This is a genomic window from Frankia sp. R43 (assembly GCF_001306465.1).
GTDB classification, from domain to species: domain Bacteria; phylum Actinomycetota; class Actinomycetes; order Frankiales; family Frankiaceae; genus Parafrankia; species Parafrankia irregularis.
The window spans coordinates 115,344-230,686 of sequence record NZ_LFCW01000006.1 but is presented as its reverse complement, the minus strand read 5'-3'; the positions used below and the strand labels follow the sequence as shown (position 1 = coordinate 230,686).

The 115,343-nt window shown below is 71.5% G+C and carries 93 protein-coding genes and 1 pseudogene (2 of these 94 cut by a window edge); 44 read left to right on the top strand and 50 right to left on the bottom strand.

Annotated features, from left to right (window positions below; genetic code table 11):
• Nucleotides 1-1,247: the beginning of a serine/threonine-protein kinase gene (locus tag ACG83_RS25525; RefSeq protein WP_054568796.1), read on the bottom strand. 1,420 nt of this gene lie to the left of the window's left edge; 1,247 of the gene's 2,667 nt are visible here — the first part of the coding sequence; its start codon is at nt 1,245-1,247; its stop codon lies beyond the left edge, outside the window.
• Between the two features lie 384 nt (nt 1,248-1,631).
• Here ACG83_RS25525 and pgi point away from each other — a divergent pair, with 384 nt between their 5' ends.
• The 3 genes from pgi to ACG83_RS25510 all read left to right on the top strand — a co-directional run bounded on the left by pgi (nt 1,632) and on the right by ACG83_RS25510 (nt 4,655).
• Complete coding sequence (pgi, locus tag ACG83_RS25520) at nt 1,632-3,284, top strand: glucose-6-phosphate isomerase (protein WP_054568795.1); 1,653 nt, start codon at nt 1,632-1,634, stop codon at nt 3,282-3,284.
• 163 nt (nt 3,285-3,447) lie between these two features.
• Nucleotides 3,448-3,795: an STAS domain-containing protein gene (locus ACG83_RS42840; protein WP_006542867.1), complete on the top strand. Its 348-nt coding sequence runs from the start codon at nt 3,448-3,450 to the stop codon at nt 3,793-3,795.
• 617 nt (nt 3,796-4,412) lie between these two features.
• On the top strand, nt 4,413-4,655 hold the full coding sequence (locus ACG83_RS25510) for a hypothetical protein (protein WP_054568793.1): 243 nt from the start codon (nt 4,413-4,415) through the stop codon (nt 4,653-4,655).
• A gap of 62 nt (nt 4,656-4,717) precedes the next feature.
• On the opposite strand, the gene ACG83_RS25505 is transcribed toward ACG83_RS25510, so the two are convergent.
• From ACG83_RS25505 to ACG83_RS25495, 3 genes are read right to left on the bottom strand one after another with little or no spacing between them, the layout of a single operon-like run.
• The gene (locus tag ACG83_RS25505) at nt 4,718-5,833 is read right to left on the bottom strand and encodes a hypothetical protein (RefSeq protein WP_076830223.1); all 1,116 of its coding nucleotides are present in this window, start codon (nt 5,831-5,833) and stop codon (nt 4,718-4,720) included.
• Nucleotides 5,834-5,880: 47 nt separating this feature from the next.
• A complete protein-coding gene (locus tag ACG83_RS25500) occupies nt 5,881-7,731 on the bottom strand; it encodes a right-handed parallel beta-helix repeat-containing protein (protein WP_054568791.1) in 1,851 nt (616 codons plus the stop codon).
• Nucleotides 7,728-9,002, bottom strand: a complete 1,275-nt coding sequence (locus tag ACG83_RS25495) for a glycosyltransferase (protein WP_054568790.1) — start codon at nt 9,000-9,002, stop codon at nt 7,728-7,730. The genes ACG83_RS25500 and ACG83_RS25495 overlap by 4 nt, the downstream gene beginning before the upstream one ends.
• 381 nt (nt 9,003-9,383) lie before the next feature.
• On the opposite strand from ACG83_RS25495, the gene ACG83_RS25490 reads away from it, so the two are divergent.
• Both ACG83_RS25490 and ACG83_RS25485 read left to right on the top strand, forming a co-directional pair.
• Entirely contained in the window at nt 9,384-10,796 is a 1,413-nt protein-coding gene (locus ACG83_RS25490) for a UDP-glucose/GDP-mannose dehydrogenase family protein (RefSeq protein ID WP_054568789.1), read from the top strand.
• Nucleotides 10,793-11,737 carry a polysaccharide lyase gene (locus ACG83_RS25485; RefSeq protein WP_054568788.1) on the top strand — a complete coding sequence of 315 codons (945 nt, stop codon included), beginning with the start codon at nt 10,793-10,795 and terminating at the stop codon, nt 11,735-11,737. Before ACG83_RS25490 ends, ACG83_RS25485 begins: the two co-directional genes overlap by 4 nt.
• Nucleotides 11,738-11,797: 60 nt before the next feature.
• On the opposite strand, the gene ACG83_RS25480 is transcribed toward ACG83_RS25485, so the two are convergent.
• The 4 genes from ACG83_RS25480 to ACG83_RS25465 form a co-directional block, all read right to left on the bottom strand.
• Nucleotides 11,798-15,001 carry an adenylate/guanylate cyclase domain-containing protein gene (locus tag ACG83_RS25480; RefSeq protein WP_054568787.1) on the bottom strand — a complete coding sequence of 1,068 codons (3,204 nt, stop codon included), beginning with the start codon at nt 14,999-15,001 and terminating at the stop codon, nt 11,798-11,800.
• A 104-nt stretch (nt 15,002-15,105) separates the two neighbouring features.
• Entirely contained in the window at nt 15,106-15,831 is a 726-nt protein-coding gene (locus tag ACG83_RS25475; protein WP_054568786.1) for an ABC transporter permease, read from the bottom strand.
• Nucleotides 15,828-16,763 (bottom strand): ABC transporter ATP-binding protein, encoded by a 936-nt coding sequence (locus ACG83_RS25470; protein ID WP_054568785.1) that lies wholly within the window; start codon nt 16,761-16,763, stop codon nt 15,828-15,830. The genes ACG83_RS25475 and ACG83_RS25470 overlap by 4 nt, the downstream gene beginning before the upstream one ends.
• 52 nt (nt 16,764-16,815) lie before the next feature.
• The gene (locus ACG83_RS25465) at nt 16,816-17,271 is read right to left on the bottom strand and encodes a MarR family winged helix-turn-helix transcriptional regulator (RefSeq protein WP_054568784.1); all 456 of its coding nucleotides are present in this window, start codon (nt 17,269-17,271) and stop codon (nt 16,816-16,818) included.
• Between the two features lie 167 nt (nt 17,272-17,438).
• On the opposite strand from ACG83_RS25465, the gene ACG83_RS25460 reads away from it, so the two are divergent.
• Together ACG83_RS25460 and ACG83_RS25455 are read left to right on the top strand one after the other, a co-directional pair.
• A complete protein-coding gene (locus ACG83_RS25460) occupies nt 17,439-18,065 on the top strand; it encodes a nitroreductase (RefSeq protein ID WP_054568783.1) in 627 nt (208 codons plus the stop codon).
• 275 nt (nt 18,066-18,340) lie between these two features.
• Complete coding sequence (locus ACG83_RS25455) at nt 18,341-18,973, top strand: hypothetical protein (protein ID WP_054568782.1); 633 nt, start codon at nt 18,341-18,343, stop codon at nt 18,971-18,973.
• A gap of 27 nt (nt 18,974-19,000) precedes the next feature.
• Here the strand turns inward: ACG83_RS25455 and ACG83_RS25450 are convergent, their stop codons facing one another.
• Nucleotides 19,001-22,144 (bottom strand): patatin-like protein, encoded by a 3,144-nt coding sequence (locus ACG83_RS25450; protein ID WP_054568781.1) that lies wholly within the window; start codon nt 22,142-22,144, stop codon nt 19,001-19,003.
• A 204-nt stretch (nt 22,145-22,348) separates the two neighbouring features.
• Here ACG83_RS25450 and ACG83_RS25445 point away from each other — a divergent pair, with 204 nt between their 5' ends.
• The 3 genes from ACG83_RS25445 to ACG83_RS25440 all read left to right on the top strand — a co-directional run bounded on the left by ACG83_RS25445 (nt 22,349) and on the right by ACG83_RS25440 (nt 25,962).
• Nucleotides 22,349-24,178: an acyl-CoA dehydrogenase gene (locus ACG83_RS25445; protein ID WP_054568780.1), complete on the top strand. Its 1,830-nt coding sequence runs from the start codon at nt 22,349-22,351 to the stop codon at nt 24,176-24,178.
• Between the two features lie 280 nt (nt 24,179-24,458).
• Nucleotides 24,459-24,812 carry a hypothetical protein gene (locus ACG83_RS46970; RefSeq protein WP_235498179.1) on the top strand — a complete coding sequence of 118 codons (354 nt, stop codon included), beginning with the start codon at nt 24,459-24,461 and terminating at the stop codon, nt 24,810-24,812.
• Nucleotides 24,790-25,962: an HNH endonuclease signature motif containing protein gene (locus tag ACG83_RS25440; protein ID WP_235498178.1), complete on the top strand. Its 1,173-nt coding sequence runs from the start codon at nt 24,790-24,792 to the stop codon at nt 25,960-25,962. Before ACG83_RS46970 ends, ACG83_RS25440 begins: the two co-directional genes overlap by 23 nt.
• Before the next feature lie 13 nt (nt 25,963-25,975).
• Here the strand turns inward: ACG83_RS25440 and ACG83_RS25435 are convergent, their stop codons facing one another.
• The 4 genes from ACG83_RS25435 to ACG83_RS25420 all read right to left on the bottom strand — a co-directional run bounded on the left by ACG83_RS25435 (nt 25,976) and on the right by ACG83_RS25420 (nt 30,120).
• Complete coding sequence (locus tag ACG83_RS25435) at nt 25,976-26,212, bottom strand: hypothetical protein (protein ID WP_006541825.1); 237 nt, start codon at nt 26,210-26,212, stop codon at nt 25,976-25,978.
• Between the two features lie 147 nt (nt 26,213-26,359).
• A complete protein-coding gene (locus ACG83_RS25430) occupies nt 26,360-27,925 on the bottom strand; it encodes a dihydrolipoamide acetyltransferase family protein (RefSeq protein WP_054568779.1) in 1,566 nt (521 codons plus the stop codon).
• Nucleotides 27,926-27,937: 12 nt separating this feature from the next.
• Nucleotides 27,938-28,885, bottom strand: a complete 948-nt coding sequence (locus ACG83_RS25425) for an alpha-ketoacid dehydrogenase subunit beta (RefSeq protein WP_054569143.1) — start codon at nt 28,883-28,885, stop codon at nt 27,938-27,940.
• A 155-nt stretch (nt 28,886-29,040) separates the two neighbouring features.
• Nucleotides 29,041-30,120, bottom strand: a complete 1,080-nt coding sequence (locus ACG83_RS25420; protein ID WP_054568778.1) for a thiamine pyrophosphate-dependent dehydrogenase E1 component subunit alpha — start codon at nt 30,118-30,120, stop codon at nt 29,041-29,043.
• 108 nt (nt 30,121-30,228) lie between these two features.
• Here ACG83_RS25420 and ACG83_RS25415 point away from each other — a divergent pair, with 108 nt between their 5' ends.
• From ACG83_RS25415 to ACG83_RS25405, 3 genes are all read left to right on the top strand, one after another.
• The gene (locus ACG83_RS25415) at nt 30,229-31,188 is read left to right on the top strand and encodes an LLM class F420-dependent oxidoreductase (protein WP_054568777.1); all 960 of its coding nucleotides are present in this window, start codon (nt 30,229-30,231) and stop codon (nt 31,186-31,188) included.
• A gap of 70 nt (nt 31,189-31,258) precedes the next feature.
• The gene (locus ACG83_RS25410) at nt 31,259-32,494 is read left to right on the top strand and encodes a CapA family protein (protein WP_054568776.1); all 1,236 of its coding nucleotides are present in this window, start codon (nt 31,259-31,261) and stop codon (nt 32,492-32,494) included.
• A 232-nt stretch (nt 32,495-32,726) separates the two neighbouring features.
• On the top strand, nt 32,727-33,701 hold the full coding sequence (locus ACG83_RS25405) for a hypothetical protein (RefSeq protein WP_054568775.1): 975 nt from the start codon (nt 32,727-32,729) through the stop codon (nt 33,699-33,701).
• 45 nt (nt 33,702-33,746) lie between these two features.
• On the opposite strand, the pseudogene ACG83_RS48060 reads toward ACG83_RS25405, so the two are convergent.
• Nucleotides 33,747-34,178, bottom strand: a pseudogene (locus ACG83_RS48060) (Fur family transcriptional regulator); the annotation flags it as partial.
• Nucleotides 34,179-34,555: 377 nt separating this feature from the next.
• On the opposite strand from ACG83_RS48060, the gene ACG83_RS25395 reads away from it, so the two are divergent.
• Nucleotides 34,556-34,990: an SCO5389 family protein gene (locus tag ACG83_RS25395; protein ID WP_054568774.1), complete on the top strand. Its 435-nt coding sequence runs from the start codon at nt 34,556-34,558 to the stop codon at nt 34,988-34,990.
• A 161-nt stretch (nt 34,991-35,151) separates the two neighbouring features.
• Nucleotides 35,152-35,784 (top strand): hypothetical protein, encoded by a 633-nt coding sequence (locus ACG83_RS25390; RefSeq protein WP_054568773.1) that lies wholly within the window; start codon nt 35,152-35,154, stop codon nt 35,782-35,784.
• On the opposite strand, the gene ACG83_RS25385 is transcribed toward ACG83_RS25390, so the two are convergent.
• The 11 genes from ACG83_RS25385 to ACG83_RS25335 all read right to left on the bottom strand — a co-directional run bounded on the left by ACG83_RS25385 (nt 35,781) and on the right by ACG83_RS25335 (nt 46,515).
• Nucleotides 35,781-36,428 (bottom strand): dihydrofolate reductase family protein, encoded by a 648-nt coding sequence (locus ACG83_RS25385; protein ID WP_054568772.1) that lies wholly within the window; start codon nt 36,426-36,428, stop codon nt 35,781-35,783. The genes ACG83_RS25390 and ACG83_RS25385 overlap by 4 nt on opposite strands.
• Before the next feature lie 30 nt (nt 36,429-36,458).
• Complete coding sequence (locus tag ACG83_RS25380) at nt 36,459-38,177, bottom strand: hypothetical protein (RefSeq protein ID WP_083473553.1); 1,719 nt, start codon at nt 38,175-38,177, stop codon at nt 36,459-36,461.
• A gap of 296 nt (nt 38,178-38,473) precedes the next feature.
• Entirely contained in the window at nt 38,474-39,688 is a 1,215-nt protein-coding gene (locus ACG83_RS25375; RefSeq protein ID WP_054568771.1) for a pyridoxal phosphate-dependent aminotransferase, read from the bottom strand.
• A gap of 33 nt (nt 39,689-39,721) precedes the next feature.
• Nucleotides 39,722-40,732 carry a metal ABC transporter permease gene (locus ACG83_RS25370; RefSeq protein WP_054568770.1) on the bottom strand — a complete coding sequence of 337 codons (1,011 nt, stop codon included), beginning with the start codon at nt 40,730-40,732 and terminating at the stop codon, nt 39,722-39,724.
• Complete coding sequence (locus tag ACG83_RS25365) at nt 40,732-41,697, bottom strand: metal ABC transporter permease (RefSeq protein WP_054568769.1); 966 nt, start codon at nt 41,695-41,697, stop codon at nt 40,732-40,734. Before ACG83_RS25365 ends, ACG83_RS25370 begins: the two co-directional genes overlap by 1 nt.
• A 16-nt stretch (nt 41,698-41,713) precedes the next feature.
• Nucleotides 41,714-42,625, bottom strand: a complete 912-nt coding sequence (locus ACG83_RS25360) for a metal ABC transporter ATP-binding protein (RefSeq protein ID WP_054568768.1) — start codon at nt 42,623-42,625, stop codon at nt 41,714-41,716.
• Nucleotides 42,622-43,656, bottom strand: a complete 1,035-nt coding sequence (locus ACG83_RS25355) for a metal ABC transporter substrate-binding protein (RefSeq protein WP_083473552.1) — start codon at nt 43,654-43,656, stop codon at nt 42,622-42,624. The genes ACG83_RS25360 and ACG83_RS25355 overlap by 4 nt, the downstream gene beginning before the upstream one ends.
• 291 nt (nt 43,657-43,947) lie before the next feature.
• Complete coding sequence (locus ACG83_RS25350) at nt 43,948-44,583, bottom strand: OmpA family protein (protein WP_054568767.1); 636 nt, start codon at nt 44,581-44,583, stop codon at nt 43,948-43,950.
• Nucleotides 44,564-45,241 (bottom strand): hypothetical protein, encoded by a 678-nt coding sequence (locus tag ACG83_RS25345; RefSeq protein WP_054568766.1) that lies wholly within the window; start codon nt 45,239-45,241, stop codon nt 44,564-44,566. The genes ACG83_RS25350 and ACG83_RS25345 overlap by 20 nt, the downstream gene beginning before the upstream one ends.
• A gap of 40 nt (nt 45,242-45,281) precedes the next feature.
• Complete coding sequence (locus tag ACG83_RS25340) at nt 45,282-45,470, bottom strand: hypothetical protein (protein ID WP_054568765.1); 189 nt, start codon at nt 45,468-45,470, stop codon at nt 45,282-45,284.
• A 73-nt stretch (nt 45,471-45,543) separates the two neighbouring features.
• Nucleotides 45,544-46,515, bottom strand: coding sequence for a DUF2470 domain-containing protein (locus ACG83_RS25335; protein WP_054568764.1), 972 nt, complete (start codon nt 46,513-46,515; stop codon nt 45,544-45,546).
• 222 nt (nt 46,516-46,737) lie between these two features.
• Here ACG83_RS25335 and ACG83_RS25330 point away from each other — a divergent pair, with 222 nt between their 5' ends.
• Nucleotides 46,738-47,064 (top strand): type II toxin-antitoxin system VapB family antitoxin, encoded by a 327-nt coding sequence (locus ACG83_RS25330; RefSeq protein WP_006541846.1) that lies wholly within the window; start codon nt 46,738-46,740, stop codon nt 47,062-47,064.
• 85 nt (nt 47,065-47,149) lie between these two features.
• On the opposite strand, the gene ACG83_RS25325 is transcribed toward ACG83_RS25330, so the two are convergent.
• From ACG83_RS25325 to ACG83_RS25310, 4 genes are all read right to left on the bottom strand, one after another.
• Entirely contained in the window at nt 47,150-47,506 is a 357-nt protein-coding gene (locus tag ACG83_RS25325) for a hypothetical protein (RefSeq protein WP_006541847.1), read from the bottom strand.
• Between the two features lie 98 nt (nt 47,507-47,604).
• Nucleotides 47,605-49,770, bottom strand: coding sequence for a primary-amine oxidase (locus ACG83_RS25320; protein ID WP_054568763.1), 2,166 nt, complete (start codon nt 49,768-49,770; stop codon nt 47,605-47,607).
• 25 nt (nt 49,771-49,795) lie between these two features.
• Entirely contained in the window at nt 49,796-50,443 is a 648-nt protein-coding gene (locus ACG83_RS25315) for a response regulator transcription factor (protein ID WP_006541849.1), read from the bottom strand.
• Nucleotides 50,431-51,315: an MOSC domain-containing protein gene (locus ACG83_RS25310; protein ID WP_054568762.1), complete on the bottom strand. Its 885-nt coding sequence runs from the start codon at nt 51,313-51,315 to the stop codon at nt 50,431-50,433. Before ACG83_RS25310 ends, ACG83_RS25315 begins: the two co-directional genes overlap by 13 nt.
• A gap of 332 nt (nt 51,316-51,647) precedes the next feature.
• Here ACG83_RS25310 and ACG83_RS44535 point away from each other — a divergent pair, with 332 nt between their 5' ends.
• The 3 genes from ACG83_RS44535 to ACG83_RS25295 all read left to right on the top strand — a co-directional run bounded on the left by ACG83_RS44535 (nt 51,648) and on the right by ACG83_RS25295 (nt 55,492).
• A complete protein-coding gene (locus ACG83_RS44535; RefSeq protein ID WP_235498176.1) occupies nt 51,648-52,361 on the top strand; it encodes a hypothetical protein in 714 nt (237 codons plus the stop codon).
• 181 nt (nt 52,362-52,542) lie between these two features.
• Nucleotides 52,543-53,307: a YcnI family protein gene (locus ACG83_RS25300; protein ID WP_054568760.1), complete on the top strand. Its 765-nt coding sequence runs from the start codon at nt 52,543-52,545 to the stop codon at nt 53,305-53,307.
• Nucleotides 53,308-53,392: 85 nt separating this feature from the next.
• A complete protein-coding gene (locus ACG83_RS25295) occupies nt 53,393-55,492 on the top strand; it encodes a copper resistance protein CopC (protein ID WP_054568759.1) in 2,100 nt (699 codons plus the stop codon).
• A gap of 467 nt (nt 55,493-55,959) precedes the next feature.
• Here the strand turns inward: ACG83_RS25295 and ACG83_RS25290 are convergent, their stop codons facing one another.
• Together ACG83_RS25290 and ACG83_RS25285 are read right to left on the bottom strand one after the other, a co-directional pair.
• A complete protein-coding gene (locus ACG83_RS25290) occupies nt 55,960-57,411 on the bottom strand; it encodes an RNA polymerase sigma factor (protein ID WP_054568758.1) in 1,452 nt (483 codons plus the stop codon).
• A 338-nt stretch (nt 57,412-57,749) separates the two neighbouring features.
• Nucleotides 57,750-59,495, bottom strand: a complete 1,746-nt coding sequence (locus tag ACG83_RS25285) for a S1C family serine protease (protein WP_235498175.1) — start codon at nt 59,493-59,495, stop codon at nt 57,750-57,752.
• 1,406 nt (nt 59,496-60,901) lie between these two features.
• Here ACG83_RS25285 and ACG83_RS25280 point away from each other — a divergent pair.
• Nucleotides 60,902-62,284: a hypothetical protein gene (locus ACG83_RS25280; RefSeq protein WP_054568756.1), complete on the top strand. Its 1,383-nt coding sequence runs from the start codon at nt 60,902-60,904 to the stop codon at nt 62,282-62,284.
• Between the two features lie 254 nt (nt 62,285-62,538).
• Here the strand turns inward: ACG83_RS25280 and ACG83_RS25275 are convergent, their stop codons facing one another.
• From ACG83_RS25275 to ACG83_RS25265, 3 genes are all read right to left on the bottom strand, one after another.
• Nucleotides 62,539-63,741, bottom strand: coding sequence for a PHB depolymerase family esterase (locus ACG83_RS25275; RefSeq protein ID WP_054568755.1), 1,203 nt, complete (start codon nt 63,739-63,741; stop codon nt 62,539-62,541).
• A gap of 37 nt (nt 63,742-63,778) precedes the next feature.
• On the bottom strand, nt 63,779-64,444 hold the full coding sequence (locus ACG83_RS25270; RefSeq protein ID WP_235498174.1) for a hypothetical protein: 666 nt from the start codon (nt 64,442-64,444) through the stop codon (nt 63,779-63,781).
• A gap of 230 nt (nt 64,445-64,674) precedes the next feature.
• A complete protein-coding gene (locus tag ACG83_RS25265; protein WP_235498173.1) occupies nt 64,675-65,754 on the bottom strand; it encodes a hypothetical protein in 1,080 nt (359 codons plus the stop codon).
• 152 nt (nt 65,755-65,906) lie between these two features.
• On the opposite strand from ACG83_RS25265, the gene ACG83_RS25260 reads away from it, so the two are divergent.
• On the top strand, nt 65,907-67,325 hold the full coding sequence (locus ACG83_RS25260) for a deoxyribodipyrimidine photo-lyase (RefSeq protein WP_200931377.1): 1,419 nt from the start codon (nt 65,907-65,909) through the stop codon (nt 67,323-67,325).
• Between the two features lie 535 nt (nt 67,326-67,860).
• On the opposite strand, the gene ACG83_RS25255 is transcribed toward ACG83_RS25260, so the two are convergent.
• The 3 genes from ACG83_RS25255 to pdxH form a co-directional block, all read right to left on the bottom strand.
• On the bottom strand, nt 67,861-68,658 hold the full coding sequence (locus ACG83_RS25255; RefSeq protein WP_054568752.1) for a L,D-transpeptidase: 798 nt from the start codon (nt 68,656-68,658) through the stop codon (nt 67,861-67,863).
• Nucleotides 68,655-69,419: a hypothetical protein gene (locus ACG83_RS25250; RefSeq protein ID WP_054568751.1), complete on the bottom strand. Its 765-nt coding sequence runs from the start codon at nt 69,417-69,419 to the stop codon at nt 68,655-68,657. The genes ACG83_RS25255 and ACG83_RS25250 overlap by 4 nt, the downstream gene beginning before the upstream one ends.
• Nucleotides 69,420-69,777: 358 nt before the next feature.
• Nucleotides 69,778-70,521 (bottom strand): pyridoxamine 5'-phosphate oxidase, encoded by a 744-nt coding sequence (gene pdxH / locus ACG83_RS25245; protein ID WP_054568750.1) that lies wholly within the window; start codon nt 70,519-70,521, stop codon nt 69,778-69,780.
• A 569-nt stretch (nt 70,522-71,090) separates the two neighbouring features.
• On the opposite strand from pdxH, the gene ACG83_RS25240 reads away from it, so the two are divergent.
• The gene (locus ACG83_RS25240; protein WP_006543712.1) at nt 71,091-72,185 is read left to right on the top strand and encodes a citrate synthase 2; all 1,095 of its coding nucleotides are present in this window, start codon (nt 71,091-71,093) and stop codon (nt 72,183-72,185) included.
• Nucleotides 72,178-73,302, top strand: a complete 1,125-nt coding sequence (gene serC, locus ACG83_RS25235) for a phosphoserine transaminase (RefSeq protein ID WP_054569138.1) — start codon at nt 72,178-72,180, stop codon at nt 73,300-73,302. The genes ACG83_RS25240 and serC overlap by 8 nt, the downstream gene beginning before the upstream one ends.
• Before the next feature lie 262 nt (nt 73,303-73,564).
• Here serC and ACG83_RS25230 read toward each other — a convergent pair whose 3' ends face one another.
• The 3 genes from ACG83_RS25230 to ACG83_RS25220 all read right to left on the bottom strand — a co-directional run bounded on the left by ACG83_RS25230 (nt 73,565) and on the right by ACG83_RS25220 (nt 78,224).
• Nucleotides 73,565-74,932: a citrate synthase gene (locus ACG83_RS25230; protein WP_063793206.1), complete on the bottom strand. Its 1,368-nt coding sequence runs from the start codon at nt 74,930-74,932 to the stop codon at nt 73,565-73,567.
• Nucleotides 74,933-75,571: 639 nt separating this feature from the next.
• Complete coding sequence (locus ACG83_RS25225) at nt 75,572-76,279, bottom strand: response regulator transcription factor (RefSeq protein WP_054569137.1); 708 nt, start codon at nt 76,277-76,279, stop codon at nt 75,572-75,574.
• Between the two features lie 109 nt (nt 76,280-76,388).
• Nucleotides 76,389-78,224, bottom strand: coding sequence for a histidine kinase (locus tag ACG83_RS25220; protein WP_116437498.1), 1,836 nt, complete (start codon nt 78,222-78,224; stop codon nt 76,389-76,391).
• A gap of 331 nt (nt 78,225-78,555) precedes the next feature.
• On the opposite strand from ACG83_RS25220, the gene ACG83_RS25215 reads away from it, so the two are divergent.
• Nucleotides 78,556-78,981: a MarR family transcriptional regulator gene (locus tag ACG83_RS25215; RefSeq protein WP_006543719.1), complete on the top strand. Its 426-nt coding sequence runs from the start codon at nt 78,556-78,558 to the stop codon at nt 78,979-78,981.
• 6 nt (nt 78,982-78,987) lie between these two features.
• On the opposite strand, the gene ACG83_RS25210 is transcribed toward ACG83_RS25215, so the two are convergent.
• The gene (locus ACG83_RS25210) at nt 78,988-80,001 is read right to left on the bottom strand and encodes a Gfo/Idh/MocA family oxidoreductase (RefSeq protein ID WP_054568749.1); all 1,014 of its coding nucleotides are present in this window, start codon (nt 79,999-80,001) and stop codon (nt 78,988-78,990) included.
• Nucleotides 80,002-80,215: 214 nt separating this feature from the next.
• On the opposite strand from ACG83_RS25210, the gene thpR reads away from it, so the two are divergent.
• A complete protein-coding gene (thpR, locus tag ACG83_RS25205) occupies nt 80,216-80,773 on the top strand; it encodes an RNA 2',3'-cyclic phosphodiesterase (protein WP_054569135.1) in 558 nt (185 codons plus the stop codon).
• Here thpR and ACG83_RS25200 read toward each other — a convergent pair.
• Nucleotides 80,722-81,093, bottom strand: coding sequence for a winged helix-turn-helix domain-containing protein (locus tag ACG83_RS25200; protein ID WP_054569134.1), 372 nt, complete (start codon nt 81,091-81,093; stop codon nt 80,722-80,724). The two genes, thpR and ACG83_RS25200, sit on opposite strands and share 52 nt — an antisense overlap.
• A gap of 351 nt (nt 81,094-81,444) precedes the next feature.
• Nucleotides 81,445-81,525 (bottom strand): putative leader peptide, encoded by an 81-nt coding sequence (locus tag ACG83_RS48055; RefSeq protein ID WP_369809833.1) that lies wholly within the window; start codon nt 81,523-81,525, stop codon nt 81,445-81,447.
• A gap of 502 nt (nt 81,526-82,027) precedes the next feature.
• Here ACG83_RS48055 and ACG83_RS42825 point away from each other — a divergent pair.
• The 4 genes from ACG83_RS42825 (at nt 82,028) to ACG83_RS46960 (ending at nt 85,290) form a co-directional block, all read left to right on the top strand.
• A complete protein-coding gene (locus ACG83_RS42825) occupies nt 82,028-82,915 on the top strand; it encodes an NADPH-dependent FMN reductase (protein ID WP_083473549.1) in 888 nt (295 codons plus the stop codon).
• Nucleotides 82,912-83,445: a flavin reductase family protein gene (locus ACG83_RS25190; protein WP_054568748.1), complete on the top strand. Its 534-nt coding sequence runs from the start codon at nt 82,912-82,914 to the stop codon at nt 83,443-83,445. The genes ACG83_RS42825 and ACG83_RS25190 overlap by 4 nt, the downstream gene beginning before the upstream one ends.
• 412 nt (nt 83,446-83,857) lie before the next feature.
• The gene (locus tag ACG83_RS25185) at nt 83,858-84,781 is read left to right on the top strand and encodes a sulfotransferase (protein ID WP_054568747.1); all 924 of its coding nucleotides are present in this window, start codon (nt 83,858-83,860) and stop codon (nt 84,779-84,781) included.
• Nucleotides 84,782-84,897: 116 nt separating this feature from the next.
• Entirely contained in the window at nt 84,898-85,290 is a 393-nt protein-coding gene (locus tag ACG83_RS46960; RefSeq protein ID WP_235498172.1) for a DUF2530 domain-containing protein, read from the top strand.
• A 203-nt stretch (nt 85,291-85,493) separates the two neighbouring features.
• On the opposite strand, the gene ACG83_RS25175 is transcribed toward ACG83_RS46960, so the two are convergent.
• Nucleotides 85,494-89,288 carry a sacsin N-terminal ATP-binding-like domain-containing protein gene (locus ACG83_RS25175; RefSeq protein ID WP_054568746.1) on the bottom strand — a complete coding sequence of 1,265 codons (3,795 nt, stop codon included), beginning with the start codon at nt 89,286-89,288 and terminating at the stop codon, nt 85,494-85,496.
• Nucleotides 89,289-89,462: 174 nt separating this feature from the next.
• Between ACG83_RS25175 and ACG83_RS25170 the strand changes: the two genes are divergently transcribed.
• The 3 genes from ACG83_RS25170 (at nt 89,463) to purM (ending at nt 93,526) form a co-directional block, all read left to right on the top strand.
• A complete protein-coding gene (locus ACG83_RS25170) occupies nt 89,463-90,254 on the top strand; it encodes a sterol carrier family protein (RefSeq protein ID WP_054568745.1) in 792 nt (263 codons plus the stop codon).
• Nucleotides 90,255-90,629: 375 nt separating this feature from the next.
• On the top strand, nt 90,630-92,393 hold the full coding sequence (gene purF, locus ACG83_RS25165) for an amidophosphoribosyltransferase (protein WP_054568744.1): 1,764 nt from the start codon (nt 90,630-90,632) through the stop codon (nt 92,391-92,393).
• Nucleotides 92,390-93,526 (top strand): phosphoribosylformylglycinamidine cyclo-ligase, encoded by a 1,137-nt coding sequence (purM, locus tag ACG83_RS25160; RefSeq protein ID WP_054568743.1) that lies wholly within the window; start codon nt 92,390-92,392, stop codon nt 93,524-93,526. Before purF ends, purM begins: the two co-directional genes overlap by 4 nt.
• A gap of 684 nt (nt 93,527-94,210) precedes the next feature.
• Here the strand turns inward: purM and ACG83_RS25155 are convergent.
• The gene (locus tag ACG83_RS25155; RefSeq protein ID WP_006540947.1) at nt 94,211-94,405 is read right to left on the bottom strand and encodes a DUF3073 domain-containing protein; all 195 of its coding nucleotides are present in this window, start codon (nt 94,403-94,405) and stop codon (nt 94,211-94,213) included.
• A gap of 370 nt (nt 94,406-94,775) precedes the next feature.
• The gene (locus ACG83_RS25150; RefSeq protein ID WP_054568742.1) at nt 94,776-95,903 is read right to left on the bottom strand and encodes a Glu/Leu/Phe/Val dehydrogenase; all 1,128 of its coding nucleotides are present in this window, start codon (nt 95,901-95,903) and stop codon (nt 94,776-94,778) included.
• A gap of 528 nt (nt 95,904-96,431) precedes the next feature.
• Between ACG83_RS25150 and ACG83_RS25145 the strand changes: the two genes are divergently transcribed.
• The 3 genes from ACG83_RS25145 (at nt 96,432) to ACG83_RS25135 (ending at nt 99,736) form a co-directional block, all read left to right on the top strand.
• Entirely contained in the window at nt 96,432-97,268 is an 837-nt protein-coding gene (locus ACG83_RS25145; protein ID WP_054568741.1) for a hypothetical protein, read from the top strand.
• A 152-nt stretch (nt 97,269-97,420) separates the two neighbouring features.
• Nucleotides 97,421-97,627, top strand: coding sequence for a developmental transcriptional regulator BldC (gene bldC / locus ACG83_RS25140; RefSeq protein ID WP_006540950.1), 207 nt, complete (start codon nt 97,421-97,423; stop codon nt 97,625-97,627).
• A gap of 291 nt (nt 97,628-97,918) precedes the next feature.
• Nucleotides 97,919-99,736, top strand: a complete 1,818-nt coding sequence (locus tag ACG83_RS25135) for a carboxylesterase/lipase family protein (RefSeq protein WP_054569132.1) — start codon at nt 97,919-97,921, stop codon at nt 99,734-99,736.
• A 49-nt stretch (nt 99,737-99,785) separates the two neighbouring features.
• On the opposite strand, the gene ACG83_RS25130 is transcribed toward ACG83_RS25135, so the two are convergent.
• Both ACG83_RS25130 and ACG83_RS25125 read right to left on the bottom strand, forming a co-directional pair.
• Nucleotides 99,786-100,211, bottom strand: a complete 426-nt coding sequence (locus ACG83_RS25130) for a VOC family protein (protein ID WP_054568740.1) — start codon at nt 100,209-100,211, stop codon at nt 99,786-99,788.
• 34 nt (nt 100,212-100,245) lie between these two features.
• Complete coding sequence (locus ACG83_RS25125; RefSeq protein ID WP_235498171.1) at nt 100,246-101,202, bottom strand: AraC family transcriptional regulator; 957 nt, start codon at nt 101,200-101,202, stop codon at nt 100,246-100,248.
• A gap of 144 nt (nt 101,203-101,346) precedes the next feature.
• Between ACG83_RS25125 and ACG83_RS25120 the strand changes: the two genes are divergently transcribed.
• The 9 genes from ACG83_RS25120 to ACG83_RS25080 all read left to right on the top strand — a co-directional run bounded on the left by ACG83_RS25120 (nt 101,347) and on the right by ACG83_RS25080 (nt 110,562).
• Nucleotides 101,347-102,501, top strand: coding sequence for an acyl-CoA dehydrogenase family protein (locus ACG83_RS25120; protein ID WP_054569131.1), 1,155 nt, complete (start codon nt 101,347-101,349; stop codon nt 102,499-102,501).
• A gap of 323 nt (nt 102,502-102,824) precedes the next feature.
• Nucleotides 102,825-103,973 carry a thiolase family protein gene (locus tag ACG83_RS25115; protein WP_054568738.1) on the top strand — a complete coding sequence of 383 codons (1,149 nt, stop codon included), beginning with the start codon at nt 102,825-102,827 and terminating at the stop codon, nt 103,971-103,973.
• A 50-nt stretch (nt 103,974-104,023) separates the two neighbouring features.
• Nucleotides 104,024-104,755 (top strand): 5,6-dimethylbenzimidazole synthase, encoded by a 732-nt coding sequence (gene bluB, locus ACG83_RS25110; RefSeq protein WP_235498170.1) that lies wholly within the window; start codon nt 104,024-104,026, stop codon nt 104,753-104,755.
• A gap of 523 nt (nt 104,756-105,278) precedes the next feature.
• The gene (locus ACG83_RS25105) at nt 105,279-105,620 is read left to right on the top strand and encodes a 4Fe-4S binding protein (protein WP_054568737.1); all 342 of its coding nucleotides are present in this window, start codon (nt 105,279-105,281) and stop codon (nt 105,618-105,620) included.
• Between the two features lie 502 nt (nt 105,621-106,122).
• On the top strand, nt 106,123-106,836 hold the full coding sequence (locus tag ACG83_RS25100; protein ID WP_235498169.1) for a TetR family transcriptional regulator: 714 nt from the start codon (nt 106,123-106,125) through the stop codon (nt 106,834-106,836).
• Between the two features lie 85 nt (nt 106,837-106,921).
• Nucleotides 106,922-108,127, top strand: a complete 1,206-nt coding sequence (locus tag ACG83_RS25095; protein WP_054568735.1) for an amidohydrolase family protein — start codon at nt 106,922-106,924, stop codon at nt 108,125-108,127.
• A 164-nt stretch (nt 108,128-108,291) separates the two neighbouring features.
• Nucleotides 108,292-109,377, top strand: coding sequence for a Rieske 2Fe-2S domain-containing protein (locus ACG83_RS25090; protein WP_054568734.1), 1,086 nt, complete (start codon nt 108,292-108,294; stop codon nt 109,375-109,377).
• A gap of 63 nt (nt 109,378-109,440) precedes the next feature.
• Nucleotides 109,441-110,217 (top strand): VOC family protein, encoded by a 777-nt coding sequence (locus tag ACG83_RS25085; protein WP_054568733.1) that lies wholly within the window; start codon nt 109,441-109,443, stop codon nt 110,215-110,217.
• Nucleotides 110,218-110,268: 51 nt separating this feature from the next.
• Nucleotides 110,269-110,562, top strand: a complete 294-nt coding sequence (locus ACG83_RS25080) for an EthD family reductase (protein WP_054568732.1) — start codon at nt 110,269-110,271, stop codon at nt 110,560-110,562.
• Here ACG83_RS25080 and ACG83_RS25075 read toward each other — a convergent pair.
• Together ACG83_RS25075 and ACG83_RS25070 are read right to left on the bottom strand one after the other, a co-directional pair.
• The gene (locus ACG83_RS25075) at nt 110,543-114,091 is read right to left on the bottom strand and encodes a BTAD domain-containing putative transcriptional regulator (protein ID WP_054569129.1); all 3,549 of its coding nucleotides are present in this window, start codon (nt 114,089-114,091) and stop codon (nt 110,543-110,545) included. The two genes, ACG83_RS25080 and ACG83_RS25075, sit on opposite strands and share 20 nt — an antisense overlap.
• Before the next feature lie 152 nt (nt 114,092-114,243).
• On the bottom strand, nt 114,244-115,343 hold the 3' portion of the coding sequence (locus ACG83_RS25070) for an FAD-binding oxidoreductase (RefSeq protein ID WP_054568731.1). Its footprint extends 364 nt past the window's final position; only the last 1,100 of its 1,464 coding nucleotides appear in the window; its start codon lies off the right edge, out of view; the stop codon is at nt 114,244-114,246.

Sequence of the window (115,343 nt, the reverse complement as noted above, 5' to 3'; positions counted from 1 at the left end):
CGTGGGTGCGGAGTGCTGCCGCCGGGCTGGCCGTAACCCGGCTGGCCGTAGCCCGGCTGGTTATGGCCCGGCTGGTTGTAGCCGGGCTGGTTGAAGCCGGTCTGGCTGTAGCCGGGCTGGCCGGGGCGGCTCATACCGGGCAGCTGGGAGCCTGTGCCCGGGTAGCCCGGGTGCGGCTGGCCCTGTGGCCCGCCCTGCGGCTGGCCGCGGTAGCCGCCGCCCGCGGGCTGGCCGGGTCCCTGCTGGCCCGGTCCCGGCGGGTAGCTCGGGCCGCCCACGCCGCCGGGGCCACCGGCCGGGAAGCCGCCACTGGCGCGAACCGTCGGGGCGGCGCCCGACTGCATGCCCGTGCCGGAGCCGCCCAGCGCGGCGCGGATGTCGTCATCCACCCGCACCTTCACCTCGGAGCGGGCGAACCAGCCTGGGCCGAACGAGCGGGTGCCCGCGGCGGCGAGCTCCTGGGCGAGCTCCGACGCGTCCGAGAAGCGGGCGCCGGGCTCCTTGGCGAGGGTTCGCATGATGACCGCGGAGATCGGCGCGGGCACCATGGTGAGCGGTTCGGGCATCACGCTCAGGTGGTGATGTGTCAGTGGCTGCACGGCCATCTGCCGGCCGAACAGCGGCCTGTCGGCGAGCATCTCGTAGAGGACGCCGGCCAGCGCGTACAGGTCGGTGGCGGGGAACAGCCGCCCGCCCATGATCTGCTCGGGGGCCATGTAACGCGGCGTGCCGAGAATGGCGCTGGCGGTCGTCTCGGCGCCGTCGAAGATCTTCGCGATGCCGAAGTCGGTGACCTTGAGCAGGCCGGCGCCGTCGAACATCATGTTGTCGGGCTTGACGTCCCGGTGGAGCACGCCGTGGCTGTGCGCGGTCGCGAGTGCGGCTGACGCGGCGATGCCGATGGCGCAGATGGTCTCCGGGGAGAGCTTCCCGGTGGCCATCCGCTGCTTCAGCGTGCCGCCGGAGAGCAGCTCCATCACCAGCAGGCAGGTTCCCTGGTGCTCGACGTAGTCGTGGATGCGCACGATGTGCGGATGGTCGAGCTCGGCGAGGACGCGGGCTTCGGAAAGGAAGCGCGCACGTAGATCGGGGTCGTCGCTCGTGTCAAGGAGGATCTTGATGGCGACCTTGCGGCCGATGAGCCGGTGCTGGCCGGCGAGCACGAGGCCGTAGCCTCCCTTGCCGAGGTCCCCCTCGACCGCGTAGCCAGGGAGCGCCGCCTCTACGAGAGATCTGTCGATAAGCAAGGTCGGTTCCGTCCGTCACCGGCTGCCGGGTCGTCACCATGATCACCACACGGTGGTGACACCCGAGGGCCACATCGTGCGGGATTGTGCCTGCGCAGCCCCGCGGTTGGTTCGCATCTGTTGCCGTGTTGGATGGTGCTGGTTCCGCCTCGGTCGCCCGCGTCACGCGCGACCGCGGGACGCCTGCTGCCAATGCGGGGCCATCAGCGCTTTCCCGGCGATACTACGGCCTCATACCCCCCATTCCGCCCCTGGTAGCGACCCGGCGGGCGCGTCAGATGGGCGACTGCAGCATGCTGGTCATCGTCGACAGGTGTTCGGCCGTGCGGGCGCGCGGGGACGCGGCCGTACGGGAGCACTGCCATCGAGGAAGGGCCCCACGTCATGGCGAACACCGAGACCACCGCCCGCGCGGCGGGAACGGCCGTGGAACGGACCCCCCAGTGGGCGGCGCTCGCCGCGCACCACACGGAGATCTCCGGGGTGACGCTGCGCCAGCTTTTTGCCGATGACCAGAAGCGGGCCGAGTCATTCACCGTGCAGGCGGATGGCCTTTATCTGGACTATTCCAAGAACATCGTCACATCTCGGACGATCGAGCTGCTCGTGGCGCTCGCCGAAGCGGCCGGGCTGCGGTCGGGCATCGAGGCGATGTTCGGCGGCGAGCGGATCAACGTGACCGAGAACCGGCCGGTCCTGCACGTCGCGCTGCGTGCCCCGGCGGGCGTCAGCATCCGGGTGGACGGGGTCGACGTCGTGCCCGAGGTGCACGCGGTGCTCGACCGGATGTCGGCCTTCGCGGACCGGGTCCGATCCGGGGTGTGGACGGGTGCGACCGGCGAGCACATCACGACCATCGTGAACATCGGCATCGGTGGTTCCGACCTCGGCCCGGCCATGGCCTACGAGGCGCTGAGGGACTACACCGACCGCTCGATCGCGGTCCGGTTCGTCTCCAACGTCGATCCGACCGACGTCTGGGAGGCGACCCACGATCTGGACCCGGCGAAGACCCTCTTCATCGTCGCGTCCAAGACCTTCACGACCCTGGAGACCCTCGCGAACGCCCGGGCCGCCCGTTCCTGGCTGACCGCGGCGCTCGGGGAGAAGGCCGTCTCGGCCCATTTCGTCGCGGTCTCGACCAACGCGGAGAAGGTCGCCGAGTTCGGTATCGACACCGCCAACATGTTCGAGTTCTGGGACTGGGTGGGCGGGCGTTACTCCATGGACTCCGCGATCGGCCTGTCGCTGATGGTCGCGATCGGCCCGGCGCACTTCCGGGAGATGCTCGCCGGTTTCCACGCGATGGACGTCCATTTTCGGACCGCTCCGTTCGAACGGAACATTCCGGTTCTGCTCGGCCTGCTCGGCCTGTGGTACCGGGACTTCTTCGGCGCCCAGACGCACGCGGTGCTGCCCTACAGCCAGTACCTGGCCCGTTTCCCGGCGTACCTGCAGCAGCTCGACATGGAGAGTAACGGCAAGTCAGTTGATCTCGAGGGACGGCCCGTACAGGTGCCCACCGGCCCGGTGGTGTGGGGCACTCCCGGAACCAACGGTCAGCATGCCTATTTCCAGCTCCTGCATCAGGGAACGACCGTGGTCCCGGCCGACTTCATCGGCTTTGTGCGGCCGAACCACCCCGGTGTCGGCGAGGTCGACCAGCACATCCTGCTGATGGCCAACTTCCTGGCCCAGACCGAGGCGCTCGCGTTCGGCAAACCGGCCGCGGAGGTGGCCGCCGAGGGGGTCGCGCCGGAGCTCGTGGCGCACCGCACGTTCGCCGGGAACCGGCCGACGAACACGTTGCTGGCGTCCAGGCTGGATCCGTTCACGCTGGGGCAGCTGGTGGCCCTCTATGAACACAAGGTCTTCACCCAGGGCGTGATCTGGGGGGTGAACAGCTTCGACCAGTGGGGTGTGGAGCTGGGCAAGGTGCTCGCCGGGCGGATCATCCCCGAGCTGACCGATCACTCGGTGCCGCTGCGCCACGACAGCTCCACCAACGCGCTGATCAGTCTGCTCCGCTCCGCCTGAGGCTGATCCCGCTCCGGTCCGATCCGCGTCGGGCCGGCACGGCCCCGCGGTGGCGGCAATCAGTAACAGTAGTTCAACGATTACCGCGCTCATGTTACTCTCTGTGACCAGCCCACGGGATGGTTGCCCGTGCTGCGACGGACGGACATCCCGGGGGCCACAGGTGCGGGTCGACGCGACAGCGACGCGAATGACGGTGCGGCGGACCGGCGACGAGGTCGTCATCGAGCTCGGTGGCGAGTTCGACACCGTCGGCAGGCTACGTTTCCGCGAGCAGATCGGCGAGCTGCTGGGCCGGGGCGGCGGTGTGGTGACGGTGGATGTCGGCGATCTTGCGTCGGTGGACATCGCGGGCCTTGCCGCCCTCCTCCGGGCGGAGCTTCTGCTGCGCCGGGTCCACACCGAGCTGCGCATCCGTGCGGCCCTGCCCGCCTTCGCCGAACTTGTCCGCGAGACCGGTCTCGCCGGTCGCCTGCGGGTCGAGGAGGCCGCTCGACGGCCCGCCGGGTGAGCCCTCGACCAGCTCGACCAGCTCGACCAGCTCGACCACCTCGATCCCGGCCTGGCTGAGCCCGGTCTGGCTCACCGGGTCCCGACCTGGTTCGTTGCCGGCTTCGTGGGGCGCGCCGTCCGCCGAACCTGCCGAAGCCGAGCGGGTTGGAGCCGGTTCGTCCGCGATCGACCGTTTGCGTGGTCCTACCGCCGAAAGGCTCCTTTCGATCCTGCTCATCATCAGCATTCCGATCATCGCGATGAGCGGAAAGCTGAGCATGATCAGGATTACTGGTGACGTCAGATCCACCGGTCCCCCCTGGTGATCGGGCTGGAAGGGTGCCGGTTTGGCCCCCGCAGGTCCGCTTACCCGACCTGGAGGTCACCTCACATACTCACCGGCCCGGGCCCCTCGCTCACCCCCGTCGGGTAATCACCCACCCGGTGCCGGCTCGCCGAAGTGTGGGCAATCCCGTGCTGTGCGCGCCGCCCGAATGCTCGTACGATTCCGGAGAGGATGTCCGGCGGCCCATGATGATTTCGGCCCCGCCGAACTCCTGATCCCCTGATCTCCCAGGGTGGTCGACGGTAGGGAGGTTTCCCATCAGCGCCGAGGACCTGCGTGCCCGCCTCGCGATGGTGACCGAGCAGGTCGACTTCGCGCTGGCCGAGGTCGCCCTGCTCGGGGCTGCCTACCGGCGCGCGGCTCATGATGACGCCGACTGGCGATGGCCGCCCGAGTCGTTGCAGAATCTCACCCGGCCCGAGGTCGCCCGGGCGCTGGCGGCGCAGCTGGCGGCGGTGGCCCGGCTGCGCCTGTGGGCGCAGGAGCTGTACTGGCTGCAGGAGCAGGTACGGCTGCGTGCCATGGTCCCCTGAGAGACATGGTCCCCTGAGAGTCGTGGTCCCCTGAGCGCACACCCGCCCTGACCCGAGCCGTGTCAGCTGTCTGTGCAGTCGATGTTCGACGGCCCGGACTGCGCACCGGTGACCTGGTTGTCACATCCCACGACGTTCTGGGTCTTGTCGCCGTCGTGGATGTAAACGCCGAAGCCCTTCGCGTTAACAGTCAGCGTGTTATGGCGGATGGTGTTCTGCCGCCCCCAGTCCTTTTTGATGACGTGGGTCTGGATTCCGTCCTCCAGGGTTCCGCCACCCGTACCGATGTTGTCCTCGACGAGCCAGCCGTTGCCCTTCACGTCGATCCAGGAGTCGGCCTCGACCAGAGCGTCCGAGGAGAGGGTGTTCCCGCGGACCACGCCTCCGGTCGTGCCCTCCTTGATATCGATGTTCTCGGAGGTCGTACCGGCGATGTCGTTGCCGATGACGGAGTTGCGGTCGCTGCGGTCGGGCTCACAGTCCGTATAGGTGCACCAGTTGCTCTCGGCGCTGCCGATGTAGACGCCCTCGCCGAACTTCTCCCGCCGGTTTCCGGTGTCCCGGATGACGTTGCCGACGACCGTGTTGTCGGAGCTTGCGGTCCGCAGGTGGATCGCCTCGTCGCCGATGGTGTTGACCCTGAGCTGGGCGATGATCGAATGCTGGAGACGGTCCCCGATCACTCCCTTCTGCCCGTTGCGCACGGTGAAGCCGACCACCCGGACCCAGGATGCGCCGTCCAGATGCAGGACGTAGTTCACCTGGTCGTCGTCCTCGGTGCCGTCGAGGATCGCGTCCTTCGAGCCGCACAGCCAGATCGGCGCGGCCTCGGTGCCTGTCGCGCTGAGCTTGAACTTCCCCTTGTAGACGCCGTCGGCGATCCGGATGACGGTGCCCGGTTTCGCCGTGGCCAGCGCGCTGCGCAGGTCGCCCGCGTCACTGACGGTGGTGCCACCGGCCGGGCAGGTGATGCCGCCGGCGGTGGACGACGTGGCGGTGGCCGTCGCGAACGGGTCCGGGCCGGGGCTGACCCACGCCGTGGCGGTGTCTGTGGGCTCCGCTCGCGGACGAGCGGTCGATCCCGGTGTCTCTTTGTCCGTGGCGGGGCTCGACCCGTTCTCCGACCCGCAGGAGGTCACCGCGACCGCGACTCCGGCGAGAATGCTGGTCGCGGCCATGCTCATGGTCCGCCGGCGGCGGTGTGAACGGACCGGGCGACGGCTCATCACGCGCTGGACTCTCCCTCGGACCGTTGGCTGCGAAGCTTGTGCGGGTCGTCGCTCGGCGGACCGACGGTCTCCAGTTGTCTGGTCTCCGGCTGTCCGGTTCCCGGCTGCCCGGCGTGGCCGGTGACATCATCCGCCGGCTCGGCGGTGCCGAACAGGTCGAACGGGGCATCGCGCTGCCCGGGGATGCCGGAGAAGGCGGGGGCGGGGCGCATCGTGCCGCCGGTCAGCCGCCGGACCAGCAGTTCCGACTCCGGGTATGGATGGCTTGGCGGCCGGCGGCGGGCCCGATGGCGGGTCCAGGCGCCGGCGATCGGGAACAGCGCCACGGCACCCCACACCACGAGCGCCGGGTGCCGGCGGATCAGCGTGTACCAGTGCTGCGGCTCACGCTCCACCCAGGCCTGCGTGTCGTTGTTGTGGACGTCGTGCCCGTCGACCCCGGTGGACTGCCGGGTGTCGACCGCACGCCAGCCCTCACCGCCCAGGTTGTTCCACTGGATGACCGAGTCGTCCGCCATCCCGCGGACGGTGATCGCGAAATCGGTGGCCCCGCGTACCAGGTTGCGGCTGATGATGGTCGTCGTGGCGTCCTGGGTGATCACACCCAGCCGGCCGTCCGCCATCGAGTTCTCGGTGATCGCGGTGCGGCGCGCGTCCGGGCCGATCTGGATGCCGGCCTCCGCGGCGCCGTTGATCGAGTTGGCCGTGACCTGGGTTCCGTTGGCGCCGCTCTTGACCAGGATGCCGAGCTGCCCTCCGCTGATCTTGTTCTTCCGGACGATGGTGTTCTCACCGCCGACGACCCGGATCCCGTACCGGCCGTTGCCGGAGATGGTGTTCTCCTCGATGAGGGTGTCCTTGATCTGGTTGACCGTCACACCGGTCGCCGTGGCGACCACACCGAGGCCACGGCCGTCCAGGGAGATGCCGTCACCGCTGTTGTCGGTCACCGTGCTGCGCATGACCCGGGAGGAGGACGCCCGGTCGATGGTCATGCCGTCGCCGTGGTTGCGCGACGACGTGACCCCGGACACCAGGGTGGTGATGGCGTCCCGGTGGACGGCCAGGCCGGAGCGCTCGTTGTCGACCAGCCGCACGCCGACCATCTGGATGCCCTCGCTGCCCGAGATGTAGGCACCGTAGATGTTGTCGCTGAACGTCGAGTTGGCCGCGCCGCCGGTGCTCGGCTCGCCCTTGCTTCCCGTCCAGGCGATCCCACCGGTCCGGCCGTTCCAGAAGCCCAGGTGGTTGGCACTGGTGTTGCGCACGATCAGCTCACCGCCCATGGTGCGCAGGTAGGCCCGCCCATCGTTGGTGAGGGAGTCCGGCTCGAGGTTCTGGACGTCCCAGCCGACGATCGTGAGCGGGTCCTGCGGTGAGGCGCCGGCGAACTCCAGCCCCCCGCGCCAGGCTGCGACGGAGGCGAATCCGGACGCCCCGCTGGCCAGCCGCAGGGTGTGCACACTGGCGTCGATCACGAGCCTGGCCTGCGGGCCGACCAGCACGTGGGTGGTGAACATCACCGCCCCGTCCACCTCGTGCCGCCCGCCGCCGGCCGCGATGACGTCCTCCGCGCTGTAGGGCTCCTTGCGCGCCGGCAACAGCAGCGTGGGCAGGCTGCCGGTGGTCTCGACCAGTGTCGGCTCGGTGAGCACGCCGAACCGCGCGAACATGGACCGCAGCCGGATGTCCTCCGCGTCGACCAGCTCGGACTGCTTCTTCGCGTCCGCGGAGCTGACTGGCGGCAGGGGCGCCACGGGGGAAGCCTGGGCGGGCGCCGCCGGCAGCAGGATCGCGCCGGTGACGACGGCGAGGACGGCGAAGACGAAGGAGACGGCGGCCTTCACCGGGCACCGCCCGCTGCCGGAGCGGCCGCCGGGCGTGCCGCGGCTCCGGTGCGGGTCGAGGCGTCGGTCTGCCCCTCCCCGCCGATGAGGTCGGATCTCCGGGTGAGCCAGCCCTGCTTGTTCATCGACACCAAGGCCCAGGTCTTGATCGGCAGAGCGACCACGATGATCATCAGTACGGTCAGCGGGAGGATGAAGATGTCGCGCGGGTGCTCCCGCAGGTGTGAGAGCCCGCGGATGAGACGGCCGAGCAGCAGCCAGCAGATCGCGATGATGGGTGCGTTGGCCTCGGGCCGGAACATCCACAGCACGAAGTAGGTCATCGCGACGCCCATCGTCACGGGCGTGAGGACGATCTGCAGCACACTGACCTGGGTGACCAGCGGCTGCCGCCACAGCCATCCCTTGTAGATGGCCGTGAGGTAGGTGCGGTAGGAGTTCCGGCTCCAGCGCACCCGCTGCTTGATGAAGGCCCGGAGGTTGTCGGGGAACATCGACATCGCATGGGCTGTGTGCTGGTGCATCGTCTTGTAGCCGGACGCGAGCACCAGCCAGGTGAGCCGGCCGTCGTCGCCGGCGATACACCGCCGGCCGAGGAAGAACTCGTGCTCCAGGTTGTGCAGCACCGGCAGGATCGCGGAGCGCCGGTAGGCCGCGGTGCGCCCGGAAAGGCAGGCGACGGCGCCGACCCGTCCCTGGGCGGGCACGTAGTCCAGGTAGCGGATGTCGACCAGCCAGTTCGCGACCCGTCGCCAGACGCTGCTGCGTGGCTCGTAGACGTTCTGCCGGGTGCCCACCCCACCGACCTGCGGATCGATGAAGGGCATCTGGACCGCGGCGAGGAGCCCGGGCTCCCACGCGGTGTCGGAGTCGCAGAGGACGACGATCTCCATCGTCGCCGCGGACAGGCCGACGCCGAGCGCGGACCGCTTGCCCTCGTGGACGAAGGGGATCACCCGAACGGTCGGATCGGCGCGCATCGCGAGCCGGGCGATGAGCTCCGCGTCCTCGATGTCGGGGATGATGATGATCTCGTCCGGCTCCTGGGCGAGCCACGTTTCCAGGCACCGCATCAGGACGTCTGGATCCTCCCGGAAGGAGGGAACCACAACGGACGTCGTCGTCCGGAAATTATTTCGTATAGGTCGGTATCTGGTCGAGAGTATCCGGCGTGTGAGCCAGACCACCCAGGACACGACGCCGGCGATTCCGAGCGGTACCAGAGAGCGATGATCGCGGATGAACTGCACCGCATCGCCGAGCCACTCCATGCGAAATTCCGCTCCCCCCGAGCGTGGGTAACCGAGATCACAGAGTTCGCCGGCGAGGAGCTGGAGAGTGTGCGTGAACCGTCGGGCGCGCCAGCCCTTGGGTTACCCCCTGCAACCCGCCGCTTCCCTTTGTGGGTGGCGTTGTCAATACCTTGACCTGAAGCAACGCGACGGCACGCAGGACGGTAGCAGTCGCCACAACCTTCCTGAATGGGTGTCACTCATTTGTAACCCGGACGTACCCAACTACTACTGTTGGTAGTTGACTAGTCGCGGGCCGGGGTGCGCCCTTCTCTCCGGTACCCCGCTCACCCCAACGAAACGTGGACGAGTCACAATGCGCTCCGCGGCCTGACGGCAGAACTAGGTGGGGGGAACACCATGGGGACCGATACGGCGGGCACCGAGCCGGTGACTGCACCACTTCGGATCAGCGTCATTGGCACCGGGTATCTGGGCGCCACGCACGCGATCTGCATGAGCGAGCTCGGTTTCGACGTGGTGGGTGTCGACGTCGATCCCGACAAGGCGCGCCGGCTGTCCGAAGGCGAGGTGCCCTTCTTCGAGCCCGGCCTGGAAGCGCTGCTGCGCAAGAACCTGGAGACCGGCCGGCTGGCGTTCACCACGTCGTTCGCCGACGCGGCCGACGCCGACGTGCACTTCCTGTGCGTGGGCACCCCGCAGCGTCCGGACTCGGGCGCCGCGGACATGACCTACGTGGACGGTGCGGTCGAGGCGCTGCTCGCCGCCGGGCCGAAGGCCGGCTCCCTGCTGGTGGGCAAGTCGACGGTCCCGGCCGGCACGGCGGTGCGCCTCGCCGGCTGGCTGGCCCGTGAGGCCCCCGAGGTCGATCTCGCGTGGAACCCGGAGTTCCTGCGGGAGGGTTTCGCGGTCGAGGACACGCTGCGCCCGGACCGCCTGGTCTTCGGCCTGCCCGCCGACGACGAGTGGTACGGCGTGGCGGACCGCACCGACCTCGGGGTCCAGACCGGGCGCCGGGAGCGGGTGGAGGCCACGCTGCGGGCGGTCTACGCCACCGCGCTGGCCGCGGGCACGCCTGCCGTCGTCGCCGACTTCGCCACGGCCGAGCTGGTGAAGGTCGCCGCGAACGCCTTCCTCGCCACGAAGATCTCCTTCATCAACGCGATGTCCGAGGTCTGCGAGGTCGCCGGTGCCGATGTGAAGACCCTCGCCTCGGCCCTGTCGTACGACACCCGGATCGGCGGGCGTTTCCTCGGGGCCGGCCTCGGCTTCGGTGGCGGCTGCCTGCCCAAGGACATCCGCGCGTTCCAGGCCCGGGCGGCGGAGATCGGCGCCGGTGACGCGCTGCGCTTCCTGGACGAGGTCGACACCGTCAACCTGCGTCGCCGCACGCGGACGGTGGAGCTCGCCATCCATCTGCTCGGTGGTGGCGCGGCCGGGCGGCGGGTCGCCGTGCTCGGCGCCGCGTTCAAGCCGAACAGCGACGACATCCGCGACTCGCCCGCGCTCGACGTGGCCGACACGCTGCGTCGCTCCGGTGCCCGGGTGACGGTCTACGACCCGGCCGCCATGGTGAACGCCGCCCGCAAGTTCCCCGACCTGCGTTACGCCGCTGGGGTCTCGGAGGCCGTCGCCGACGCCGACATCGTCCTGCACCTGACCGAGTGGGCGGACTTCCGGGAGATCGAGCCGTCCCTGCTGACCTCGCTCGTGCGCCGGCCGGTGATCATCGATGGCCGTAACACCCTCGACCCGCAGCGGTGGCGTGACGCGGGCTGGATCTACCACGCGCTCGGTCGTCCGAACGTATGAGCAGCGGCGGGTCGAGGCGGGCGCTGCTCGCCTCGACCGTCGGCTCGCTGGCCCTGGCGGCGGCCACCGGATGCGGGATCCTCCCGGCTGATCGCCGCTTCGACCCGGCGAGTGAGGTGCTTCCGCCCGACACCACCGCGAGCCCGGCTGCGGCCGCGGCACCCGTGGCGGCGCGCGGGCGGACCCTCGCCGACCCGGCGGCGTCGCGTGAGTTCTTCGGCAAGGCGCTGGTCCCCACCAACCGGATGACCTTCGGGCTGGACCGAGCCGAGATCATGCGCTCGGACGACCCCCGCTTTCCGTCGTTCCTGCGTGTCTCGCTTCCGGTGGACGCCGCGAACCCGGACGACCGGCGGATCTACCGCGACGGGACGACCTACGGCGGGACGCAGCTGTTCGTCGACCACACGCTGCGGTCGCCGTACGAGCTGTACCTGCGCTACTACCTCCGGTTTCCGGAGGCGTTCGACTTCGGCAAGGGCGGCCGGCTGCCCGGCTTCTTCGGCACCATCGTGAAGAACCGTGAGCGCACCGAGACCCTGCGCAGCGGGCTGGCGACGAGATTCGCCTGGCGGGAGGGCGGCGCGGGCCTGGTCTACGCGAACACCGCCCGCCCGGACCATCCGTTGAACGTGATCGGGAAGGCCTCCTGGTACTGGCCCACCGGCCGGTGGGTGTGCGTCGAACAGGGGGTGAAGCTCAACTTCGAGGGCTTCGCCGACGGGGTGATCCTGATCTGGCTGGACGGTGCGCTGGCCCACAAGGAGAAGTTCAACCCGCGGATCTCGAACGATCTGCGGATCGGTGGGTTCCTCCTGCAGGCGGCCTTCGGCGACGGTGGGTCGGCGTTCGCGCCGACCGCACCTCAGACGCTCGATCTGGCCGGCTTCACCTACGGCACCGCCCGGCTCAACCCACTGCCCCGGCCGGAGAAGACCTAGCCAGGTGCTGTCCAGCTGAGGTGCTGGGCCAGCCGAGGTGCTGTTCAGCTGAGGTGCTCTTCAGCCGAGATGCTCCGCGTTGAGGCGTTCGAACAGCCGCCGCCCCATCGTCGCGGCGGCGCGGTTCCCCCGACGGAGGAAGCGCGCCGCGGCGGCCTCCAGGCACTCCGCGGCGTCCTCCTTGCGCCCGGCCCGGTAGAGCACCTCGGCGCGGGCCAGCAGGGCGGTGCCCTGCCCGTCGATGTCATCGGTGCGGCTGGCGAGATCGCAGGCCGTGTCGGCGAACCGCAGGGCCTCGGCGTCCCGGCCGGAGATCGCCAGCAGCCGGGCGTGCACCGAGCACCAGCCGGCCTGGGCCGGCAGCTGGTCACCCGCGGCGGCGTCCCGGCAGCGGTTCACGTACTTGGTCGCCTCCTCCAGCTTGCCCAGCCGGACCAGGACGTCGGCGAGCAGGGCGGCCCGGGTCGCCAGATGCGCGCGCTCGCCCATCCGCGACAGCTGGCGGCAGCTGCGGCGGAGCTCGCGCTCGGCGATCTCCGGCTCGTCGGCGAGCAGCGCGACCCGGGCGACGACGAAACCGCTGTGGAACGGGTCCGTCCGGGCGCCGCGGATGTCCCCGATCAGCTCGTCGGCGTCCTTGAGGTGGGTGCGGGCGGCCTCCATGTCGCCGGACATGGCGTTGAGCAGCGCGAGCTGGGCGAGAACCGCCCGGCGCAGGCCGCGGTCGTCACCGGCCGCCTCCAGCATCGCGGTGCCCTTCACGATCGAGAAGGGCACCGGGCTCGGCACGAGGCTCAGCAACAGGACGAGCTCGCGGCGAAGCGAGTGCGCGGCCCTCGGCACCCCGGACTCCTCGGCGTGCCGCACCGCGTTCTCCAGGGCCTTCTCGGCGGCGGCGAACTGCCCGGCGGCGCCGTACGCGGCACTCTGGCTGCGGCAGGCGAGCGCCGCCCCGACGTCGTCGCCGTCGCGGACGAAGGAGGCGAGTGCCGCCGTGGCCTCGGTGAGGGTGCTCGCCACCAGGCCCTCCGGATCGGTGGCGAACAGCACGCGCAGGTGCGCGAGCCGGGCGTGGGCGCGCAGCCCGTCCTCGCCGGCGCGCCGGGCCCGCTCACTGACCTGGCGCAGGATGCGCTCGGCATCGGAGAGCCGGCCGAACGAGTACAGCGCCCAGCCGAGGTCGATCTCCGCGCGCAGCCGCAGCGGGTCGGTCTCCGGCAGGAGCGTGATCGCGCGCTTCAGCAGCTGCGCGGCGCCCGTCTCGTCACCCTGGCGTACCCGGTCGGCAGCCTCGATCAGGCAGGTGGCGGCGGACCGGCCGAGCTCCACCATCTCGCTGTCGCGCTGGCCGAGCTCCACCCGGTAGCGGTACGCCTGCTCCAGGTGGTAGCCGACCAGCTCGTCGTGCTCACCCGGGCCGCCGACCATCCGGGCCTGCAGCCAGCCGGCGAACCGCTGGTGCAGGTCGGCGCGCTGACGCTTGGACGTCGTCTGGTAGGCGCAGTCACGCAGCAGGACGTGCAGGAACCGGTACGCCTCCACTCCCGGCAGGTCCGAGCGGTCGGGATGCACCAGCTCCTTGCGGACGAGTGACAGGCAGTGATCCAGAACGTAGGGCCGCTCCGCCGGCTCGGAGAGCTCCACCACGGCGTCCAGGTAGAAGCGCTCGCCGACGACCGCGGCCCGTTCGAGGACCTGGCGCTCCGCCGGCTCGAGCCGGTCGAGACGGGCCGCGAGCAGGGCCGAGATGGTCGGCGGCACGGTGACGCCGCGCAGGTTGCCGGCGGCGATCCACCGGTTGCCCTCCCGGCGCAGCAGGCCGTCGTCGACGAGGGCGGCGACCATCTGCTCGACGAACAGCGGGTTGCCCGCCGCCGAGGTGGTGATCCGGGAGACCAGGGCTGGATCCAGGTCGTCCGAACCCATCAGGGTACGGATCAGCCGGTGGCAGCGGTCCTCCGTGAGCGGCGCCAGCAGCATCGAGGTGGCGTTGAGCTTGCCGCCGCCCCACTGGCGCCGGTCCTCCAACAGCTCGGGCCGGGACAGGCACAGCAGCAGGATGGGAGCGTCGCGGGACCAGTCGGCGACGTGCTCGATCAGATCCAGCAGGGTCGGCTCGGCCCAGTGGACGTCGTCGAACCACAGCACCAGCGGCCGCTGCTCGGCCAGCGCCTGGAAGAAGGTGCGCACCGCCCAGAAGCTCTCCTGGGTTCCCAGCTCCGCGCCACCCAGCCCGACCAGCGGGGCGAGTGCGTCCACCACCTCGGCGGCCTGCGGGACGCCGGCGAGCAGCCTCTTGAGGCGCAGGCGGCCGTCCGGCGCGCTCTCGTCGGCGGACATGCCGGTGGCCTGGCGCACCATCTCCATCAGCGGCCAGTAGGCGATGCCCTCGCCATAGGACAGGCAACGGCCGGAGAGCACGGTCGCGCGGCCGGTGATGGACTGGCAGAACTCGCCGACCATCCGGGACTTGCCGATGCCGGCGGGCCCCAGCACGGTGAACAGGTGGCAGGTCCGCTCCTCCACGACCGCCTCGAAGGCGTCCTGGATGCGGCGGCGCTCGCGGTTGCGGCCGATCACCGGCGCCGCGAACCCCTGCACGGGCTCCCGCAGGCCGGGGCCGGCCGTCGGGTTGCGCAGCCCGATCAGCCGGTGCGCCCGCACCGGTTCCCGCTTGCCCTGCACCACCAGCGGCCCGACCGGGTTGACCGTGACACTGTGGCGGACGAACCGGTAGGTGCTGTCGCCGATGAAGATCTCGTCCGGCGGGGCGGCCTCCTCCAGCCGGGAGGCCACGTTGACCGGGTCACCCGTCGCGCCGCCGCCGGCGACGGTCACCTCGCCGGTGTTGATACCGATCCGCACCCGCAGCCGAAGGCCCAGATCACGATGGAACTCGGCGTTGAGCTCCTCCATCGCGGTGCGGATGTCCAGCGCGGCCCGGACGGCGCGCAGCGCGTCGTCCTCGTGCAGCACCGGGATGCCGAAGACGGCGAACACCGCGTCCCCGATGAACTTCTCGACGGATCCGCCGTGGGCGTAGATGACCTCGCGGACGGTGGTGAAGAACCGCCACATTACCTGCTGCAGCTGTTCGGAGTCGATCTTCTCGCCCATGTCTGTCGACCCGGTGATGTCGACGAACATGATTGTGACGATCTTGCGTGCGCCGCTGCCGGCGACGGGCAGCGGGTTCCCGCACTCGGAGCAGAAGCGCGCTCGATCGGGGTTCCCCTGCTCCCCGCATGTCGGGCACAGCGCCATGTGCGGGATCGTAGGCCGATCGTGGTGCCGAGCGGAAAGGGATGCGGAGACGCGCCGTGCCGGCAGTGACCTATGCCACATCACGGAATCGGGCGGAGGGCTGTTCAGGATGGCAGATCCCGTCGCAGTGAGGCGCTCGCGACGGCGGTCAGAATGACGGCCCACGCGATCGCGGCGGACAGGGAGGTGGCGTTCGTCTCGGTGGTGGGCCAGAGCAGAACACCCGATGGTGCCGTGACCGGACCGTGGAACCGGCCCCCGTCGGACACGGCCTCGACCAGGCCGCACATGGCGATGGTCGCGGCGGCGAGGCCGAGGCTTCGGGTGATGGCACCCAGCGCCGCGCCGGTGACGCCTGTCGCGCACACGACGACGATCACGATGAGATACGCCGACAGCACCTCGGCCGGACGGCCCGCGCGCATCGCGGCCGCACCGTGCCGGCTGGCGCCGCGTAGCCACCAGGCCGTGAAGACGGCGGTGGTGAGGAGCGCTCCGATCAGGGCCACGACCGTGACCTGGGCGACCAGCACCCGCACCCGGCCAGGGGTGATGAGCCAGGAGTGGGTGACCGTGCGGAACCGGAACTCGCTGGAGGTCAGGACCACACCGAAGAACATCATCGCGTAGGCGAGCAGCCAGCCCGAGCGGGAGCGCAGGCCGTTCCACTCGAGCGCCGGCTCCGCCTGGGCACCCCACAGCAGCAGTGGCAGGGCGTGGACGGCGAGGACCGCCATGAGCCCGACGAGCTGCCACCGGCCAGTGAGGATCTTGAGGAGCTCGGTGGCCACCAGGTGCTGCCGCGTTTTCGTGGTGCCGCCGGCTCTCATGCGGCGCCACCGGCTGCCCGACCGGTCAGCTCGAAGAAGGCCCGCTCAAGGTCCGGACCGGTGGTGTGCAGCTCGACCAGGGGGATCCCGTGCAGCGCGCACAGCTGCCCCACCCGCTCGGCCCAGCCGTACGGCAGCCGCAGCGAGTCATGACCGGTGCGCACGGCACCTGCGCCGCCGAGCAGCTCGGCGAGCTGGTCCGCCTGCGGCGTGCGGACCTCGACCCGGCCCGCGCCCACCGCGGCGGCATCCGCGGCCAGCACCACCCGGCCCCGGTCGATGATCACGACGTGGTCGACCGTCTGTGCGACCTCCGCCAGCACATGGCTGGACACCAGCGCGCTGCGCCCCTGCGCGGCCCAGCCCCGCAGAAAGCGCCGCAGCCAGCGGATTCCCTCCGGGTCGAGGCCGTTCGCGGGCTCGTCGAGGACGAGCAGCTCGGGATCGCCGAGCAGGGCGCACGCGATGGCGAGGCGCCCGCGCATGCCCAGTGAGTAGGCCCCCACCGGCCGATCCGCCGCCGCGGTGAGCTCGACCGTGCCGAGCACCTCGTCGACCGCGTGCCGGCGGCTCCGGCGCGGCAGGCCGAGCGCGAGCGCGAGGCAGCGCAGATGATCCAGCCCGCTGCGGGCAGGGTGAGCGGTCGGTTCCAGCACGGCGCCCACTGTCCTCGCCGGGTCCGACATTTCCCGGTAGGGGCGGCCATGGATCAGGGCGCTTCCGCTGGTGGGCGCGACCAGACCGAGCAGGATGCGCAGGGTCGTGGTCTTGCCCGACCCGTTCGCGCCGAGGAAACCCGTCACCGCCCCCGCGGGGACGGCGAACGAGACGTCCTGCAGGGCCGCCACCCGCCCGTACCGCTTGGTGAGGCCGCGCACATCGACGATCGCGGCAGCGGTGTCGCGGCCGGATCGGGTGCGCTCACCCACCATGGCGGAGCTGGATACGGTGGCCTCCTCGGTCGGAACGGCCCCTGTGATCGTCTCACGGTAACGGTCGTGTGTTACCAGCGGACGCGTTGTCGAGCAGGAGCCGCAACAGCCGGCCCAGAGTGGCCCGTTCGTCCGCGGACAGCCCGCCGGTGAAGTGCTCGACGGCACCCTCCGCATGTGTCAGCGCGCGGTCGAGCCTGGCTCGGCCCGTCGGCGTCAGCTCCAGCAGGATCGCCCGCCGGTCGGTGGGATCCGCCCGGCGGCGCACCAGGCCGTCGGCCTCCAGCTCGTCGACGGTCTCGGTCATCGTCCGCGGCGCGACGGCGACGGCCTGGGCCAGATCACGTGGTCGGACGGGCCCCCGGTCCGCGACGAGGCGCAGCACCTTCAGGCGGGCGAGCGTGAGGCCGGTGCCCGTGCGCAGGGCCTCGTTGACCGCGCGCCTGACCTGATGGCCCACGGCGAGGACGAGGTCGATGACCGGGTCGCCGGTGTCGGGTGGGGGCATCGCCCGAGGTCCGCCTTTCGCTGCGATCTGTGAAGTAGCTGCGATCTGTGAAGCAAGGGACTCTTGCGAGGCACGAAGCATGGAGCCTGCCCTATTATGAGGGAACCTCATTGAAATGGGAAGCGCGAGCCTCGCCAGTGCTCGGATCCCGAGTCGAACGGAGCAACGTGGACGCCCTGACCTGCCTGATGACCCGCCGCACCGCCACCCGCCTGGTGGAGCCGGGCCCGACCACCGACCAGCTCGCGGTCATGCTTGCCGCCGCGACCACCGCACCCGATCACAAGACGCTGCGCCCGTGGCGGTTTGTCGTGGTGCGCGGCGAGGCGCGCGCCGCGCTCGCCGACGCGATCCGCCAGGCGGCCGAGGCCGTCGGCGATCTGGCCGAGCCGGTGGTCCGCAAGGCCGCCGGCAAGGCGACCCGCTCGCCGGCCCTCATCGCCGTGATCGCCTCACGGGTGCCGGGCGCCCGGGTTCCCCGCGCCGAACAGGACGCCTCCGCAGCCGCGGCGGCGCAGAACATCTGCCTCGCCGCCCACGCCCAGGGTGTCGCGTCCGCGTGGAAGTCCGTGCCGCTACCCGAAAGCGACCAGGTCCGCGCCGTTTTCGGCCTGACCGGCGCCGAGGAGCTGATGGGCTGGATCGAACTCGGCACGCTGTCCGACGCGGTGCCGATCCCGCCCCGTGAGCCGGCCGATCTGGCCGCGTTCACCTCCGAGCTCACCGCGACCGGTGAGCTCGCGGTGCTGGAACTGGCGGGCACCACCGTCGCGGTGCCCGCGCAGACCCACTGACCGCGCCGGTGCCCCCGTCGGACGTTCACGGACCGCATCGGGCCTGATGGTGGCGATGGGCGTGTCGCGGGGTAGAGAGACACCTGCGGACGGCGTTCTCGCGCTGTCACGGAGCCATCGACCAGCGCCGGAGGAGGCAGCGACGACGACAGCCCGGCACCGGCCGGGGCCGGTCCGTTTGGGTACTGGTCCCGGAAAGTAGCGACATCCGGCGCCTGGAGCTACCTAAGCTGGATCTGAGGCCGAGAGCCAGGGCCTGCGAGGGGAGTGGCGCGGTGACCAGCACTCGCCCGTCCGGTAGGGCCTGTCATGTCGCGATCGTCGGCGTGCTGTTCGCGGGGGCGCTGGCGGGGTGCGCGCAGTCGGGCGCCGACACCTCGAGCACGGGCGCCCGGCCGGCCGCCGCGGCCGCCGCCGCTGGCCCGTCGCCGACGGCGCCGGCACCGGCGTCAACGCCTGCTCCGACCGGCGGGACCGGCACGACCGGCGGGACCGGCACGACCGGCGGGACCGGGGCGGGCTCGGCGGCCACGCCCGGAACCGCCGCCACCGGGCCGGCCGCAGCGTCGACGGGGCTGCCCGTCTCCGGTCTGCCTTCGGTGGCGCCGTCCCCGGTCTTCCTGGGCGAGGCGTGCATCCCGGATCTCGATGTCAAGCCCGCAGTGGCCGTCAACGGCCTGCTCCTCTACTGCGTTCCGGCACCGGAGCCGAAGGTCGCGGGAGCACAGGTGGGCAGTGCCGGTCGTTGGTCCCCCGAGACGCCTTCGCAGTCGGCGCAGGCCGGGCCCCAGCCCGGCAGCGAGTGCGACCCCGACGACGTCGGGAAGATCGTCCAGGGTGCGGGCGGGCGGCCGGTGTCCTGCCTGCGCGAGTCCGACGGCGGAATGCGCTGGGCGGACGTCTCCTGAGGGACGTCTCCTGACGGGCGTGGGTGCTCAGGTCCGGCGCCGGCGACCCACGACCGTGCGCCAGTTCGTCAGGCCGACCAGCGCCAGCCCCGCCGCGGTGGCCAGCACTCCGAGCCCGCCGACCACGCTGCCCTGGGTGACGGCGACCGCCGGACCACCGACGAGCATGATCACCCCCAGGCCGGTGGTCACCCGGTGGCGGTGGCGGGCGGCGTCGTCGACAGCGGCATAGAGCAGCCGGGTGACGGTGCGCACCACGAAGGCGGCCGGGCGGAAGGGCCACGGCAGCGCGTGCAACGACGCCAGCCACGCGGTCAGTACGGCCAGGGTCTGGGCGACCAGGGAGACGAGAATCCGGCTGTTCGGCCGGTCGGTCAGCCGCTCGTCCGCGACGTGGCAGAGCCGCAGCACCCGGTCGGTGTCGGCGGGATCCACCCGGTCGACGGCCGGTTCCGCGGAACCGGCAGCACCGGCAGAGCCGGCAGCACCGGCGGCTTTCGTGGGCACCGCGTCGAGGAACTCCCGGTTCCGGCCCACCGCCGCGCCCGTCTCCCTGATGTCCGCGCGGACCGCGGTTGCGACGCTCACCAGCTCACCGGCGGCGATCTCGCGCTGGATGCCGGCGGCCACCCACGCCGCGGTCTCCGGCAGGACGGGCGGTACCGGGGCAGCCGGGTCGTCGAGCCAGGCCAGCTCGGCCAGCACCGGCTCGGTCACCGGCGTCGACGCGATCGTCGACAGCGCCGCGACGAATCCGGCCAGCCAGCTCTCGCCGGCGGCGGGGTCGCCATCCGCGCGCTCCACCGCCAGGTCGCGTAACCAGACAAGCCGCCGCGGGTCGAGCAGGATGCGGACCAGCCAGGCAGCGCCGTCCAGGCGACCCCACATCCAGTCGTTCGCGCGCCAGGACGACTTCGCGAACGCTCCGAAGGAGCCGAGCGCGAGACCGGTGAGCTTGCGATGCGCGTCGGAGCGGGCCGGATCGAGATCGCATCGGATGTCCGAGCTGACCTGGACCAGCTCGACCGGCTGGTCGATGACGTCGGCACCGGTCAGCGTGCGGGTGACGAGGTGGAGGTCGAGCAGCGCGATCGCGGCCCGCTCCCGGTCGGCCGGGAGGTACCTGATGAAGTCCCGCAGCCCCTGGGCAGCTCGCTGACGCCGGGCTGCCAGGCTCAGGCCGGTCCGACGGCCGCGTGGCGGTGGTGGCGCGAGCAGCGCGGCCGACACCAGCCGGCCGTCGGCCACCGCGGTCCGCGGCCGGTCGCCCGGAGCGTCGCCGTCGCTGTTGCCGTCGCCGTCGCTGTTGCCGGAGCGGGCCACGATCCGGTCCAGCAGGCCGCGCAGGCTTTCGGCGAGCGAGCTCAGCGTGCTCCAGGCGAGGGTCAGATCGGTTCTGCTGGTCTGCGCGTCGCCGGCGCCGCGCAGCCAGCGCCTGGCCGCCTCGGCGACAACCGCGTCCGATGACGCCCCGGCGAGGTCGCGCAGGGTGTGCCGGACCACCGTGAACGCGCCCCTGTTCGCGGGCGTCGACGGAAGCGGGAGCAGCTGGGCTCCGGCCTGTTCCCGCGGCGCGACGACGGCGCCGTGCACTCCCCGGGCGATGGCGCTCAGCGCCCGGCGTTCGTCCGGATCCGTCGTCAGGACGTAGCCCTCGTTGATCATGGAGATCAGCGTGCCCTTGACGGCGTCCACCGCGGGGCGGCCCAGCCGCCACAGCTCGCCGAGGTCGCGCGCCCCCGGCAGTCGGTCGGGGAACTCCGCGGTCGCCGCGTTGACGGCCGCCAGCCGGAGCTCGGCGCGTCCGCGAGCGTCGGCGAGCCGCCGGGCCGCGTCGGCGGGTACGGCGTCCGGCGGGGTCGGGGCCGTGAGCGAGTCGATGACGATCCGGTCGAACGTGTCGATGACGAGGTCGGCCGCGCGGTCGGCGATCTGCGCCCGGTAGGTGGTGTAGACGTCCTGGTCGGCGAGCCGTGGCCCGCCGGCCGGGGCGAGCCGGGCGAGCCGGCGCCGGCTTGTCCGCAGCCCCCGCACCGCCTCGTTGTGCGCCCTGATGCGGCGCAGGTCCGTCGAGATGGACTGGTTCAGCGCCGCGCTCAACGCACCGAGCAGGGTGTCGGCGGCGGACGGGGGGGATCTGTCGGCTGGTTCGTCGGCGGCGTCGGCGGCGGCGGCGTTCGCCCCGTCGGCCCCGTCGGCCCCGTCGGCCGGCGGGTTCGGCGCCGGCACCACATACGTGAGCACGCGGCGGACCTGCCGCCCCCGCGTGGGCCGGTCGAAGATCTCCTGCAGTGCCGGCCCGAGCGGACGGTTCACGAGGATGCCGCCGTCCGAGCCGTGGAAGTCGCCGGCCGCGTTCACATGGTCGGCCATGTCGGGATGAGCGCTGTCCGGCGAGTTCCGGACCGGGATGTAGGCCGGTTCGAAGGCACCGGGGAAGGCCGCGCTGGCCCGGGCCGCAAGCGCGAGGCGGGCCGCGCCCTCGGGATCGGCGAGGTCGTCCTCCCCGAAGACGAACAGGCCACGGTGGTCGCGGTCGCGGACGAGACCGCCGAGATCGTCCGGCCAGCGGCTGGTCTCGCCGCGAAGGATCGTGGTGGTGATGAACACCGAGGTCGGCCGGATCGTTCGCGCCGAGTGGGCCCGTGGTCCGTGGTTCGAGACCGGCGTGCCGGTCCCCGGGCGCGGGTCGAGGCTCTGCAACGCGCTGCGCAGCGCCGGCAGCATGACCTCGTCACCGCGCAGCAGGGACGGGAAGCTGTGTGCGTCGGGCCGCCGCATCAGCTCACGCAGCGAGCCGAGCTGGATCCACAGGTCGCGCAGCGGGCCGAGGTCGGTGTCCTGCACGTTCGCGTAGCCCAGCAGTGCCACGTTGATGCCACCCGCCGAGGCGCCGGCCAGGACGTCCACCGAGACCTCGAGGTCGAGGGCCGCCAGCAGGGCGGCCCAGCGGGTGGCGACCGCCGTGTCGGTGACAGACCAGCCACGGGCGCCGGCGACGGCCGGGTCATCCTGGTGGGCCCGTGCGGCGGTGAGGAGATTGATCTCGCGCGCGACACCGCCCATCCACACGGCCAGGCTCGCCCCGCCGGTCATCACGACCGCGAGCCGGATCTCCTGCGTGGTCCCTTCGTCGAACTCGTCCGTGTGCTCTGCGTTGCCCCCCGTCATGGTCGCAAGAGTAGACGTACCGGAAATGGGTGACACGGTGTGCTTTCGCAGATCTGCGGCCGACTGTGGGCCCCCTGGCTGTTTCGTCCTGGGATCTTCTTCCCGTGATGGTTACTCGCGGGTAGCATGGGCATCACCTACCAGCGAGTAACTACGTCCGCGCCGCTCACGATCAGGCGGTGAGGTCGAGGGGAGGAACCGTCCATGGGTCACTACCGGAGCAACCTTCGGGACATCGAGTTCAACCTGTTCGAGGTGTTCGGCGTGGACCGGGCGCTCGGGACCGGGCCCTTCGCGGAGATGGACCGCGACACCGCCCACGAGGTCCTGGCCGAGATGGAGCGGGTCGCCTCCGGCCCGATCGCGGAGTCGTTCGCGGACGCCGACCGGCACCCCCCGGTGCTGGACGCCGCCACCGGCGAGATCAGCCTGCCCGAGTCGTTCCGCAAGTCCTACCAGGCGATCCTCGATGGCGAGTGGTTCCGGCTCTTCCTCCCGCCGCACCTTGGTGGCATGGGCGCCCCGCCCACCATCGCCTGGGCGTCCGCCGAGCTGATCCTCGGCGCGAACCCGGCCGTGTTCATGTACATGGCAGGCCCGACCTTCGCCGCGATCCTGGAAAGCATCGGCACCGATTGGCAGAAGAAGTTCGCGCGGTGGGCGATCGAGCGGCACTGGGGCGCGACCATGGTGCTTACCGAGCCGGACGCCGGCTCCGACGTCGGTGCCGGGCGGGCGAAGGCCATCGCGCAGCCGGACGGGACCTGGCACATCGAGGGTGTGAAGCGATTCATCACCAGCGGTGACTGGGACGTCCCGGAGAACATCTTCCACCTGGTGCTCGCCCGTCCCGAAGGGCACGGCCCCGGCACCAAGGGCCTGTCGATGTTCCTGGTCCCCAAGTTCATGCCGGATCCGGAGACCGGTGAGCTCGGCGCCCGCAACGGCGCCTACGTCACCAACCTCGAGAAGAAGATGGGCCTGAAGGTCTCCGCAACCTGCGAGCTGCGCTTCGGTGAGCGGGAGCCGGCGGTCGGCTGGCTGGTCGGCGACGTGCACGAGGGCATCGCCCAGATGTTCCGGGTGATCGAGTACGCCCGGATGATGGTCGGGACGAAGGCCATCGCCACCCTGTCCACCGGCTACCTCAACGCGCTGGAGTTCGCCCGCGAGCGGGTGCAGGGTGCGGACCTGCCCCGGTCGACGGACAAGAGCGCGCCGCGCGTCACGATCATCCACCACCCGGACGTCCGCCGGATGCTCATGCTGCAGAAGGCCTACGCCGAGGGCATGCGCTCCCTGGTCCTGTTCACCGCGACGTACCAGGACGCGGTGGCGCTCGCCGCGGCCCGCGGCGAGGCGAACGAGGCCGCCGAGCGGATGAACGACCTGCTGCTCCCGATCGTCAAGGGCGTCGGCTCGGAACGCTCCTACGAGCTGCTGGCAACCTCGCTGCAGGTGTTCGGCGGCTCCGGCTACCTGCAGGACTACCCGATCGAGCAGTACATCCGGGATGCGAAGATCGACACCCTCTACGAGGGGACGACCTCCATCCAGGGCCAGGACCTGTTCTTCCGCAAGATCGTTCGGGATCAGGGGCAGGCGCTGACCTCGCTGTTCGGCCAGATCCAGGAGTTCGTGAAGGGCGACGCGGGCAACGGCGCCCTGCGCTCCGAGCGGGAGGCGCTCGGAGCCGCGCTGGAGGACGTCCAGGCGATGGTGACGAAGCTGGTCGGCTTCCTCACCAAGGGCGCCGAGGACCCGGCCCAGGTCTACCGGGTCGGCCTGAACACCACCCGGCTGCTGATGAGCCTGGGCGACCTCATCATCGGCTGGCTGCTGCTGCGCGGCGCGGAGGCCGCTCTGGTCGGCCTGGCGGGCTCCTCGTCCGAACGGGACCGTGCCTTCTACGAGGGCAAGGTCGCGGCCGCTCGCTGGTTCGCGGCGGACGTCCTGCCCGAGTTGCACACCCGCCGGACGACGCTGGAGAAGACTGGCCTCGGGCTGATGGAACTGGCCGAAGAGGCCTTCTGATCCGCTTCCGCCGGTTCGTCTGATCGCCGATCCGCCCGTGGTGGCCTGATGCCACTGCGGGCGGATCTTTTTGTCCCTGGTGCGGGGGCCGAGCCCGGGGTGGTTCCGCGGAACCGCACCCACCCGTCGGGGCGGTACTGGCTGGCGCCGCCATCCCAGTCCGGCGCCGCGATCCCGGTCGGAGTGGGCTGTGGTCGTGTCGGAGTTGTGAAAACTGTCGGTGGTCGGGGTGACGATGCGTGGGTCCTAGAGCGACGACACCCCTGGCCCGGTGACCCCCATGATCGACGCTTCTGCTGCTGTCACCCCCGACGCTCCCCCCGACCCCGCTCCCACCGACCCCGCCCCGACCGACCCCGCCCCGACCGGCCCCGTCCCGACCGGCCCCGTCCCGACCGGCCCTGGCACGGCAGCGCGTCTGCCGCCCGCCGGTCTCCCGACGGACCTGCAGGCCGCCCCGATCGGCGAGTTGGAGACCGCGATCTGTCAGTGGGCGGGTCGGATCGCGGCCGCGACCTGCACCTGGCTCGGGCTGCTAGCCGTGTTCGACCGGCGTTCCGGCTGGTCCGGGATCGGGATGCGCTCGTGCGCGCACTGGCTGTCCTGGCGATGTGGCCTCAGCCCTCGCCCGTGAGCACCTCGCGACCGCGCACGCTCTCGAGCGGCTTCCCGCGATCCGGGCCGCGTTCGCCGCGGGAACGCTGTCGTACTCGAAGGTCCGCGCGATCACCCGGGTCGCCCGCCCCGAGACGGAACAGACCTGGCTCAACCACGCCGAACACTGCACCGCCGGCGCCCTGGAAAATCTGGTCCGTGCCTACCGGCAACGCAGCGCCGATCCCGACGACCGGGCCCGCACCCGGGCCGCCCGCCGGGTGTCCTGGTGCACCGATGAGGACGGCGTGGTGCACCTGACCGCGGTCCTCCCGGCAGATGAGGGCGCCCAGCTGATCGCCGCTATCGAAGCCGCCCGCGACAGCCTCACCACCACCACGAAACCAGCCACCACGAAACCAGCCACCACACCCGGCACCGCGGAACCGCGCACCGCGGAGGAACACCCCCACCCGAAACCACCACCGGAGTCGGAGTCGGATCGGCAGCGTGACGCCGACGGCCTCGTCGCCCTCGCGGAAAGCTTCCTGCACCACGGCGCACCCGGGCTTGTCCACCCCGCGCACGCCCTCGTCCTGCACCTGCGCCCCGCCGACCTGCAACCCATCACCGGCCATGGCGTCAGCAGCACCGGCGGCGGAGGCGCCCCGGCCACGCTGCCCCCGGCGGTCCTGCAACGCCTCGGCTGCGACAGCCTCGTCCAGGCGATGCTCGTCGATCCGCATGGCAACCCCCTGCGCCTCGGCCGCCGCCACCGTTTCCCCACCAGCCGGCTACGCACCGCCGTCCAGGCCCGTGACCGCGGCACGTGTCAGTACCCGGGCTGCGACCACACCCGATGGCTGAACATCCACCACCTCACCGGCTGGGCCGACGGTGGCCGCACCGATCTCGACAACCTCACCCTCGTCTGTGGCACCCACCACCGTCACCTCCACGAGGAGGGCGTCGTGCTCTGCAGAACCCCCGACGGAACGATCATCGCGCTGCTCTCCGACGGCCGTACCCTCCTGCCGGCGCCATCCGTCACGCCTGGGGAACACCCCGCCGCCACGCTCGCCGGTGAAACCGGGCACGTCGCACCAGACGCCGTCACCACCCGCAACGGCGGCCGGCTCAACCTCGGTGAATCCCTCTTCGTACTCCTCCAGAACCACCCCGCCGCCTAGCGGCGTGGCTGGCTCAGGTGGTGCGCAGCGGCGGGAAGGCCTGGTCGAGCTCGTTGCGCATGTCCCGCTTGAGAATGTCGTCAGCTTCGGAGGATGACTGCCCCTCCAGCAGGAACCGGGCCACTCGAAGCGTCAGGTCCACCCGCTCGGCCAGGTTGAGCGCCCCGTTGAACCGGCCGCTGGTGCTGGCGGAGGTCAGTACCTTCGCGACGAACTCGTCGGCGGCCTGCAGAGCCTCCACGCGCGTCATGCGTTCACCTCTTCGTGGCGGAAGTCGAGCCGGATGCCGGGTGTGAGGCGCAACCGTACCAGGAGGGATACCTGTCTCCGTTGTGCACCCCTATGCGTCCGTTGTTCCCGAGGGGGTGTATGAGGCGATGCGCGAAGTTCAGGGCCCTCAGCTCCAGGCCAGGGCGACCACGGGATCGGCGAGCATCGCGCCGACATCGGCCAGCACGGCCGACCCGAGCTCGCCGTCCACCACCCGGTGGTCGAAGGTGAGGGCGAGCTGCGCCACCGTGCGTACGGCCAGTTCGCCGCGGTGCACCCAGGGCGTGGGCCTGATCGCGCCGAGCGCGAGGATCGCGGCCTCACCCGGGTTGAGGACCGGCGTGCCGGTGTCCACACCGAAGACACCGATGTTGGTGATGGTGATGGTGCCGCCGGAGAGGTCGGCTGGACGTAGTCGGTCCGCCCGGGCGGCCTCGGTGAGCGACTGCAGGGCACGGGCCAGCCCGGGGAGGTCCAACGACCCGGCGTCGGGGATGTTCGGGACCACCAGACCGCGCGGCCCGGCGACCGCGATGCCGAGGTTGATCTCCGGCCGCACCCGGATCTCCGCGTCCTCGCCGGCCGCCCCGTCAACCCAGGTCGCGTTGATGAGCGGGTGGCGCCGGACGGCCGTGATCAGGGCCTTCGCCACGAGCAGCAGCGGGGTGACCCGAACTCCGGCGAAGTCGGGCAGCGCCGTGATGCGCTCCCTCGCCGCCACGGCCTCCGTGACGTCGACGCTGAGGAACTCGGTGGCGTGCGGCGCCGTGAACACGCTGGCGGCCATTGCCCGTGCCATGGTGCGTCGGATGCCGGTGACCGGGATCCGCCAGGCACCGGTGGCCGGGTCGAAGCTGGCGTCGTCCGGGATCGCGCCGGGCACGCGTCGTGTGGTCTCTTTGTGTCCGTTCGGCGCCGGGGGCGCGGCGGGTACCAGGGGTGCCGAGGGGGCCGGGGGTGCCGCGGAGACGAGGCCGACCGCGGCAGCCGCTGTGCCCCGCGCCGCTGCCGATTCGACGTCCGCCCGGCTGATCGAACCCGCGGGGCCGGTGCCGATGATGAGGGAGAGGTCCACACCCAGATCACGAGCGAGCTTGCGCACGGGTGGTTTCGCGGCCGCCCGGCCCGAGCGCGCCGGCGATGCGGCTGCCGCAGGCGCGGCTGCCGTTGACGCCGCGGGCGCGCCGCCGTTCGCGGACTCGTCGCGCTGGCGACGCCGACGGCGGCGCTCCGGCTCGGAGCTGCGCGGACCATAGCCGACCAGCATCGGGGTGCGGCCCGTGGCCATCGACGCTCGGCCTGCGGCGCTGCCCGGCCCGGCGCTGCCCGGCCCGCCGCTGCCTGACCCGGCGCTGGCCGGCGCGGTGGTGGCGTCCCCGGCCTCCCCGGAGCGGGACTCCGGCAGGGACGCCGCCGGTGGCCCGGCCAGCGCCCCGGCCGACGGCTCGTCGCCCGGGGCGTCGATGGTCAGCAGCGGTGCGCCGACGGCGAGCTCGCGGCCGGCCTCGCAGTGCCGCTCGACCAGCACACCGGCGAACGGGGAGGGGATCTCGACGACGGCCTTCGCCGTCTCGACCTCGACCAGGGGCTGGTTGACGGTCACGGTCTCGCCGACGTCGACCAGCCAGCGGACGATCTCCGCCTCGGTGAGGCCCTCACCGAGGTCGGGAAGACGAAACTGTCGATGGGGCACCGGCGATCTCCCTCAGTAGCCGAACGTCCGGTCCACGGCATCGAGGATGCGGTCGACGTCGGGCAGGTAGTGGTCCTCCAGCCGGGCGGGAGGATAGGGGGTGTCGAACCCGGTCACCCGTAGCACCGGTGATTCCAGGTGGTAGAAGGCCTGTTCGGTGACCCGGGCCGCGATCTCGGACGAGAGTGACACGTTGGACGGCGCCTCGTGCACCGCCACCAGCCGCCCGGTGCGGCGGGTCGATTCGATCACCGGGCCGAGGTCGAGCGGTGACAGCGAGCGGAGATCGATGACCTCCAGCGAGCGCCCGTCCTCCTCGGCGGCGACGTCGGCGGCGTCCAGGCAGGTGCGGACCATCGGCCCGTAGGCGACCAGGGTGGCGTCCTGGCCGGAACGGACCACACGTGAGGTACCCAGATCGGTGCGCAGATCTGCCGGGAGGTCGGCCAGCGGTGTGGTGTCGACCTCGCCCTTCTCCCAGTACCGGCGCTTGGGCTCCAGGAAGATCACCGGATCGTCCGAGGCCACCGCCTGTTGGATCATCAGATGGGCGTCCGCCGGGTTGGAGCAGGTGACGACCCGCAGCCCGGCGGTGTGGCAGAAGTACGCCTCAGGTGACTCGCTGTGATGCTCGACCGCGCCGATGCCGCCGCCGTAGGGGATGCGGATCGTGACCGGCAGCCTGATCCGGCCGCCCGAGCGGTAGTGCAGCTTCGCGAGCTGGCTGACGATCTGGTCGAAGGCCGGGTAGACGAACCCGTCGAACTGGATCTCGCAGACCGGGCGGAAACCGCGCATCGCCAGCCCGATCGCCGTGCCGACGATGGCCGACTCGGCCAGCGGCGTGTCGATCACCCGCTCCTCACCGAAGAGCTCCTGCAGCCCGTCGGTGATCCGGAAGACGCCGCCCAGCTTGCCGACATCCTCCCCCATGATCACGGTCTTCGGGTCGGCCTTCATAGCCTCCAGCAGACCGGTGTTCAGGGCCTTCGCCAGGGTCAGCGTGCGGCGGACGCTGGCGCTGGCCGTGGGCGCCACAGGGGGAGGCTCCTGGGGACTGTCGTCAGGGCGGTCGGCGTGACCGTCGTCCGAGGTCCGCATGGTCAGGTCGGTCGTCAAAGCAGCGCTCCCCGAAGACTCACGAACGCGGCGCGCTCGGCGGCAACCAGATTGTTCTCCTCAACCTGCACATGATCGAAAACGGCGTCGCCGGGCGGGTCGGGCAGCGCGAGGCACCGGGCCCGCAGGTCGGCGGCGGTGGAGTCCGCCTCCGCGGCGATGCTCGCCTCCAGGTCGTCGGTCAGGACGCCCCTGGCACGCAGATGCGTCCGCAGCCGGTCGATGGGGTCGCGTCGACGCCAGGTGGAGAGCTCGTCCGCCGGCCGGTAGCGGGACGGGTCGTCAGCGGTGGTGTGCGGATTGATCCGGTAGGTCAGTGCCTCGACCAGCACCGGACCGGCTCCCGACCGGGCCTGGCGCAGGGCCCACCGGGTGACGGCCAGGGTGGCGAGCACATCGTTGCCGTCCACCCGCACGCTCGGAAAGCCGAAGCCGCGGGCGCGCTGGTAGATCGGCACCCGGCTCTGCCGCCGGTACGGCTCGGAGATCGCCCACTGGTTGTTCTGGCAGAAGAAGACCAACGGCGCGCCGAACACGCTCGCCCAGCCGAAGGCCTCGTTCACGTCGCCCTCGCTGGACGCACCGTCGCCGAAGTAGGAGATGACCGCGCCCTCGCCGCCGTCGCGGGCGACGCCCATCGCGTACCCGGTGGCATGCAGCGTCTGCGAGCCGACGACGATCGCGTAGAGCGCGAAGCCGTGCTCGGCCGGATCCCAGGCGCCGAGCGAGGTGCCCCGGAACAGCCCGAACAGCTTGAGCGGGTCGACGCCCCGGCACCAGGCGACGCCGTGTTCCCGATAGGACGGAAAGGCCATGTCGGCGGGTTCCAGGGCTCGCCCGGAGCCGACCTGGGCGGCCTCCTGGCCACGCAGGCTCGCCCACAGTGAGAGCTCGCCCTGACGCTGCAGGGCCGTTCCCTCGTCGTCGAGGCGACGCACCACGGTCATGTCCCGCAGGAGGCCGACCAGGTCATCGTCGGTCACCTCGGCGACGAATGCCTGGTACTCGGCCTCGGGACCGGATCCCGAGGTGGTACGCCGGCCGTCCGGGGTGAGCAGCTGCACCAGCTCCGTCACAACGGCAAACGATAGCCCTCGTTCGGGCGCTGGCAACCCGGCGCGGCGCCGCGGGCGTACCGGCCGGTCGCTACGAGTGACCGCGGATGGCCTCGATACGGTGACCGCGTGAGTGACCACGCGAGCGCCGCCTCCGCCCCCACCCCCGTCTCCGCCGCTGCCCGGCCGCCGGTCGAGGCGAGGCTTGGCAAGGTCGGCGTCTGGAGCGGCCAGTTCGACTTCTCGCCGGCCGGCACCGTCCGCGAGGCCGTCGCGGAGCTGGACGACCTGGGCTACTCCACACTGTGGACGGGCGAGGTCAAGGGCCGCGAGGTGCTGGTGACCGCCGGCCTCATGCTCGCCGCGACGCGCCGGATGACGATCGCGACCGGCATCGCGCAGATCCTCGCCCGCAACCCGCTGACGATGACCGCCGGCCAGCTCGCGCTCGCCGAGGCCCACCCGGGGCGGTTCCTGCTCGGGCTCGGTGTCTCGCACGCGGAGCTGATGAGCATCCGCGGCGCGACCTACTCCAGGCCGCTCGGCCAGATGGGGGCCTACCTCGACGAGATGGACCGGATGGCCGCCGAGCAGTACCGGGCCGTGCCGCCGGAGGGCACCCAGCCGCGGGTGCTGGCCGCGCTCGGCCCGAAGATGCTGGAGCTCGCCCGGGACCGCGCGGACGGCGCGCACACCTACTTCGTGCCGCCGGAGCACACGGCGGCGGCCAGGGCCGTCCTCGGACCCGGCAAGCTGCTGGTGCCGGAGCAGGCGTTCGTCCTGTACCCGGACGCGACCGAGGCGCGGGAGCTGGCCCGCCGCCACACCGGGTCCTACCTGCGCCTGCCGAACTACACCAACAACCTGCGCCGCTACGGCTTCACCGACGGAGATTTCACCGATGGCGGGTCAGACCGCCTGGTGGACACGATCGTTCCCTGGGGGGACGTCGACGTCCTGCTCGGGCGGGTCAAGGAGCATCTGGACGCCGGAGCCGACCAGGTGGCCGTCCAGGTGCTCGACTTCGACCGCCGTGGGTTGCCGCGGCGGCAGTGGCGCGAGCTGGCCCCGGCGCTGCTGTCGCTTTAGCCGGCGGCCGCCGGCTCCCCAGGTAGTGTGGCTTCCGCTCGGGAATTCTCGTGGGGCGGGAGTCACGAAGATGGTCGGTGGTCGGGGGCGCGACCGACCCAGACCGATCTCCGGTCGTGGTCGACGATTCAGGGAAAGCTGGGGTGTGCCCCTCCTGGGCGGCTCCGTTCTCGCCGCCGTCACCTGCGTGGTCATGGCCACCTTTGGCCTGCTGGGCGCGGGTGACGGCAATGGATCCTCGGTTGCCGGTGATGGCTCGGTGCGGGCCGGCGCGGTGATCCCGCCGGCCAGCCTGCCCGCCACCCCCGAATCATCCAAGCCGGCCGAACCGGCCGTGGTCGGAAACGGCCCGCGGCAGCCCACCGGAAATCCGGTGCGTATCGCCTTCGGTGGCGATGTGCATTTCGAGGGGTCCTCGCGGCAGCGACTCACGCAGAATCCGGAAACAGCGGTCGGCCCGATGGCGCAGAATCTCGCCGGCGCCGATCTCGCCATGGTCAATCTGGAGACGGCGGTGACGACGGGCGGCACACCGGCGGCCAAGACCTACGTCTTCCGGGCGCCGCCGACAGCGTTCACCGCATTGCGCGGCGCCGGCATCGACGTCGTGAACATGGCCAACAACCACGGCATGGACTACGGGCAGGACGGCCTCGCGGACACGCTGCGCAGCGCCGGTGAGGCGCGCTTTCCGACCGTCGGGATCGGCACCGACGACACGTCGGCCTACGCCCCGTACCTGACCACGGTGAACGGCCAGCGAATCGCGATCTTCGGCGCCACCCAGGTTCTGGACGACGAGCTCGCCACGGCGTGGACGGCCGGTCCCGGCAAGCCTGGCCTCGCCTCGGCGAAGAACGTCGAACGCCTCGCCGCGGCCATCCGCGCGGTTCGACCCACCGTCGACACCCTGATTGTCTATCTGCACTGGGGAACGGAACGGGAGACCTGCCCCAACCAGGCCCAGCGCAGCCTGGTCGCCCCGCTCGTCGCGGCCGGCGCGGACGCGCTGATCGGCGGGCACGCGCATGTCCTGCAGGGCGCGGGGTGGAGCAGCGACGGTGCCTATGTCGCGTACGGCCTCGGTAACTTCGTCTTCTACGCGTCGGGAACCGGGCCGAACACCGAGACCGGGGTTCTCGAGCTGACGTTCCGGGGCCGTGCGGTGACCGCGGCGAACTGGGTTCCCGGTCGGATTGTCGACGGGGCGCCGAGCCCGCTGACCGGAACCGCCGGTACCCAGGCCCTCGACAAGTGGAACAGCCTGCGTGGCTGCGCCGGGCTCACGGGCACCGCGCCCTGGTGATCCCGTACCGCCCATTGGGGTAATTCTCCGCTCCTGGACGGCCGACTTTCACACGCTCTCCGGTAACTTGGCCGGCGGGAAGCCATGAAACGTGCTGGATTTTGTTTCTCCGCCGTTTCCGCCGTTTCCGCCGAAGGTCCGCTCCACGGATATCTGCGAACTTTCTCGCTGATGTCCGCCGGCTGTCGGCCGCCGGTTTCCCGCGCCCAGTCCAGGTAGCTACGGGAGCGTCGTGTCGCGAACCGCGCAGCAGCAAAGGCACCGTCACCGTCACCATCACCGCCGCCGGGCGACCGGCCCGCGCCGGAGATTCCTGGCCGTACTCGTCCTTCTCGCCGGCAGTGGCCTGCTGACCCTGGGGGGATCCACCCCCGCGTGGGCGGCGGACACCACCCAGTACGCCGGCGACACCACCCGGGGCCTGGGCGTCGCCGTCCCCTTCGAGGGGCTCACGGACCAGAACGGAAACCCCGTGCCGATCTCGGGCGCCGTCGGCGTCGACCTGGTTCTCGGCTCGACCCAGCAGCCCTACCTGCCCTGCCAGAACTACAACCGGGCCACCGGCACCGGCGACACCTACGTCAACGCCTGTCAGGAGCGCGGCAGCTACGCGACCTACACGCGCTTCGCGACCGGCAAGGGCCTCATGTTCCCGCACGGCTACTTCATGGGTGACAGCCAGCCCGACCTCGTCCACGGCGGCACGCTCAACACCAGCTGGGGCAGTCGCACGGCCGGCCTTTCCTTCGAGTTCTACCCGCAGCTCGACCGGGACCCGGAGTTCGTCCACTCGCGGTTCTACATCGACGCATTCGGTCACCATGCAAACGGCTGGACGTATTCGGCCTGGGTTGGCCGCATCAAACTGGCAACCCTGAACGATCCGGGTACGGCCCGTGTCGGTGGGCGGCTTACGGACGGCGGCCGTGCGCCGGCGAAGGACCGGGTCAAGTTCCTTATCTTCGGAGGTAACGCCGAGTCCTCGAGCGGCTATCCGATCTCGTCGTTCGCCGTCTTCACGAGCTCCGGCGCGTCAACCTGGGACAGCGGCGCCATGTACGCCGGCCCGCAGCGCATAACGGTTACCGACACCGCGACCAACCGTGAGTGCGTCATCGATCTCAAGGGAATCAGCGGGCGCAACAACACCCTCGATCTCGACCTGTCCCAGCCGGGATTCGGCGCCCCGGGCGCCGTCTGTCACTGACCTCACGGACCTCACTGGCCAGACCGACCTGACCGCGGGCCGGGCTCACAGCGTCTCGGTGGGCCCGGCCGCGGTGCATTCCGCGCAGGTTCCGTAGATCTCGACGGTGTGCACGACCTCGGTGAAACCCTCCGCGCTCGCCACCGACGACGTCCAGGCCTCGATCTCGGGGCCGGCGATCTCCACGGTGTGACCGCAGTGCCGGCAGACCAGGTGATGGTGGTGCGCTTCGGTGGTGCAGCGCCGGTAGACCGTCTCCCCGTCGTCCCGGCGTAGGACGTCCACCTCGCCGCGCTCGGCGAGCACCTGCAGATGCCGGTAGACCGTTGTCAGGCCGACGGACTGGCCTGACAGGCGCAGGCGGGCATGCAGGTCCTGCGCGCTGGTGAAGGCATTCGTCGCCGCGAGCGCGGAGGACACGGCGTCACCCTGCCGGGTCGCCCGGACGGAGGCGCGCCCCTGGGCGGTGCGCCTGCCCGCGGAGCCCCCGGGCGCACCGGAGCCGGATCCGTTCGCACGCTGCTCTGACGCGCGCGGCTCTACCGCGCCCTGGTCGGACGCTGCTGACGTGCCGCCTGAGCCGCTCGGGCCGCCTACGCCGCTCGTGCCGCTCGGGTCGCCTACGCCGCTCGTGCCGCTCGTGCCGCTCGTGTCGTCTGTGGCGCCCACCCGGTCGCCTTCCACCTTCGCCACGACATCCACTCTCTCATCTACCCGGCTCGGCTGGAGTGCGCGCGAACCACCCAGTCGCGACCGAGCGCGTGACATTGACAACGGTTTTCATTTTGTGCGACCGTGGGTGACGTTGTTGGCGCGATCAGTCGCCGTACCGTGCGTCTCACCGGAGGTCCCAGATGTCGTTGACCGTCACGCCCGAACTTGTCGAGGCCGCGAACGCGGACCAGCTGACGGACGAGGAGTTCCTCGCCTGTGTGCGGGCCTCCCTTCCCTTCGCGTACGAGCTGGTCGAGACGCTGGCCGCCGAGCTGTCGGCACAGGGCACGGCACAGGGGCCGGCGCAGGTCCCGACGCAGGCTCCCGCCCGCGTGTTCGTCGACAACCAGGTACCGCCGCCGGACGATGCCGCCAGTGGGCAGCTGCTGCGGGCGATGGCAAGTACGTCCATCCGCACCGCGCTCGAGCGGCACTTCGGCGTGGCGTTGGCGTTCCAGAACTGCCACCGGGTCGCCGTCTTCCCGCCGAATGCGGTCGGTAGCCCGCAGCACCAGGCGTTTGTCTCGTCGCGCGCCCAGGTGCTCAACCAGCGCCCGGAATTCGTCAACTGCTGAGGCCAGCCCCCGCTGTGCCGAGCTGACCGTGACAGGCGCTGAACGCGCAGGTGAGGACAGACGCGGGGCCCTGCCCACGCTCCCGTAGTCTTTCCGTACTGTTTGCGTTCAGTCTGTGCCGATCATGGTTCCGGCACGCCATCGGGTGGCGGGGGTGGAAGTTGGCGGGACGTCCGGTCTGGCTACGGACGGGGTTCCGGCCGATCGCGGAACCGCCGCTGTCGCCGGCGGCGACCGGCGCGGCACTGGTCGGTGCTCTCACGCTTGTCGTCGGATGTGTGCTGGTCGGCGGCTCGGAGGAGCACGAGGTCATGGCGACCGCGGCTCCGGCGGAGGCCGCGGTCGACACCTCGGAGCTGACCAGCTGGTATCAGTCCACCCAGGGGCTGCGGGCAAGCATCGTCACGACCGTCGCGGCGGCCCGGGGCTACCTGGAGGCCCAGGACGGCGCCGGGCTTCAGCCGCGGTGCACCCAGCTGGCAGCGGAGACCAAGGCCGCGAACAGGCTGCCTGCCGGCCCGGACCCGCAGGCCAACGGAATGTTCACCGGCGGGATCGAGCGCTACGCGGCCGCGGCGCAGACCTGTGCCCACCTCTTCGACGGGACCCAGGTTCCCCTGGCGGAGCTGCAGTCCCAGCTGAGGACGGCGTTGGCGGACGGCGACACGTCCTGGGAGTCGCTGTCACTGCACACAGGTCTGCCCTTGGCCCAGGCCGGGAGCTCGTCGGTGACGTCCGCCGGCTCGGGTGGTGGCACCGCGGCCGCGGGCGGCGCTCCGGCGACGTTGCGCTAGCGGCTCTCGCGACCGGTGCCGCGATCGGGTGCGGCCATGTCGCCCGTTCCGGGCGTGCCGTCGGCGAGGCCGTAGCGCAGGTACACAGTGCCGGTCGGGCTGGCCACGGGCGGTTCGAGGAGGGTGACGTTCGTGGGCACTGCGCCACCGTCGAACACCTTCTTCCCGACGCCGAGCATGACCGGGTGCACCCAGAGGTCGAGCCGGTCGAAGAGCTTCTCGCGCAGGAGGGTCTGCACCAGGTTCAGGCTTCCGACGACCTTCACGTGCTCGTGCCGGTCCCGGATCTCCCGCACCGCGCCGGCCAGATCCGGGCCGAGCCGCGTGGACCCGGCCCACGAGAGGTCGGGCCGGCCGCGGGAGGCCACGTACTTCGGGACGCTGTTGAAGAGCGTGGCGATCCCGCCGTCCACGCCGCTCTCCTGATGCGGCCAGTAGGCGGCGAAGATCTCGTACGTCCGCCGGCCGAGCAGGAGGGCGTCGGTGCCCTCGTACGCGGCCATGACCTGAGCCCCGGCGACCTCGTCCAGCAGGGGCGCCTGCCAGCCGCCGAACGGGAACCCCACCGGGTCCTCGTCGGGGCCGCCGGGAGCCTGCCCGACGAGGTCGAGGGTGGCGAACAGCTCGATGTGGATGAGGCCCATGCCCAGCTCCTGATGAATCCGATGTCTCCGTCAGGAGGTAGACCCGCGGCGGCCGGCAGACTCATCGCTGGCGGCGGGCTGGCAGCGGGCCAGGACCCGTAGCGTGCCGGTCAGCTCGAAGTCCTGGGTCTGGGTGGGGCACCACCCGCGCTGGCGGGCCTCGTCCAACGCACGCTCGGTGCCCCGCCGGTCGTAGGCGAGGACGAACATCAGGACGTGGCTGTTCGGTCCGGGAGCCTGGCGGCTCAGGGCGCGGTCGACGCCCCCGTCCCCGATCGCGGTCAGGAAGACCGTGGCGGAGAGCGGAATCCGCGGTTGGGCGGAACCGGCGGTGCCCGCGGTGGTGACGGCACCGTCCTGGCTGAGCTCCATGCCGTAGAGCCAGCCGGCGCGGGCCAGCCTGCCGCCGACCAGCACCAGATCGCCCGGCCGGTACAGGCTGCGGGCGGTCAGAGTGGCGTCGACCATCAGGTCGATCGGCCGGCGGTCGGCGCGCTCCACCCACATCGGCTTCAGCCCGGTCGCCCCGGCCACCGGGACGGTGAGCGCGGCCAGCAGGATCACCAGGTTCGCCGGGATCAGCAGCTTCGCCACGGCCGACGTCCGGTTCCACCGGGCACGGGCCGGCGACCGGGCGAGAAGCGAGCGGGCGGGAAGCGAGCGGGCGAGAGCGGCCGCGCCGACCGCCGAGACGATCGTGAGCAGGGGAACGAGGAACGTGTTCGGCCGTACGGCGCCGAAGGGCCAGTACCGCCAGGCACTCGCCGCGAGGACCATCAGCTCCGCGCCGCCGACCGCGACGAGCAGGACCCGGCCGTCCGCGCGCCGGGCCAGCGTGATCGCGCCGGTCACGAAGGTGATCGCGACAGCGCAGCCGAGAACGACGACCAGCGCGTCGGTTGAGTCGGTCAGCGGGTGAACGAGGTTCGGGTCGTAGCGATCGCTCCCGGGCGGCGCGCCTGCCGCCGTCGCGGCGAGCTGGCCGATGACGAAACGCGCCGCCTCCAGCGGGCCCCGGTCGGCGAGAAAGTGGTCGTTCCAGAAGGTGCTCGCCCGCTGGCCGGACTGGTGCGTCACGAACAGCAGCGCGTGGGCGCCGCTGATCGCCACCGCCGGAGCGGCCCGACCGGCCGCACGCACCGTCTCCCCCAGAAGCGCCCGTGGGCCGCGTGACCTGAGCTGGCCGCGGTTGGTCCACAGCGGCCGGGCGGCGTCGTGGACGAACAGCGGAACGATCAGGAACAGGGCGGGGAGCGAGAACACCGCGAGGACGCCCGCGACCACCCGCCGCAGGATCAGCCGCCGGGTGGGCAGCGTGGAATCCATCCACAGGCCGACCACGGCGACCGCGCAGGCGGCGTCCAGGGTGTAGGGCTTGATCTGGGAGGCGAGGTCGACCATGGTGCCGGCGAGGGTGACTGCCAGCGTCGCCCCGAGGGCCGCGGGCCGGGAGGTGAGGCGGCAGGCCAGTAGCCAGGTGCCCACGGCGAGCGCCACCAGCGGGACGGCCGAGGGCAGCCGCAGCGCCCAGGCGTGCCAGCCGAACACCTCGCCGCACAGCCGGACCAGCGCGAGCGACCCGAGCGAGGACGGTGCGTTCGCCACCCCGAGCTCGGACCAGAAGCTCCCGACGGGCTCGCCGGCGAAGTGCGGGCGCCACAGCTCGTCGTACCAGAGGGGCAGGCGGAAGCGCTGCCACAGCACGGCCTGCACCGCGACGGCGATCGCGGCGACCCCGACCCCGACCACGGCCAGCGGTCGATTACGTTCTGTTACTGCCGCAGGTTGTTGATCGGGGGCTCGATGGCCCGATCGTGCCGTTGTTTCACGTGTGTCCGTGCGCTCCAGCGCCGGGCCGGCCGACGCCTGTGTCTGTTCCACCGGTTGTCCACAGGTTCTATCCACAGGGCGTGGTCCCTTGTGGACACCGCCGCGATCCGCTGCCGCCTCGCCAGCCCGACCCAGCCTGGTCCGGCCTGGTCCAGCCCGACCCAGCCTGGTCCAGTCCGGTCCAGCCCCGTCCAGCCCGGGTAGGCCGGAGGTGCTCAGGTGCGAGCGTAGGCGCCCAGGAATCGCTCGATCCGACCGATGGCATCGGTCAGGTCGTCAACGCAGGGCAGCGTCACGATCCGTACATGATCTGGATCCGGCCAGTTGAATCCGGTGCCCTGTACCAGCAGGATTCGCTCGGTGCGCAACAGATCCAGAACGAAACGCTCGTCATCCCGGATCGGGTACATCTGCGGGTCGAGCCGGGGGAACGCGTAGAGCGCTCCGCGCGGCGGAACGCAGGAAACGCCCGGAATGTCGTTGAGCAGCTTCACGACCGTGTCGCGTTGTTCGTGCAGCCGGCCGCCCGGCAGCACGAGATCGCCGGCACCGCCGCCTTCGGTGAGTGCGGCCTGCAGTGCGAACTGGCCGGGAACGTTCGCGCACAGGCGCATGTTCGCCAGGATGTTCAGGCCCTCGATATAGCTGGTGGCGTGCTCGCGGGGCCCGGAGAGCACCATCCAGCCGGAGCGGAAGCCCGCCAGCCGGTAGGACTTGGACAGGCCGTTGAAGGTCACGCAGAACAGGTCCGGGGCGAGCGCGGCGAGCGAGTGGTGCTCGGCGTCGTCGTAGAGGATGCGGTCGTAGATCTCGTCGGCGAACAGCATCAGGTTGTGCCGGCGGGCGACCTCGATGATCTCCTCGAGCACCGGGCGGTCGTACACCGCACCCGTGGGGTTGTTCGGGTTGATGATCACGATGGCGCGGGTGCGAGATGTGATCTTGCTGGTGAGATCGTCGATGTCCGGGTTCCACCCGGCGGACTCGTCGCAGCGGTAGTGGACCGCACGCCCACCGGAGAGGCAGACCACCGCCGTCCACAGCGGGTAGTCGGGCGCCGGCAGGAGCACCTCGTCGCCGTCGTTCAACAGCGCCTGCAGCGACATCATGATCAGCTCGGACACGCCGTTGCCGAGGTAGACGTCGTCAGGTCCGATGCCGGTCAGGCCCTTGCCGACCGAATACCGGACGACGGCCTCGCGTGCGGGGAGAAGGCCCTTCGAGTCGCTGTAGCCCTGTGCGGCTGCCAGGTTGTCGGCGACCGCGGCGAGCACCGAAGGCGGCGCGGAAAAGCCGAACGGACCGGGGTTGCCGATGTTCAGCTTCAGGATGCGCTGGCCTGCGGCCTCCAGCCGGATCGCTTCTTCGAGGACGGGGCCTCGGACGTCATAGCAGACGTCAGCGAGCTTGTCGGACTGGGCGAACTCCATAGTGACCAGCGTAGATGCCCTGTCGAAGGATTTTCAGACGGCTACCTTCCGGGCGAGCTCGTTCACCTCCCGCGGGTGGCCGCGGCGATCACTTCGGTCGGTGCGTCCGGTGCGTCCGGTGCGTCCGGTGCGTCCGGTCCGTCCGGTCAGGGTGGCGCTCAGCGGGACGGAGGCGACCAGCACCGCCACGACGGTCAGGACGATGGCGCCGCCGGCGGCGACGTCCCACTGCTCGCTGACGGCTAGGCCGGTCACACCGCAGAAGATGGCCACCGCGATCGAGACCGCCGTCATCGTCGAGGTGGACGAGCACCACAGGCGGGCTGTGGACGCCGGCCCGACGATCAGTGCCACCGCCATGATCGTGCCGACCGCGGGCAGTGAGGTGACGACGGCCGCCTCGACGAGCAGCAGGAGGACCAGGCCCAGCGTTCGCTGCGGGTACCCGGCGGCGGACAGCGCGGTCGGGTCGAAGGCGGCGAGCACCAGCTCCTTGCGCAGCGCCACCAGCACGGTGAGAACGGCGAGCGCGGTGACCGCGCTGACCGCGAGATCGCTGGTCTGGACGGTGAGGACGGACCCGACCAGGAAGGCGCTGAGGTCGCGGTTCGATCCGTCCTCGGCCGACATCAGCGCGACGCCGAGCGCGAACCCGGCGGAGAGAACGACCCCGGTCACGGTGCTGATGTCCCGGCCGCCCCCGGAGCCGCCCCGGTCGGCCGCCGCGCCGCCCCCGGAGCCGGTGCCGGTGCCGCCGCCCGCCGTTGCGCCGGTGCCGGCCGCGCCGCCCGCCGCCCCGACGACCATGACCACCGCGAGGACGACCAGCACGCCGAACAGGCCGGCGCCGAGCACCAGATTCATCCCGATCAGCGAGGCGAGGACCACCCCGGGAAACGTCGCGTGGGTCAACGCCATGGTCAGGAAGCTGAGCCGGCGCAGCACGACATGAACACCGACCGCACCGCAGAGCACTCCGACGATCACGACCTCGGCGAGGGCCCGTCGGATGTAGTCATCCCCCAACGACTCCAGCAGGGCCATCAGGCACCTCCGGACGCGACAGTCGACGTCGCCGAGGCCTGCCGGTCAGGGGGCGACTGTGACCGCGGCGACTGCGATCGCTGGGACGGCCGGGACCGCTGGGACCGGGCCCGTCCCGTGAACTGGCGCAGCGCGCTCCCGGCGAAGGCGAGCGCATAGGCCGCGACCAGCACGAGCACGACCGTCGCGCCCGCCGCGAGCCGCACGCCATGGTTCACCGAGGCCTCGTAGCTGGCGACCAGCCCGAGCCAGCCGCACAGCGGGCCCAGCAGGACGGAGATCACCAGAATGGCGGTGAGCCGGCCGGTGATCAGCCGGGCCGCCGCCGCCGGGATCACCACCAGCGCGATGACCAGAACCGTCCCGACGGCGCGGACCGCGGCGACGACCACCAGCGCGATCACGAGGTTCAGGAGGAGGTCGAGCAGCCACACCGGATAGCCCGCAGCACGCGCGCCCTCGGGGTCGAACGCACGCAGCAGCAGCTCCTTGCGAGCCAGCGCGAGCACCGCGGCGGCCACCGCGGCGGTCACCGCCGTGACGGTGATGTCCGTGGTGTCGACGGTGAGCAGACGGCCGAAGAGGAAGCCGGTCAGGTCCGAGGTGTACGACTCCCGGCGCGAGACGAGGACGACACCGACCGCGAAGGAGCCGGTGAGCAGCATCGCCATCGCCGCGTCCTCGCTGATCCTCCGGGTTGAGGCCAGCGCGGTGAAGCCCGCCGCGGCCACGGCCGCCACCACCAGCGCACCCGGGACGATTCCGGAGGTGCCACCGATCATGAACCCGACGACGACACCGGGAAAGACCGCGTGGGTCAGCACATCGGTGAGGAAGGCCAGCCTCCGCAGCATCACCAGCACCCCGACCCCGGCGCTCACGGCGCCGAGCAGCAGGATCTCGATCAGCGCGCGGAACATGAACGGCAGCTCGAACGGCGCGATGAACAGATCGGTACCGATCATGCCCGGGTCACGCCGATCATGTCCGGGTCACGATGACGCCTGCCCCGCCGATCTCCACTGCGGCACCGCCGTAGGCCTCGCGCAGCTGGTCGGGGGCCAGCGCCCGGGTGGCCGGGCCGAACGCGATCTGGCGGCCGTTCAACAGGCACACCTGGTCGCTGATGGTCTGGGCGAGTGCCAGGTCATGGGTCGAGACGACCGTCGCCGTGCCGGTGCCGGCCAAGGTCGCCAGCGCGGTGAGCAGGGCCTCCTGGGAGACGACGTCCACCCCGTTGAAAGGCTCGTCGAGCAGCAGCAGGCGTGGCTCGGCCGCGATGGCGCGGGCGAGCAGGACGCGCTGGCGCTGCCCGCCGGAGAGCAGGCCGAAGCGGTCCCGGCTGCGGTCGGCCAGCCCGACGGCCTCCAGCGCGGCCTGGGCCGCCGCGCGGTCCGCTCGGCCCGGCCGGCGGATCCAACCGATTCCGCGGTAACGGCCCATCAGGACGACCTGGCCGACCGAGATCGGGAAGTCCCGGTCGAGGGTGTCGGCCTGGGGCACGTAGGAGACCTCGCGGCGCGCGGCCGCCGGTGCCCGGCCCAGCACGGTGATCGATCCGGAGCTCACGGGGAGCAGCCCGAGCACGGCCTTGATCAGGGTCGACTTGCCGGCGCCGTTGGGCCCGATGAGCGCCAGCGTCCGGCCCTGGTGCAGGGCGCCGTGCACGCTGTGGAGCACCGTGGAACGGCCGTAGGCGATCGCCGCGTCATCGAAGGCGAGCGCGGCGCCGGCGGAAGCGTGGTCGCCGACGGGAAGCCGGTCGCCGGCGGGCGTCTGTTCGCCTGTGGGTGGTTGTTCGCCTGCGGGCGTCAGGTCGCCGGGCGAGGGCGGGACATCCGTGCCCGCCTGCTCAGGTACCGCGACGACGGGAGCGCTGGTCGGGCCGCTCACCGGAGTGCGTCGACGATCGTGTCGGTGTTGTGGCGCTGAGCTTCCAGATAGGTGGCGCCGGCGGAACCGGCCGGCCCGAGGGTGTCCGCGTATAGTGCGTCCTCGCCCGAGATCACGCGGACGCCTGCCTCGCTACCGATCGTCTGCGCGGTTCGCGGCGGAAGTGACGATTCGGAGAAGACGGCGACGGCGCCCGAGGCCCGGATCTTCCCGACGATGTCGTCGATGGACCGGCCGGAGAGCTCGGCGGAGGTGTCGAAGCTGGGAATGATCGAGCCGACGAACTCCAGGCCGTACCGCTGCACGTAGTAGCCGAAGGAGTCGTGGTTGGTCACGAGCTTGCGGTGGGCCACCGGAATGCTGTCGATCTCGCGCTGGGTCTCGCTGTCCAGCTCGTCGAGCTTGGCACGGTATGCCGCGAGATTGGCCTGGTACTCCGCCGAGCTCTCGGGATCAACGGCGGTGAGGCCCTTCTCGATGTTGCCAACCATGATCTTCACGTTGCGGGGGTCGTGCCAGATATGTGGATCGCCCTCTTCGTGGTCCTCATGCTCGTCGTGCGCCTCGGCCGCGGCGGCCTCTTCGGAGTCGTCCGGATGGCGGATCGTGACCCCGTCGGCCATGACGACCTCGGTACCGTCGAAACCGCTCGCCGAGATCGCGTCGTCCAGCCAGCTCTCCAGCCCCACCCCGTTCTCGATCAGGAGATCCGCGTCGGCGATCGCCGCGAGATCGGCTGGGGAGGGCTCGTAGTCGTGCGGGTCCACCCCTGGCCGGAGGATCTGCGTGACCTGGATACCGTCGCCTCCGATGGCCCGCGCGAAATCGGCCGCATAGGTCGTGGTCGCCACGACGCGTGGAGCCGACTCCCCTCCGCCCGCGGAGGACCCCGCGCCGGAACCGCCGCAGGCCGCCAGGCCCGCGGTGAGTGCCGTGGCGACCACGGAGGCGGTGAGGCACGCCCGCCGGGCGGTCGCGGGGCGACGCTTCGATTCTCTTCCGACCGCGGCACGGAGTGAGGCGGGGCGCATGGGAAAATGAAAACGGTTGTCGATCCGGATGTCAAATCAGCGTGGATCGCCGGATCACCCGGAATCTCGCGCGAATGCCGCGGGCTGGCTCTGACCCGCGAGCAGAACCGGCACCAGCGGGAGGCCGCCGCTCCGGCACCGCGGCACCGCGGAACCGTGGTGCCGCCGAGCCGTGGTGCCGTGGTGCCGCCGAGCCGTGGTGCCGCGGTTGGAACGGCTGGCCCCGCTTGGCCCCGGCCCAGGTCAGGTCGTCAAACAGCCCGGGGAGAGTAAAGCCGAGGGCGCGCGAGGTCAGCTGGCGGGAAAGCTGATCTGTACTCGCCTGTTCAGCGCGCGGCCGTCGGGGTCATCCGATCCGTCCGGATGGCTGTTCGGAGCGACCGGGTCGGCGCCGCCGCGGCCGGTCGCCGAGACCCTCGTCCCGCCCGGCAGCAGGCTGCGGAGCACGCGGGCGACCGCGTCGGCGCGACGTTGGGAGAGCATCACGTTGTAGGCCGGGGTGCCGAGCTTGTCGGTGTGACCCCGCACGGTGACAGTCTCGGTGCCGGGCCTGACCCGTGGGGCGAGTTTCGTGATCTCGGCGCGGGCGACGTCCGTCAGGTCGGCGGAGTCGAAGGCGAACAGGACATCCGCGCTGATCGTGACGACCAGCTGGTCATCCCGGCGTTCCTCGGTGTGCAGTGGGCTGACGGCGTCGGCCAGATCGATCGTCAGCACCGACCCGGCGGTGTCGAGGCCGCGTACCGACGCGGTGAGATGTTCGTCGGGCACGTCCGCGGATCGCGTCGGGCCGGCGGCCGACGGGCCGGCCGTGGCGCCCAGCGCGCGCGGGCTGCCGGGACCGACGAGAACACAGGCAAGGGCACAGACGGCGAGCGCCGACCCGACGGCCCGCCCGGCGCTCCGGTCAGCGGCTGATCGGGGCATCGTCGACGATCAGCTGGTCGTTGAGATAGACGTCCAGAGCTGTCACGCTCGCCGGCGGCGCGGCGAAGGTGTACGTGCCGGAGACAGCCTCGTTGTTGCGGGCCCGGGTGGTGCCTGCGGCCGGGGCCAGGGCCACTCCGCCGGAATCCTCCACCACCGTGTAGCGGAGCAGGTTCGTGGTGTCGATCAGGGTCACGCTGGCATCGCGCCGGCCGGCCATCTCGTAGAGCGAGATCTCGGTGCCGGGATCGTCTGCGTAGCGGGGGGTGAAGAGCAGATCCAGCTGCAGGAGCCTGCCGTCCACCCGCAGGTCGACGAATCCGACATCGACGTTCCCACCGGCACCCTTGATGCGCGTGGTCCGCGCGGCCGCCGGACTGCCCGGTGCCCCGCCGGGCTGGGCGGAGGCCACCGCCGGCGAGCGGTCGTCGGCCACCGACCCGGTCTGGGCAGGCGTGGTCTTCCTGTCGCCTTCGGCGCCGGCGCCGGCGCCGGCGCCCGAGCCGGAGCCGGACGAGCAGCCCGTGGCAGCGAGGCCGGCGAGCAGCAGACCGCTCAGAACGACGGACGTTCTCCGAGCCGGCTGGGCTGGCCGGGTCGGCTGGGCTCGCCGGGTCGGCTGGTTCGGCCGGGCGCGTCGGAACGGCGGGTGCGGCATCGGACCTCCGGACGGGAGGGGCAGGTGCGTCCGCCGATGATTATGAGCCTGGCGCAGCCCCTCTGGGGCCCGGTATGGACAGTGCCCGTGCCCAGCCGGCGACCCGTGAGTCGAACGGCGAAAGCGCATCCGGTGCGCCGGCGCTGGTGATCTTCGGGTGGGCGGGGCCGCCCTCGGGCGTGCCGTCGACCGGGAACAGCTGGTCGATCACGCTGTCGGTGCTGGCCAAAGCTGCTCCCATGGTCGCCATCGGTCATCGTCCATCGTTCATCGGCGAGGGGCTGCGGCCCGGCTTTGCCGCGTTAGTCGGTTCCGCATGTCGTCTCGTCGGCTCCGTGTGCTGTCCCGTCGAGGAGCAGGCGCAGCTCACGCCCGAGCGAACGCGGCTCGACCAGCGGCGCGCTGAAGGCCACCCGGACCTGGCGTGCGCCGTCGGGGTCGATGCGCCACAGGTCGAGCCCACGGCGGTCCAGTGAGGTCACCGACGCGCCGATGACCTCGAGCGGCCGCACAGGCGCACCGGCCACCTCCTGCGGGGCCCCGGCGGGCGCGACACCGTGTGCCGCGAGCAGCCGCACCTGGGTCGCGTGCTCATCGTTGAGGTGCCGGACCAGATCCGGGGCGTAGGCGGCGATCAGGTCGGGCTCGGTGAGGGCGTACGAGCTGAGATCGACCCGGCGCGCGGGGCCGAGTGCCGACCAGCGGCCGTCCAGCCGAACGGTGTTCGCACGACGTGATCCGCGCCCTGACCGCCCCATCCGGGACCCGCGGGACGACGAGGCCGCCGCGGGACCGGCCGGCCTGAAGCGTGACGTCGCCGTGTTCTGGGCCGCCCGGCCCGAACCGAGCCCGCGATCTGCGCGTTCCGCGCGGTCCGGCAGGCAGATCAGGACGTCGTCCACTGAGAGGGACAGGACGCGGAGATCACTGACATCGCCGGCGGTCACCGATATGGTGCGGCCCAGGTCGGCCAGGCGATCGACGAGATCTTCGGTGCTCTCCGGTGCCAGCCGCAACACGCCGGCGAGGACCAGGCGTTCGCCGTTGTGGCCGCAGACGTCGACGCGGGCCCGGCGACCCGCGCCGGCGCAGTGGACCGGAGGGCTGTCCGCCCCGACGATCAGTAGCGGCTCGCCACCGTCGTCGATGAGTCCGGCCCAGCCGCGCACGTTGGCGCAGGGCAGGGTGAGCAGCGCGCGCCGGCCGCCGGCGAGGATCGTCCTCGCCTGTTCGGCCAGCACCGGCATGTCGACGTCCGTGCTGGGACTCGTCACCGGACCTCCTCTGGCATCAGGTAAGGCTTACTTAAGTGGCAGATGCGGAGTTGGTCAAGTCATTCGTCTGGTTACAGGTCCGCATCTCAGATCAACTTCGGCCAGAATTCCCAAGGTCTGCGCAACGCGCGGCTGGAAGGACACCGGGATCCGGCGCGCGGGCGGAGGATTCTAGGCTGTTGTGGTCGGGCAGTCTCACGCCCCCGAGTAAGGAGGTGCCGGGTGATCTTCAAGTTGGTCGGTGACGGTCGCCCGTATCCCGACCATGGCCTGGGCCAGCGGGACTGGGCCGCGATTCCGCCGCGGCAGGTGCGGCTCGACCAGCTCGTGACGACGAAGCGGGTGCTCGCGCTCGACGTCCTGCTGGACGACGACTCGACCTTCTACGGCGACCTGTTCCCGCACGTCGTCGAATGGGACGGGACGCTCTATCTGGAGGACGGGCTGCACCGCGCCGTGCGGGCGGCCCTGGCGCAGCGGACCTCCATCCACGCCCGGGTCCACGTGCACGCCGCCGCGCGGCACGCGAACAAGCTCAGCCACCGCTGACCTGCCACGCCGACCTGCCGCCGGGCGGTGCGGGCGGTTGTGCGGTGCGGGCGGTTGTGCGGTGGCACGGTTGCGTGGGCGCCGGTCAGTCGTCGGTGATCTCGTACTGCACGTACGTGTCGGAGGCGACCTTCGCGAAGATGTACCGAGGGCAGGCCGATCCGGGCCGGTAGGCCGTGATGGGCCGCAGCACCGGTGACCGCATGACCTGCTTGAGCCGGCCACCGGCGCGCTTGCGGGCCTCGGCCCCGGTGAGGTCAGGGGTCTCGCTTCGCTCGTACCACCCGCCGCAGTACTGGACGTCGTGCGGCCGGGACGTCCAGGCCGGCGTGTGGAAGACCCAGAGCAGGTACGCCGTGCGCATGATCAGGACCAGGATGGCGATGATGATCAGAGCACGGACGAGGTTCCCGGCCCGATTCGAGGCGAGAACAGGGCTCACATCTTCCGGAGCCTAGGGCAGGTACCCCCGTTCTGGGGCAAGACATGACCTTCCGGGGCGCGCGTGTCGCGTGGGCCCCGTGTCGCCGGGCCCGCCCGTCAGCAACCGCATGCCCCCTCGGCGGTGCCCCCACCCAGGTGGGATCGCCCGGTGCCCGCGGCCGGCCGGTGCGCTTCGCGGTCCGCTCCGCCGCCCGTTGTGTGGCTCGTTCCGTGGTCCGTTCCTCGGCGTGCGCCGTCGTGCGCGGTCGGAGGGAGGTCCAGCGCGGGGTTGCCGTCGAAGAAGCCGTCCGGGCGCAGCTCGAAGCCGATCCGGCTCACCGGCATGACGGGCCAGTCCTCCGGCCGGACGACGTGATGGGCGCCGAAGCTGTACCAGACGACGATGTCGGTGTCGGCCACCGGCCGGTCGGCGGCGGCGTACCGCGGGAGCCCCGCACCGCCCGCGCTCTGGTTCGGGTAGGCGCCGGCGGCGAAGCGCTCGCTCTCGTCGAAGGCGGTGACCCACAGATTGCGTGCGGCGAACCTGCCCCGAGCGGCCTGATGGGACGCCGGATGCGCCAGCAGTGGGGCCGTGTGGCCGGGGACGAGCCGGTAGGCGACCGGGCGGCCCAGCGGACCGTGCCGGCGGGGATTGGTGATCCGCCAGAAGCGTGCGGCGGCCGGGTCGACCACGCGCTGGGCCTCGCTCTCGGTGAGCAGCGGCGTCTCCTTCGTGCGCCAGGCGACGCCGGTCGGGTTGCCCGGGCCCGGGGGCTCGGGCTCCGAGTCGACCTCGACGACCGAGTTCGGGCCGCCGTCGAGCTCCATGTCCAGGCGCACGTTGAAGAAGTGCTGGTGGTTGGGTCCGTAGAGGCCGGGTGCGACCAGCACACCGTGGGTCGGCGACGCTCCCGGCCGGACCGCGCCGGAGGAGATCACGCCGGTCAGCTTCACCTCGAACTCCAGCGAGCCGTCCAGGTGGAGGTACCAGAAGAACCCGTACTCGTAGTTACCCACCGTACTGATCATCGAGATCACCAGTCGGCGCATTCGCCGGACCTCGACGTGGTCTGTCCGGAAGTCGGTGTGCTTCCAGGCGATGCCGGTGTCCTCCTCGTGGATGCACACCGCGTTCGGGATGGTCACCGGCTCACCCGCGGAGTCGTTCACGACCGCGTCCAGGTAGGTGATCTCGCCGAGGCAGTCGCAGCCCAGCCGCAGCGAGTTCGCGAGCCGGCCGACCCCGTACTCACCCATGTCGAAGACGTTCTTGACGCGGTGCGTCGGCGCCGGGTCCCCGTACGGGACGAACATCTCCGACACCGAGGCCCGCTGGATGAGGGGCCGGCGCCGTCCCCGGTCCACGTAGGCGATCTGGTGCAGGACGAGCCCTTCGCGGGGCGTGAACCCGACCCGGAGCTCCCAGCGCTGCCAGCGCAGAGCATGCCCGTCGAGGGTGAAGGACGCTCCCTGCGGCTGGCTGACCTCGATCGGGCGCAGATCGTCGCGTAGCCGGTCGAACGCCGGAACGTTGTCCGGATCGGCGGTCATCAGCCCCGGGATGTAGTTGCCGGGCCGGGGCGGCAACGGCACGATTCCGTGGCCTGTCGTTCCGTGGCCTGTCGTTGCGTGGCCAGTCGTTGCGTCGCCGGCCGGTCCGTCGGTGCCCGTTGCGTCGTCGCCCGCCGCCGCGTGGTCGACGACCTCGACCACGGCCATCGCGTCGAGGTCGACGACCACGGTGAGCCCTTCCACAGGCCGGGCGTAACCGTTCTCCCCAGGGGCCGCCCGGACGAACGTGAGCGGGCGGGCGATCCGGCGCCGCGCGGGATCGTCGTCGCTTCCGGTGTACCCGGCGGACCAGATGTCGATCATGGCGAGCGAAAGGTCGGTGACCCCGCGGCTGGCCATGGCGGCCTGCCAGGCGCCGTCGGCACGGACGGCGTCCTCGCAGGCCAGGACCTCGTCCATCATGATCGACGGCTGCACCCCGGGCACCACGCGCAGGTCGACCACGGTGCCCGCGGTGAGTGAGACGACCGCTTCGTGCGTCCGCCGTGTCCCGCGCTCGTACAGGACGCAGAACGCCTGCCGGTCCGGCGGCGCGAGCGCGTCGGCGACCTCGCGCTCGGACTCGCGGGCCACCAGCGCGGCTTTTGGTGGCTCCTGAAGCTCAACGGAAACGAAACGAAACTCCGGCCCCAGTTGCGCAAACGCACGCAGCAGCGCCGAAGCCCGGCTGATCTCGGCAGCCGAGAGCGGGTCGAGGGGATGCGGCGCCATGGCGACCTCCACCGGCGGGGCTGGCTCAGGAACGTCGCAGATAGGCGAGGACGGCGAGGACCCGGCGGTGGTCGTTGCCCGACGACTCCAGCCCGAGCTTGGTGAACACGTTCGAGATGTGCTTCTCCACCGCTCCGCCGCTGACCACGAGGGCCGCCGCGATCGCCGTGTTCGAACGCCCCTCGGCCATCAGCCCGAGAACCTCGCGCTCGCGTGGCGTGAGCGAGGTCAGCGGGTCGTTGCGGCGGCTGCTCGCCAGCAGCTGGGCCACCACCTCGGGATCCATCACCGTCCCGCCGGCGGCCACCCGCCGCACCGCCTCGACGAACTCGCGGACGTCCGCCACCCGGTCCTTGAGCAGGTAGCCGACCGCCCCCACGCCGTCGGCCAGCAGCTCGCCGGCGTACTGCTTCTCCACGTACTGGCTCAGGACGAGAACAGGGGAGCCGGGGACCTTCTCCCGGGCGGAGATCGCGGCGCGCAGCCCCTCGTCCCGGTGCGACGGCGGCATCCGGACGTCCACCACCGAGACGTCGGGCCGGTGCGCCGCGACCGCGTCGACGAGGCCCGGGCCGTCGCCCACCGCCGCCACCACCTCGCAGCCCGCTTCGGTGAGCAGCCGGCGCAGGCCTTCGCGCAGCAGCACCGAGTCCTCCGCGATCACGACTCGCACGGCAGAGCCTCCTCGTATCCGCCCGGCGGCGTGAGGGAGGTGCCGGGCCGCAGTGTCGCGCCGGTCAGGACGGTGACGTAGATCCCGCAGTCCGTATGCCCGTAGTGACTGGACAGCTCCTTGAGTATCCGGATGTCACGGTCGCCTGTGTCCGGATTGACCGTGGTCGCCGCACAGCGTGGCGTACGGGCCAGGACCCGCACCCGGGCCGCGCCCAGAGTGAACTCCTGGCCGGTCCAGTCGAGCTCGGCCCAGGGCCGGATTCCGTCCACGTAGATGTTGCCGCGGAAGCGCAGCGGGTCGACCGGCTGCCCGATCCGCTCGGCGAGGTCGCGCACCGACGCGAGATTGATGACCGAGACGGCGTGCATGAAGGCCTCCCCGGCGCCACCGGCGTCGGTGAAGCGGTGGTGCCGGCGGGCGGCGACCAGCCGCGGTCGGCCCCCGAGGCCCGGCCCGAGCTGCGACTGGACGAACTCCTCGAACACGGCGCGCCCGGCCGGGCTGGTCAGATCGGCAGGGACCTGCCCGCCGGGGGTGCCGAGGCCGAAGGCGAGCGTTCCGGCCGCAGAGTCGTAGCAGGTGCGGATCCGGGCGATCGCCTCGTCCTTCTGCAGCATGACGAAGCGGGTCTTCGGCAGGAACACGGGCTCGTCCTCGGTGAACTCCGTGCCCGGGCGGGCCAGCGCGAACATCCGGTCGCCGGGCACGCCGTCGCCGGGGGTGAGCGACACCTCGGCCAGTTCCTCCGGGCTGAAGCCCTTCACCGGATATCGGTAGAGGCGCACGACCCGCCCCGGGGGCGGACTCCCGGCGCGGCCCGCCTCGTCACCCGCCTCACTGCCCGCGCCCAGGCCCGCAGCTGTACCCATCAGCGCTCGCTTTCGGTTACCAACACAACGGCGGCCGGGTGCGGCTGGTCGTCACCGCCGGCTCCCCGGTCGTGGTCGAGGGGGTACGAGAACGAACCCTATCTGCGCCTCGGACGAGAGCGACGGGCTGGGAGATCCGGCGCTCCGTGGCTGCCTGAAGTCCGTAATGCCGGGAATCTTTCGTGATTCCGGAGTGCGGTCGGTGTCAGCTACGTCCACCCGCTGATGTCGTGATGTGGTCTTTGCGGACCGCGACGTCCGCACGTGGCAGGCTTGCACCGATGACCGGTGCACGGGGGACAGACAGGCTCGCGCGAGCGGCCGTGTTCGGCGTGTCCTCGACGTGCCTCGCACTCGCGGCGCACGTCGCCGCCGGCGACCCCCGTCCACCGGTCGTGCTGCTCGCCGTCGCCACCGCGCTGCTGATCCGGGTGGCCTTCGGGTTCGCCGACCGGGAGCGGGCACTGCCCGCCCTGGTGGCGGCCGTCGTGACCGCCCAGGTGCTCCTGCACACGGCGTTCGCGCTCCAGGCGCATCACCACCAGGCAGCCGGGGCGGCCCGCCCGCGGCCGGGCGCCGGCGCCCATCTGCTCGCCGAGCTGGTCCCGGCCGGGCCCATGATCGCTGCTCATGCTCTCGCGGCCGGCTGCGTGGCCGTGTCACTGCGCCGCTGCGAGCGGCGGCTGTGGGCGACGGCGGCACTGCGCGTGGCCGTCGAACGGGTCGTCGCCGTTGTCGCGTTCGTGCTCATGGACGTCCTGGCTCGCCTGCGGGCGGCGGCACGGCTGATGGCATCGGGCGCGGGCACGTGGGCCCGGCTGCGCAACGCCGCTGCCGGCATGGCCGCCGCGCTGGGCCGGGTCGGCGGCAGCGGTGGTGGTGGCGGTGGCCGCGGCATTGGTGGTGGCGGTGGGGGCGCGGGTGCGCGCTGGTGTGCGCACCTTCTCCTGCTGGGAACCGACGCTGGTTGGCGCGGCCCGCCGGCGCGCCGGCCGGGGTCGTGTCCCCGCGCCGGTGTGTCCGCAGTGATGGCGACAGCCCGGTAGCGGGTTCCGCGCGTCCGCCTGGACGGAGGCGCCGCGGCGGTCCGTCCGTGATCAGCAGCTCGATGATCAGCAGCTCGATCGCGCTGCACGGGCCGGTCTGTCGCGCCGTGCCACGGCCCTGGTGCTCGGGTCAACCAGTCCGATCACCCGTGAGGACCAGCCCGGTCCTCGAGGAGGTCCCATGTCTCGCACCACCCGCGCAGTTCGCCTCCGTCGGGGCGCACTGTGCACGCTCGCCGCGGCGGCGGGCAGCATCGCGCTGGCCCTTCCGGCGTCCGCGCACGTCACCGTCGCTCCGGCCGAGGCGGCCAAGGGTGCCTACACCACCCTGACGTTCAAGGTTCCGACCGAGAGCGACACCGCGTCGACCACGGCGCTCGACGTGCAGTTCCCAGCCGACGCGCCGATCGCCTCGGTGACGGTCCAGCCCAAGCCCGGCTGGACCTACAAGGTGACCAAGGGCGCGCCGGCGAAGCCGCTCACCGCGCACGGAACGCAGATCACCGAGGTCGTCACGCAGATCACCTGGACAGCCGAGAACGGTGCCGGGATCAGGCCCGGCGAGTTCGACACCTTCAACGTCTCGGCCGGCCCGCTGCCGGACGACGCCGACCAGGTGGTCTTCAAGACGTTGCAGACCTACTCCGACGGCGAGATCGTCCGCTGGATCGACGTGGCCAAGCCTGGCACGGACGAGCCGGACCACCCGGCACCGGCCGTCACCCTGACCGCGGCCGCGGCTTCGGACAGCGACCATGACGACGGTGCCGCCGACGAGCACGCGGATGCCGGCACCGGGGACTCCGCGTCGGCGGGCGACGAATCTGCGTCGGCATCGGCATCGGATGGCACGGCACGCGCGCTCGGGATCACCGGCCTCGTGCTGGGAGTGCTCGGTCTGGCCGCAGGCGCGTTCGCGCTGATCAGCACCCGTCGGCGGGCCTGATCACCTGGGGTGCCCCCGGCCACCGGCGCCAGGGGCACCCGCTTCGGGGGCACCCGCCCCGGAGATCACTCAGAACGGAAACCTCATGACCGGACCCGATCGATGCGCCAGCGACCACCGCACGCACCCGCGCCGTAGCCCCCGCCCGGGCGGGGGCGGGGGCGGGTTGTCTGGCGGGCTTCGGCGGGTGCTCACGGTCGTGGGGATCGTCGCCGTCGCCCTGCTGGGCACGGCGCTGCCGGCGTCGGCCCATGCCGTGCTGGAGCGCAGCGACCCGGTCGGCGGAGCGGCCCTCGATCAGGCCCCGGCCAGGGTGACGTTGACCTTCAGCGAAGCCGTGTCGGTCAAGTCCGACGCGATTCGCGTCCTCGACGCCACCGGCGCCCGGGCTGACGAGGGCGAGGCGAAGAACGGATCCTCGGCGTCGGAGGTGACGATCGCGCTGCGCTCGGGCCTCGGCACGGGAACCTACGTTGTGAGCTGGCGTGTGGTCTCCGCGGACAGTCATCCGGTCGGTGGTGCGTTCGCCTTCGGCGTCGGCGGGCCGCCCGACGCCGGGGCGGCCGCGGCGCTGCCCTCGGGCGGCGGCGGATCACGAGTGGTCGGCGTGGCGCTGGGCGCGGCCCGGCTGGTGACCTTCGCCGGCGCGGCCCTGCTGATCGGTGCCACCTTCTTCGTGACGGTGCTCTGGCCGGCCGGTGCGCGCCGCCGCGGCCCGGTCCGGCTGATCGCCGCAGGCTGGCTGCTCAGCCTGATCGGCGCGATCGGCATGCTGCTGCTTCAGGGGCCGTATTCGTCGGGTGAGGGAATCACCTCCGTCCTGGACGCCGATCAGATCGCGGTGACCCTGGAGGATCGTTACGGCCAGCTCCTGGCGATCCGCATGTTGGCGCTGCTGCTCGCTGTCCCGCTGCTGCGCCGGGTGCGGCAGCCCGCCGGTGAGGGCGGCGTCGAGGGCGGCGGCGCTGGCCATCAGCCGACCGGGCCGGGTCGGCGAGGGCTGGTCGAGCTTGCCGGGCTGGGGCTGGTGCTCGCGACCACCATGGCGATGATCGGCCACGCGAGCGCTGGCGGGCTGGTCTGGCTGGCGACCGCCTCGATGACGCTGCACACCGCGGCGATGGCGATCTGGCTGGGCGGCCTGTGCGTTCTCGGGCTGTCGCTGCTCGGCCGGCCCAGGCCGCGTCACACCGCCACCGCCGCCACCGGCGGCGGCGCCGAGGGTTCCCCACGCGGTCCCGGCTCGTTCGCCAGCCCCGCGGATCCGGCCGCGGTCTCGTCCGGCCGGGGCGCGGGCGCCGTCGCGGGCACGAGTGCGAGTGCGAGCGCGAGTGCGGAGGCCGTTTCGGCGGCCGGTTCCATGGAGCTACCGGGCCTCAACAAGCTCTACGGCCTCGATGGGCTGGGCGACGGCGAGCCCGTCGAGCCCGGCTGGGCCGACGAGATGACCCGGGTTCTGCCCCGATGGTCCAGGACCGCGATGGTCGCGGTCGCCGTGATCGTGCTGACCGGGATCTTCCAGACCCTGCGGGAGATCGGTGCCTTCGGAGCACTGTTCGGCACAACGTACGGGCGTCTTCTGCTGTACAAGCTCTGGTTCGTTCTCGGTGCGCTGGGCCTGGGCCTGCTGGCCCAGCGCTGGGTGCAGCGCCACTTCCCGGCTGGTTCGGAAGAGCCGGCTTCGGAACATTCGGCCTCGGAACAGCCGGCTTCGAGTCAGGTGGCGCCGAATCAGGCTGTCACGTCGCTTGCCATCGCCGGGCTGCGCCGAGGCGTGCTCTTCGAGATGATCGTCGGCGTCGCCGTTCTCACCGTCACCGCGATCCTCGTGAACACCATTCCCGGTCGGGAGTCCTACGCGCCGCCGTTCTCCAGGACGGCGATCGCCGGCCCGATGACCGTCGACGTCGAGATCGCGCCCACCAGGACCGGCCTGGAAACCATCCGCATCCATACCTATGACCCGCAGGGCCGGCCGCAGCGGCTGGTCGAGGTCAAGGGCGAGCTGAGCCTGCCGGCGGCGGGCGTCGGGCCTCTGGACGTTCCACTGGTGAGGGTCGCGGACGGCCAGGCCGTCGCCGAAGGGGTCGGAGTGCCTCTGCCGGGCCAGTGGCAGCTGCGCCTCTACCTGCGCGTCAACGATTTCGACCAGTACGTGACGACGGTCTTCTACAAGGTGCGCTGAAGCCTTCTGCAGGGTGCGCTGAGGCAGGCCGGGCCGCGGGCCGGCGGTCGAGTTCCAGCTCCGGGCTGCCGCTGCTGCTGCTGAGCAGGATCTCAGGATCGTGGTCGCCGGAGGAGCCCGTAGCAGAATCCTGAGACGCGGCGGATCTGGGCCACCAGCGGATCTGGGCCACCAGCGGATCTGGGCCACCAGCATGGGCCTGGCGGATCCGTGCTGACGGAATGCGAACCCCACCCGCACAGCCGCCCACCAAGGATCCCGCACAGCCGCGCGGCACCGGTAATTCACCTCAAGAGGGGCAAACGGGGCGAAGAGTCGCCTGGTGACCCGCAAAGGTGAAGGATTTTGGTCGTTCCGACGACCAAAATCCTTCACTCTTGCGACTTGCCAAACCGGGCTACCGGGCTACCGGGCGTTCGGAGGTCCGGCGCCCGCGAGGAGACCGGACCGGACCTCGACCGGATGGGTCAGACGGGGACCGGATTGGTCGCCCAGGGCAGGGGGAACGGGAACCGGTTCGTATCGCTGCTCGTGGGCGACGACGACGGCGCCGCAGTCGTCGGTGCCCCGGTCGTCGGCGTGGACGGATCCGAGGTCGGTGGGGCCGTCGGCGTGGTGTGCGTCGTCGTCGGTGGCACCGTCGTGGGCGTCGGCGCGTTGCCGTCAGGCGGCGTGGTCGACGACGGGCCGGTGGGTGTCTGCGCCGGCGGTGTCGTCGGCACCACGGTGGCCGGCGTGGTCGGCTGGCTGGTGGGCGGCGGGGTGGGCGCCGGTGGCTGAACCGTGGCCGGCGGCGTGGGCGCGGGTACGGGCCTCGACGGCGGCGGGGTGTAGGGCTTCGGCGCGTCGACCTCACGGACGATCTGCGTCGGGCGTGAGGTGGCGGGGCGGCTCGTGTAGGCGCCTGCCACCGTCGGCGAGGGCGGCGCGTCCACCGGCACGACCGGCGGTTGGGCCGCGGTCGGCAGGGTGCCTGCGCCGGCCGGGAGCGTCGGAGTGATCGCGACCATGCCGGTGCCCGCGTCGGCCACCAGCTCGGCGCGCCCGGTGGGCCAGGAGATGACGGCGGTGAGCCCGGCCACGGCCACTGCCAGCGCGGCCGCCACCGCGATGGTCGGCCGAGCCCGGAAGTCGGAGAATCCGTTGCCGCGGGCGTTCGAGCCTGCCAGGGCCCGGTCGAGGGCCAGCAGCGGCAGGCCGGTCGCCGACCCGTCGTCGGGATGGTCGCCTGGCGGCGTGACCTGCTCGTCGAGCTGCCCCGCCGGCAGCCCGGTGGAGGGGGAGACGATTGTGACGGCGTCCTCGGGCCCGACGGCGCGCACGCCGGCGCCGTTCCCGCCGCCCGAGGCGGTGAAGGCGACCCGAGGATCAGGGGGCGCACCTGCCGGCGCGCCGCCGAAGGCCGGGGCGTTTCCGGGGATGGCCGCGCCGGGGAGCGGGGTGACGGTGGCTTCGTAGCCTCGGGCGGAACCAGCAGGACCAGCGGAACCGGCGCGCTCCGCGGCCCGCCGGTTCGCGGCGGCCGCGGCGGCGACAGCCGCGCGGTCGAAGGTGCGTTGCAGGCCGGTTCGCAGGCTGGTCGGCGCCGGCACGATGGCACCGTCCAGCAGTTCCTCCGGCGAGACGCCGTGCGGAACCGGGACGCTGCGGGCCTGCGGCGAGCCGGACCAGGCCAGCGCGCTGCCGCGCGCGAGCTCGAGGAGCCAGGGGCGCAGGCGGGTCGGATCGGAGAGGGGATTCAACCGCGTTCGCGCCACCAGGGCGAACGCGGTTCCGGCCGCCGCCCTGGCGACCGTCGGGTCGCCGAGGATCAGCAGGCACATCGAGAAGACGTCGTCGGCGTAGCGGTTGTAGAGATCGTTGAAAGCCTGACGATCACCACGCCGAACACGGGCCACCAGGTCCGCGTCGTCGTTCATCAGCTGCAACTCCCCGGGACGACGTTCCTGGTCTCGGCGCCGGGACCAGGTTTGGCGACCAATGTGGCGCCAGGCCTGGTCACCGGTCAGGCAGGCTCAATAGTAGGAGGTGCCTGATCTGGCCGGGGTGAAGGTTGTGAAGATTTTTTGTCGTCACCTCGACACCATGGTCAGCTTGACGCTGAACATGGTGCCGTATCCCCCTTCATCGGACACCGAAGCAAGCTTATACGAAGGCATCTTCGACACATCCGTTCCAGCATCGCCGGCGTGGCGTGGTCCCGGTGGCTGGTGCGGAAACCGCCGGGTGTTTCCTAAAACCGTCGCCCGGCCGGTGCTCAGGAATTGGGTGGTTGTTCCAGCAGTGTCACGGTCACCGTGTTGGTCTGGCCGTCGCGCAGGTACGTCACCTGGACCTGGTTTCCGATGTCGTGGGACCTGACCGCCGCGATGAGCGAATCGATGTCCGTGATGGCCCGATCACCCACCTTGGTGATGACATCGCCCGAACGGAGGCCCGCTTTGTCTGCGGGGCCGCCGTCGACCAGCGACTGGATCTTTGCTCCGGTGCCGCTTGCCGCCGTGGACCGGGTGTTCTCACCTGCGGTGTTGGCGCTGACTCCCAAATAGGGGTGCCGGGCGGTGCCGGTGTCGATGAGCTGCGCCGCAACTTTCTGTGCGTAGCTGCCCGGAATCGCGAAACCGACCCCGATGTTGCCGGACTGCTGGCTCTCACCGAAGGGCGAGGAACTGCCCCCAACCGTCGCGATGGCAGTGTTCACCCCGATGATCTGGCCCTTGCTGTTGACCAGCGGACCGCCCGAGTTGCCGGGGTTGATGGGCGCGTCAGTCTGGATTGCGTCCAGCACGGTGTTCGTCTGGTCCTGAACAGTTGAGTCGCCGGTACGCACGGGGCGGTGCAGTGCACTGACGATTCCCGAGGTGACCGTGCCGTTGAGGCCCAGCGGGCTGCCCACGGCGACAACCAGCTCGCCGACCTGCAGCGCGTCGGACTGCCCGAAGGTGGCGGCCGGCAGGTCAGTGGCGTTGATCTTGATGACGGCGAGGTCCGCGCTCGGGTCGGTGGCCTTGATCGTCGCGTCGAAGGTCCGGCCGTCCTGCATGGTGACCGTGAGGGTGCCGCCGTTCGCCGCCCCGGAGACGACGTGGTTGTTCGTGAGGATGTAGCCGTCCGAGCGGATGATCGTGCCGGACCCGGTTCCGGCCTCCTGGCTGGATTCCTCCGCGATGGTCACGACGCTCGGGAGGATGGTCTGCGCGGCGGAGGAGACCGTGTTGTCGGCGGCCTCGGAGACCCCGCTGGAGCTGCCGGTCGCCTGCTGCAGGCCCGAATCGGTCGACACGACCGCGGCCGGCGAGTCGTCGCCCGCGACCAGTGCGCCGACACCACCACCGATTCCGGCGGACACCAGCGCGAGTGCCACGGCTGCCGCGATCAGGCGGCGACGCCGCATAGGCGCCGGTGTCGGCGTGGCGGGGGTGAACCGACCGTATCCGTCAGGTCCGTCGGGAGATCCGGGCCCCTGCCCACCGGGTGCGGGCGGCGTGACCGGTGATCCCCAGGAGGAGCTCCACCAGGCACTCTGCTGCCCCGGACCGCCAGGGCCGCCGGGTGTTGCGCCGGAGCCGTATCCCGGCCGCTGCTCGCCTTGGCCCTGGCTCGTGGAGGCCTGCTGTGCGGCCCATGGCGAGGGCTGGCGGTAGGAGGCCTCCGGGTGCACCGGTGGCCGCTCCCCCGACTGCGGGTAGGGGTTGCTCCGCTGGTCGCCGGGCGGGTAGTAGCCACCTGGGACGCCCGGGCCGGGGCGCGGACCGGTCGGATGCGGAGCTGGAACCGGAGCCGGAGCCGGAGTGTGGACGGCGGGGAAGGCACCTGTCTGCTCAGGCCCGGCGGGGCTGGGCGTCGAGGCGGGCGCGCCGGACGACGGCCCGCCCGGAGGCTGCTGGTTGTCGTGCGACCGCGGCTCCATCGGCCCCTCCGAACTAGCCGCCTCGGGCCTGGTCCGCTCCGGCAGGTTGTCGGGCGGTGCCCAGGGAGACCGAGCGTCGTGCGTGGCTGTCATGGTAGGCACTTTCCCCCGGCACCCTGAGCGATTCCTGAATTCCGACCAACGTTCCGCTTAGCCAGGCACCGCGGCGCGTGTCCGATCCACGACATACTGCCCGATGCGTGGGTCAGGCCGGCATGAACCCACCAGGACGGATCGCGCTGTGGCGGCCGCCCGGCACGCAGTCGCCGCAGGTTGGGGGCTGGCCCGGGTGAGGGCTGGGGCGCGTGGCCTCCGTGTGCCGGCGCGGCGTCGTCGTCCGCCGCCGCTCGGATCCGTCGGCTGCGGCCGGACATCGCTCGCCGCCCGCCGGGATCCCGCCCCCAGTCGCCCGATCTGATCCGCGTGCGTTGCATCGTCTCGCGATGTGGCCCGCCGGATGGTGGTCGCTCATTGATGCGGTGGTTGTGAAGGCCTACTCACAAATGCCTCGGCCGGCGGCCGCGAAGGGGAGGGGCACGGGCCTGGCGGAGGAAGATCTGCCGGCGTGATCGGCTGGCATCCCGGCACGTTTGTGCCACGCTGTGACGGTCCCGTCTAGTTCGTGCTGCTTTCGGGCGAAGGCGGCATGATGTGAGTGCCGGAGCAAGATGTCGTGACATGTCGACCGTTGGATGTGGTCATGATGTCGCTGGGCGGTCATGACCGCGTCGCCCGCCGCGTTGAGCCGGCACGGCTGAGTTGCGTGCCGCGCACGGTGAGCCGCGTTCGGCGTAGGTCGCATCCGGGGAAGGGGGCCCGGCTGTTCGCCGGGATTTCGACTCCGGCTGGCCCGAATGTCAAGGGGGCTCGCGCAACGCACTCGCAACGGCGTGGTACACCGGTATACCGCGCGGGTTTTTCCTGCATGTCCCGGAATCGGAGGTTGTCTGGTGACGGACGGTGCATGGAGGGGAGGCCCTGGAGATCCAGGTCGCCCCGGCTATCGGGGGCACCCGCAGGGCGGCGCGGAACCCGAGGGGTACTGGGGCGAACCCGGCTCACGTGAGCCGCAGCCGCACCCGAACGATTCGCAGCCTGGAGATCCCTATGGCGGCGCTGCGCCGTATCCGGGTGGGCGTCCCGCGGGCGGTGGATATCAGGACGGCGGCTACCCGCCGGGCGGTTATCCGCCTGGGGGGTATCGACAGCCGGTTCAGTCGCAGCCGGGCTACCCACAGCCGGGTTACCCGCAGCAGGGACAGTCGCAGCCGGGCTACCCACAACCGGGCTACCCGCAGCAGGGACAGCCGCAGCCGGGCCAGCCGCCGCAGGCCTATCCGTCGGATGGCCTGGACCCCCTGACCGGACAGTTCGCGTCTGCCCAGCCCGCGGGGCCCGGTTATGCCGCGACGGCCGGCTACGCACCTGGCGCGGCCGCCGGTGGCCATCCGTCACCAGGCCCGGCCGCCGCGGATCCGGCGGGAGGCCGGTTCCCCGCCATGGGCCAGCCCCCGACCGGCCCCACCGCCGGTGGCTACCCGCCCGGCAACGGCTGGGACGAACCGACCGACACCCGCTCCGGCGGGACGTCCGTGCGGGGGGCTCTTGTGCCGCGGGCAGGCGCGGCGCGCACGTCACCCCGCCCCCAGGGCGCCACCGGTGCTCAGGGGGCTCTCGGCGCGGCGGGTGCCGCTGGTGCGACGGGTGCGATGGGCGCTGTGGGCACGGGGCAGTGGCCCGTGCCGGCGAACACCGCCGGGACGGATCCGCGATATGGCACCGGCCCCCGTGGGGATCTTCACCAGCAGGGATCGGCGCGTTCCGCGACGGCACCACCGCGCGTCGAACCGGTGGGCGGCGCCGCTCGTTCCTACCGGGACGCGGATCCGGATGGCCCAGGCCGCCGGGATCGCGACCTTGACCGGGCAGGCCAGGAGCGCGGCCTGTCCGGCCGTGGTGCGGATGCGGGCCGTGGCGCCGACCCGGATGGCCGGGATCTCGATGGCCGGGATCTCGATGGCCGGGATGCCCTGGGCGGCGCGGAGCGTGCCGGCACCGGGCCACGCCGTCGCCCGGCGGCCCGTCGGCGCGGTTTCGGCGACGCGGACCTGGGCGACGAACCGGACTTCCCGGCCGAGGTCGGAGACGACGACTTCGAGGACGACTATCCCGGCGGCGAGGACACCGGGCTGGGGCCCTTCCTGCGCCGCCTGGTGATCGCTCTGGTCGTGCTGGGCGTGGCGCTCGGGGTCGGGGTGGGAGCGGGAGTCGTCTGGGAGAAGGTGCGGCCCAGCGGCGACGACACGACGTCCGCGACGGGCGCGACGGGCACCGAACCGTCCGCGACTCCCACCACGGCGGCGGGGGCGACCACCCCGGCTCCCAGCGCCGCTGCGAGTGCCCAGCCTCAGGTGACGGTGCCGGCCGACTGGGTGGCCTACACGGACGCCGTTCAGAAGGCCACGTTCTCCCATCCGGGGTCCTGGAAGCAGCGCCAGGACAACACCGGTGTCTTCTTCGGTGAGCCGGGTGCCGGTGCCGCCGGGACCTCGGCCGAGTACGGCCCGCAGATGATCGGAGTGGCCCGGGTGGCCGGGGCCGACGCCGCCACCGCCCTCAGCAAGGTGCAGGCCGGTGAGTTCGGCAGCGTCAGCGGCCTGAGCCAGGATCGTTCCGGCGCCGCCACCGACTCGTCCGGCGCGCCGACCCAGGAACTCGCCGGCTCATACGACCGGGATGGTCAGCGCGTGTCCTACCTCATGCGCACGGTCGACGGTTCGGGCGCGGTCTACGTGCTCATCGCCCGGGTGCCCGCCGAGGCCTCGGGGACGCTCAACACCCTCATGGCCGCGCTCCGGGCGTCCTTCCAGCCCGTGACCTGACCGGCCGGCGGGCGGGCGGGGAGGTCCGCGCTCCACGAACACGGCCGGACCTCCAAGAGCCCGAGAGCCCGGTGGCCCGGTGGCCCGGGTTGGCGGGTCGCAAGAGTGAACGATTTTGGTCGTTCCAACGACCAAAATCCTCACTTCTTGCGGGTCGCCAGGTGAATTGGCGCCCCTTTTGTCCCTTTTGGGGCAATCGCCGGTGCGGCGTGGGGCTGCGGAATCCTCGAAGGGTGGCCGCGCGAGCCAGGGATCTACATGCGCGGCCCGGCGGTGGCCGACCGAGCGTCCTTCAGCAGGTCCCACAGCACCGCGGCGGTGTTGAACGCGGTCGGGCCGGTCAGCGCCGGCCACCCGTGCCCCAGCGTCGGCAGGACGTACTGGACGAGGTGGGCCGACGTCGAGCAGAGCGTCTCGTGCCGGATCGCGACCGGCGTGGTCGTGGAAGTGGCCCGCTGCGATGGGCCAGCTGCCCCCGCCGCCGTCCCGGAGCCGGCCGTCCCGGAGCCGGCCGTCCCGGAGCCGGCCAGCTGGCCGTCGGGTCCCGCGGCCGAGATGATCGCGGATGCGGCTCCGTCGCCGGTGGGTGTGCCGGCGGAGCCGGAGGACGCCGCCGTGGGGCTCGTGCTGGCACCGATGGGGCGGCCGTCCGCGCCGGTGTAGCTCGTGTCGCCGGGCTGGGTGGGCGCCGGGCAGCCGTCGACCGCGCGGAACGGCGCGAGGCTGACGTCCACCGGCGTGATCCCGGTCTGCAACGGTTCCGACCACAGTGTCCCGGCGTAGGGGACGTGCCCGTCCAGGCTGCCGTGGATCTCCACTGTGGTCAGTGGCGCCGGTGGGGCGCAGCTGAGCGTCTGCAGGCTGGCCGCGACGGCGGCGAAGCCTGCGAGCTCGTCGCCGTGCTCGCAGGCGTAGCGGTAGGCGAGCATTCCGCCGTTCGACAGTCCGATGATGCTGACTCGCCGGGGGTCGATGGGGTACTCGGTCTCCAGATGCGCGATGAGTGAACGCAGCCAGCCGACGTCGTCGACGCCTGCCGCGCCGGAGGCGCCGCAGCAGGTACCCGCGTTCCAGGACAGGTTCAGGCCGTCGGGGTAGACGACCGCGAAGCCCGACGAGCGGGCCAGCTCGTCCAGGCCCCAGCCGAGCTGCGGCTCGCTGCCGTCGTGGTAGAGGCTGTGCAAAGCCACGACCAGGGGATACGGCTCGACCGTGCCGCTGTCCGGGAGCGTCAGCCGGATCTGACTACCGCGTCCACTCCGCTCGAAGGCGTCCGGGCCCGATGTGGGCGACGGTGATGGCGAGGTTGTCGCGGTTACCGGACTACCCGTGGCGCTCGCCTGCGGGGAGGAACCCTTGGCACCGATGAGTCCACAGCCGGTGACGACCATCATCGTCGCGAGCAGCGAGGTAAGAAGCCGGACCGCGACGACGCGGCGGCGGTGGGCGGCCGACACGACGGGTATTCTGACGCGCCGCCAACCTGGCCGCGCATCAACGGTGTCGTTGATTACTCTTTGTATTTGAACTGCTGCGCGCGAGATCGCCCTCGCGCACGACGTTCAGTCGCGGGCGCTCACGTGGCGCCCAACGATCCGCCGCGGGGTCGGCTCCGGACTGCTCCCGACCGGCTGGGGTCATGCTGCGGGAGTGCATTGGTAGTGGCATGACGTTTCGCGTCTCGGCGTCGAACGCGCGGGCCTCGCCGTTCTGCGCCGCACCGCTCTGGGCCGTCTGCGCCGCGCTGCTCTGGGCCGTCTGGGCCGCACCGATCCCGCGGTCGACCGGGCCACCGCGCTCGACCGGGCCGATTCTGCCCACGGTGCTGCGCGGGCCGCGACCCGTCTCGCTGTTCCTGCTGTTCTGGCCGTCCTCGGCTCCGTCCGCGCCGGCAGCTGGCGCGGCGCCGGCCAGCCAGATCTGGGGCGGCTCGGTACCTGGCATCTCCGTTTCGGCCGACCCGGCCGCGCTGCGATAGCGATCGAATGCCACCTGGGCGCGTGTCTCCAGGTCATCGACCCTCGCGAGCGACTCGCGGACCCTGCGTTCACCGGCGGGGCCGGCGGCCAGCAGGTCGGACAGGCAGTGATCCACTGCCCGACGGGCTGCCAGCCAGCCAAGGAGCAGCCGTGAACGTTCCATGTCCGATGGCTCGTTCACCCGGAAGTCCCTTCGCTCGCAATCTCGTGACGCCACTGTGGCGTCGCCCTCCGCGAGGTGCTGATCGTCCGCTGTTCGTCCTGGCGTAGGGGGCTCCCCCCGTCGTGCGGAGCGGCGTCGGCGCCGCGCCGCGACCCGAAGTAGTTCTCGTCTTCCCAGAGTGCCCCACCCGGCGTCGTGGCGCGTCGTAGTTTGCCGAACGCGCCCCTACTGGTCGGTCAGAAGCGTGGTCAGAGGCCGGGCTGATCCCCCCGAACAGGGGGTGTGGGCGGTGGAGCAGGCTGCCCGGACCGTGGCGCGGTGCCCGTCGGTGGGGGCGGGACGGTGCGGTCCGCAGACGGTACCGGTCCCCGGGGATCGGCCGTCCGGCGGGTCGCCGTCGACGGACGCGGCGGCAGTGCCGGCATCGGCCGTTCGCCTGGCGGTGGGATGGGCGGGCGCCGCGGGACGGGGGGCCGCGGCCCAGGCGCCGGGCGGGTCTCGCGGCGGACCTGCTCGGCTGCGGACCCCTGGCTGGCGGAGGCTGCCTGGCCGACGGGGGACGCCTTGCTGGCGGAGGCTGCCTGGCCGGCGGGGGACGCCTGTTCGGTGGATGAGGGTGGCGGGGTGTTGGGTGCCGCCGGCGAGTGGCTGGTGCGCCAGGCGGCACGAGCGTCCTCGGCGGCGTCCTCGGCGCGATCGAGAATCTCCTCCCAGCGGCTCTGCATCGGACGGATCAGCCCGCCGCCCACTCCGACCACGAGCACTCCGGTGCCGGCGGTGAGTACCGCGTACAGCAGCGGGGTCGTGACGGAGGTTCCGATGCCGAGCTCGTCCAGGGCGGCCTTTCCGAAGAGGAGGCAGGCGGCCGCGGCGACGACCCGGCTCACGGCGCGCCCGTGCGGCAGCCCGCTGAAGGAGTCGGTGAGGAACTGGCGCGCGATGCCGGCCAGCGCCAGGCCGACCAGCACGATCGCGATCGCCAGCAGGAGCCGCACCAGCACTCCCAGGACCGCGCCGGCCATCCGGTCGGCCGGGCTGGGACCGAAGACGCCGAGCGCGACGCGCAGGACGGCCAGCAGACCTGCCACGGCGGCGAGCCGGAACAGCCCGTCGCGGACCATGGTGTCCCGACAGCGGAGCAGCCGGCCGATGCCGCTGCGGGCCAGCAGACGGTCGAAACCGTTGTCCTCCAGGGCCCGGTCCGCGAGGCGGAGCAGGGCCCGGACGACGACCGTGCCGATCGCGAGGATCAGAACGAAGACGATCACTTTGGGGCCGGTCTGCGCCATTCGCGACCAGGCGTCCGAGATGCCCTGATCCCATTGCACGGCCTGCGTCACCCCGACAGCACAACAGTGCGTGGCTGGGGATGAAGTGATGCCACGCCGTGGACCTGCGTGGCACTGGAGTGGTCCACAGGGCGTTGCGGTGTGCGGGTCGTTACCTTCTGCGGATGCGATCGTCCACATCGAGTCGGACCGTGTGGTGGCTGCGCCGGGACCTGCGCCTCGACGACAACCCGGCCCTGCTCGCCGCGGCCGGGCAGGGCCCGGTGCTGGCACTGTTCGTCCTCGACGAGGCGCTCCGCCGCCCGGCCGGGCCGGTGCGGCTCGCGTTCCTCTACCGCTGCCTGCGGGATCTCGACCGCAGGCTCGCCGGCCGGCTGTGCGTGCGCACCGGCGACCCCGAACAGGTCGTCCCCGCCGTGGCGGGCGAGATCGGTGCCGACGTCGTCCACATCGCGGCCGACCATGGGCCGTACGGGCGTCGCCGCGACGAACGGGTCGCCCGGGCACTGATCGCGGGCGGACGGGAGCTGCGGCGCACCGGCTCGGCCTACGCTGTCGAGCCCGGCCGGCTGGTCAAGCCGGACGGCTCGCCCTACCGGGTCTTCACCCCCTTCTACCGGGCCTGGAAGGCGCACGGGTGGCCTGCGCCGGCCGCACCCGCGCCCACGGAGCCGGACTGGCTTGATCCGGCCTCGCTGAGCGGGGGTAGCGAGGAGATTCCCCCGGACCCCGACCTCGACGGCGTCACATTGCCCCCGCCGGGTGAGCAGGCCGCACACGACCGCCTGCACGCCTTCCTGCGTGGGCCGCTCGGCGACTACGCGCGGCACCGCGACGAGCCGGCGGCCGACGCCACCTCGCGCCTGTCGCCCTACCTGAAATGGGGCTGCATACATCCGAGAACGGTGCTGGACGGCGTGCGCGCGGCGACGGCCCCCGCGACCAGCGGCGCCACCGACGGCACCACGGAGGCGGCGGAGAAGTTCCGTAGCGAGATCGCGTGGCGGGAGTTCTACGCGGATGTCCTCGCGGCGAATCCATCCTCAGCACGGAGCGACCTCTCCGAAGCCCTGGCCCGGATGTCCTATGAACCACCCGGCGAGAGCTTCGAGGCGTGGAAGTGGGGGCGAACCGGATATCCCATCGTCGATGCCGGGATGCGCCAGTTGCTGGCCGAGGGCTGGGTACACAACCGGGTACGGATGATCGAGGCGTCGTTCGTCTGCAAGGACCTCCACGTCCACTGGACGCACGGGGCCCGCTGGTACCTGGAACGGCTGGTGGACGGCGACCTCGCCTCGAACAACCACGGGTGGCAGTGGACGGCAGGCACCGGCACCGACGCGGCGCCGTACTTCCGCGTCTTCAACCCCGTCTCCCAGGGCCGCAGGTTCGATCCCGACGGGGAGTACATCCGGCGCTGGGTGCCCGAGCTGCGCGGTCTGCCCGCCGAGCTGGCCCACGAGCCGTGGAGGTGCCCGGGCGGCCCGCCGAACGGCTACCCGGGCCCGATCGTGGACCACGCGGTGGAGCGCCGTGACGCCCTCGCACGGCATGCCCAGGCCCGGAACGCGTCGGCCGGTGGGGCGTCGGCGCCGACGCGGATCTGAATCGCCCGGCGCGGCCCGGTGCGGCGGATCGTCGGATGTCTCCCTTATCGGGTTGTTTGGTCTAGCCGCAAGTGGTGGTCGTGTCGGCTATCCGACACCAACTGATTCCCCTGTCCGCGGGTTCACTCGGCCGCGATTGGCCACCCTTGAGATGGGCAGGGAGGCGGCGGGCTCGACTCCTCGCCCGTCCATCCGGTGGGGAAGTGACGGGCTCCATCGGACGTGGCCGCGTCGGTGCGGGATGTGGAGGGCAGCTCGTGCCGACGCGCCACGGGCACGTTCACGTGCCACACGGGCACCGTCGAGGCTGACAGGCTGACGTAGGCGCGCACAGCAGGCCGTGCCGGCCGCTGACGCGCACGCCCACGGCGAGGCAGCCAGGTGACCGAAGCGCATCCAGACCAGACAGGGTCAAGGCCTTCGAGGCCAGACAGCGCCGCCGTCGAGGCCAGACAGCGTCAAGGCCAGACGCGGCTGCCCCGGTAACGGGTGTGCGGCCGCGTCTGGCCCTGACTGACCCAGGATCAGCGCAGGATCAGGCGACGATCTCCACTGGCGTCCCCAGCGGGACGGTCTGTGCCAGCCGGGTGATCGAATCGTTGCTCAGCCGGATGCAGCCGTGGCTGACGTCGCGGCCCAGCGAACTCGGATCGTTCGTGCCGTGGATCCCGATGACGGGCTCGCGGCCACCGAAGTCCTCCAGGCTGGTGGAGAACCCGCTCAGGCCGAACGCGTACGGCCCGTAGGCACCGTTCGGGTTGCTCGGCCGCAGCAGCTCCATCAGGAAGAACCGGCCGCCGGGCGTCGGGGTGTCCGAGGTGCCGATGGCCACCTTCTCCTCGGCGATCTTCTGGTCGCCGTTGAAGAGGCGCAGCACGTGCGCGCCACGCGCCACCTCGATGCGGTAGGGCGTCTGGCTCGCGGTGACCTGCTCGGCCTTCACCCAGCCGGTGCTTCCGTTGGGCTCGACGGGCAGCAGGACCTGCCACCATCCCGGCATCTTCGCCTGCACGAGGAAGACCCGCGGGGCGCCGTTCTCGTTCGGGTTCGACAGGCTGCGTGTCGGCTTGGCGGCGGTGGGGGCCTGGTAGATGTCGACACTGGCGCCGCTGGCGGTCAGCACGGTGCTGGTGCCCTGGTTGAGCCCGGCGACGGCGGCGAGCTGGCTTTGGACCGCCGCGGGCACCGCGGCCGGCCCGGAGGCCCCGTCATCGCCGCCACAGCCGCTGAGGATCACGCCGCCCAGCACAACGGCCAGTGCCGCCGCCCCTGTCCGTGACAGGGCGCGGCGGCCGGTCGAGCGCTCGGCGAGCGCTTCGTGGTGACGTGTCATCCCGTGTAGTACGGCTCGGTGGACACCGCGCTCGTGGCAGCGGGGGCAGCGATGGGCAGCACGGCGGGCACGGCCGCCGGCGGGTCGGTGCCCTCGCAGTCGGACACCCCGACGGTGGGCAGGGTCACCAGCAGGTAGCCGGTCTCCGCGTCCCACGGGGCCGCGACCACGGCCCCGCCGTGTGAGTCGAGGGTCAGGGTCTCACCCGGGCCGATCTCGGAGATGCCGGCACCGAGACTGGTGTCGAACCAGCCGAACCCGAAGGCCCTGTCCTGGGTGTTCTGCAGCGTCCAGGTGGGCCCGTCGGCGCCGCACTTGAAGGTGAGGACGAACGGGTTGGCCTCGAAGTCCTCGATCCCGTCGATTTCCTTGTCCAGCGGCACCTTGAACGGGAGCAGGGACAGGAAGCCGTCGAGGACCGGGTCACCGGTGCCCTCGGTCGGGGTCGACGTGGGTGACGCGCTTTCCGTCGCCGTGGCGCTGGCCGTGGCGTCCGCCGTTGTCTGCGGGGTGTCTGTCGCCGTGGGAGTCGCGGAAACGTCCGGGTCCGGCGTGGCCGACTCGTCAGCCGACGGCGTCTCGGTCGTCTCCGGCGAGGTCAGGCGTGCCTCCGGCTCCGTGGTGGTGGTGGCTTCCACCGTCGGGGAGGCGCTGGGGCTGGTGGACGTCGTCGTCGTGGCTGCCGAGGCCGGTGGGGCGACCGCTATCAGGGCCGCTCCGAGAACGCCGGCCGCCACGGCCCGCATTCTGGTGATCCGCATGAATCCGTCTCCCTACGTTGTGACGGGTCGCCCTTGACACGCGCTGCCGGCGGCCCGTCAAGGTGCCCGACCAGCCGGAGGGCGGCGAGTCGGCGCGGGACGCGGATCAGCGTTTGCTGATCAGGTACGGCTGCAGGCAGAAAGGTACCAATGCCCGCATCGTCACGGGGTGGGCGGGTCCGACGTAGCGGAAACGTTGGGTGTTCATCTGTGTTAAACGCGTCGCGGTGGCAGGGTGTGGGGTCGGTCGTGAAGTGTCGATCCGGTGGGTCGGCTCACCTGCCGTTCACCTGCCGGAATCATGTTGTGCATCGGTGGCCACCGGTGGTCGGATTCTTCGGCCTGGATCGGTTCGGCGTCAGGGCGCCAACCGTTCGATGATCCAGGTGGGAGCCCTGTCCGGCGCCTGGCTGTGGGTCGTGCCGGGCCCGGCCGCCGGCTCACCCGCAACCGCGGATGCCCCACTTTCTGTGATCAGCCGATAGCGCAGGCGGTCATGGAGGCGGTCCGGGCGGCCCTGCCAGAACTCGACCGAGTTCGGTACCAACCGAAGGCCTCCCCAGAACGGGGGGGTCGGCACCGATTCGTTCCCGGGCCATCGGATCTCGAGCTCGGCCAGCCGGTCGGTCAGCACCTCGCGGGAGGAGATCACCTCCGACTGGTGACTCGCCCAGGCGCCGAGCTGGGATCTGCGTGGCCGGGAACGGAAATAGGCCTCGCTCTCCGCGCGCGGAACCCGTTCGACGGAGCCTGTCACGATCACCTGTCGTTCCAGTGGATACCACGGGAAGAGGAGGGATCCGTAGGGGTTCGCAGCGGCCTGGCGGGCTTTCGCCGAATGGTAGTTCGTAAAGAGCACGAATCCCTGGTGATCGAATCCCTTCATCAGCACCGTGCGGGAACCGGGACGACCGTCGGCGTCGGCGGTACCGAAGATCATCGCATTTGGCTCGCTGATTCCGGATTCTGGGGCGGAGGCCTCCGCGAACCATTTCCGGAACTGCTCGGTCCAGGTCGCGGCGAGCATTGCCTCGTCGAACCGCCCTGGACGGTAGCTGCGGCGCAGCACCGCGGGATCGGGTGTCGGCGGGTGGAGGTTCACGGTTCGGATCCTGGCAGGCCCTCGGCAATGTGACTGGCATCACCTCGGATGGGCGGGTGGTGGCAGCGGACGCCCCCGCACGCTTGATGACGAAGTGCGGGTGATGTGCGGGCGCGGCACCGGTGCGTAACGCGACTCATCACTTCCCGCCCAGTGGCGAAACGGCTCTCGACAGGGCAGGATGCAGACGGACGATTACGTCCTTAACGCAGGACCGATGTGGCCACGGACCGATGTGGTGACAGCGCGACCAGTCATCACCAGCGACCACTCGTCAGAGCGACCGCGCTCGGCGCGACCATCGGCCGGGCGGCCACTCGCCGAGCGACCGCGGGTCTGGCGACCACATGGTCTGGCGACGGCAGGGAACAACCGCAGGGAACAACCACAGCACCGACGAACTCGACGAGTCGCCGACGGCGGCGGCAACGGGGCCGCGCTGGAACCGGGACGATGCGACGACCGCCAGGTCGGCGCGCGCCGGATCCGGCGATGCGCAGCCGCGGCTGACCGGTCCCGGCAGGGCCCGTCCCACTGTCGGCCGAGACAGAAGCGGAGATCCGGACTCGATGGCCGAGAAGACAAGCGATTTCAAGCCGGGCCTGGAAGGCGTGATCGCCTTTGAGACGGAGATCGCCGAGCCGGACAAGGAAGGCAGCGCGCTGCGCTACCGCGGCGTCGACATCGAGGACCTGGTGGGCAAGGTCGACTACGGCCACGTCTGGGGTCTGCTCGTGGACGGGGCGTTCGAGCCAGGCCTGCCGCCGGCCGAGCCCTTCCCGGTACCGGTGCATTCTGGCGATATAAGAGTCGATGTCCAGAGCGCGCTGGCGATGCTCGCGCCCTACTGGGGCTTCGGCCAGCTGATCGACATCACCCCGGCGCAGGCGCGGGACGACCTGGCGCGGGCCTCGGTGGTGGCGCTGTCCTTCGTCGCCCAGTCGGCCCGTGGGCTCGGCCAGCCGGCCGTTCCGCAGCGCGAGGTGGACCGCGCCCGCACGATAACGGAACGGTTCATGATCCGTTGGCGCGGTGAGCCCGACCCCAAGCATGTGCAGGCCGTCGACGCCTACTGGGTGTCCGCCGCCGAGCACGGCATGAACGCCTCCACCTTCACCTCCCGCGTGGTCGCCTCCACCGGCGCTGACGCCGCCGCGGCGCTCTCGGCGGCCGTGGGCGCGCTGTCCGGGCCGCTGCACGGCGGGGCGCCCTCGCGCGTCCTGGCGATGCTGGACGAGGTGGAACGGACGGGTGACCCCGCCGGCTACGTCCGGGCGGCCCTGGACCGCAAGGAGCGCCTGATGGGCTTCGGGCACCGGGTCTACCGGGCCGAGGACCCGCGCGCCCGGGTGCTTCGCCGCACCGCCCGTGACCTGGGCTCGGAGCGCTACGAGGTGGCCGAGGCGCTGGAGGCCGCGGCCATCGAGGAGCTGACCAACCGCTACCCCGACCGCCCACTGCGGACGAACGTCGAGTTCTGGTCGGCCGTGGTGCTGGACTTCGCCGAGGTCCCGGCCCATATGTTCACGTCCATGTTCACCTGCGCCCGTACCGCGGGCTGGAGCGCTCACATCCTGGAGCAGATGCGGACCGGCCGGCTCATCCGCCCGTCCGCCCGCTATGTCGGCCCCGCGCCGAGGCCGCTGGGGGACGTCCATGCCTGACGCCCCGACGATCGTCCTGCCCGACTCGCTGCGTCCGGTCGACGGCCGCTTCGGGTGCGGGCCGTCCAAGGTCCGTACCGAGGCCGTGGAGGCCCTCGCCGCGAGCGGGACCTCGCTGCTCGGCACGTCGCACCGGCAGAAGCCGGTGAAGAACCTGGTCGGCCGGGTCCGGTCCGGGCTCGCCGACCTGTTCTCGCTGCCCGAGGGCTACGAGGTCGTCCTCGGCATCGGCGGTGCCACCGCCTTCTGGGACGCCGCCGCGTTCAACCTGGTGCGGGAACGCTCCCAGCACCTCGTCTTCGGCGAGTTCGGCGGCAAGTTCGCCGACACGACGAAGGGTGCGCCGTTCCTGGGCGACCCGTCGATCGTGAAGTCGGAGCCGGGCACCCACCCCGACTGGGCGCCCGAAGCGGGTATCGACGTCTACGCGACGCCGCACAACGAGACCTCGACCGGTGTCGCCCGGCCGGTGCGGCGCCCGGTGGGCACCGACGCGGGCGCGCTGCACCTGGTGGACGCGACCTCCGGCGCCGGCGGCCTGCCCGTCGACCTGACCGAGGTGGACGTCTACTACTTCGCGCCGCAGAAGTGCTTCGCCTCCGACGGTGGTCTCTGGGTGGCTCTCATGTCGCCCGCGGCGCTTGGCCGCCTCGGCGAGATCGCGGCCACCGACCGCTGGATCCCGCCCTTCCTGGACCTGACCACGGCGCTGGACAACAGCACCAAGGACCAGACGTACAACACCCCGGCCGTGGCCACCCTGTTCCTCTTCGCCGACCAGCTCGACTGGATGAACGGGCAGGGCGGGCTCGACTGGTGCGTCCGGCGGACCGGGGAGTCCTCCTCGATCCTCTACAACTGGGCCGAGAAGACCGCCTACACGACGCCGTTCGTCGCCGACCCGGCGCAGCGCTCCCAGGTCGTCGTCACGATCGACTTCGAGGGCGTCGACGCCGCCGCGGTGGCCAAGGTGCTGCGCGCCAACGGCGTGGTCGACGTCGAGCCGTACCGCAAGCTGGGCCGCAACCAGCTGCGGGTGGCCTGCTTCCCGGCCATCGAGCCCTCGGACGTCGAGGCCCTCACCGGCGCCATCGACTACGTGGTCGAGCGTCTCTGACCAACATGCGACTCGGGCCGGGAGGACGACCTGTCCTCCCGGCCCGATCGTTTGGGACGCACACCCACGCCCAGCTCGGAAGTACTCGGAAGTCGAGCGCTTCAGAGTTCACTTCAGAGCTTCATCTCGGTCCGCCCGCCGGCCAGCGGCCGAATGCTGGAAACACGACGACCGCCGGTCGGCGGCAGGCCGGCGGCGGTCGTCTCAGGTGGGTGTCTCAGGCCCGCCGCGGATCGGTGCGGCGGGCGGACTCCCTGGGGGCTCAGCGCAGCGGGCGCACCGGGGCGGCCTGCGCGGCCTGGGCGGCGATCGGGTCCGTCTCGGCGGCGGCCGCGGCCGACCGGACGTCCATCGGAACGTAGGGACGCTGGTCGTAGCCGACGTACAGCTGACGCGGGCGGGCAATCTTCTGCTCGGGGTCGAGCAGGCCCTCCTCCCACTGGGCCAGCCAGCCCGGCATCCGGCCGATCGCGAACAGCACCGGGAACATCTCCACCGGGATACCCATGGCCTGGTAGATGATGCCGGTGTAGAAGTCGACGTTCGGGTAGAGCTTGCGGGAGATGAAGTACTCGTCCTCCAGCGCCACCCGCTCGAGCTCCATCGCGAGGTCGAGCAGCGGGTTGGTGCCGGTGACCTTGAAGACCTCGTCGGCGACCTGGCGGATCACCCGGGCCCGCGGGTCGTAGTTCTTGTAGACGCGGTGGCCGAAGCCCATGAGCTTCTTCTTGCCGTCCTTCACCTGGGCGATGAAGGCGGGGATGTTCTCCACCGAGCCGATGTCGGCGAGCATGCGCAGCACCTGCTCGTTGGCGCCACCGTGCAGCGGGCCGTAGAGCGCGGCGATCGCCGCGGCGGCGGCGGAGAACGGGTCGGCCTGGGAGCTGCCGACGGCACGCATCGCGTTCGCGGAGCAGTTCTGCTCGTGGTCGGCGTGCAGGATGAACAGCACGTCGAGCGCGTGCTCGAGGTTCGGGTCCGGCTCGTACTTGAGCTCGGTGGCCTTCCACATCATGTTGAGGAAGTTGCCGGCGTACGAAAGATCGTTGTCCGGGTAGACATACGGGAAGCCCACGGAGTGCCGGTAGGAGAACGCCGCCAGCGTGGTGATCTTCGCGATGAGCCGGACGATCTGCAGCCGCCGCAGACCGGGGTCGTCGATCGTCTTGGCGTCCGGGTAGAAGGTCGACAGCGCGCCGACGGTCGATACCAGCATGCCCATCGGGTGGGCGTCGTGGTGGAAGCCGTCGATGAACTTTTTGATCGACTCATGCACCAGGGTGTGGTGCGTGATCTCGTCTTCCCAGGTGTAGAGCTCATCCGAGGTCGGAAGCTCGCCCGCGAGAAGCAGGTAGGCGACCTCGAGGAAGCTGCTCTTCTCGGCCAGTTCCTGGATCGGGTATCCGCGGTAGCGCAGGATGCCGGCGTCACCGTCGATATAGGTGATCGCGCTGCGGCAGCTCGCCGTGTTGGTGAACGCGGGGTCGTATGCCATCAGGCCGAAGTCGTCGTCGTCGACCTTGATGGTACGGAACGCACTTGAGCGGATCGTGCCGTCGGTAATCGACACCTCGTACGTCCGACCGGTGCGGTTGTCAGTGACGGTCAGGGTACTGACCTGCTCGGACACGCCGGGCTCCTCTCGCCATGGCACTGCCGGGTGACGGCGTCGGCCACCTCCGGGCGCGCGCCCGGTTCGGAGCGCTCTCGCCGGTTCACTGGTTCGGTTGTCCCCAAGTCTCGCGGTTCGAGCCACCACATGCGCGTGATCGGTGGCGTCTATCCCACGTGTGCTCTGCCACCCTGTATGCCGCCGAGCTGCGGGTGGCGCCAGGGCTGGTGCAGCTGGTAACGAACTGCCCGATTTGGGCGTCTACGGGCGGTTGGGTCGTCACGCCTTGCGGCTGTGTGGGGTGCGCGTCGTTCTGCCTGAATCCGCAGGTGGCCGGGATCAAGCGAGATAACTCACACGGCCGGGTGTGGTGCGCAGCGCACTGTCTGGTCAACGGTGTGCTATCGAAAGTTCACAATGCGGCGTGTACGTCAGGCCCGTGGTTGTGGTTGTGGGTGCCGTGGTTCTGGCGCGTCGCCGTTGCCGCTCCGGCCGGACTGTGGGACGGCGGGCCCGTGGGTTGGGCTGGCGCCGAGCGGGGCCACCCCCACGCCGGAGCCACCCCACATGTCGGCCTCACCCGCATGTCGGCCTCACCCGCCACCACCCGTACGCCGGTTCGACCCGTTCGGCGGTGTCTCCTGCTCTGCCGGGTGCCTACCGGCTGGACGATCCGCCCGGTGCGGCGGTGGAGGCGGTGTCACCCGCCGACCGGAGCCAGGCGAGGACGGCCAGGACTCGCCGGTTGTCGTCGCCGGACGCGGGCATCCCGAGTTTCGAGAACACACTGGCGACGTGGTTTTCGACTGTTTTGGGGGCAAGGTGCAGTTTTCCGGCAATACCGGCATTGGAGCGGCCTTCTGCCATTTCCCGCATGACAGCGCGCTCCCTCTCGGTAAGCCGGTCGAGCGCCTCGGCACGCCGCCGGTGCGCCAGCAGCCCCGCGATGATGTCCTCGTCGACGACGAGACGGCCGGCCGCGATGCGGCGCACGCCGTCCAGCAGCCCGTTGAGATCGGCGACCCGGTCCTTGAGCAGGTAGCCCATCCCGCCCCGGCCGTCGCCTAGCAGCCGCACCGCGTAATGGACGTCCGAGTAGGTGGACAGGACGAGCACGCCGACCGCCGGATGCTGGGTGCGGATCAGCTCCGCGCAGACGAGGCCCTCGTCGGTGAACGTCGGCGGCATCCGCATGTCGAGGATGACCACATCGGGCTGCGTGTCCGTGAGCTGGGCGTCCTTGAGGTGGGCGAGGATCCCGCGCGGCTCGGAGGCCTGTGCCGTCACCTCGACACCGGCTGAGGCCAGCAGCATCGCGAGGCCCTCCCGGAACAGTGTTGAGTCGTCCGCGATCGCTACCCGCATGTCGCCCCCGATCAAGGTCGCGCCTGGTTACCCGTGGGCCTGGTTGTCCGTGGTCCTGGTCATCGCATCAGTGGCATTACAGCAGTGGCATTAGGGCGGTGGCATCACATCAGTGGGTTGTGGCCGGGATTACCGCGGTCAGCCGGGTGCCGGAATGCGGCGGGCTGGACAGCATGATTTCCCCGCCGAGCGCGCGGACGCGCTCACCCAGGCCGGCGATGCCGCCGCTTTCGCTTATCACGGCTCCGCCTTTGCCGTCGTCGGCGACCTGAACCAGGAGCCGGTCACCGGACATTCGCACCGTAACCTGCACATGGGTGGCCTCGGCGTGTTTGACGGTATTCGCCAGCGCCTCGCTCACGGTGTAGTACGCAGTGGTCTCCAACGTGGTGTCGAAACGCTGGTCCGGGACTCGAAGATCGACCACCAGGGGCAGCGGGCCCGCGATGTCCTCCAACGCGGCCTTCAGCCCTCGTTCCCGCAGGATCGGCGGATGGATTCCGCGGGCCAGTCCGCGCAGTTCCTCCAACGCGGCCCGGAGATCGGCGGAGGCGGCTGCCAGCGCGGTGGCCGTGGCCTCGTCTGTTGCCTGGGCCTGGGCGAGCCCCAGGCGGGCGGCGAGGGCCAGCAGGCGCTGCTGGGCGCCGTCGTGCAGGTCCCGCTCGATCCGGCGGCGCTCGGCCAGACCGACCTCGATGAGCTGCGTTCGGGTGGTCCGCACCGCGTCGAGCTGGGAGGCGACCATGGCGTGAAGTCGTGCGTTCTCCAGCACGATGGCGCTGGCGTTCAGTGCGACGTCCACCAGGTCGCGGTCGCGCTCCAGCGATGACCGGGCGGACAGCACCGCCAGCGGCGCGCCCGAGGTGGTGCGGACGGGCAGCGTGAGCAGCGTGTCGTCGGTGGCCGGCGGGATGGCCGGCCGGCCGTCGCTGTCGATGTGCACACCTCGCTCGGGTACCCACAGGTAGATCTGCGCGCTCTCGTCGCCCAGCGCCGCGCGCAGCACCTCACGCACCGCCCGCGGTGTCGGTGGGGTACTCAGTGTGCTCAGGAGCTGGGCGATGCGGCCACGGGCCAGGTGACGGCGCGCCGCGGCGGCGGCGAACGACGCCGGAATGGCGAACAGGGTCGCGGCCATCGGTATGAAGATCGGGTCGATGGCCCCGCCCTGGGGGTAGTAGACGAACAGGTTCACCACGGAGGCCATCACGAAGGCGGTGAGCAGGCCCAGCGAGACCGGGCCGAGGGTGCGCCGCTCGAGCGCCGACGCCCGTCGGTGGCGGCGGCCGATGACCAGCCCGAAGGCGACGACGACCGCGATGGTCAGGCCGTCGAGGATGTTGACGACCACCTCGAAGACGCCCGGGTCGATCGCGGACCCGTACCACCACACGTCCGGCCGGTAGCCCAGGGTCTCCGGCCGGCACAGCCCGATCAGCACCAGGTTGCCGACGGGGATGACCGCGACGGCGACGGCCACCATCAGATGGTCGACGGCCCCGACGAGGCGCCCGTGCGGGTAGCGGAGCACACCCCAGCCGAGGCAGACCCAGAAATGGGTGTAGGCGAACGAGGAGATCACGGCGCTCGGGCCGTGTTCCCAGGTGGCGGTCCAACTCACCGCCCACAGCAGGCCGCCCAGGACGAACGCCCAGCTCACGCTGCTGAGTGCGTCCTCGTCGAGGAGCAGCAGGCCGGTGAGGACGAAGGTGAGGACGACGAGCACGTTCAGCGTCGCCGGAAACGGCGTCCTGGCCCAGGCGGGCCATTGCGCCGCGATCGCCAGCAACGACGTCACCAGGCCGGCCGTCACCAGGGAAACGAGCCGGTGCCGGGTGACGGCGCTGGTCAGCGACCGGGCAAGCCGCTGGCCGGGCGCCTGGGACGCCGGAGTGCCGGCGGTGGCTGTGGACGTCCTACCTGGCGACAGGTTGGGGGCCGGCACGTCAACGTCTCGCCGGGCGTGACGATCTCACCCGGTAAGGGTGACACACCGGTCATGTCCGGCTGGGTGTTACCCCCCAGAAGCTGGGGTGGAAAGTACCCCGAAAACGTGGAGCTGTCCCGGAAGCGAGGAACGACGGCTCCGGTGAATAGTGGATGCGGCCCTCCCGCGCCGAAGGCTTGGTCGCGGGCAGCTGGCCCGGGTCGGTCGGGAGCCGGACGCTACCGGGGGGTGGCCGGCTCCCGGCGCCCGTCACGGACCCGCTCCAGCCGCGCTGCGACGGGTCCCGCAGTTCTTGAACATTAGCGACGCTAACCAGTACTTTCGGGGAATGGACAACGTAGGCGTGGCAGAGCTTGCCTCCACCCTGCGTATGTCCGTGATGCGGTTGTCGCGGCGAATGCGCCAGGAACGTTCGAGCACCCTGACGCCGACCCAGGTCGCGACCCTCGCCACGCTCGCGCGGCACGGCCCGATGACGCTCGGCGAGATCGCCGCATACGAGCGCGTGCAGCCACCGTCGATGACCCGGGTGATCACGCTCCTGGCCGAGGCCGGGCTCGTCAACCGGGGCCAGCACCCCTCCGACGGACGTCAGGTGATCGCCGAGGTCACCGAGGCGGGCCGGGAACTGCTCGCCGCGGACCGCCGCCGCCGGGACGAGTGGCTGGCCGAGCACCTCGAGGACCTCGCACCGGACGAGGTCGACGCGCTGAAGGCCGCCGCTCCCATCCTTGACCGCCTCGCCGGCCTCTGAAGCAGCTCAAAGCTCCACCCATCCGCCACGCTTGCGGGACGCGGAGGCCGCCACCTGAAGCCGGCTGGCGGTGAGCAGATCGTGGAAGGTGGCGCCGCGCACCAGCGCCGGATCGTTGAGCTCCGCGGCACGCACGACGTCATAGGTCGCCTCGACCAGGCCGGGCCGCTCGGCGGGAACCGTCGGCATCCACAGGTCCCGGACGCCGGTGCTGTCCTGGCGGCGCACCCGCCGGCCCTGCACGACCATCCGCCCCACATCGCCGCACACCGTGACGACCGCGGTGGCGATCTCGCCGCTCATGCGCTCGTTGATGAGGATCGTCGTCCCGCTGGCCGCGAGCAGCGCCAGGGTCACCGGGGCGTCCGGGGTGAGGGCGGTCGCGGGCATGCTGCCCGGATCCGCGCACACGGCGACGATCTCGCCGCACCAGCGCAGGGCGAGATCGATCATCTCGGCGCGACCGACCGGGCCGGCGGGTGCCCCGACCACCGTGATCTGGCTGAGCCGGCCGAGCGAGTGGACGGATGCCTGGACGTGCCACGCCGCCGGCCAGGCCCGGCCGTCCAAGGCGACGACATGTGCCAGATCGGCGTCCTCCGCGATGTCGGCGACGGCGCGCAGCGACTCCGCCTCGGCGGTGGCCGGCTTGGCGAGCAGGACATGCAGGCCTGCTTCGGCGGCCCGGCGGGCCACGATGTCCGACGCCGGCGGGGCCATCTCGACGCAGACCGCCTCGATGTCGTCCGACAGCAGGGCGATCAGATCGCTGTAGGCGCGGGGCGCTCCGGCCTCGGCCGCCCAGGCCAGTGATTCCAACGGTTCCGGGGCCAGCAGACCGACGACGTCGACGCCCGCGTCGCGCAGGACATCCGCCGTGGAGAGCTCCGAACCGTCAGTAACAAGGGCCATCGCGACCGGGAGATCGGGCTCGTCGCGCCGTGCGGCGCGACGGTCGGAACGCCAGGCCCGGGACAGACCGGGATCGCGGGGTGCCACCAGTTCGGGGACCGTCGTCACAGCTCCGATAGTGCATCCGAACACCACCCGAGGGTGGGCGGTCGGGCCGATCCCGTCGTCAGACCACCCAGTCGAACCAGCCCGCCGTGACCAGACCTCGTCACGCCCTACGGGGGTGCCCGATCGGGCCGGGCGCGGCGGGTACGGGCTGGCTGCGCGGCGGCGCGGGCTGGTGGTGCGGGCTGGTGGCGCGGCGCGGTGTTGAGTGTTCCCGATGAGGTACTTCGTCGCGCTGCTGCCACCACCGGAGGTCGTCGACGGCCTGGCGGCGGCGATCGCCAGGGTGAGCGGGCGGCCGGAGCCGCGGCTGCGCTGGAGCAGCCCGCCGCAGTGGCACGTGACGCTGGCGTTCCTCGGCCCCGTCGACCCGGCCGTGCGTCCGGCGCTCGCCGAGCGGCTCGGGCGCGTCGCCCGTCGTCACCCACCGGTCGAGGTGCGGCTGGGCGGCGCTGGCCACTTCGGCGGGCGGGTGCTCTGGGCCCGCGTCAATGGTGATCTCGGGCCGTTGGCCACCGGGGTGCGCCGGGCGGCGGCCAGAGCCGGTGCGGACCACGGTGATGACCGCCCGTTCCGGGCCCACCTCACCCTGGCCCGGGTACCGGCCGGCACCAGCCCGGACCTGCGGGAGGTGGTGCGGGAGCTCGACGAGGCCATCGCGGGATCGTCCTGGTCCGCGGGAGCGATCACGCTGATGAGCAGCGACGGTGGGCCGGCCCCCACCTACCGGGTCGAGAGCGAATGGGAGCTGAGGGGCTCCGCGGCGTCCCGGTAGCGGTAGCCGACTCGCCGGACTGTCTCGATGCGGTCCCGGTGGCCCCGGCCGAGCTTGCGCCGCAGCCGGGTGATCATGACGTCGACGGTGCGCGGCGCGGAGGCGCCGAGCGCGTCCGGATCCTGGTGCCACACCTCGCGCAGGAGCTTCTCGCGGCTGTGCACCCGCCCCGGATGGCGCACGAGGTAGTCGAGGACCTCGAACTCCAGGTAGGTGAGGTCGATCGGCTGCCCGTCGACCAGGACCTGCCAGGCGACGCGGTCGATGTCCACGTCACCTCCCACGGTCGTTCTCTCGACGAAACCGGCGTAGGCAGTCACGGACGCCTCCAGGGAGATCAGCGAAACACAACGAACGGCACGGTCGGGAGCATGGTGGGCTCCTGCCCGGGTGCGCGCCCGGGCGAAGATCATCTATGTGGTCGGCGTCGGCCGGTGGGGATCCGTCCGCAGCCTCAGGGGGTGCGACCGGACGATCAGTTGCGGCCTGACGGCCAGGGGGCGCCTGCGGTGGCGGCGGGCATGGCTGGCCGCGCCTGCCGCGTGGCGTGCTGCCGCGGGGAGTGCCGGCCGGCGTCCGGTGTCCGGGGCCCGGCACGGCGATCGCGGGGCCGGGGCGCTCACCGCGCGACAGTCACCGCGCGCACCGCGCGCGGGATGTCGACTGCGGTGTCAGGTGGCCGAACAGGCGGCGGAGGCGACCCGCAACAGGTCGATGTGCCCCCGCTTGACGAGGTAGGTCGGCTTCAACACAGCAGCAACGGAAACACGTACAGCGATACTCGGCCAATGAAATTACAGTGTGATCTGACTCACTTTATCACTTCTTGACTGAACAAAGACCTGCTCGCACAGTTTTGGACGTGGCCGCTCGCGTACTCTCCAACGACCGAGCGCTGCCGGCCCACCGTGCGTGGTTGGCTTTCTGGTTCGTGTCCCGCCCGCTGCTCACGCGCCGGCGCTGTGTCGACTACGGCCGCGTCACCCGGTGCCGCTGTAGCCGGTGCGTCCGCTGACGGAGCGGATTCCGTGGGCCTGCCGCCGCGATGATCGCGGCACCGTGTCAGCACCAGGGCCCAGGTCCGAGCTTCGTCGTGCGTTCCCGTCTCACGTCAGTCCCTGCCTCGCCATAGCCGATCGGCCTCACCGTCGGTGCACGCGTCAAGGGGAATCCGTCAGGGCTCGTGGCCGCGAACGCGGTCTGAGCAGGTCCGAGGCCGCAGCGCCGGCGCTCGACCAGACCGGAAGGCCGATCATGATCCAGTCCTCACGCCCGGTGCCGCCGTCCACGTCGCACACGCTGCCGCGCACGCAGCCAGACACTCAGTCCGGGCTGCTCGTACGGCCCCGCCTGGTCGTCCTCAGCGGTAGTCCGCGCACGGGCTCCCGAACGCTCGCCGTCGCGCGCGGTCTCGTCGAGCGGATCACGGAGGATCTGCCGGCCGCCAGTGTCGAGATCATCGACCTGGCGGAGCTGGCCCGCCACCTCTTCGACGGTGACAGCCGGGTCGCCGCCGCGGCCAGGACGGTGGCCGCGGCCGACCTGCTGATCGTCGCCTCGCCCGTCTACAAGGGCAGCTACACGGGACTGCTCAAGGTCTTCCTGGACCTGCTGCCGGGCGGTGCGCTGCGGGGAGTCACCGCCATCCCGCTGGTCCTGTCGGCGGCGCCTGATCACTCCTTCGCGGGCGAGGCCTATCTGCGCCCGGTCCTCGTCGAGCTCGGCGCTGCGGTGCCGGCGCGTTCCTTCGCCGTGATCGAGGAGCAGATCCCCGACCTGGACGTCGTCTTCGACTCCTGGGTGGTCTCATACGTGTCCGCGCTGCGGGCCAGCGTGGCGGCGAACGCGGGGGCGGCCCGTCCAGCCCACGATGCCGAGGATGACCGCCCCGCCCACGCCGAGGCGGCGCCATCGCCCGTGCCGTCCGACGCGGTGCGGTCTGACGCGGTGCGGTCTGACGCGGTGCGGTCCGACACGACTCGGACGGAGCCGGCCAGGCCTGTTCCCGCCGTTCTCGCGCCGGCGGCGTCCGCGGTGCCGGTGACCGGATCCGGATCCGGGGCCTCGTCATCCGGTTCATCCGGGGTGGCGGTCGGGGTCAGGACCGCTCTGCGCGCCGGTCTGGCCGGGGCAGTCCTGTGACGTCCACCGCCCTCGGTGCCGAGCCCGAGCTGATCGACCCGGCCGCGCTGCGCCGTGTCTTCCGCGGGCACGCGGCCGGGGTGGCCATCGTGACGATGCCCGGCCCGCACGGGCCGGTCGGGTTCACCGCCACCTCGGTCGCGTCGCTCTCGGCGGACCCGCCGCTGCTGTCGTTCTCGGTGGCGATCACGTCGTCGTGCGCGCCGGCCCTGGCCGCTGCCACGGGTCTCGTGGTCCATTTGTTGTCCGACGATCAGGAGGAGCTGGCGGCCCGGTTCGCGACTCCCGGGATCGACCGTTTCGCGGAGCCGACTCGCTGGCGGACCCTTCCCACCGGCGAGCCGCTGCTCGCCGACGCGGCCGTCTGGCTGCGGACGCGGATCCGCTCCCGGCTGATCGCGGGCGACCATCATCTGGTGATCGCCGAGATCGCCGAGACGCGGGTCGACTCCGCGGCCGGCCTGCTCGCTCCGCTCGTCTATCACAACGGCCGCTACGGCACAGTGACGGTGGGACGACCGCGTACCTAGCCGGCGACGGGTAACGCGGGGCCTGGCAGCGGGGCCTGGCACCGGAAGTCGGTGGGTTTCAGTTCGAAGCTTCGGGCTGCCGCCGCATTGCCGCTGCTGCCGAGCAGGCGTTGAGGGCGTTGGTCGCCGGGATGGCCAACGCCCTCACTGCTTCGTATGGTCGGCCCGGGCGCCAGCCGTGCTGTTCGCCGGCGGCCAGGTCGCGACGCCTCCCGAGGTGTACGACGTCGCCGCCCTCGTCCGCCTCGCCGGCCACCAGAAGTCGTGATCAGCGGAAACGATCGGTGGTGCGGAAGCGCCGAGGCGTCGTACCGGCATCGGGTCGTTCGACACTTTCCAAGTTCGTCAATGGGTAATAGGGAGATATGCTCCTGGTCTGCATGTGAAATCATGCTCCGGGGGAGGAGGCGGGGTGGGTCTGCCTGATTTCGCCGTCATCGGTGCCCCCGATGCCGGCACCTCCGGTCTGCACGCGGCGCTGGCCCGTCATCCCGGTCTGGTGATGTCCCGGCCGGCCGAACCCGGCTTCTTCCTTGCGGCCGGAGTGCGTCCCACCGCTGCCGGCCCGGCGACTTCGACGGCTGGGGATGTCCCTGATCCGATGGGTGAGGAACCGTTCGTCTGGTGCCGGTCGGACTATGAGGAGCTGTTTCCGGGAAGCGACCGCCGGCCCCGGGGAGAATGCACTCCCTACTACCTGGCGGACTTCCCGGCGCAGCGGCGCATGCACGAGCTGCTGCCCTACCTCCGGATGGTCGTCGTGCTGCGGGACCCGGTCGAGCGGGCCTACGCGAACTGGTCCGCGCAGCGCCGGGCCGGTCTGGAGTACCTGCCGACGCTGATCGAGGCGCTCGACGCGGAGGCGGCGCGCCGGGCCGCGGGGTGGCGGCGCCGGTGGTGGTACGCGGAACACGGCCGCTATGGCATCGCGTTGCAGCGCCTTTACACCCTGTTCCCGCCCAGCCAGGTTTTGCTGGTTCGATATCGGGACCTGGTCACCCAGCCCGAATCCGTGTTACGCGAGGTCTTTTCCTTCGTCGGCGCGGTCGACCCCGGCGCCCCGCCCCGCGGCGTCGACCGCATGTTTCCGCCGGCGGTGACCCGCGCCGGGGGAACCCGGATCCGGGCCGCCGGTCCCGCCACCGCCGATGCGATGGCCGCGGCGCTGACCACGCTGCGCGCGCAGTCGCTACCGGGCCCGCCGCTGCCACCCGGTCTGCGTGCGCGGGTCATCGACCGCTACGTCGACGACATCGCCCTGCTCGCCCGGGTGACGGGCCGATCCTTCGACGAGTGGCTTGAGCGTGGCGACTGCGCGCCGGAGACACACCGCTGACGCGCGGACGAAGGCAGGTCCACCGGCACGCCTGACGCGCGGGTGGCGCGGCTGTCGGTCCCGCGGCTGCCACGGCGTGGCGGACGGGCACCGGCGCCCACGGTAGCGTCGTGGCGATGAGCACACCGAGGCCGGAGGGCGACGTGCCAGACGTCAACGTGCCAGAGGCCACCGTGTCGCGTGCCGACGCTCCGGACGTCGACGCTCCGAATGCCGACGTCCCGAATGCCGACGTCCCGGGTGGAGGCGGCTCGCGCCCGGCGGAGCTGCAGGCGCTTCCCTACGACGGGGTCCGTTCGGTCGCCGTGGGATCGGTCGTCTGGCTTGTCGCGTTCCTGGTCATGATTCCCTTCGCCGACGACCTGCGTGACGACGGCAGGCTGTGGTGGATCGCGACCGCCGCCGTCGGCTTCGGGCTGGGGCTGGCGGGGCTCTGGATCGTCATCCGCCGTCGAGATCGCCTGCGTGCGGCCGAGGAGCGTTCCGAGGCCGAGGCCGAAGCCGGCTGACCGCTGGCACGGCGCTGCTGGTCCGGTGGCACCGCGGAACCGCGGCGCTGTGGGTTCGGTGGCACCGCGGAACCGCGGCGCTGTGGGTTCGGTGGCACCGCGGAACCGCGGCGCTGTGGGTTCGGTGGCACCGCGGAACCGCGGCGCTGTGGGTCCGGCGACACCGTGGAACCGCAGGTCCGGCGGCGGCGCCGGTAGGCCGATCAGAGATCGTCGAGATCGTCCTCGGCCTGCCGCAGCGGCGCGCCGTCCGGATCGCGGAGGGCCGCGGCCAGGCCGTGCCGGCGTTCCCACTGACCGGCCTGCCAGGCCAGGGCCCGGGCGAGCGCGTCCGTGCCCGCCTGGGCATCGACGTGGATCACGCCGCCGATGCCACCGATGACGCGCCACGGAACCCGGGCCTGCCGCCCGCCGGGCACCGTGATCCACAGCTGCGGATGCAGGTGGTACCGCGCCACCAGCGGCCGGACGGCCCCCGGCGCGGCGGCGAGATCCGTCCCGTGCAGGTCCTCGGGCCCCGGCTCGGACTCGTCCGCGGCGAGGTGGTCGAGAACGACCCTGCTTGCGGAGACGACGACGGTTCGGCTCGTCGCCTCCCCGCCGCCGGCCGCGTCCGTGCCGGCGGGGACGTCCACCGGCTCGAAGTCGTCCAGGTCGGAGGCCAGCCGCAGGCCGAGAACATGCGCGGCCTCGGCCGCCCGGTCCAGCGGCAGCCGCAGCACGGGCCTGCCGTCCCCCACCACCGCGAGCAGGTCGGGCGCGTCGACCACGACGACCTCGTCCGCGGGGAAGACGCCGGCCGGGGTCCGGACCGTCAGCGGGGGGTCGAGCCGGGGTCCGACCACCCCGTCTGGGTCGGCACCGAGCAGTCCGGCGGCGCTCACCGCGGCCATGTAGAGCGTCCGTGCGGCCGGCCAGCCGATCTCGCGGTCGCTGTCGCCCAGCCGGTCGAGCAGGTCGATCACCGCGTCCGGGTCGGTGAGGACGTCGTCGAGGGTGCGGCGGGCGCCGAGCGCGCGCAGCAGCTCGTCGTCCACCCCGGGCAGCGGCGTGGCCGGTGCGAACAACCCGGTGAGCAGGGGATCGGCACCGGGCAGCACCAGTTCCCGCGGTGGCAGCCGGGCGCCGGACCCGTCGGCTGTCGGCAGCGTCGTGTGCCGGGCCAGCCACCAGCGGGTGTAGGAGGGCTCGCGGCCGAGCACCACCCGGCGCAGCGGCGGGCGGGCCAGCTCGGCGAGCGCCGCCGGCCAGGCCTCCTCGTCGACGAGCTCCAGGTCCCGCACGGCGGCGAACCGTTCGACCACCAGCGGGGCGCCCGGAACCTCGGGAGCCGCCCGTTCGGAGGACTCGTAGACCTCGTCCACCCAGATGTCGCTGTCGTCCAGCTCGAGCAGGACCGGCTCGTCCGGGTCGAGGGTCACCTCCACGGCGCGCAGGACGCCGAACGTGTGCAGGACGCCGACAGCCTCCAGGACATGGACCGGCCAGGCGTTGCTGACGTGCGGGTCGAGGGTTCCGAACGGGGCGTCGTCGGCCAGCAGGAGGTCGAGCGGACCGTCCGCGATGACGAGCTCGGCGGCGGGCGCGAAACCACCGTCCAGCTCGGGGAGCAGCAGCGCGGTGAGCCAGCCGGGCATCGCCGGCCGGCCAGACCCGGTGGGCGAGCCGGCATCCTCGTGCGCGTCAGCGGAGTCGGCGTGCTGATCGGCGGTCAGGCCGCCGTCGGTGTCGGTGTCGGTGTCGGTGTCCTGTCCGGGCACGGGGCCGGTGGCGGAGCCGTCCGCCCGGGCGTGGCCGTGCTCCACAATCGCGTCGCGCACCAGTGCCAGCACCCCGTTGGCCAGTGCGTCCAGGTCGTCGGGATCATCCTCGGGATCGGCCTGGACGACGGCCTCCCGCACCGCCGGGTCCCGCAGCACGCCGGCCGGGGTGCCCTCCAGCGCGCCCAGGGTGCGCAGTGCGTCCCGGGCAGTGCCCGTGCACGCGTCGGGATGGACGACCCGCAGCGGCAGGCCCGAACGGACCAGGGACACGACGTCCAGGTCGGGGGTGGGCAACAGCGCGCCACGTGGTCCGGTGACCATCCGGCTGGGCGGCGGCATCACCGGATCGGACCCGTCGGCGACCGGCTGCGCACCACCCTCCGGGCCGAAGGCCGACCACCGATCGAGATCGTCGGTTTCGGGCACGACCACCACCGGGATGGGCAGCGCGCCGAGCGCGTCCCGATCCGGCACCGTCAGCAGGATCGGATACAGGTTCGCCCACCAGGACGGATCCCGGCGTACACCGCGCAGGAGCTCCACCACCCCACCGGTGTCCAGCCGGCGGACGCCGAGCAGGTCCAGGGCCGGCCGGCGACGCCGTGCGGCGAACCGGGCCGGCAGCAGACCGTCGATGATCGCGTCGTCCTCCGCGCCGTTCTCGGTGCCGTCGTCGTGAAGGCCGTCGTGACGAGCGTCGCCGTCGACAGCACCGCCGTCGACAGCACCGCCGTCGACAGCACCGCCGTCGACAGCACCGCCGTCGCCGGCGGTGCCGTCGCTCGTTGTGCTGCCGGCGCCGGTGGGCGCGGCGGTGGGAAGCAGCAGGTCGGTGACGGAGTCCGTGGCGGGGCCGAGGTCCAGAACCGCGCAGTCACGGCCGGTCCGGTCGCCCGGGAAGAGCGGTGCGTCGGGAAGGAGCGCCAGGAGGCGGTCACGCAGCCGGCCGTCCACCTCGCCGCGGGGCAGCCCGGTGGGAACGAGGTCCAGGGCGGCGAGCCGCGCCGGACCGGGCGGCTGTCCGTCCGCGGGATCACCGAGGTGGATCGCCAGCGCGACCGTCGCCTCGGCGAGCCGGTCGGTCAGCCAGTCCCGCAGCGGTCCGGGGACGGTGTGCCGCCGCGACGGATCGAGCGGCAGATCGACGCTGATCAGCGCGGGAATGCTGATCGGCTCGTCGGTTGGTTGAGGGGCGCGCACGACCCGTGTCACATCGCCGGGCCAGTCGCCGTCCGGCACCATCGCCCGCGCGGTGTAGCCGGTCCGGCCACGCTCCTCCACCGGGCGGTCCGCGAGCAGCTCGGGTGGGATTCCGCCCCGGTACACACATCCGCGCCAGCGGGTGCCCTCGATGGTCGCGACTTCGAGATCGGTTCCGTTCGGCCCGGGGCGGCTGGGCTCCCACTCGCAGCGGAGCGTGCGGACCTCCCCGTCCAGATCGATGACGATCTCCTCGAGGCCGCGCAGAACCAGAGGGAGAGTGGGGTCCAGCTCGCCGATCAGACCCCGCGCCGTCGCCACCGCGGCCTCGTCCCGCAGCGGCAGCCGGACCACGGTGTCGTAGCCGGCGGGCCCGGCCGGCGGGTCGTCGAGTGTGAACGGCAGGCGCAACACGGGAACCTGCCCCGCCCGCCGGTCGAGCTCGTGGACGAGGGCGTCCACCCCGGACGCGCGCACCAGCTCCGCGGTGCGGCTCCGTGACCAGCCCACGCCGCGCCAGCCGTCCGCCGCGCCGCCGCGGCCGTCGCCGCCGCCGCCGTGGCCGTCGCCGGACGGCAGTGTTCTGGAGACGATCGACGGTGTCTGGGTCACCGCGAGGACCGCGGCGAAGCCGGCACCGAAACGCCCGACCGCCTGGACGTCGCGCTTCGCCGAGGCACGCAGCGTCGACAGCGCCTCGACACCAGCAGCGGTGAGCGGCGCTCCGGTGTTGGCGATCTCCAGCAGGCCGCCTGACTCCGTCGTGCCCAGCTCCGTCGTGCCTGGATCCGGCCTGCCCGGCCCGGTCGGAGCGGGCTTCGAGCGCAGCCGGACGAGAACCCGCGCCGGCACACCGGCGGCGGTGGCCGCGTCGACCGCGTTCTGGAGCAGCTCCACCAGGAGGCGGTCCCGGTAGGCACCGAGGGCGGCGTCCTCCTCCGCGTTCGCGTCCTCCCGGAACCGGCTCGGGGACGCGGCCCAGGCCTCGGTCACGCGGGTTCGCAACGTCTCGGTGTCAAACGGGGTGACATCCACAGCCTCATCCTTCTCTGTGGCCGGAGTGTTGCGTAGCGAGGGTGGTTAGCATCGCCTTCCGGGACGGGGGAACGCGCAAACCAGGCAGGAGGGTCGTCGGTGGCCGCTGGTGGTCGCGCGCGGGGAGGCGGCCGAGCTGGTGCGACTCGGCCAGCCCGGGATCGCCCCACCCGGGTGGACCTGACGTTGCCGAGCTCGCTGGTCGAGCAGTGGGAGCTGCTTGCCGAGCACGTCGAGCGCCTTTCTGACCTGGAGCTCGCCACGCCGTCGGCGCGGCCCGGCCTGACCGTCGGCGACCTGGTAGACCGGGCCGCTCGAAGTGCGCTCGCCCTGCACACCGCCCTGGCCTCCGAACCCGCGTCGCCTGCGCTGCCCGCGTCGCCTGCGCTGCCCGCGTCGCCTGCGCTGCCCGCGTCGCCCGCGGTGGTCTCCGGGGCCGCTGCGCCGGGGGCGGCCGTTTCGGACCAGACCCGGCCGCGGGCGATGGTGCGGGCCGCCGTGTCGGCCGCCACCGCTGATCTCACCGCGCTGCGCCTGGAACAGCGCGACGCCCAGGATCAGCTTGTGAGCCGCGCTGCGCTCACCCCGGACGGGCGGGCGGACCTGATCCCGTTCCTGACCGATGCCGTCGCCGAGGCGGTCCTGCACGGCCTGGATCTCGGTGTCCCACCGGTGCGTTCCGCACTCAGGGTGACCGTGCGGCTGTTCACGACCAGTCTCGCCGAGCGTGCCCCCGGGCGTTCGGTGGAGCTGCGGGTGCCGCCCTTCGCCGCGGTGCAGATCGTCGAGGGCCCCCGGCACACCCGCGGCACGCCGCCGAACGTCGTCGAGGCCGAGCCGGTGGCCTTCGTCCTGGTCGCGACGGGCCGGCTCGACTGGGAGACGGCGGTGGCGGACGGCCGGGTCCGGGCAAGCGGAGAACGGGCCGATCTCCGCTCTCTGCTACCGCTGCCCAGCTGGCGGTGAGTGCGGGCGTGGCCGCCGACGCGGCCTGCTTCCCACCGCTACCCGGCGATTCACGGCTTGTGGCGCCGGTCGGCCCTGGCTGCGTGATATAGCGAACCGAAGGCGTCCGATGCGGTGTTTGTGGTGTTTCCGCTGTGATTTCACTGGCGTTGGGGTGGTGAGATCCGGCTCGGCCGGCTGATCGGCGTCGCCGCTGCTAGCGTGGTTATGTGGGGAGTCGGGGCCGGGCGTGAACGTCGGGTGGTCCGAGGTGCTTCTCGTGGCTGTCCGTTGATGTGAGCGTTGTCATGTGCGTCCCGGGAATTGCCATATCCACCCTGAACCCGATCCGTTTATCCCGACATCTCGGTCACCCTGACCTCTCTAGGAGACCTGGTGCCACACGTCGCAGGCAGCGACGACTCCGCGAACAGCCGGGAGTCGACCTCCGCTCGTCCACCGGAACACCACAACGGCCCCGGCCGTGACGGGTCCGCTCGCGGCGACCTGGCTGGGAGTGATCTGGCTGGGAGTGACCTCCTCGACGACGATCCGGGCCCTCGGGACGCCTGCGGGGTGTTCGGCGTCTGGGCGCCCGGCGAGGACGTGGCGAACCTCACCTATTACGGCCTCTACGCGCTACAGCACCGAGGCCAGGAAGCCGCCGGGATTGCGGTCGGTGACGGTCGCACCGTGGTGGTCTTCAAAGAGCTGGGCCTGGTCGCCCAGGTCTTCGACGAGATCACGCTGGGGAGCCTTTCCGGGCATGTCGCCGTCGGTCACACGCGGTATTCCACAACCGGCTCGTCCACCTGGGAAAACGCCCAGCCGTCGTACCGGACGGCCACGTTTGGCGGGCCGATCGCACTCGGTCACAACGGCAATCTGACGAATATCGTCGAGCTCGCCTCGGTGCTTGGGGAACGGGAGCGCGGCCTCGGGGCCACCACCGACTCCGACCTGATCACCGCGATGCTCGCGGCCCACCCGGGGCCGACCCTCGCCGAGGCCGCGATGGACGTCCTGCCGCAGCTGAAGGGCGCGTTCTCGCTCGCGTTCTCGGACGCGTCGACGCTGTATGCCGCCCGTGATCCCCATGGCATCCATCCGCTGGTGCTGGGGCAGCTCGACGGCCGCCCGGACGGCGCGTGGATCGTCGCGAGCGAAACCGCTGCCCTCGACATCGTGGGCGCCACCTTCGTCCGCGAGATCGAGCCGGGGGAACTGCTCGTCATCGACGCGGACGGCCCGCGCTCGCTGCGGTTCGCCGAGGCCGACCGGCATGTGTGCCTGTTCGAGTACGTGTACCTCGCCCGGCCCGACACGACGATCGGCGGCCGGTCGGTGCACGCCACCCGGGTCGAGGTGGGGCGGCGGCTGGCGCTGGAGGCTCCCGCCGAGGCGGACCTGGTGATCCCGGTGCCGCAGTCCGGCGTGCCGGCCGCGGTCGGTTTCGCCGAGGCCTCCGGCATCCCGTTCGGGGAGGGCCTGGTCAAGAACTCCTACGTCGGCCGGACGTTCATCCAGCCGTCGCAGACCATCCGGCAGCGGGGCATCCGGCTCAAGCTGAACCCGCTGCGGGACGTCATCGAGGGGCGCCGCCTGGTCGTCGTGGACGACTCGATCGTCCGCGGCAACACCCAGCGGGCCCTGATCCGGATGCTGCGCGAGGCCGGAGCGACCGAGGTGCATGTGCGCATCTCGTCGCCGCCGGTGCGGTGGCCCTGCTTCTACGGCATCGACTTCGCCACCCGGTCCGAGCTGATCGCCAGCGGCAGCGGTGTCGAGGAGATCAGGCAGTCGCTCGGCGCCGACTCGTTGGCCTACGTCTCTCTCGACGAGCTGATCGAGGCCTCCGAGCAGCCCGCCGACTCGTTGTGCCGGGCCTGCTTCGACGGGATCTATCCGGTACCGCTGGCAGACACCGACAAGCTGGGCAAGTACCGCCTGGAGTCGTTCGGCCCGCAGACGACGGAAGAGGTCATCGCCCAGGCGATACAGGCCCGGGTGACGCTGGGGATGAACGGCGCCGACCCGTCGCCGGACAACCACGACGCCGACCTCGAAGCCGATCTTGAGGCGGACCTCGGGACGGACCTCGGGGCCGACATCGCCGCCGTTCCGCTCGTGCCGACCCGAACCACTGGAGGTTCGCTTTGACGAACGGCGCAGGCCCGCCGAACGGGCGTTCGGTCTCGTACCGGGACGCCGGGGTCGATGTCGAGGCCGGCGACCGGGCCGTCGCGCTCATGCGCCAGCATGTCGCCCGGGCCACCCGACCCGAGGTGGTCGGCTCGCTCGGTGGGTTCGCCGGCCTGTTCGCGCTGGACGTGGCCCGCTATCGCCGCCCGCTGCTGGCGTCGTCGACGGACGGGGTCGGGACGAAGATCGCGGTCGCCAGGGCGCTGGACGTCCACGACACGGTGGGCATCGACCTGGTCGCGATGGTGGTCGACGACCTCGTCGTCTGCGGCGCGGAGCCGCTGTTCCTGCTGGACTACATCGCCTGCGGCTCCCTTGAGCCGGTGCGGATCGCCTCGATCGTCTCCGGTATCGCCACCGGCTGCGAGCAGGCGGGGTGCGCGCTCGTCGGCGGGGAGACCGCCGAGCACCCCGGGCTCATGGGAATCGACGACTACGACCTGGCCGCGACGGGGGTCGGGGTAGTCGAGGCCGACGCCGTGCTCGGGCCGGAGCTGGTCCGGCCGGGGGACGTGGTGGTCGCGATGGCGTCATCCGGTCTCCACTCCAACGGCTTCTCGCTGGTACGGCACATCCTGTTCGGTCCGGCCGTTCCTGACCAGCCCGCAGGCGTCTCCGAAGCGGGGAGGGCGGCTCTGGCCGGGTACGAGCAGGCGCTGGGCACCACTCTCGGGCAGGCGCTGCTGACCCCGACCCGCATCTATGCCCGGGACTGTCTCGCCGTGATCGAGGCGGCCGAGGTCCATGCCTTCGCCCACATCACCGGCGGCGGCCTCGCGGCGAACCTGGCCAGGGTCATCCCGGCCGGAGCGGTGGCCACCGTGGAACGGTCCACCTGGGCTCCGCCGGCCCTGTTCGGCATCCTCGCCGAGCGCGGGGGCGTCGGCGAAGCCGACATGGAAGCCACGTTCAACCAGGGCGTCGGCATGGTTGCGATCGTTGCCGCCGCGGATGCGGAGACGGCGGTGCGGACGCTGGAGGAGCGTGGCGTCCACGCCTGGATCGCCGGGCAGATCGAGGCGCTGCCCGAAGGGTCCGAAGGGGGAACCCAGGACGCCGGTGCGGCCCGCCTCGTCGGCGCGCATCGCTGATGCCTCCGGCGGTGGCGGTGGCGGTGACGGTGGCGGTGTAAGCGGGGCACGGAGCCGCTTGGTGATCGGCAAGAAGTGAGGATCCTTGCTGCTGCAGGGCGTGGCGCGAACCCCTGAGCTACGGGCTGCGGCTGCCGCCTGACAAGAGCGGCGGATTTTGGTCGTTATAACGACCAAAATCCTCCACTCTTGCGAGTGGTCAGGCGACTCTGCGCGACTTTTGTCGTTTTTAAGGTGAATCGTCAACGCTGCGTGACGGCGTGGCATCCTTGGTGGACTGCCCTGCGGCGAGTGGGCGGGGATGGCCAGGCCAAAGTCGGTGTCGGTGACCCCGGATCCGCCGTTGCTCGAGATTTTCCCACGCGCGCTGCAGCTGCGGTCGCCGATCATGAAAAACTGCCAGGCCATCGCCGGGCGCGGAGCATCGCCGTGGCGATCCTCCCTGGCCGGGATGACGCTGCCCTTCGGAAACCCGGAAGACGACGCCGAAGCGCGCGGCACCGGCGGCTCTGCCCAACCTCAGCTCGGCGCCCGGTGTGCCCGCACAAGGCGGGCGTACCGGACACGATCTGATGCCGATGCCCATGGCTACCTGAGGCCAGGTGGCCATGCTCTGCTCTTCCAGAGCTTCCTGGACGAGCGGCATCGGCAGGGGCGGCCCCGGAGTCAGGGGGACGAGCGGTGCTAGCGCTCGTCCTCATCGTCCAGGTAAGAGTCGTAACCGTAGTCGTCATCCGAGTACGGTTCGTCGCTCTCGGTCTCCCGCGAGGTACCCGCGCCCAGATCCGCCTTCAATCGGTCGAGATCCATTGTGGGCGAGTTGTACTTGAGCTCGCGGGCGACTTTCGTCTGCTTGGCCTTCGCTCGGCCGCGCCCCATGGCTCGACCCCCTCGAACATGACGACGGGGACCCGCCCCGGTGCTCTCACTGTCTCGTGCTTCCCGAGACTACAGGGATCGCAGCCTACTCGGCACGCCAACCCGACAGTTACCTGTCGACGGACAGCGTCCGGGAGATCATCGGCGGCCCTCCGGCGGTCCCCGGACCTCCCTGACAGTGGGCACGCGGGCCCGCTGCGGTGCTGGTAGGAGGCCTGTCGGATGTGGTCATCATCACGATTTCCCGCCCGTGGTGGCGTGTTCGGTGACAGGTGCAGCCATGACCGGCGAGCGCAGAACGCTTCGGCGTGGCGCGCACCACGGTGCTGGCGTCGGGCGCCGCGGACGTTCGGAGCCCGTGGGCCGCTGGTCAGGCGCGCGGGTCGGGGAGCAGGATGCCGCGCAGCCGGCCGATGTCGGCCATCCGCCGCTGTGCGAACCGCCCGGCGGCCACGGCCGGGGTGACCGCCTCGGCCGCGGCGAGGTCGAGGACGTCGCTGGTCGTGTCGAAGATCCGCGCGGCCCTGGCCCTGGCCCGTTCGGGGGAGTACCCCTCGATCTCGTCGGCGACCTGGATCAGGCCGCCGGCGTTGACCACGAAGTCGGGCGCGTAGAGCACGCCCGCGTCGGCGAGGACCTTGTCGACGCCCGCGTCCGCGAGCTGGTTGTTGGCGCCGCCGCAGATGATCTCCGCCCGCAGCTCGGGCACCAGGGGAGTCGTGATGACGCCGCCCAGCGCGCAGGGCGCGTACACGTCGACCTCCATCCGGATCAGCTCGTCGGGGTCGGCCACCGGCAGCACCTCGTCGTGGCGCTCCTGTACGCGCCGTACGGCGGCCGGATCGATGTCACTGACCAGAACGGTCGCGCCGTCGGCCAACAGGTGCTCCACGAGGCGCTGGCCGACCTTGCCGACTCCGCTGACGGCGACGCGGCGGCCGGCCAGTGACGGCGTCCCCCATCTGTGCCGGGCGCAGGCACGCATGCCCTCGAAGACGCCGTAGGCGGTCAGGACCCCCGAGTCGCCCGAGCCGCCGTGGACGGGGGATCGCCCGGTCACCCAGCGGGTCTCCCGCGCCACCACGTCCATGTCCTCGACGTAGGTGCCGACGTCACAGGCGGTGATGTAACGTCCGCCGAGGGAGGCGACGAAGCGCCCGTAGGCACGCAGCAGCGCCTCGGTCTTGTCCCGGGTCGGGTCGCCGAGGATGACCGCCTTGCCGCCGCCGAGGTCCAGGCCCGCGCAGGCGGCCTTGTAGGCCATCGCGCGGGAGAGCGCGAGCGCGTCGGTGAGAGCGGACGCCTCGTCCGGGTAGGCGTGGAACCGGGTGCCGCCCAGCGCCGGGCCGAGCGCGGTCGAGTAGACGGCGATGATCGCGCGCAGGCCGCTGGCCTGGTCGGAGCAGAACACCACCTGTTCGTGCTCGGCCGCGACGTCGAACACCGACGAGGCGACGGTGGACGTGCCGAGGTCCAGCCCGTGCGGATCTGATGACATGCCTGAGCCCTCCTGGTCCGGACGCTCCACGGGCCGGCGCCCCGACTGGGCCGGGGCCCACAGGCCGCCCGGGATGTTTCCGAGGGCCGCGGACCCCTACCGGCCGCTCTCGGCGAACACTACGACGCAGCCCGCCGCCGCACCGTCCGCCAGCAATTCACACCAAACAGCCGCAAGCGGGGCGCGTGGCCACTTGGTGATGTGCAAGGGGTGAAGATCCTGGTCGTTGTAGCAGCCGAAATCCTCGCTTCTTGCGCAGCAGTAGAGGCATCGGGCGGAAGGAGGCATCGGGCGGAAGTCCGACGCTCGGGGTTCCGCGACCGGCTCCCCCGCGACCACGGCCCTCGGGTCTTGCTCGACAGCAGTGGCAGCGCGGCGACAGAGATGCCGGACCTCTCATCGCCGTCGGGCCCGTGACCGCCGCGGTCCGTGTCAGGATCGGAGGCATGCCAGCATCCAGCGGCATGTCCGCACCCGGCCGGGTAGCCGCCATGCCGGTAGCCGCCTCCTCGGGCACCGGGATCTAGGGTGCCTGTCGTCTCGCCCGCCGCGTACCTGCGGATCTACGAGCCGTTGGCGGCCTTCCCGCCGCCGGACCGGGTCCGGTGGCAGCGCTATGCCGCCTCCGCCTCCGGTCCGCCCTCCTCGCGGGCCGGCGCCCGGCGCGAACGGGTGGTGGCGCTGGTCGCGACCGTGCGCCCGTCGCTGGACGTCGCCGACGAGTCCGCGTTCATCCAGTGGGTGGACGGGCTGATGTTCGTGTGCCCGTGGTCGACCCAGCTTCGGGTGTGGCAGGCCGCGAAGGAGTTCCGCGGCCTGATGCCGGAACGGGTCGCCGAGGCGTTCCTGCCGCGCCGGCTGGTCGATCCGGCCGAGACCGAGCTCGACCGGTGGAAGGCTCGCCGCCCCGAGATCAAGCTTCATGTGCAGAGCTGCACCTGGATGGTCCCGGCGACCTGGTTCGTGCTGTTCGACCCGACCGAGCGTTCGCTGATCACCGGTGACCGGTCGGATCGTTCGATGGTCTACCGGACCACGATGAGCCTCGCCCGCCGCCGGGTCGGTCGCGCGGTGGAGGCGATGGAGACGCTCCGCTCGGACAACGCGAACGCCCCCGCGATCGAGGGCGTCGCCGAGCTGGCCCGTTGGCTGGGGTCCTTCCATCCTCAGAGCAGGGTCGAACTGGACTACGACGGACTAGTTGACCTGCTGGACGATGACATGCTCAGGAGCGACAGCTCGGTCGAGGACATCGTCGAGGCGGTCAGCGCGTTACGCCGAGGGCGAACAGACCTTGCGGTCGAGGCGTACGAACGCGTGCTGATCAGGTGGAGACCCCTGCAGTCACGGGAATCCGCCAGTTGATCGGAGCCTCCTGTTAGCGCAGCGTTGCCCTCCGCTTCGGACGAGCTGTGACTAGTCAGCAGATGGTCCTGACGTGCCATGTCCGAAATGCCCCCGAAGGATGCACGATCTGTATGGGACGGAGCGACGCTCTGTGACGGGAGGCCAACGCAATGACGACGAGAACGCCGGATGCCGAGCCGCTGCTGACACCCGCCGAGGTAGCCACGATGTTTCGGGTGGACCCGAAGACCGTGACCAGGTGGGCGAAGGCCGGAAAGCTGACCTCGATCCGGACTCTGGGCGGTCACCGCCGGTACCGCGAGGCGGAGGTGCGCGCCCTGCTGAAGGGAGTTCCGAGCATCGGAAGTGACATCTGAGCGCGCCACGATGCCGGCGCTGATGGAGGCGTCCTGGTAGATCCAGGCGTTCGGTGGTCGCCCGGTCGAGCTCTCGAACACAGGACCGGACCCGCCACCTGAGCGGACGTCCCATAACGGTGAATTCTCCACCGCTCCGGGAGGGCGGTGGCGATTCGCATTGTCGAAACCGACGGATGGCAGCCCTGTCATCCGTCGGTTTCGTACGTTTCTCGGCGGACAAAGCCGCATATACCGTGTCGCACGTTAGTGATCTTGCGTTCGACGTCTGTGCCGGTGAGGCTGTCCGTCATGACGGGGGGATCGAACGCGTCGTGCGCGCCGGACCAGGTGCACCGGCGGTCGCGGCCGGTCCGCACCGGCTGGCTGCCCCTGCTGCCCGTGCCGCAGCGGTCGCAGCGGCCGCGCTCGCTACTGCTCCTGGTGCTGGTCGCGTTCCTCGCGCTGCTCTGCCCAGCCTGCGGTGACGGTTCCCAGGAGCACACCGTGCCGGGAACGAAACGCGGCGGTGCGGGTTCGAGCTCCGCGCCGGTCGTCGTGACGACCACGGGCGGCCGGGTGCGCGGAGTCCACGGCGGCGACGTCGTCTCCTTCTTCGGCCTGCCCTACGCGGCCGCGCCGGTGGGCGACCTGCGGTGGCGCGCGCCCGCCGCGCCGCAGCCCTGGCAGGGCACCCGGGACGGGTCGGTGCGCGGCCGACCCTGCCCGCAGTCCGGCGAGCTGGCCGTCGGCGGTGCCGCCGAGGACTGCCTGTTCGTGAACGTGACCACCACGCCCGGCGCCGTTGCGCGGGCACCGCAGACAGCGCAGCGGACCTCGGGCTCGAGCGGGGCCCCCGAGGCCGGTGCGGGCCGCCCGGTACTCGTGTGGATCCATGGCGGTGGCTTCACGACCGGCACCGCGAACCAACTGGACACCTCGGCGCTCGCGGCGGCCGGCCCGGCGGTGATCGTCAGCGTGAACTACCGTCTCGGCGCGCTCGGGCAGCTCGCCTTGCCGGCGTTGAACACCGAGTCCGGCGGTGACGCGGGCTCCTACGCCGTGGCGGATCTCATCGCCGCGTTGCGCTGGGTCCGGGACAACGCCGCCGCCTTCGGCGGTGACCCGGGCAATGTGACGATCTTCGGAGAGTCGGCGGGTTCGGTGAACGCCTGCACGCTGCTGGCCGCACCGTCCGCACGCGGTCTGTTCCAACACGCTCTGCTGCAGAGCGGACCCTGCCTGTGGCCGCTGCCGACCATGGCCACCGCGGAGCGGACCGGCGCGGAGTTCGCCGCGCAGGTGGGCTGCACCGATGCCGCCACCGTCCTGAGCTGCCTGCGGGCCGTCCCCGTCGACCGGCTGATGGCCGCCGGTGGGCAGGTCGACGTCCTGACCGGCCCGAGATGGGCACCCGTTACCGGAAGCCGCACGCTCCCCCGCCCGCCCGAGCAGGCACTCGCGGCCGGCTCGGCGGCCCGGGTACCGGTCCTGCTCGGGACGGTGCGGGACGAGGGGCGTGCCTTCACGGTCAGCTACGACCCGGGCCAGAAGCTCACCGCCGAGCGGTACGCCGAGATCATCCGCCAGCAGCTGCCGGACCGGGCGGACGCCGTGCTCGCGGCCTACCCGGCCGGCGCCGTCTCGGCCCGGGAGCGCCTGGCCCAGGTGATGACCGACCGGTCGTTCGCCTGCCCGACCGCCCGCACGGCGGATCTGCTGGTCGGGTCGGGCTCCCGGGCGTTCCTGTACGAGTTCGACGTCCCCGGCCTCGCCCCGTTCCTGAGTGACAACGGCACCGGCGCCACTCATTCCGGCGAGATGACCTATCTGTTCCCAGACCGTGCGTCATCGTCGACGTCGACGATGACGACGGCGGCTGAGCGCGAGCTGTCCGCGGCGATGCTCACCTACTGGACGCGCTTCGCCGCCACCGGTGATCCGAACGTGGCCTCCCGGGCCGGTTCGTCCGGAGGCCAGGGGGAAGGCGCCCTCCGGACGCTGCCGACCTGGCCCGCCTGGCCGGTGCCGCGAACCGCGACGACCCCGGACCGGCTGGTGCTGGAACCAGGCACGATCGAGGCCCGCCCCGGCTACGAGGCCGAGCACCACTGCGACTTCTGGAAATAGGGCGCGGGACGGTCAGGCTCTGCGGGACGGTCAGGCTCTGCGCGGGACGTCAGGCCTTGCGGGCGGCGCCGCGGTAGGTCCCGAAGGACCACAGGTTGCCTTCGGGATCGCGGGCGGCGAAGTCGCGCGACCCGTAGTCGGTGTCGTGCGGCTCGGCGGTGATCTGCGCACCCGCGGCCCGAGCCCGCTCACACAGGGCGTCCGGGTCCGAGGTGACCACATAGGCGCCGAACGCTCCCGGCGGCAGGGCGAACGTGTCGGCGTCGTCGCGGATCGAGCCGAGCATGATCCCGCCACCCTCCGGCCAGGCGAGCTCGGCGTGGTCGACGCGGCCGTCGGCACCGTCGGGGCCGTAGCAGACGACCTCCTCGAAACCGAAGGCCGCGGCGAGAAAGTCGATCAGCGCCCGGGCGTCACGGGCACGCAGGCAGGGCCAGACCTGGGGAGACGGCGCGGTGTCGCGGGTGTCGCTCATGTGCGTGGGATGTCCTTCCGTGCGGTGGTGGTGGTCAGCCGGTTCCGGTTCCGGTCCCAGGACTGGACCGACCGGGCCCGTCCAAGGATTCGTCGAACCCGTAGCCGTCGGCTTGGACGTTTCGGAACTCCGTGGCGAGCCATCCGCTCGGCGAGCACCCGGTGAGGGCACGGAAGTCACGAGCGAGATGCGCCTGGTCGAAATAGCCGCATTCGGCGGCCAGATCCGCGAGCCGCCAGCGACGGTCCCGGCTGACGAGCAGCCTCCTGGCCCGGTCGAACCTGATCACCCGAGCGGCGGCCTTCGGGGTGAGGCCGAGCTCGACGCGGAAGCGGTCGCTCAGATGCCGGGTGCTCCAGCCGACCTCGGCGGCGATCACCGCGATCGGGACATTGCCGTGACCCCGCCGGAGCAGGTTCCAGGCGTGGCGCAGCTCGGCAGGCACCTCCCGCTCGATCTGCCCGACCCGTCCGACCTCTCCGAACCGTCCGGCACGTGGTCGGTCGGCCCGCACGAGGCCGGTGAGCTCCTGGTCGAGAACGGCGAACCGCCCGGGCCATCCGCGGGCCTCCCGCAGGCGATCCGACATCCGGCGGCCGGCGCCACCGAGAACGGCATCAGCTGGCAGGTCGAGCGCGGCCAGCTCGCCGGCGGGCAGCCCGAGCAGCGCCCGCGCGCCGAGGGGGCGCAGCGCGAGCTGGACGCCGGACTGGGCTCCCTGGTGGGTGATCAGCGCGGGCGCCGTGTGCAGCCCGGCGATCAGGGAGTCGAAGCTGCGCCGCCGCGCGCCGGCACCGGGCGGATCGAGCAGCACCAGCGGCTCGTCCAGCGTGAAGATCAGGGTCAGGGCCGGCGACGGCAGGCCGCGGTGCACCGCGGGGGGAAGCCCGCGCTGGCGGTAGCCGCTGTACCAGGCCACATAGGGACGCAGGCCCGGTGCCGGGGCGACCCGGACATGCTCGTCGACCTGCTCCACAGGGTCCTGTTCCACAGGCTCCTGCTCCACAGGCTCCTGCCCGACCCGCTCCTGCGCCACCGCCTCAGTGTCGACGTCCGGTCGGCCCGGGACCGGCACATCTGTCGCATCGGTCGCGTGGCGGCGCGGCGCGGCGCGATGGTGCGAAAGACTTGCCGGATGGAGCTGTCGTCCGAAGAGCAGGCGATCGTCGCCACCGTTCGTGACTTCGTCGACCGCGAGGTGCGGCCGGTGGTGCGGGAGCTGGAGCACGCCAACACCTACCCCGAGCGGCTCATCGAGCAGATGAAGGAGCTCGGGGTGTTCGGCCTGGCGGTTCCCGAGCCGTACGGCTTCGGCAAGGTCTCCACACCCTGCTACGCGATGGTCACCGAGGAGCTCGCCCGCGGCTGGATGAGCCTGGCAGGGGCGATGGGCGGGCACAGCGTCGTCGCCAAGCTGATCTCGACGTTCGGCACCGACGAGCAGAAGGAGCGCTACCTGCCGTCGATGGCGACCGGGGCGCTGCGGGCGACCATGGCACTCACCGAGCCCGGCGGTGGCTCCGACCTGCAGGCGATGCGGACCGTCGCGCGGGCCGACGGCGACGGCTATCTGATCAACGGCTCGAAGACCTGGATCACCAACGCGCGCCGGTCCGGCCTCGTGGCACTGCTGTGCCGGACGGATCCCGCCGCGACCCCGACGCACCGCGGGATGAGCATCCTGCTGGTCGAGCGGGTGGAGGGCTACTCGGTGTCGCGAGACCTCCCCAAACTGGGCTACAAGGGCGTCGAGAGCTGCGAGCTGGTCTTCGACGACGCACGGGTGCCGGCCACCGCCCTGTTGGGCGGTGTCGAAGGGCGCGGGTTCACCCAGATGATGACCGGGCTGGAGATCGGGCGAATCCAGGTCGCAGCGCGGGCCACCGGCGTCGCGCGGGCCGCCTTCGACGACGCGCTGCGATACGCGCAGGCACGGGAGAGCTTCGGCCAGCCGATCTGGCGGCACCAGTCGATCGGCAACTACCTCGCCGACATGGGCACGAAGATCACCGCGGCCCGTCAGCTGCTCCTGTACGCGGCCCGCCGCCATGACAGCGGCGAACGCTGTGACATGGAGGCCGGCATGGCCAAGCTCTTCGCGTCCGAGACCGCGATGGAGGTGGCACTGAACGCGGTGCGCATCCACGGCGGCTACGGCTATTCGACCGAGTTCGACGTCGAGCGGTACTTCCGGGACGCGCCTTTGATGATCGTCGGCGAGGGAACGAACGAGATCCAGCGCAACGTCATCGTCGGCCAGCTCATCCGGCGTGGCGGCCTCGACACCTGACCGCGGGCCGGCACCCCGAGCGAGACCGGGCCGGAGCCCGAGCGCCGCGGTGCGCCGTGATGTGCCTCTTGTCACCGTGGGCGCCGGGACGGGCCGTGCAACCGGGACATCGGACGTCGAACTGTGGCACCGTTGGCATGCCGGCGGAACAGGTGGAACGGGCAGAATGTCGACAAGCCGATCGGCCGGCAAGCCGACACATCGATCGAACGATGGAACGATCAGGTCGATCAGTCGACCAACCGATCGTTCGACATGGCGCGGGCTCGGCGCCGATCGCCACGGGCGCGCCGACGCACCGGGACGAGAAATGAGGGACGGCCGTGCGGGAAGCAGTGATCGTCGAGGCGGTGCGTACGCCGATTGGCAAGCGCAACGGTTCCCTGGCCGGCGTGCACCCGGTGGATCTTGCGGCGATGGTGCTCAACGAGCTGATCAGCCGGACCGGGATCGACCCCGTTCTCGTCGACGACGTCCAGTGGGGGTGTGTCACCCAGCTGGGTGACCAGTCCAGCAACGTCGGCCGGTACGCGGTGCTTGCGGCCGGGTGGCCCGAGTCCGTCCCCGCGGTGACGGTGAACCGGGCCTGTGGCTCCAGCCAGCAGGCGCTCGACCAGGCCGTGTTCGCCGTCATGGCCGGCCAGCAGGATCTGGTCGTGGCCGGCGGTGTCGAGTCGATGAGCCGGGTGCCGCTCGGTGCGTCCCGCCAGATGGGTGAGCCGTACGGGCCGGCGGCGAAGGCGCGGTACGACGGTTCGGACTTCAACCAGATCATCGGCGCTGAGCGGATCGCCGAACAGTGGGGCTTCACCCGCTGGCAGCTGGACGAGTACTCGTCGCTGAGCCACGAGCGGGCCGCCGCGGCGATCGACGCCGGCGCCTTCGAGCAGCAGACGTTCGCGGTTCCCACCGAGTCCGGGCCGTTCACCGTCGACGAGGGGCTGCGCCGCGGCACCACCCCGGAGAAGCTCGCCAAGCTCAAGCCGGTCGCGCGTGAGGACGGCCTGATCCACGCGGGCAACTCCTCGCAGATCTCCGACGGTGCGGCGGCGCTGCTGGTCACGACCCCCGAGCGGGCACGTGAGCTGGGTCTTAAGCCGATCGTGCGCTACCACAGCGCCGCGGTCGCCGGCTCCGACCCGCTGCTGGTGCTCACCGGCCCGATCCCGGCGACGGAGAAGGTGCTCGCCCGCGCGGGCCTGTCGATCGGCGACATCGGCGCGTTCGAGGTCAACGAGGCCTTCGCCTCGGTTCCGCTCGCCTGGCTCGCCGAGACCGGCGCCGACCCGAAGCTGGTCAACCCGCTGGGCGGGGCAATCGCGGTCGGGCACCCGCTCGGCGGCTCGGGCGCGATCCTGATGACCCGGCTCGCCCACCACATGCGGGACAACGGCATCCGCTACGGCCTGCAGACCATGTGCGAGGGGGGCGGTACCGCCAACGCGGCGATCGTGGAGCTCGTCGCGAACTGAGCCCCCTCGCGAATCCCTGACCCGATTCGCCGGAGTGGAGCTGAACTGCCGTGATCTCGTCGTCTTCGATGTGGTCCGATTCGCCTTCGGATTCGCCATCCGATCTGCTGTCGGATGCGTCGTCGGACCTGGGAGCCCCAGGTCCGCCTGCCGTCCCGTCCGCTGCCGCCGGCCTCTACCAGGTCATTTGGCGGCGGCGGGACGTCCGCGGGCAGTTCACCGGTGAGCCGATGCCGCCGGGCGCGCTGCACCGCATCCTCGGCGCCGCGCACAGCGCGCCCAGTGTGGGGCTCACTCAGCCCTGGGATTTCATCCTGGTCGAGGACCGGGAGACCCGGGCTGCCATGCACGCGCATGTCAGCGACGAGCGGGCGTGTTTCGCCGCGACGCTCACCGGCGAGCGTGCGGAGCGGTTCGCGCCGATCAAGATCGACGGAGTGCTGGAGTCGACGCTCTCCGTGGTCGTGGCGTATGACCAGGACCGCGGGGCGCCGGCAGTGCTCGGCCGCAACACGATCGCGGACGCCGGCCTGTACTCGGTGTGCCTGGCGATCGAGAATCTGTGGCTGGCCGCGACCGCGGAGGGCCTCGGGGTCGGCTGGGTCTCGTTCTACCGGGAGCAGTTCGTGCGCGACCTGCTCGGCATACCCGAGCGGGTGCGCCCGGTGGCCTGGCTGTGTCTCGGTCCGGTGAGCCACCTGGAGACCACGCCGGACCTCGAACGACACGGTTGGGCGGTCCGCCGTCCACTGGACGTCGTGATCCGCCGCGAGCGCTGGTAGCCGCGCGGGGCGGGCGCCTGGCGCCGCTCGGCTCCGACGAGGTCGGTGCCGCAGGCGCGTGGGCAAGCGCGAGGGCCAGGTGGGGGCCGGTGCCAGGGCCGCGTGGGCCGGTTCCGCCGGGCCTGTCGGCACCGGGGCGGCACCCGATATGGCACCCGACGGCGGATTCGCGCCGCCTTCCCAGGGCCGTTCGGGTACCGTGGCGACGGGCTGATCTTCCCGGTCGCCGCACCCGGCCTAGCCGATTCAGGCGAGGATAACTTTAACCGAGCCGAAATCCGAAATTCTTTCCCGTGGGCGCCGAACAAAGAAATCATCTGCGTGGCACGACTGTTTTTCTTCGTTACCCGCCGTTAACCGTGGGAAGCGTCGGTGTGACAAGCGCCCGCCAATAATCTATGCGGGTTCGCCGGAGTCGATCCCATTTCGGTCGGGGCGGCCGAGGTGCGTTGGCAGTGGGTCGCGGATCCGCCGTGGCCCGGCCTGCCGACGCATTGTTCGGCTGATTGGAGACGATTCTGTCATGCCATTTGTGATCACCTCCGCGTGCATCGACGTCAAGGATGGCGCCTGCCTCGACGGCGGATGCCCCGCCGACTGCATCTACACCGGCGGGCGCAAGATGTACATCAACCCCGACGAATGCACCGAGTGCGGGGCGTGCGCGCTGCGGTGTCCGGTCGGAGCGGCGATGCTCGACGAGATGGTGTCCGAGGAGGAGCAGGAGTTCATCCGGAGCGAGGAGCTCTTCTTCTCCGAGATCCTGCCCGGGCGCGACGAGCCGATCGGTGACGACCCGGGCGGCGCGGCCGTGGTCGGAAAGATCGACGCCGACTCGGAATTCGTCGCCAACTTCAAGAAGTGACCAGGCGGGCAGCGGGAGCCTGGTCCAGCCTGCCGTAGCCGCTGAGCGTGTGTTCGGCTGTTCGTGTCCCCGGGTCGCTTCGTGCGCTCGTGTCCCGGGCCGTGCGCGGCCCGCTCGCGTTCGGCCCGATCACACACGGCCCGATCACGCATCCGTCCCGCTGCCCGTCTTCACCGGTACGGCCATTCTCGCCCTGGCCTGCTGTACCCAAACCAGCTCAGCCGACCACCGCCAGCCGCTGGTCGGCTTACATCGCCCAGCTTGAGCCGGCATTTCGTGGTGGCCTGCGGATCAGCCGGCCGGCCGTGCTCCCCTGCCCGGGCCAGCGGGGCGTCCGGGCTGACTTCCTCGCCGAGTCAACCGAACTCGCCCGCGCCGTCTCGTCGGCGGTCGCCGAGGTAGCTGGCATGCCCGGCTTTCCCCGCGCCCGGCGCTGCCCTCGGGTGGTCAGTTGGCACCTCAACCCAGTTGACACAAATTCTCATGTGAGACAGAGTCCCACATGAGACGTGCGGGTGGAGGTGCCACGCTGAGCGGCAGCGATCAGGGGCTCATGACGAGCGGGCAGGGCGTGGCGACCGAGGCGGCGGCCCCGGGAACGACGTTCGTGCCGAGAAAATCGCTGCGCGCCCTGAAAAAGGAACGCTCCGTCGAGCACGTCGCCCGAGTGGCGGTCGACCTTGTCAGGGAGCGCGGCCTCGCGGCCGTCCGGGTCGAGGACATCTGCGCGCGGGCGGAGATCGGCCGGTCGACCTTCTTCCGCTATTTCGACTCGAAGGAAGCCTGCTTCGTCACCGGAGCGCACCACGGGCACCTCCAGAACGCGCTGGCCGCGATCAGGGCGCGCCCAGCGGAGGAGGGGCCATTCGCCGCGCTGTGCAACGCCTTCCTGGCGACCCAGGAGGGCTGGGAGGCGCAGCGCGACATCCTGGTCCTCGATGGCCAGTTGCGGGCGGAGTTCCCAGCGGTGCTGGCACATGCCAGCGCCAGATATGTGGACTGGGAGACCACCATCGCGCGGGAGATCGCGCCGCGTTTCACCGCGCCGGACGACGGCCTCTTCCGTTCGCGCATCGTGGTCGGGAGCGTGCTGTGCGCCCTCCGGCTGGGCACCGACAGATGGCTGGCCGCGGGAGCCAACCGTTCCCCCGCAGAAGACGTACGGGCGGCCTTCGCCGTCCTCCGACAGGATTGTCCGTCCCTGGCGGAGAATTGATTAAAAATCCGAAGCGATGTTGTGCTCCGTTCGGGGGATTTTCGGCCACTCCGTCATCAACGGAGCAGAAGAAGGGAGGCCTGGAATGACTGTGGTCGACGACGTGACGGCCACCGGAAGGGCTGTCGACCGTGACGCCTATGTGCTGGATGTCGATACTCATTTCGAAGTCGCGTTCACTGCTGAAGACCATCCCTTACGTGCCTACGCGGACCAGTTCCCGACCGCGCGGCGGTATGTAGCCGAGGCGCTCACCCACGATCTGCGCGAGGCGACTCCGGCCGATTCGCGGCCGAGTGACGAGGCGCTTCTGCTGTACAGCCCGCCAGCGAACCGTTCGTACACGTCCGCCGCGGTTGATCCGGCCGCGTCGGTCGACCCGAGGTTCCCGTCCGCGAGTGCCGCGGAACGGCTCACCTGGATGGACCAGGTCGGGATCGACGCGGCGCTTGTCAACCCGGGCGTCTACGCCAGCCTCCCCAGATACCTGGACGGCGACCGGTCCCAGCTGGTGCGCCTGCTCAATGACTTTCTCGCTGACCGGCTCTCCGGCCATACTGACCGGCTCATGCCGGTGACAATGCTGAACTGGAACGACCTCGACGGCGCCGTCGCCGAGCTGACCCGGATGCGCGCTCGGGGTAGCAGAGCGTTCTGGGTACGCGCGGAGCCGGTGAACGGAATGTCGCCGGCCCATCCGGAATGGGACCGCGTCTGGTCGGCAGCGACCGACCTCGGAATGATCGCCGTTCTTCATATCGGCAACTCCCCGACCGCCTTCTCCGGATGGGGGAACGCGGGCTGGGCGGAAAGCGGTGTCGGCGTCGGCGGGTTCTTCCGCTACGCCAACTGCATGAACCACCAGGCCGCGGAGCTGTTCATCACCGCGATGCTGTACGGCGGGGCGCTCGGCCGCCACCCGAACCTCACCATCCTGACGGAGGAGTTGCAGGTCGGATGGCTTCCGTTCCTGCTCGCCCGGTGTGAGGGCCTCGGCTCCGCCGGCCCGTGGCCGTTCGACCGCTCGCCCGTCGAGATGCTGCGCCACCACATCCGCGCCTCACCCCTCATCGACGTCGGCGACCGGGACGTGCTCGGCCGCTGGATGCCGCAGCTACCCGGCATGCTCGTCTTCTCATCGGACTACCCGCACGGCGAGGGCAACGCCGACCCGATCGGCCTGTACGGCCCGGCCCTGGGTGAACTGGACGAGGCGACCCGCCGGTCCTTCCTCGGCGGAAACATCGCCGACTGTTTCGCCCGGATGGGCGACCCGCTACCCGGCACCTGATCAGAATCCGCCGGTCACCCACACCCACACCCGACCCGGCGAGCGTGGGTGACGGCAGTCCCGGTCCTGAGCACGGGGATCACGAACCGCCTTTGATCCGGTATCGAATACATTATCCAAACCCCATTCCAGTCTCCTTGCGTGACCTCTTCGGGAGGCAGTACATGACGCTCTCCAGCGCGGGCGGGGTCAACCGATCCGGCCTGAGCGGTGCCTACGCACTCTCCGCGGAAATGACGACGGCGGCGGAGAATCTGATCGGCCTGCCGATGCCGCTGCGGCCGGACACTCTCTACGACCAGTCCCGGCGCACCGCGGTCCGCCGGGAACGTGGGCCGCGTTTCCCGTTCCCCATACCCAACGGCTGGTTCATCGTGGCCCGGGCCGACGAGATCGAGCCGGGCCGGACGAAGACACTGTTCTACTTCGGCAAGGACCTGGTGCTTTTTCGCGGCACGGACGGCACGCCGTATCTGTTCGACGCCTACTGCCCGCATCTGGGCGCGCACCTCGGTGTCGGCGGCAAGGTCGTCGACGGCAGCCTGCAGTGCCCGTTCCACGGCTGGCGGTTCGACGGTGCGAGCGGCGCGTGCGTCGAGGTGCCCTACGACGACAACCCCTACATCCCGAGGACGGCCACCGCGCGCTCGTATCCGGTGGTCGAACGTAACCGGATGATCTGGGCCTGGCACCACCTGGAGGGCAAGGAGCCCTTCTACGAGGTGCCCGAGGTACCCGAGGTGCACGACCCGGACTGGCTGCCGGTCGTCGTCAAGGACATCACTGTCGCCACCTGCTGCCAGGAGATGGCCGAGAACAACGTCGACACCCCGCATTTCCTGTACGTGCACGGCATGCAGGCGATTCCTGAGGAGGAGTTCCACGTCGACGGGCACTACAAGCGCTCGGTCGGGATGGACGGCAACTTCATGCGCGAGGGCTTCGGACTCGGCCTCGGAGTGCTGCGCGTGAAGGGCTATACGACCTTCATCTCCTCGACCACCCCGATCGATGAGGAAAACGTGCACGTCCGATGGATCTTCACCTCACCGCGATCGCTCGGCGAGGACGCCGCCGAAGCGGCGGCGGACAGCTTCACCGCCGGCGTGAGTCAGGACCTGCCGATCTGGGAGAACAAGATCTTCAAGGATCCGCCGGTGCTCCGCCCCTCCGAGCGGGCCGTCACCGAGCAGCGCCGCTGGTGCCAGCAGTTCTATTCCTGGCCCGAAGGCGACCCCCGGCGCCGTTGACGGCGCCCGACGCCCGCATGTGGTTTTGCTGTCCCTTTTCTCAAGAACTCGAAAGGTGGAATCGTGAGCACCTGGGTTGGTCAGTACTGCCTGAACGTCGAGGACCTGGAACGGTCCGTCGCCTGGTGGAGTGCGATCGGGCTGCGTAACACCAGTCGCACCGAGATTCCCGACGCCTTCGAGGCGATCATGCAGAACCCGGCCACCGGCGGGCTTTTCCAGATCGCCCAGCAGAAGGCACAGCAGGGGCCGGTCGCGCTCGGCACGGCGCTGTGGAAGCTGTACGTCAACACTCCGGACATCGCTGGGACGTTCAAGCGGGCGGTGGCGGCGGGAGCCGAAGTGGTGGCCGAGCCGGAGCGGACGGAGCGTTGGCCGGTGACGATCGCCTTCGTCCGCGACCCGGACGGCCGTCTGGTCGAGTTCGTCGAGCGTCATCCCTGGCCCGAGGGCTCGCCGGCCGATGAGCCCTGGCTGGGCCAGTACTGCATCAACGTCCCCGATCTGGACGCCGCGGTCGCCTTCCATGAGAGGCTCGGACTGACCTGCACCAGCCGGACGGACGTCCCCGAGGCGTCGGAGGCGATCATCGAGGCCCCGGGGCGCGGCGGGCTGATCCAGCTGGCCCAGCAGAAGGACGGCGCCCCGATCGAGCACGGCAACGGGTTCTGGAAGCGCTATCTCAACACCGACGACTGCGATGGGCTCTACCGAACCGCACTGGCGGCTGGAGGTGAGGCAGTCATGGAGCCGACCCGGCTGGACCGCTGGCCGACGATCATCGCGTTCTTCACCGATCCGGCCGGCTACCTCGTCGAACTCGTCCAGAAACTGAACTGACCGCCCGCCGACGCACACTTCGCATTCCCGACAACTCCAGGAGGTGGCCCCATGCCACAAGCCCGCCTGAGCGTCTTCTACCCGGCCGGTGCCGACGAGACGTTCGACCACGACTACTACCGCGACGTCCACATCCCGCTGTGCGAGAAGCTGTGGAAGCCGGCGGATGTCCGCGTCGACCGGGGAGCCTCCGGCCCGCATGTCGCCGCCGTCCACATCACGTTCTCCTCCCGTGAGGCGCTCGACACGGCGCTGGCCTCGGAGGCGACGGCCCAGATCACCGGCGACGTCAAGAACTACACGACGATCGTCCCGGTCCTGCAGATCAGTGACGTGGTCGTCTGATGGTCGCCTGAAGCGACAGGCCCAGCTCGTCCGCGTCGCTTGCGACGCCGGTCATGCCGCGCCGCGCGGCCTGTTCGGCGAGGTCCCGAAGGCCGGCCTCGTCGACGGGTTCGCCGCACCGGCGGGCGAGCTGGGCGGCTTCAAGCCGAGTGCGTAACACCGCACCCACCCCTCGCGATCGAGTGGCAACCTCCAGCGCGGTCCGCAGGTGTGCACGGGCGGCCGGGATGTCGCCGGTGAGCTCGGCGAGGCGGGCCAGACCCAGTGCGACCGGGCCGGCCATCCCGCACTGGCCCAGGTTGGCGATGTTGCCGGCGATCGGTGCCAACCGCTTGGTCAGCGTCTCGGCGTGCTCGCGCAGCCCGCGGTCGGCGACGGCGTGGGCCAGCAGTGTCAGGCGTCCATGGGTCGTCCAGGTCACCGGCCCGGTCTCGGTGACCGCCGCGGCGAGCAGCTCGTCGGCAGCCGGGTCGTCCCGCGCGGCCGCGATGACCGCGACGGCCCACGGCGGAAGCGGAGCGCCGGAGGCGCGGTCATCCGGCTCGTGCAGGCGGCCCTGCTCCCAGCGCAGCGCCAGCCGGGCGAAGTCGTAGGCGCCGCTCTGATACAGCTCCGTCTCCCGGTGCAACGCGAACGCCTGGTCGTAGGTCCGCTCCGCGGCGGCCAGATCGTCGTCATGCCAGAGCGCGAGGGAGCCCTGCGCCCACCGGAACTGCACCCGGCTGGCCGGGAGCCGGAGCAGGTCGCTGCCGACCGCGCCGAGCCGCGCCTGCTCGGCGGCCGACGGGTCACCCAGCGTGATCTTCGCGAGGTAGCCCAGCCCGTGCGCGATGACCTGGTCGATCTGGGCGGATGAGTGGGGTACCTCCGCCAGCCGGGTGAGCAGCTCGACGGACTCGGTGGCCCGTTCGGCGATGCCGGAGAAGGCGAGTGCACGGCCGAGCAGGGCGTCCGCGAGGCACTCGTCGTCGCCGAGGCGCTCGGCGAGCTCGATCGCCCGGCGGCTGAGCCGGTCGGGAACCGAGCTGTCCGGGTCGTAGGTGCTACCGACCGCGAGGGCCGCCAGAACGCGGATGTGCGCCGCCGGATCAGCGGTGACCAGCGTCTCCAGGCCGGCCAGGCGGGCCAGCAGCGGCGCCGGGTCGTCGCCGTAGGCGGGCCAGGGCCAGCACCCGGTGGTCCGCAGCAGCGCGCTGGCCAGGCGGCCGGCGGAGTCGAGCCGCCCGCGGCGCACCGCGTCGAGCAGTCCGGCGTCGATCAGGTCGAGCAGCGTCTGGCCGCGACCGTGCCGCGCGAGCGCATGCACCTGGGCGACCAGCAGTTCGTCCCGGTCGACGTCGAGATCGCGCGGGCTCTGGTCGACGATGGCGAGCGCCTGGCCCCACCAGCGCGCGGCCGCCTCCGACTGCCAGCGCCGTTCCGCGTCGAGCGCGGCGGCCCGGCAGGCGGCGAGGACGTCCTGGGCCTGGGCCAGTGGCCAGGCGGCCACGAGATGCGCGGCCCGGCGGCTGAGCGTCTCACCGCCCTCGGCCGGGTCGAGCGCCTCGGCGATCCGCAGGTGCAGCCGCTGGCGGCGCAGGCTGGAGAGCCCGGCGACGACCTCGTCGCGCAGCAGCGCATGCGCGAACATGTACCGGCCGGTTCCGGCGGCCGGCACGATCACATGCTCGTCCGAGGCCTCGTCCAGCATGTCGGCGAGCGCGTCGGGGTCCAGCCGAGTCACCTCGCGCAGCAGGCCGATGTCCAGCGTGTCGCCGATGAGCGCGGCGGCGCGCAGCACCTGCAGCACCGCCGGGTCGAGGCCGGCGAGGCGCTGCCCGAGCACCGACCGCACCGCGAGCGGAATGGTGCCCTCGGCCCGCTCCCGCGCGGGCAGGCGGGCGTACTCGCAGACGAAGAACGGGTTCCCGCCGGTCCGCTCGGCAAGCTCGGTGGCCTCGGCGGCGCCGATCTCCTGGCCGCTGACCCGGCACGCGAGCTCCACCACCTCGGCCCTGGTCAGCGGCGGGACGGCGAGCCGGCGCGAGCCGTGCCGGCGGGCCGCCGCGGCGAGCAGCCGGTCGAGTGCGGGCCGGCCGGCGACGTCCCGCGCCGTGACGACCACGCTGATCCCCGGGCGCGGGCCGGCGTCGGCGAGATGGGCCAACAGCCGCAGGGACGCCGGGTCCGCCCAGTGGACGTCCTCGACGACAAGCAGCAGTGGGCTGGTCCGAGCCGCGGCGGTCAGGGCTTCGATGACTCGGTCGTAGACGACGAAGCGGGCGGCGTCCGCGTCGACACCGCTCGGCGGGGTCAGCACGTCGTCCGGCTCCGCGCCGAGCTCGCGCAGCAGCTGGCGGACCGGCCACCACGGAGGAAGCGCCTCGTCGTCGGGGCATCCGGTCCGCACGGGCCGTCCGCCGGCGCGCCGCCAGATCACGGCGGCCTCCTGCGCCAGCCGGCTCTTGCCGATGCCGGCTGGCCCGGTGAGGACGATCCAGCGACCGTCCCCGGCCGCCGCCTCGCCGAGGGCGGAGTCCAGGGCGGAGATCTCATGCTCCCGGCCGACCAGGTCCGCCCGCGCGCCGGAAGCCGTGGTGGTGGTTGTGGCCGTTGCGGTTGCCGCTGCGGTTGGTGTTGGCGCGGTCGGCGTGATCACGGTCCGCGCCGTCGTGGTCGCGGGCGCGGTGGCCGCGGGCGCGGTGGGCGCGGTGGGCGCGGTGGGCGCGGGCGCGATCGTGGTCACGAGTGCGGCCGGTGCGGTCGGTGCCTGGTTGGGCCAGAAATCGAGGGCGGGGTCCTGGCGCAGAATGGCGCCCTGCAGGTCGCGCAGGGCCGGGCTGACATCCAGGCCGAGATCCTCGTCCAGCCGGCGAGCGTGCTCGCCGAACGCCTCCAGCGCCTCCGCCGGCCGCCCGGCCCGGTAGAGAGCGATCATGTGTAGCCGGCAGGCACCCTCCGAACCGGGGGTGTCGAGCAGTAGCTGGCGCGATCGTGGCGCGGCCGCGGCCACCCGGCCGAGGCCGAGCAGCGCCACCACCGCGTTCTGCTCGCACTGCGACCAGCGCTCCGCGACCGTGTCCGCCGAGCGCCGGACCCACGGCTCGTCGGTGAACTCGGCGAGAAGCGGACCCCGGCGCAGTGCGGTGGCACGGTCGGCGGCCTCCAGCGCGCGTTGCCAGTCGCCGGCGTCGACGGCGGCCTGCGCCTGGCCGCAGGCCCGCTCGAACAGCCACAGGTCCACCTCGTCCACGGGGACGTCCATCAGGTAGCCGGGCGTGCGGCGCACGATGGGTGAGGTGGCGTGCTCGTCGTCCCGCAACAGCCGCCGCAGGTTCGAGACGTGGGCCTGCAGGCTCGCGAGCATGCTCGGCGGGTGATCGTCGCCCCAGGCCGCGTCGGCCAGGCGGTCCACGGAGACCACCCGGCCGGCGTTCAGCAACAGCGCGGCGAGGACCGCCCGCTGCTTGGGCCCGCCGAACGAGACCGGGCCACCCTCGCGGATGACCTCGATCGGCCCGAACAGGCGGTAGGACGGCACAGCTCTCATGATGCCGTCGGCCCAGGTCACGCACGGTGGAACGACCAGTCGGCTTCAGGACGGCCGGTCGTCCGGTCGGCTTCGGGACTGCCCGCCGGTCGGTCGGCTTGAGGACCGTGCGCCGTCCCGTCGGTTGAGGGCTGCCCGCCGGCCTGTCGGGCTCAGGACTGGACCAGCCCCGCGGCGGCGCGGACCGCGTGGGAGGCGACCATGCGCGCATGCGGGTCGTAGCTCGCGGTGAGGGTGGCGAGCCGGGCCAGTGTCGCCGGGTCGTACTGACGGGCGACGATCGCGGGGTCCGAGCTGGCACCGAAGTTCGGCGTCGAGCCACCGTGAGACCACGGGGCGACAGCGGCGATGACCGCGGCGGCGTGTCCCGCGGTGGCCTCGATGATCGGCGGCGCGGCGATGCCGATGGTCAGCAGCGAGTAGGCGGCATCCCGGTGGCAGACGGCACTCGGCTCCCGCGGCGGGCGCGCGAACGCGCCGCCGAGCAGCCGCAGCTCCACGATCACCTGGGGGCACTCGGCCTGCGGGCCGGCCACCGCCAGCAGGGTCTGCACCGCCTGCTCCGGCAGCTCCCGCAACAGCACACCACGCTCGTGGGTCGGCATCGGGTCGACCGGGTCAGAATGGATCATTCCCAGGGCGTTGAACGGGAGCACGTCAAGCCCACCGAAGATCACGGGTGCGACCCCACTGATGGCCTCGGCGACCCGGGCGCCCTCGGCCGGGTCGCCGACCCAGGCGAAGCGGACCGCGACGGTGCATCGGCCGGCCAGCGGCGGGGGCACCGCCGGCATCGCCGGAAGGCGCAGGAGCGCGAGTGACGTGGACGCCTGCTCCGGCAGCGACGCCGTCCAGGCCCGCCACGCCTCGACGACCCGCTCCGCGTCGGCACCGTCGAAGTAGAGGCAGCCGCCGTAGATCCGCGGGACGTCCAGCAGCTCGAACTCGACGGCGGTGACCACGCCGAGCGCGCCCTTGCCGCCGCGCAGCGCCCAGAACAGGGCGGAGTTCTCCGTCGCGGTGGCCCGGCGCAGCTCACCGTCACCGGTGACGACGTCGAAGGCGGTCACCAGATCATTGGCGAAGCCGAAGCTGCGGCCGACCGGGGAGAGCCCGCCGCCGGTGAGGTAGCCGACGACGCCGACGTTCGGTGAGGAGCCGGCCAGCGCGCCGAACCCGTGCCCGGCGGCCGCGTCGAGGACCTGCTGCCAGCGCACACCGGCGCCGACCCGGATCCGCCGGGTGACCGGGT

What these genes read in the sequence shown, in the direction of transcription:
- ACG83_RS25510 (WP_054568793.1), top strand. Translation starts at nt 4,413, where the DNA reads ATGGTGACCGAGCAGGTCGACTTCGCGCTGGCCGAGGTCGCCCTGCTC.
- ACG83_RS42825 (WP_083473549.1), top strand. Translation starts at nt 82,028, where the DNA reads ATGATCCAGTCCTCACGCCCGGTGCCGCCGTCCACGTCGCACACGCTG.
- ACG83_RS25490 (WP_054568789.1), top strand. Translation starts at nt 9,384, where the DNA reads ATGGGGACCGATACGGCGGGCACCGAGCCGGTGACTGCACCACTTCGG.
- ACG83_RS25355 (WP_083473552.1), bottom strand. Translation starts at nt 43,656, where the DNA reads ATGCGCCCCGCCTCACTCCGTGCCGCGGTCGGAAGAGAATCGAAGCGT.
- ACG83_RS25370 (WP_054568770.1), bottom strand. Translation starts at nt 40,732, where the DNA reads ATGGCCCTGCTGGAGTCGTTGGGGGATGACTACATCCGACGGGCCCTC.
- ACG83_RS25215 (WP_006543719.1), top strand. Translation starts at nt 78,556, where the DNA reads ATGGACAACGTAGGCGTGGCAGAGCTTGCCTCCACCCTGCGTATGTCC.
- ACG83_RS25120 (WP_054569131.1), top strand. Translation starts at nt 101,347, where the DNA reads ATGGAGCTGTCGTCCGAAGAGCAGGCGATCGTCGCCACCGTTCGTGAC.
- ACG83_RS25410 (WP_054568776.1), top strand. Translation starts at nt 31,259, where the DNA reads ATGGTCGGTGGTCGGGGGCGCGACCGACCCAGACCGATCTCCGGTCGT.
- ACG83_RS25345 (WP_054568766.1), bottom strand. Translation starts at nt 45,241, where the DNA reads ATGCCGCACCCGCCGTTCCGACGCGCCCGGCCGAACCAGCCGACCCGG.
- ACG83_RS25290 (WP_054568758.1), bottom strand. Translation starts at nt 57,411, where the DNA reads ATGAACGACGACGCGGACCTGGTGGCCCGTGTTCGGCGTGGTGATCGT.
- ACG83_RS25425 (WP_054569143.1), bottom strand. Translation starts at nt 28,885, where the DNA reads ATGAAGGCCGACCCGAAGACCGTGATCATGGGGGAGGATGTCGGCAAG.
- ACG83_RS25445 (WP_054568780.1), top strand. Translation starts at nt 22,349, where the DNA reads ATGGGTCACTACCGGAGCAACCTTCGGGACATCGAGTTCAACCTGTTC.
- ACG83_RS25255 (WP_054568752.1), bottom strand. Translation starts at nt 68,658, where the DNA reads ATGACACGTCACCACGAAGCGCTCGCCGAGCGCTCGACCGGCCGCCGC.
- ACG83_RS25240 (WP_006543712.1), top strand. Translation starts at nt 71,091, where the DNA reads ATGGCCGAGAAGACAAGCGATTTCAAGCCGGGCCTGGAAGGCGTGATC.
- ACG83_RS46960 (WP_235498172.1), top strand. Translation starts at nt 84,898, where the DNA reads ATGAGCACACCGAGGCCGGAGGGCGACGTGCCAGACGTCAACGTGCCA.
- ACG83_RS25295 (WP_054568759.1), top strand. Translation starts at nt 53,393, where the DNA reads ATGACCGGACCCGATCGATGCGCCAGCGACCACCGCACGCACCCGCGC.
- ACG83_RS25135 (WP_054569132.1), top strand. Translation starts at nt 97,919, where the DNA reads ATGACGGGGGGATCGAACGCGTCGTGCGCGCCGGACCAGGTGCACCGG.
- bldC (WP_006540950.1), top strand. Translation starts at nt 97,421, where the DNA reads ATGACGACGAGAACGCCGGATGCCGAGCCGCTGCTGACACCCGCCGAG.
- pgi (WP_054568795.1), top strand. Translation starts at nt 1,632, where the DNA reads ATGGCGAACACCGAGACCACCGCCCGCGCGGCGGGAACGGCCGTGGAA.
- ACG83_RS25480 (WP_054568787.1), bottom strand. Translation starts at nt 15,001, where the DNA reads ATGGCGCTGTGCCCGACATGCGGGGAGCAGGGGAACCCCGATCGAGCG.
- ACG83_RS25310 (WP_054568762.1), bottom strand. Translation starts at nt 51,315, where the DNA reads ATGGGTACAGCTGCGGGCCTGGGCGCGGGCAGTGAGGCGGGTGACGAG.
- ACG83_RS25090 (WP_054568734.1), top strand. Translation starts at nt 108,292, where the DNA reads ATGACGCTCTCCAGCGCGGGCGGGGTCAACCGATCCGGCCTGAGCGGT.
- ACG83_RS25250 (WP_054568751.1), bottom strand. Translation starts at nt 69,419, where the DNA reads ATGCGGATCACCAGAATGCGGGCCGTGGCGGCCGGCGTTCTCGGAGCG.
- ACG83_RS25395 (WP_054568774.1), top strand. Translation starts at nt 34,556, where the DNA reads ATGTCGTTGACCGTCACGCCCGAACTTGTCGAGGCCGCGAACGCGGAC.
- ACG83_RS46970 (WP_235498179.1), top strand. Translation starts at nt 24,459, where the DNA reads ATGATCGACGCTTCTGCTGCTGTCACCCCCGACGCTCCCCCCGACCCC.
- ACG83_RS25280 (WP_054568756.1), top strand. Translation starts at nt 60,902, where the DNA reads ATGGGCCAGCCCCCGACCGGCCCCACCGCCGGTGGCTACCCGCCCGGC.
- ACG83_RS25375 (WP_054568771.1), bottom strand. Translation starts at nt 39,688, where the DNA reads ATGGAGTTCGCCCAGTCCGACAAGCTCGCTGACGTCTGCTATGACGTC.
- ACG83_RS25470 (WP_054568785.1), bottom strand. Translation starts at nt 16,763, where the DNA reads ATGGTGGGTGAGCGCACCCGATCCGGCCGCGACACCGCTGCCGCGATC.
- ACG83_RS25475 (WP_054568786.1), bottom strand. Translation starts at nt 15,831, where the DNA reads ATGAGAGCCGGCGGCACCACGAAAACGCGGCAGCACCTGGTGGCCACC.
- ACG83_RS25365 (WP_054568769.1), bottom strand. Translation starts at nt 41,697, where the DNA reads ATGATCGGTACCGATCTGTTCATCGCGCCGTTCGAGCTGCCGTTCATG.
- ACG83_RS25150 (WP_054568742.1), bottom strand. Translation starts at nt 95,903, where the DNA reads ATGTCATCAGATCCGCACGGGCTGGACCTCGGCACGTCCACCGTCGCC.
- ACG83_RS25080 (WP_054568732.1), top strand. Translation starts at nt 110,269, where the DNA reads ATGCCACAAGCCCGCCTGAGCGTCTTCTACCCGGCCGGTGCCGACGAG.
- ACG83_RS25465 (WP_054568784.1), bottom strand. Translation starts at nt 17,271, where the DNA reads ATGCCCCCACCCGACACCGGCGACCCGGTCATCGACCTCGTCCTCGCC.
- ACG83_RS25505 (WP_076830223.1), bottom strand. Translation starts at nt 5,833, where the DNA reads ATGGCCGCGACCAGCATTCTCGCCGGAGTCGCGGTCGCGGTGACCTCC.
- thpR (WP_054569135.1), top strand. Translation starts at nt 80,216, where the DNA reads ATGAGGTACTTCGTCGCGCTGCTGCCACCACCGGAGGTCGTCGACGGC.
- ACG83_RS25285 (WP_235498175.1), bottom strand. Translation starts at nt 59,495, where the DNA reads ATGACAGCCACGCACGACGCTCGGTCTCCCTGGGCACCGCCCGACAAC.
- ACG83_RS25350 (WP_054568767.1), bottom strand. Translation starts at nt 44,583, where the DNA reads ATGCCCCGATCAGCCGCTGACCGGAGCGCCGGGCGGGCCGTCGGGTCG.
- ACG83_RS25320 (WP_054568763.1), bottom strand. Translation starts at nt 49,770, where the DNA reads ATGGCGCCGCATCCCCTCGACCCGCTCTCGGCTGCCGAGATCAGCCGG.
- ACG83_RS25300 (WP_054568760.1), top strand. Translation starts at nt 52,543, where the DNA reads ATGTCTCGCACCACCCGCGCAGTTCGCCTCCGTCGGGGCGCACTGTGC.
- ACG83_RS25485 (WP_054568788.1), top strand. Translation starts at nt 10,793, where the DNA reads ATGAGCAGCGGCGGGTCGAGGCGGGCGCTGCTCGCCTCGACCGTCGGC.
- ACG83_RS25450 (WP_054568781.1), bottom strand. Translation starts at nt 22,144, where the DNA reads ATGACGGGGGGCAACGCAGAGCACACGGACGAGTTCGACGAAGGGACC.
- ACG83_RS25095 (WP_054568735.1), top strand. Translation starts at nt 106,922, where the DNA reads ATGACTGTGGTCGACGACGTGACGGCCACCGGAAGGGCTGTCGACCGT.
- ACG83_RS25100 (WP_235498169.1), top strand. Translation starts at nt 106,123, where the DNA reads ATGAGACGTGCGGGTGGAGGTGCCACGCTGAGCGGCAGCGATCAGGGG.
- ACG83_RS25385 (WP_054568772.1), bottom strand. Translation starts at nt 36,428, where the DNA reads ATGGGCCTCATCCACATCGAGCTGTTCGCCACCCTCGACCTCGTCGGG.
- ACG83_RS25495 (WP_054568790.1), bottom strand. Translation starts at nt 9,002, where the DNA reads ATGGAGTGGCTCGGCGATGCGGTGCAGTTCATCCGCGATCATCGCTCT.
- ACG83_RS25225 (WP_054569137.1), bottom strand. Translation starts at nt 76,279, where the DNA reads ATGCGGGTAGCGATCGCGGACGACTCAACACTGTTCCGGGAGGGCCTC.
- ACG83_RS25105 (WP_054568737.1), top strand. Translation starts at nt 105,279, where the DNA reads ATGCCATTTGTGATCACCTCCGCGTGCATCGACGTCAAGGATGGCGCC.
- ACG83_RS25155 (WP_006540947.1), bottom strand. Translation starts at nt 94,405, where the DNA reads ATGGGGCGCGGCCGAGCGAAGGCCAAGCAGACGAAAGTCGCCCGCGAG.
- serC (WP_054569138.1), top strand. Translation starts at nt 72,178, where the DNA reads ATGCCTGACGCCCCGACGATCGTCCTGCCCGACTCGCTGCGTCCGGTC.
- ACG83_RS25075 (WP_054569129.1), bottom strand. Translation starts at nt 114,091, where the DNA reads ATGAGAGCTGTGCCGTCCTACCGCCTGTTCGGGCCGATCGAGGTCATC.
- ACG83_RS25130 (WP_054568740.1), bottom strand. Translation starts at nt 100,211, where the DNA reads ATGAGCGACACCCGCGACACCGCGCCGTCTCCCCAGGTCTGGCCCTGC.
- ACG83_RS25435 (WP_006541825.1), bottom strand. Translation starts at nt 26,212, where the DNA reads ATGACGCGCGTGGAGGCTCTGCAGGCCGCCGACGAGTTCGTCGCGAAG.